Genomic DNA, 85,537 nt, shown 5'->3' on the forward strand with positions numbered 1-85,537 from the left:
GCCCCGATACCAGCCCGCGGCGATCTTCATGCCCACCGGATAGACCCCGGCAAGGAAGAAGCCGGTAAGAAAGCGGACGGCCAGCACCGCCTCCAGCGAGCCCGGCACCGCGGCCACCGCCAGATTGGCCGCCGCCGCGATCAGTGCGGAGCCCAGGAAGACCCGACCGGGATGGAGGCGGTCCGCCACGCCCAGCAGGGCGAACACCAGGGTGCCGCTTATGAAGCCGAGCTGCACCGCCGCGGTTACCAACCCCTCCCCGCCGGCCAGCCCCCAGCGGGCCTGCAGCTCCGGTATCACGGCGTTGGCGGCGAACCAGACGGAGGTGGCCAGGACCTGACCCAGGACGATGGCGGGCAGAATCCAGCGGGGGACGGCTTCCGGCTCGGCGGGATGGTCGTCGGCTTGCACCGGGCTCGGCTCCGGGAGGGGTTCATGGCCTCCAGCAATGGTACCCTCTCCGCCCTCCGGGAACAGAGGCCCGAACCAGTCGGAGGAAGGCGTGGCCCACTACGACGTGGTCATCATCGGCGCCGGCGCCGCCGGGCTCATGTGCGCCGCCACCGCCGGGCAGCGCGGCCGGCGGGTGCTGGTGGTGGAGCACGCCGGCAAGGTGGGCAAGAAGATCCTCATGTCCGGCGGCGGGCGCTGCAACTTCACCAACCTCCACACCGGCCCCGAGCACTTCCTCTCCGCCAACCCCCACTTCATGAAATCGGCCCTGGCCCGCTACACCCAGTGGGACTTCCTCGCCCTGGTGGAGCGCCACCGCATCCCCTACCACGAGAAGAAGGCCGGCCAGCTGTTCTGCGACCGCAAGGCCAAGGACATCCTCGGTATGCTGCTGGAGGAATGCCGGGCTGGCGGGGTGACCATCCGCACCAAGTGCGCCGTGCGGGACCTCACCGTGGACTCCCCCCACCGGATCGCCACCGACCTGGGGGAGTTCACCGCCGACTCCCTGGTGATCGCCACCGGCGGGCTGTCCATCCCGCGCATGGGCGCCACAGCCTTCGGCCTGGAGCTGGCGGAGCGGCTGGGCCTGGCCATCCAGCGGCCACGGCCCGCCCTGGTGCCCTTCACCCTGCCCCGGGGGCAGCGCGAGGAGCTGGCCGAACTGTCCGGGATCTCCCTGGAGGCGGAGGTACGCTGCGGGGACGCGGCCTTCCGCGAGGCGGTGCTGTTCACGCACCAGGGCCTGTCCGGCCCGGCCGTCCTCCAGGCCTCCTCCTACTGGACGCCCGGAACACCGGTAACCATCGACCTCCTGCCGGACCTGGACCTGGAGGAGACCGTGGCCGCGGCCCGGCGCAACCACCCCAACCTCCACCTGAAGAACCTGCTGACCGACTTCCTGCCCCGGCGGGTGGCCCAGCGCTGGTGCGCCCAGCGGGTGCCCGACAGGCCCCTGGGCCAGCTCTCCCGGGCGGACCTGCAGCGGGCCGCCGAGCACCTGCACCGCTGGACCTTCACGCCCGCCGGCACCGAGGGCTACGCCACGGCGGAGGTGACCCGGGGCGGCGTGGACACCGGGGAGCTCTCCTCGCGGACCATGGAGGCGAAACGGTATCCGGGGCTCTACTTCATCGGCGAGGTGGTGGACGTCACCGGCCATCTGGGCGGGCACAACTTCCAGTGGGCCTGGGCCTCCGGTCACGCCACGGGGGAGGCGGTCTAGCGCCGGCGGGAGGTCAAGCGCCCCCGTCCTCCAGGAGGGCGGGCAGCCCGCGCAGGCAGGGAAGCTCGTGGTGGGGCCGGGCCAGGCCATCGGGCCAGGAGGCCGCGGCCCGGTTGATCCAGACGGTCCGGGCGCCGAGATCCCGCGCCGCCTGGACATCCCGTACCGGATCGTCCCCCATGTGCACCAGGGCGGTGGCGGGAAGGCCCAGCTCGCCGCAGGCGGCCCGGAACATGGCCGGATGGGGCTTGGGGGCGCCCACGTCCCCGGCGGACAGGACCAAGTCGAACATCCCGGCCAGGGGGGTGTGAGGGACGTGGGCGTTGCCGTTGGTCAGGGCCACCAGGGGGAAGCGGGCGCCCAGCCGCTCCAGAATCCCCGGTACCTCCTCGAAGGGGGTGACGCGGTTGCGCTCGGCGAGAAAGACCTCCATGGCGGCCTCGGCCACGCCGGGGGCATAGCCCGCCCGCTCCGCGTGCCAGCGCAGGGAGGCCACGCGCAGGGCGGTCATATCGGCCGCCAGGTCGGGATGGCGCTCGGCCATCTCCAGGCGGATGGCCCGCATCTCCTCCTGGCCGTATTCGGCGGTGATCCGCGGGCAGTGGGTGGCCAGCCAGCGGTACACCGCCCCCTCCGCCCGGGCGATCACGTCCTCGCAGGGCCAGAGGGTCTCGTCGAGATCGAAGGTCAGTGCGCGTTGTGGCTGTTCCATGAATCCGCTTTAGGGGTCTTCCGGGCTGCTCCTTGGAGGGATCACGTGCCAGGGGGTTCCCCAGTCCGGGAGGAGACCCCGCTCTTTCCCCAATTCCCTCCCCGGCCTTGCCATGCTTTAAAGGGGGAGGCTCCCCGGCCCAGCCCGCCGGGGCCCCCTCGCGCTCGGAGTCGCTGATGCGGTTCTGGCTGCTGACCAACCCCCATTCCGGAGCGGCCGAACGGCTGGCCGGTCTCGATGCGGACCTCCGGCGGCAGGACGTCGAGGTCTTCACCCCCGACGGCCCGGAGGAGCTGCGCCGCCTCCTCGTAGCGGCCCGGGAGCAGTGCGACCGCCTGATCATCGCCGGCGGCGACGGCACGGTCCACCGGGTCGTCAACGGCATGGCCGGGGACTTCCGCCACCCGGCCCTGGCCCTCCTGCCCCTCGGGACGGGGAACGACCTGGCCCGCACCCTCGCCCTCCCCGGAGACCCGCAGGCGGCGCTGGAGCTGGCGCTCACCGCCACCCCCCGGCCCCTGGACCTCCTGGAAGTGACCTCCCCAACCGAGACCTGGTACGGGGTCAACGTCTGCGCCGGCGGCTTCAGCGCCGAGGTCACGGAGGCCGTGGACAGCGAAAACAAGCAGGCCTGGGGGCCCCTGGCCTATCTGCGCCAGGCCGCCGGCACCGTCACCGAGCTGCCCAGCCACGAGATCGCCCTGCGCTTCGACAACGAGCGCCCCCGACGGTACGACGCCCTGAACCTGATCGTCGCCAACGGCCGGACCGCCGGCGGCGGCATCACGGTGGCCCCGCGGGCCGATCCCCGCGACGGCCTGCTGGAGGTGGTCACGGTCCAGAACGCCCCGCGGCCCGATCTCGCCCCCCTGGTGCTCCGCCTGCTGGCCGGTGACTACACCAACAGCGACCTGGTGGCGACCCGCAGCGCCCGCTCCGTGGAGGTAACCAGCGACCGGGAGATCCTGTTCAGCACCGACGGCGAGCTCCGCCGGATGCAGGAGGTCCGCTTCCGGGCGCGGCCCGGGGCCCTACGCTTCGTGGCCGGACCCTCGTGAGCCGAGCCGTCAGTGGGATCCTGTCCGGTTTTTGCGGCCTGCTAGAATGGCGGCGCCCATACCCAGCAGAGCACCTCGATGACCATCTGGATCGACGCCGACGGCTGCCCCACCGACATCCGCCAGATCGTCCTGCGCGCCAGCCGGCGCACGGAGACCCCGGTGGTGCTGGTGGCCAACCGCGACCTGCCCGAGCCCAAGGCGCCCCAGGCCTCCACAGTACGGGTGGGAGCGGGGGCCGACGTGGCCGACAACTACATCGCCCAGCACATGGCGCGGGGGGATCTGGTGGTGACGGCCGACCTGCCCCTGGCGGCCGATGTGGTGGACAACGGCGGCACCGCCCTGTCGCCCCGCGGCGAGACCTACACCGCCGAGGGGGTCCGTCAAAAGCTCTCCATGCGCGATTTCATGGAGCAGATGCGCGGTGCCGGCCTCGCCGGCGGCGGCCCCGCCCCGCAGAGCAACCGGGACCGGCAGGCCTTCGCCAACGCCCTGGACCGCTGGCTGGCCCAGCAAAGTCCGGACTGACCCGCCCCCGTATACAGGTACCCGTAGGAGCGGCGGTCCCCGCCGCGACCTCCCGAAAAGCCCCCTACCCCCTCGTAGGGGGCGTTCAGCCCGCTTCCAGCTCCTCCCAGCGCCGATAGGCCGCCTCCAGCTCCTCCCGGGCGGCGCTCAGCTCGTCGTTGAGGGCCTTCGGGTCCACCGCCGGATCCTGGTAAACGGCGGGGTCGGCGAGGCGCTCGGTCAGGGTGTTGACCCGGGTCTCCAGCTCATCGATGCGGTCGGGCAGCTCCGCCAGCTCCTTGCGCTCCCAGTTGCTGAGCCGCTTGCGGTCTTCGGTGCTTTCCGGCGCCGGTTGGGGCTTGGCGGCCTTCGCGCCGCTGTCCTTCTTGGCCTTGGCCGGAGCGGCCTCCTCCTTCGGCCGGCGCTCCAGGTACTCGCTATAGCCGCCGATGAACTCGTCCACCCGGCCGTCGCCCTGCATCACGAAGAGGCTGGTGACCACGTTGTCGAGGAAGGCACGGTCGTGGGAAACGATCAGCACCGTGCCCTCGTAGTTGGCCACCAGGTCCTCGAGCAGCTCCAGGGTCTCGATGTCCAGGTCGTTGGTGGGCTCGTCCATGACCAAGACGTTGGAATCGGTGGCGAACAGCCGGGCCAGCAGCAGGCGGTTGCGCTCGCCGCCGGAAAGCCGGGTGATCGGGGCCCGCGCCCGGTCGGGCGTGAACAGGAAATCCTGCAGATAGCCGATGACGTGGCGGCGATTGCCGTTGACGGTCACGTGCTCGCCGCCGTCGGTGACGTTGTCGGCGGCGGTGGCGCCCTCGTCGAGCAGGGCGCGCTGCTGGTCGAAGTAGGCCACCTGCAGGTTGGCCCCGGTCTCCACGGTTCCCTGCTGGGGCTCCAGCTCGCCGAGCAGCAGGCGGATCAGGGTGGTCTTGCCGGAACCGTTGGGACCGACTATGCCGATGCGGTCGCCGCGGCCGATGATGGTGGAGAAGTCCCGCACGATGGGCTGGCCGTCGTAGGCGAAGGAGACTCCCTCCGCCTCCACCACCCGCTTGCCGGTCTTCTCGGCCCGGGAGGCCTCCATACGCACGCTGCCCTGCTGCTCCCGGCGCTGGGCCCGCTCCTTGCGCATCTCCTGCAGCTGGCGGACCCGGCCCATGTTGCGCTTGCGGCGGGCCTTGATGCCCTGGCGGATCCAGGCCTCCTCCTCGGCCAGCTTCTTGTCGAAGCGGGCCTGCTCCTGGGCCTCGGCGTTCAGCCGCTCCTCGCGGCGGCGCAGGTAGTTGTCGTAGTCCCCCGGCCAGCTGGTGATCCCGCCGCGGTCGATCTCCACGATGCGCGTGGCCAGCGCGCGCAGGAAGCTGCGGTCGTGGGTGACGAACACCAGCGCCCCGCCGAAGCCCTTCAGGAAGTCCTGCAGCCAGATGATGTTGTCGATGTCCAGGTGGTTGGTGGGCTCGTCGAGCAGCAGCAGGTCCGGCCCCTGCACCAGGGCCCGGCCCAGCAGCACCCGCCGCTTCATGCCTCCGGACAGGGTGGCGAAGTCGGCGTCCTCGGGCAGGCCCAGGCGGGTCACCACTTCGCTGACCCGGGAGCTGACGTCCCAGCCGTTTTCCTCGTCGAGCCGTGCCTGCACCCGGCCCAGGGCCTCGGCGTCCTCGGCGGTGGCCAGATTCTGGCTGAGGCGGTGGAACTCGGCGAGCAGGTCGCCCAGGTGCCCCAGCGCCCCGGCGACCACGTCGTACACCGAGCCCTCCGTGCCCTGGGGCACCTCCTGCGTGAGCTTGGCGATCCGCAGGCCGGGCTGGGGCCGTACCTCCCCCTCCTCCGGCTCCACCTCCCCGGCCAGCACCTTGAGCAGGGTGGACTTTCCGGTCCCGTTGCGGCCCACGATGCAGACCCGCTCGCCGGCCTCCACAGCCAGGTCGGCCTGCTCGATCAGGGAATACGGGCCGCCGACGTTTACCTCGACATTCTTAAGCGTAATCAGGGACATGAAGCAATACCGTTGTGCAGCCAGAGAAACGGAAGGCGCCCCTCCCGGAGGCAGGGGCCGCCAGGGAGGTGCGCCGGGGAAGGCATGGTAACCGCTTTTCCCGGAATCGCCGAAGCCGGGCCGAAGCGGGGACGACCATTGTCAGAATTTACATGTCCCGCAGCGGGAGCGGCCGCCCGGAACATCTCCTGTCCATGGCGTAATAATCGGTTTTTGGAAACAAAAATAACCAGACCCACCCGGCCGCCGAACCGGACGTCGCCCACCCTCCAGGGTCCACCCTCCGGGGCATTTTTTTACAGGACGCCCGCACCAACCCACCCTCGGCGTTCCGCCGGTCCGCCTCCCCTTTTCAGGGGGAGGAGCTAGCCCTTGAGAATAGGGGATTTATCGCTCCCGCCTTGTAGGCCTCGGACCTTGGCACCCTTCTTGCGGTTCCCCCGGTAACGACCGGGACAATCGGGCCTACGGAGCCTGTGGACCACCGAGCCCGGTCCGGCGCGCCGCCCGGATGTCCGCCCGGGCGGAGGTACATGCTCCACCAGCCGAAAGAGGCCTGACATGCGGATCATGGTAACCGGCGGCGCGGGCTTCATCGGCTCCGCCCTCGTCCGCCAGCTGGTGACCGAGACGGACAATACCGTCATAAACGTTGACAAGCTCACCTATGCGGGAAACCTCGAATCCCTTGCCGGGGTCCGCTTCCATCCGCGGCATACCTTCGAGCGCACGGATATCTGCGAGCCGGAGGAGGTGCGGCACCTGCTCGAAAAGCACCGCCCGGACGCCTTGATCCACCTGGCGGCGGAATCCCATGTGGACCGCTCCATCGCCGGCCCCGGGGCCTTCATCCGGACCAACATCCAGGGCACCTTCAACCTGCTGGAGGCCGCCCGGGCCCACTGGGAAGGGCTGACCGGACCGGAGCGGGAGCGCTTCCGCTTCCTGCACGTCTCCACCGACGAGGTGTTCGGCGATCTGGCGCCCGAGGATCCGCCCTTCACGGAGCACACCGCCTACACCCCGAGCTCGCCCTACTCCGCCTCCAAGGCCTCCAGCGACCACCTCGTCCAGGCCTGGCACCGCACCTACGGGCTGCCCGTTCTGCTCACCAATTGCTCCAACAACTACGGGCCCTACCAGTATCCCGAGAAGCTCATGCCCCTGGTGATCCTGAAGGCCCTGCGGGGCGATCCTCTGCCCGTCTACGGGACAGGCGAGCAGAGCCGGGACTGGCTGTACGTGGAGGACCACGCCCGTGCCCTTCGCCACATCCTGGACAGGGGGCGGCCGGGCCGGAGCTACAACATCAGCGGGGCCTGCGAGCGAACCAACCTGGAGGTGGTACACGCCCTGTGCGCCCAGCTGAACCGGTTGGCCCCGCATCCGGAATATTCCTACGAGCGCCTCATCCGGTTCGTTCCCGACCGGCCCGGCCACGACCGGCGCTACGCCCTGGACGCCACCCGGCTCTTCCAAGAGCTGGGTTGGCGTCCCGCCGAGAGCTTCGAGTCGGGCCTGGCCAAGACCGTGCGGTGGTACCTGGACCACCGGGACTGGATGGAGCGGGTTCTGCACGGCTCCCCCGCCCATTGGGCGGCCGGGGAGGCCTACGGCCGGGAGGCCACCGGCTGAGGACGACCGGACCCGTTCGGCGCGAGCCGGACGGCCTCAATGCACCGAGCCGGGAGAAGCGGCACCATGGAACGCAAGGGCATCATCCTGGCCGGCGGCAGCGGCACACGGCTCTTTCCGGTGACCCGTTCGGTCTCCAAGCAGCTGCTGCCGGTGTTCGACAAGCCGATGATCTACTACCCCCTGTCCACGCTGATGCTCACCGGCATCCGGGACATCCTGATCATATCCACCCCGGAGCACACCCCCCTGTTCCGGAACCTGCTGGGCGACGGCAGCCAGTGGGGAATCCGCCTGCACTACACGGTGCAGAAGGAGCCCAACGGCCTCGCCGAGGCCTTTATGGTTGGCGAGGACTTCCTCGACGGCCATCCCAGCGCCCTGATGCTCGGGGACAACATCTTCCACGGCAACGACCTGCGCCCCATGATCCGCCGGGCCGCGGAGCAGCCCGAGGGGGCCACGGTCTTCGCCTACCCGGTAAGCGACCCGGAGCGCTACGGCGTGGTCTCCTTCGACGAGGAGGGTCGCGCGGTGAGCCTGGAAGAGAAGCCTGCGGTCCCCCGCTCCCGCTACGCGGTGACCGGCCTGTATTTCTACGACGCCGACGCCGTGGAGCTGGCCCGGGAGATCGAGCCGTCGGAGCGGGGCGAGGTGGAGATCACGGACCTCAACCGCGCCTACCTGGAACGGGACAGCCTGCGGGTGGAGGCGCTGGGGCGGGGCACCACCTGGCTGGACACGGGGACCCACGAGTCCCTCATGCGGGCCAGCACCTTCATCGAAACCCTGGAGAAGCGCCAGGGGCTCAAGGTCTGCGCCCCCGAGGAGACCGCGTACCGCATGGGGTACATCGACGCCGAGCAGGTCCGGGAGCTGGCCCGGCCCCTGGGGAAGACGGGCTACGGTCGCTACCTCCTGGACATCGTCGAGGAGCGGATCTTCTAGCCCGTTATCCGGCGGGGGCCAGGCTCAGGCCTCCTCCCCCGTGGCCTGGTGAAGGTGCTCCCGGAGGCGGTCCACCTCCTCGGCGAACCCCGGGTCGAAGGCCAGCCGGCCCCGCAGTCGCCCTACGGCGTTGCTCATGGTGGCCACGTCCCGGTTCATGCGCTCCGCCGCCTCGCTCAGGGTGGAGGCCCCGGTCTCGATGGCCAGGTAGGCCACCACCGCCCTTGCCCGGCTGGCCAGATGGCCCCGGTCGCCCGAGCGCAAGCGATCCACGGACAGGCCGAAGTATCCGGCCACGGCTGCCTCCACGGCGCTTATGCACCCCGCCAGGGGGCTCCGGGACTCCGGGGAATCGCCCTGGCGGGCCCGGAAGTCCTCACCCCCCAGGCACCCGTCCTGCGCCGCCTCCAGGGGCGACCAGGAGCGCTGGGGCTCCGCCAGGCCCTCGTCGACGAAGCGCGCGTACTCCCGCCGGGCACGCCCCGGCCGTTCCGCCAGATCCGCGAGCACCCGCTCCCGGGTCAGCCACCACACCTGCTCCTCGTCCAGGTAGGTCCGATGTCCGCTCCAGGGATAGGAGGCCGGTTCCGGGGCCAGGCCCGCGGTTGCCGGACGCGCGTGGATGTAGCGGGCCACCTCCAGGAGGTAGGCTTCCGGGTCCAGCAGCAGGGCCTTGTACCGGCCCTGGAACAAGTGGCCGGAGCGGCCGCGGTGCTTGTTCGCCCTGCGGGTATAGCGGAAGGATAGATTCTGCATGATCTTGGAGAGGGGAACCTCGTCCACCTCCAGGAGCAGGTGGAGCCGGCACGGCTCCCAACAGTAGGCGTGGATCCGGTGCCCGAAGCGGTAGATGCCCTCGCCCACCAGATCCTCCAGGTGGGCGCGCTCCCCCTCGTCGGCCACCACGGTCTGCTCCCCGTTGCCGAGAAGCGTGACGTAGTAGAACCCACCCGGAACGTGGATGCGGGGTGTCCTGGCCATAAACCCAAGCTAGCAGGGCCGTAAGCGGCCCGTAAAAGCGCGAGGTCAAGACCCTGGCTGGCGGTTCGGGCGGGAAATCCGGTACATTAGGGCGGCCCCTAACCCCAGTACCGAAGAACCCCATCAGGAGCCCGCCGGGGACCATGCAGACGAAGCCGACGCCCCTTACCGAGTCCATCCGGTTCTTCTCCCGGTTCGCCACCGATCCGTCGGCCGTGGGCGCCGTGGCTCCCAGCTCCTCCGCCCTGGCGCGGGCCATGGTGACGTGGATCGACTGGTCCGAGGTGGACCGGGTGGCGGAGTACGGGCCGGGGACCGGGGCCTTCACCCCCCAGATCCTGGCCCACCTGGGGGAGGAGGACCGCTTCTTCGCCGTGGAGCGGGATGCCGGGCTGGCGCGGCGGTTCCGGGCGCGCTTCCCCGGCACCTCCCTCTACCAGGACTCGGTGGAGAACATCGCGGCCCTCTGCGAGCGGGAGGGCCTGGAGGGGCTCGACGCGGTCATCTGTGGCCTGCCCTGGGCCAGTTTCACCCCCGACCTGCAGCGGCGCCTCCTGGAACAGACCGCCGGGGTTCTCCGCGAGGGCGGCTACTTCGCCACCTTCGCCTACGTGAGCGGCTTCGCCGTGCCCGGAGCGCACCGCTTCCAGCGCCTGCTTCCCGAGCACTTCTCCCGGGTGGAGCGCAGCCCCGTGGTGTGGCGCAACCTGCCCCCGGCCTTTGTCTACCGCTGCCGGCGCTAGGCGCTCCCTCCGCCGACGGCCCGGCCGCGCCTTCCTGGAGCTGGCTGTGAGCGGGGAATGGGTGGTCTACATGCTCGAGACACGCGCCGGCAGCCTCTACACCGGGGTGACCAAGGACCTGGAGGCCCGCTACCGGGCCCATGCGGCCGGGACGGGGGCCCGGGCGGTCCGTCTGGCGGGAGGGCCCCGCCGGGTCCTCTGGCACCGGGAGGGCCTGGCCAAGGCCGATGCCTTCCGCCTCGAGCGGGCCATCAAGCTCCTGCCCCGGGAACGCAAGGACCAGCTCGTGGCCCGGGGCCTGGCGGCGGTGGGCCTGGGGCCCGACGGCCATCCCGACGGCTGACCCCCAGCCCTGGACGCCTCAGGCCGGAGCCTTCTCCGCCGACAACCCTTTTCCCACGCATCGATCTCGGGAGCCGGCGAGGGGTTGTCCCACCCGCCCTAATCCCGCAAAATTTTTACGGAAAAGACCGGCCTGGGAGCCGGGAATCCTTCCCCACCCGAGAGGAGGTTCCTATGGGCTACCTGATGATCGGCGCCTGCCTGGTGCTCGGCGTGGTGGGATTGGGCCTTGCCCTGATGGTGATCGGGACCACCGCCAGTGGGCCCACGCCGTCGGTGAACGACTGACCGCGCCGGCAAGCGGGCCCGGGACGGGAGGCGGCCGGTGGGGCTCACGGCGCCACCGTGCGATTCTCCACCTCCCGGGTCCCTTCCACGTACCACGCGTCGTGCTCGGCCAGGGCTCGCTCCCGCTCGCTGTGGACCGTCCCGCCGAGCACTACCGTGCCGTCCCGCGCCTGGACGTTGATCAGGCCGGCATCCAGCCAGGTGTCCTTTTCCAGGGCCAGCCGCACGGCCTCCGAAAGCTCCCCGGCGTCGTCCTGCTCGGCGGGGACTACCGTCAGCCCATCCACCACGTCGCGCGTACCCGGGATCCACCAGGCCAACAAGGCCGCCATACGGCGATGGGAGTGGCTGTTCACGGTGCCCTCGAGGCTCACGTGGCCCTCCGCCACGCTGAAGCGGATGTCCCCCTGGGCCTCCTCCGGATCCCGCAGTATCACCTCCTTCCCCGTCTGGTCGATCATGCGCAAGGCATGCTCCCCGAACACCGGCTCCCCCAGCAGGGCCGTGCGCACCTGGTCCAGGATCTCCCCATCGGTCTGGGGCTCGTCGGGGCGGACCGTGAGCTCGTCCACCACCTCCGCCACGCCCTCCACGCCCGCGGCGATCCGCGGGGCCCGGCGCTTGTGGGCGATATCCGCCACCTCACCCTCCAGGTGGACCGTGGATCCCTCCGGCCGTACCTGCAGGGTGGCGTCGTGCAGGTTGACGCCCGGATCGAATTCCAGGGCCGCCCGCACGGCCTGCTCCAATCCTTCGTTGCCGCTCATTGTTCCCTCCTCGGCGCTATGGGGCCTGACGCCCCGGACCCTCCCAATGTAGGCACAGTCCAGGGCCGGGGTGGCAAGCAGAGCGGCGTTAGGTGGTCTCCCCACGCGGGCATCCCCTACCCGGAGGCACACCCGCCTGGATTGTTCACCAAAACCCGGAGAATCTGTCCCCCGATGACGACAGTTTGGAGACAACTATGTCCTTGGGGTGGCAATGATCAGTGGTTTCTGATAAACGGGGTGCAGCCAGAAGCACGGGCTCTTCATACCGCAAGAGGGGAGAATCCATCATGAGCCAACCGGAGCGTCTGCTTCATGTCGGCGCGCTAGTCCTGGGGACCGCACTCGTGGCCTCCGGCTGCGCCAGTCAGCCCAAGGCGGAACAGCCCGCCGAACCCGAGCAGGAGGAACAACCGGAACCGACCGTCCAGGAGCGGGAGGCCCCCGAGCCTGAGCCGCAGGCCACCGCCGTGGAGCCGGAGGAGAAGCGGGTCGCCAACGGCATGCTGCGGGCCGTCCCCGGCGAAGATCAGGGCACCTACACCGTGGGCCAGGGGGACACCCTCTGGGACATCGCCGCGGCCGAGGCCATCTACGGCGACGCCTTCGCCTGGCCCCTGATCTACAAGCACAACAGCGACAAGATCGAGGACGCCGACCTCATCTACCCCGATCAGGAATTCCTGATCCAGTGGGAGGTGGGATCCACGGCCTACGACGCGGCGGTCCGCCACGCCAAGACCCGTGGTTCCTGGAGCCTCGGCCGGACCGAGCGCTCCGACCTGGAGTACCTGGAGGCCAACTAGCCTCCTGCGAACCGCGGAAGAGCAACGGCGGCCCGCGGGCCGCCGTTTTTTTGCGCTGTCACGCGGCTCCCTGGGGGCATGGACGTCTCCCCGCTTTTGGGCGAGGATGCCGGGGAGTCCCCAACCCGAGTTCCGGCCCGTTCCCATGGCCCCACCCGCCCATCGGACATCGACCGCGGCATGTGGCCCCCTGCGGGGAGCGACCCCCTGGGCCTGGCTCGCCGCCCTGCTTGTCCTCCTGCCCCACCCTGGAACGGCCCAGGATGCGCCCCCCGTTGAGATACAGCCCGCGGAGACAGCCCCCATCGTAGAGGAGGTGCGCGTCACCGGTACGGTGACCTCCCCCAGGGTGGCGCAGGTCTCTACATCGGTGGGCGGGCTGGTGGAGGAGATGCACGTGGACAGCGGCCACTGGGTGGAAGCGGGGGAGCCTCTGCTGGAGCTGGACCGGGAGCTGGAGGCCTTGCAGCTGCGCCAGGAGCAGGCCGCGGTGAAGGAGGCCCGGGAGGAGCTCGCCGACGCCCGCCGGCGCCTCTCCGAGGCCGAGCGGCTGGCCCGCGACCAGAACCTCCCCGAATCCGAGCTGCGCGCCCGGGAGGCGGAGGTGCGGGTGGCCACCGCCACCGTGGAGCGCCTGCAGGCCCGCGCCGACCACCAGGCGGAACGGCTGGAGCGTCACCGGGTGGAAGCGCCCTTCACCGGCGTGGTGGCCCGCAAGCGTACCGCCGCCGGCGAATGGGTGGAGCCCGGCACCCCGGTGGTGGAGCTGGTGGCCCTGGAGGAGCTGCGCCTGGACTTCCAGGCCCCCCAGGCCCATTACCCCCGCATCGACGAGCAGACCCCGGTACGGGTTCACCTGGAGACGGCTCCGGACAACCCGCTGAAGGGCGAGGTGGCGGCCACCATCCCGGTGAGCGATCCGGAGGCGCGCACCTTCACCGTGCGGGTCCACGTGGACCGCGACGCGGCGCCCATCACCCCCGGCATGGCCGCCAGCGCCACCCTGCTGCTGGAAACCGACCGGACCGGGGTAGTGGTGCTGCGGGATGCCCTGCTGCGCCACCCCGACGGCCGGGAGACCGTCTGGGTGGCCCGGGAAGAGGACGGCAAGCTAACGGTGCGGGAGCGCCGGGTGGAGACCGGCCTGACCTTCGACGGACAGGTGGAGATCCGCTCCGGCCTCGAGGACGGGGACCGGGTGGTCACCCGGGGCAACGAGTCCCTGCAGGAGGGCCAGGAGGTGCGCCCGGTCGATGACGGCTAGCGTATCCCGGCATACGGCGGAGGGGTCCGGCCCATGTTCGAGGGGCTGATCCGCCACGGCATCCTCACCACGGTGGTGGTGCTGATCGTCACCGTCCTAGGCCTCGTCGCCGCCCTGCGCATCCCGGTGCAGATGATCCCGGACCTGGAGGTGCGCACCGTAACCGTCGAGACCACCTGGCCGGGCGCCACGCCCCAGGACATCGAGAAAGAGATCCTCATCGAGCAGGAGGAGTACCTCCGCAACCTGCCCAACCTGCACCGCATGATCGCCCGGGCCTCCAGCGGCGAGGCGGAGATCGAGCTGGAGTTCCCCTACGGGGTGGACATGAACGAGACCCTCATCCGGGTCAACAACGCCCTCAGCCAGGTCCCCTCCTACCCCGAGAACGTCGATCAGCCGCGCATCTACTCGGCCTCCTTCTCGCAGAACTCCTTCATGTACCTGCGCGTCGCCCCTCTGCCGGGCAACCCGCGCGACCTGGACATGAACATGATGCGCGACTTCATCGAGGACAACGTGCGCACGCGCATGGAGAGCGTCCAGGGGGTGTCGCAGGTGGACGTGGGCGGCGGCGCCGAGCGTCAGATCCAGATCCGCCTGGACGCGGCCCGGCTGGCGGAGCGCAACCTCTCCGTGGCCGAGGTGCGCGAGGCCATCCGGGACCGCAACCAGGATGTCTCCGGCGGCGACGTGGAGTCGGGCAAGCGCCGCTACCTGCTGCGCACCATCGGCCGCTTCGAGGATTTGGCAGACCTGCGCCGTATGGTCCTGGTGCGTCGCGGCGATTCCGTGATCCGCCTCGGCGAGGTGGCGGAAGTCGAGCTGGGCCACTTCGAGCTGCGCGAGCACTCCTACGTCAACGGCGAGCCGGTGATCCGGCTCTCGGTGAACCGGGAGACGGGCTCCAACGTCATCGACATCAAGGAGGCCCTTCTCCCCAAGATCGACGTCATCAACCGCGAGGTGCTGGAGCCCGCGGGCATGGAGATGACGCTCACCACCGACGACGTGCGCTACGTCACCGCCTCGCTGGCCAACGTCTGGAAGAATCTGGCCCTCGGCGCGGCCTTCGCCACCCTGGTGATGTTCCTGTTCCTGCGCTCCGGCCGGGCCACCGCCATCGGCGTCATGGGCATCCCCATCTGCGCCATCGCCGCCTTCCTCGGCCTGTTGCTCACCGGACGCACAATCAATGTGGTCTCCCTGGCCGGGGTGGCCTTCGCCATCGGCATGACCCTGGACAACAGCATCGTGGTGCTGGAGAGCATCGAGCTGGAGCGGCGCAAGGGCAAGGGCCGCTTCGACGCCGCGGTGGCGGGCGTGCAGCGGGTGTGGCCGGCGGTGCTGGCCTCTACCATGACCACGGTGCTGGTGTTCGTGCCCATCCTGTTCATCGAGGAGGAGGCCGGCCAGCTATACTCGGACGTGGCCATCGCCATCGCCGCCTCCATCCTGGCCTCCATGCTGGTGGCCATCACCGTGCTCCCCACCGCCAGCGCCCGGCTGGCCTTCGGCGGCGGGACGGGGGCCGGCGGGACGGGCCTGCGGGAGGGCATCCTGCGGGGCGTGGCGGCTTTCACCGCCGCGCCCTGGCGCCGAGTGGCCACCATGGCGGTGGCGGGGGCGGTGGGCTTCAGCATCTGGTACTGGTTGACGCCGCCCGCCGAGTATCTTCCCGAGGGCGAGGAGGCCAAGACCTTCGCCGCCATGAACGCCCCGCCCGGCTACAACCTGGAGACCATGGCGGAGATCGGCGAGGAGCTGCACGCCGAGTTCCTGCCCCACCTCGACGCCGACCCCGCCGCCTTCGAGCGCGGCGAGGCCGAGATCCCGGCGCTGGCCTACTTCATCATGTTCGTGCGGCCCCAGCAGATCTTCGTCATCACCGAGTCCAAGGATCCGGACCACATCTTCGCCCTCATGGACGTCCTCCAGGAGAAATACGCCGAATACCCCGGCATGCGCGCCTTCGCCTCCCGCGGCTCCATCATCACCAGCAACGAGGGCGGCACGCGCAGCATCAACCTCGACATATCCGGCGCGGAACTGGCGCCCATCTACGAAGCCGCCCTGGCCGCCTATCGGCGATCCGAGGAGGTCTTCGACGACCCCCGCATCCAGGCCAACCCGTCCACCCTGTCGCTGTCCCAGCCCATGCTGGAGGTCCACCCCGACTGGGACCGCGCCAGCGAGCTGGGCATGACCGCCGGGGACCTGGGCTTCACCGTGGCGGCTTTAACCGACGGCGCCTTCGTGGACGAGTTCTTCCTCGCCGACGACAAGATCGACATCTTCCTCTACAGCAGCGCCGGCCAGGAGGCCACCGTGGACGGCCTCGGCCAGCTGCCCGTCCACACGCCCCAAGGCACGGTCCTGCCCCTCGCCGCCATGGCGGAGGTGCGTGAGACCGTGGACACCAGCAACGTGCGCCGCGTGGACAGCCGACGCACCGTGAGCCTGAACGTCATCCCGCCCCGCGACGTGGCCCTGGAGACGGGGGTGGAGCGGGTGCGCGAGGAGGTAATCGGCCACTTGCGCCGGCAGGGGGAGATCCCCGCCAAGGTCTCGGTGGACATCACCGGCGCCAGCGACCAGCTGCGGAAGACCCGCGAGGCCCTGTCCGCCAACTACCTGGTGGCCGGGGCCCTCATCTACCTGCTCATGGTGGCCATCTTCCGCCACTGGGGGTATCCGCTGCTGATCATGACCGCCATCCCGCTCGGCGTCTCCGGGGGCATCCTGGGGCTGCGCCTGCTCAACTGGGCCGGCGCCGCCCTGCCCCTCGTGGGGCTCAACGCCGTGCACCAGCCCTTCGACATGATCGCCATGCTCGGCTTCCTGATCCTCATGGGCACGGTGGTCAACAACCCCATCCTCATCGTCCACCGCGCCGTGGAGAACGCCCGCGAGGCCGGCATGGCCGCGCGCGAGGCGGTGATGGAGGCGGTGGAGTCGCGCCTCCGCCCCATCGCCATGTCCACCATCACCACCATCTGCGGACTGGCGCCGCTGGTGCTCCTGCCCGGCGAGGGCACGGAGCTCTACCGCGGCGTGGGGGCCATCGTCCTGTTCGGCATTCTGGGCGCGGCGATCGTCTCCCTCACCTTCCTCCCCGCCCTGACCATGACCGTGCTGGGCTGGCGCACCCGCCTCGCCGGCACGGGCGACGGACGTCCGGGGGAGGCCTCCTGATCCCGGGCGGGCGCCGGCCGTTCCGGCCGGGCCCCGGCCCGGGGGCTCAACCTCCCCCGATGCGGGCCAGGATATGGCGGAGGCTGTCAGCGGTGGGGGGCTTCACCAGGTAGTCGTCGAAGACATCGGTGGGCTGGTCGGGAAACTGGGAGGGGGGGTGGCCCGAAAGGGCCACCAAGGGCGTGGCGCCAAGCTGCTCGCGGAGCCGCCGGGCCACCTCGAAGCCGGACTGGTCGGGCAGCCCGATGTCGATCAGCGCCAGGGCGGGCCGCACGCTGGGCGCCAATTCGAAGGCCTGCTCCCCGGTGGCGGCGTGGCGCCATTCGTAGCCCAGGACCTCCAGCAGGAAGCCCAGCGAGGAGGCCACGTCCGGGTTGTCCTCCACCAGCAGGACGACGCCCGATCCCTCCGGGGAAGCGCCGGCCTCTTCCCCGGACGCCTCCTCCGACAGGCCCACGGCCGGCAGGCGCACGCGGAATTCGCTCCCCTGGCCCGATCCGTGGCTGGTGGCCTTTACCTCCCCGCCGTGGAGCTCCACCAGGTTGCGCACCAGGGACAGCCCCAGGCCCAGACCCTGGCAGGCTAGCTGGTCGGGCTGCCCCCGCTCGAAGATCTCGAACAGGTGCGGAAGGTGCTCCGGGGCGATCCCCTGGCCCGTGTCCTGCACCACCACCTCCGCCTGGTCGTCCCTTGCCGACACGTTCAGCCGCACCGTCCCCTCCTCCGGGGTGTACTTTACGGCGTTGTCCAGCAGATTGCCCAGCACTTGGACCAGCCGGACCGGATCCCCCCGCACGCCCGCGGGCTGGTCCGGAAGCTCCACCTCCAGCCGCTGCCCCTTCCGCTCCGCCTCCGCGGCCACCGACTCCACGGCCTGCTGGGCCACTTGGCGCAGGTCCAGCTCCTCGTCGCGCAGGCTGATCCGCCCGGTCTTGACCCGGTTCAGGTCCAGCAGGTCCTCGGTGATCCGCGCCAGGTGGGCGCTCTGACGGGAGATGGTGGCCGCGGCCTCGCGCAGCCGCGGCGGATCCACCCGCTCGCAGTTGTCCTCCAGGTACTCGGCCGTGGTGGCGATGGGCGTCAGGGGATTGCGCAGCTCATGGCCGAGGGTAGCGAGGAACACGTCCCGACGGCGGTCCGCCTCGGCCAGGGCGTCCTGCGCCTCACGGCGCCGGGTGATGTCCTCGATGATGCCGATCACGCGCTTCGGGCGGCCCTCCCGGTCGGGCACCGAGGTGTCGGTGGCCTGGACCCAGACCGTGCGGCCATCCTCGCGCCGGTAGCGCTTCTCCAGGGTGACGGCCGGCACTTCACCCGAGCGGAGCTTCTCCAGGGCCGCCGCCGTCTCTTCCCGATCCTCGGGATGGGTCAGGTCCGCGACGGATACCCCCTGCTCCACCAGCCCGCCCGCATCGTAGCCGACGATTCCGGCGAAGGCGGGGTTCACCTCCAGGAGTCGGCCGTCGATGTCCATGATGGCGATGCCCACCCCGGCATGGCTGAAGGTCTCGCGGAAGCCGGTCTCGCTCTGGCGCAGGCGTTCCTCGGTGTCGGCGCGCTGGAGGCTGGCCGCCAGTACGTTCGCCACCGCCTGCAGGAAATGCACATCGTGGCGGCTGAAGGTATGGGAGTGCCTGGTAAAGGCCGCGAGGACGCCATAAGGCCCCTCCGGTCCCTGGATCACCACGGTCATGCCGCTGACCGCACCGTGCTCGCGGAGCAGCTCCGAGGGGGTGAAACGCGTCTCGGCGGCCAGGTCCTCCACGACCACCGGCCGCTCGGTGAGCATGGTGTAACCGCCGGGAGAGCCGTAGCCGTCGGGCTCGGTGGCGCTGCCCACTAGGCCTTCCCGCCATCCGTTTCCGCTTTTCAGGAGGAGGACCCCCACTTCCGGGTGCCATTCCAGGACCTTGGTGAGGTCGGCCTCGAGCAGTTCCCCAAGCATGGCCGTGGCCCGGTCGAAGAGCGCCTGGAGGGAAGCTCGGCGGAGCCCCGCTTCCCCCAGCTCGGCCACGGCCTCCTGCTGGCGCAGGCGCGCCCGTAGCTCCGCTGTGGAGGGATCCTCTCCGGAGCCGGGCGAACCATCCGTCGGAGGCCCCGGGGGGGAGGATTCGCTAGCGCTCATCACGGAACCCTTTGGCGGGAATGGAAAACGACCCCTTGCGGCACGGGGGGTGCCCAAAACCCATTAGATGGGGAAAAACCCGTGAGATCAATAGGCAGGCGCGATCCGCCCCGGTCCAGGTACCCTTGTACGGGCCTGGCCCGGAAAGGGGCCTAGGGGCAGTCCTCCCGGGCTTCCACCTGCCGGGTGCGCGGGATCCGGGCAGGATCCCAGGCTTCCCGGGCCCAGGCCCAGAAGCCGGGCAGGTCCAGGCGCTCCGCGTCGGGGGGGCTCGGCTGGCCGAGGAAGGAGAACGCCGCCACCAGCCAGGGAACGGGGTCGTCCTCCGGCAAGGCGGGGGCCCGGGTGGCCTTGGAGAGCTTGAGGCCCGTGGGGGTGGCGGCTACCGGAAAGTGGGCGTATTCGGGGGTGGACAGCCCCAGGCCGCGCTGCAGATGGATCTGCCGGGGCGTGGAATCCAGCAGATCCGCGCCCCGCACCACGTGGGTGACACCCTGCTCCGCGTCGTCCACCACCACCGCCAGCTGGTAGGCGAACAGACCGTCGGCGCGCCGCACCACAAAGTCCCCCACCTCCCGCCCCAGATCCTGCTCGAAGGCCCCCTGGACGGCGTCCACGAACCCGACGGACCCGTTTTCGGCACGCACCCGCACCGCGCGGGGTGCCTTGCCGGGCGGCAGGCCTTCGCGGCAGGTACCGGGGTAGACGGCTCCAAGCCCCCGGGCCCGGGCGGCTTCCCGGATCTCCCGACGGGTGCAGCCGCAGTCGAAGGCCAGCCCCGCCCGCCGCAGCTCCGTCAGGGCGTCCTGGTAGGCCTCGGCACGCGTGCTCTGGTAAAGTACCGCCCCGTCCCACTCGAAGCCGTAAGCCGCCAGCGTGCGAAGGATTTTTTCCGCCGCCCCGGGCACCTCCCGGGGGGGGTCCAGGTCCTCCATGCGCACCAGCCAGCGCCCACCCGCCGCCCGGGCCCACAGGTTGCTGGCCAGGGCCGCGATCAGGGAACCGAAGTGCAGGGGACCGGTCGGGGAAGGCGCGAAACGGCCGACGTATCCGTGCTCCATGCCCCCAATGATGCCCCCGGCCCCCCGCCGCCTCAAGCGGGCGGAGGGCCGGAGGCCGGAGCACCGAATGGGGCGAGGACCTCCCGCACCCTGGGAACGGGCGGCGCATGCCGCCGATTAATTCAAAAAACGAAAGCCTGACCCCCAACGCCGTGGCCCCCTTTTCCCACGAGGAGTCGCGTATGGCCGTATTCTCCATGGAAGCCCTGCTGAAGCTCATGGTGCAGAACCAGGGCAGCGACCTGTTCCTGAGCGTGGGCGCCCCGCCCGCCATGAAGATCGACGGCGAGATGCGCCGGTTCAAGGCCGAGAACCTGTCCCCCGAGGACACGGACCAGCTCGCCCGTGAGATCCTGGAAACCGAGCAGGCCTGGGAGGAGTTCCGCACCAAGGGCGGCGCCAACCTCGCCCTGTCCTACGACCACATCGGGCGCTTCCGGGCCAACGTCTTCCGCCAGCGCCACAGCGTCGGCATGGTGATCCGCCGCATCAACACCGAGGTCCCCACCTTCGAGGAGCTCAACCTCCCCGAGGCCCTCAAGGACATCGCCTCCTACAGCCGCGGCCTGGTGTTCGTGATCGGTGCCACCGGCTCCGGCAAGTCCACCACCCTGGCCTCCATGATCGACTACCGGAACCGCAACCACGCCGGGCACATCCTCACCCTCGAGGACCCCATCGAGTTCGTCCACGACCACAAGCAGTCCCTGGTGAACCAGCGCGAGATCGGCATGGACGCCGAGGACTGGGAATCGGCCCTGAACGACGCCCTGCGGCAAGCTCCGGACGTGGTGCTGGTGGGCGAGATCCGCAACCGGGAATCCATGGAGCACGCCCTGCACCTGGCCGACACCGGCCACCTGACGCTGGCCACCCTGCACTCCACCAACGCCGCCCAGACCCTGGACCGCATCCGCAACATGTTCCCCGAGGACCGCCACGATCAGATCCTCCAGGACCTGTCTCTCAACCTGCGCGCCATCGTCGGCCAGCGCCTTGCCCGGCGGCCGGAAGGCGGGCGCGCCGGTGTGGTGGAGATCTTCGTGAACACGCCCCGCGCCGCCGATTTCATCATCGGCGAGCAGTTCGGCGCCCTGAAGGATGTCATGGAGGAGGACCAGCAGTTCGGCATGCAGAGCTTCGACGAGGCGGCCATCCAGCTCTACAAGGAGGGCAAGATCGACGCCGAGGAGGCCATGCGCCAGGGGGATTCCGCCAACAACGTGCGCATCGCCATCAAGAACCACGAGCGCGAGCAGCAGGGCGGCGCGGCAGAGGGGGAGGAGAGCGGCCCCGAGATCCCGGACTTCGAGATCCAGGAGGAGGACCCGGATTCCGAGGGGTGATGCGCCCCATCCGGAGCGCCTCCCACCGGTTCTCCCTAATGGACTTTCCGGAGGCGAGGGGTTATGCCCGGATAAGGGACCTTGGCATCACGAGAGGAGTCTGTCATGGGACGCACCTACTGGACCCGCTTTTCCGCCTTTGCCCTTGTGCTCGTCCTGGCATTGGCCGGCTGCAACACCATGGAGGGAGCTGGCGAGGACGTCGAGGACGCCGGCGAGGCTACCCAGGACGCGGCCGATTGAGGGCCCTGCCGGCTAGCGCCGCACCCGCCCCCTGAGCAGGGCCTTCTCCCCCTCCACGAGCAGGAACAGGGCCACGCCGAAGGCCAGAATGCGGGCCCAATCCTGCCCGCCGATGGGGGCCGTCCCGAACAGGTACTGGAACGGCGTGCTGTAGGTAAACAGACCCTGCAGGACCACCAGCACCGCCACGGCCACCAGCACCGCCCGCCCTCCCTGCAGGCCCTGGCGCGTGACCACGGGCTCCAGGATGAAGCGGCTGTTGAAGAGGTAGAAGACCTGGCCCATCACCAGGGTATTGATGGCCACGGTCCGCTCCACCTCCTTGCCGGCGCCGTGGAGCTCCATCCACAGGAAGTGGCCGAAGGTCCCCGCCACCAGCAGCACCGACACGAACCCAACCCGCCAGATCAAGAAGCCCGAAAGCAGGGGCGCGTCCGCCGGGCGCGGACGGCGCTGCATCACCCCCGGCTCGGTGGGCTCGAAGGCCAGGGCCAGCGCCAGGGTCACCGCCGTGACCATGTTCACCCACAAGGCCTGCACGGGCGTCACCGGCAGGGTAACGCCGAGGAGGATGGCCGTTACGATGGTGAAGGCCTGGCCGCCGTTGGTGGGCAGCAGGAAGAGGATGGCCTTCTGCAGGTTGTCGTAGACGGTGCGCCCCTCCTCCACCGCGGAGGCGATGGAGGCGAAGTTGTCGTCCGCCAGCACCATCTCCGAGGCCTCCTTGGAAGCCTCCGTGCCCTTCATCCCCATGGCTACCCCGATGTCCGCCCGCTTGAGCGCCGGGGAATCGTTGACCCCGTCCCCGGTCATGGCCACCACCTCGCCGTTGGCCTGGAGGGCCTGCACCAGGCGCAGTTTGTGGCGCGGTGAGGCACGGGCGAACACGTCCACTTCCCGTACCATGTCCCGCAGGCGGTCGTCGTCGCTTTCCTCGATCTGGCGCCCGGCCACCGCGTCCCGGGCGTTGAGGCCCAGCTGGCCGGCGATGGCCCGGGCCGTGACGGCGTGGTCCCCCGTGATCATCTTCACCCGGATGCCCGCCCCCCGGCAGGCGGCCACCGAACGGATCGCCTCGTCCCGCGGCGGGTCAATGAGGCCCACCACCGCCAGCAGGGTAAGCCCCCCCGCCTCCACGTTGTCGAACTCCAGCAGGCTCTTTTCGGGGGACGCGTGGCCGGCCGCTATGGCCAACAGGCGTTGCCCCTGCCCGGCGATCTCGTCCATGCGCCGATGCCAGGCCGCCGCGTCGAGGGGACGGTCGCCGCCCGTGGCCCGCTCCCGGGTGCACAGCTCCAGGACCCGCTCCGGGGCCCCCTTGACGTAGATGTAGCCGTGGCCCTCGTGATCGTGGTGGAGGGTGGCCATGAAGTTGTGAGCGGAATCGAAGGGGATCACGTCGTCCCGCGGGTAGCGCTCGTTCACCTGCCGCTGGTCCATGCCCGCCTTCAGGGCCACGGTGACCAGGGCCGTTTCCGTGGGGTCCCCCTCGGGCCACCAGCCGTCCTCCCCCTCGTGCAGCCAGGCATCATTGCACAGCAGCCCCGCCCGAAGGGCTTCGGCAAGCACGGGCTCGGTATAGGGATCCACGTCCCCGCCGTCCCGGGTGAAGCTGCCATGGGGGGCGTAGCCCACCCCGCCCACCTCCACCTCGCCATCCGCGGTAACCAGGCTCTTCACCGTCATCTCGTTGCGGGTGAGCGTGCCGGTCTTGTCGGAGCAGATGGTGGTGACCGCGCCCAGGGTCTCCACCGCCGGCAGGCGGCGGATGATGGCGTTGCGCCCGGCCATGCGCTGCACGCCGATGGCCAGGGTGATGGTCATGATGGCCGGCAGGCCCTCGGGGATGGCGGCCACCGCCAGGCTCACCGCCGCCATGAACATGTCGGGCCCGGAGTAGCCCCGCACTACCAGCCCGAAGGCGAAGGTAAAGGCCGCCAGGACCAGGATGGCCACCGATAAGTGGCGGGCGAAGCGGCCGACCTGGCGGAGTAGCGGGGTCTGTACGCTCTCCACCTGGCTCACCATGCGGGAGATGCGGCCAATCTGGGTGCGCCCACCGGTGGCCACCACCACCCCGCGCCCCTGCCCGGCGGCCACCAGGGTCCCGGAATAGGCCATGCCGGCGCGGTCGGCCAGCTCCGCCTCCGGAGCCACGGGGGCGGTGCCCTTCTCCACCGGCTCCGACTCCCCGGTGAGGACCGCCTCGTCCACCCGCAGATTGTGGGCCCGGACCAGCCGCAGGTCCGCGGCTACCCGGTCCCCCGCGCCGAGGAGGAGGACATCGCCCGGCACCACCTGCTCGGCGGGCAGGGTCTGCTGCCGCCCGTCCCGCAGCACCTGCGCCCGGGGGCTGAGCATGCCGCGGATGGCGTCCAGGGCCCGCTCCGCCTTGCCCTCCTGGAAAAATCCAATGACGGCGTTGATCAGGACCACGCCCAGAATCACGCCGGTGTCCACCCCCTTCCCCAGGAAGGCGGTGCCCACCGCCGCGACGATCAGGATGTAGATGAACAGGTTGTGGAACTGGCGGAGGAAGCGCAGGACGGCGCCGGCGCTTTCCTGTTCTGGGATGCGGTTCGGGCCGTGCTCCTGGAAGCGGGAGCGAGCGGTTCCGGAATCGAGGCCTTCGGGGGAGGTCTCCAGGTCGCGGAGCACCTCCTCCACCCTCCGGGCGTGCCAAGCATTCTCGGCGTTCGCCAAGATCCGTCCCTCCGCCTGCTGCCACGCATGTCCGTGGGGCCGCCCGCCCGGTGGTGCCTCCAGGCGGGCACCCCTTTATAGCACCAGCCACGATGTCCTTGGGAGGGCCGGGGCAACCGCTCCGGTCTGGAATTGCCGAGGGGACACCCGTACCCTGTGCCGATCCCCGGCGAGCCGGCCGGGGACCGGAACGGAGGGATCCCAATGCGCTGGCCAACGGCCTGGGAACGGCTCGCCGCCGCCCTGCTGGCCGGGCTGCTCTTGCCCGCCCCCGCGGCGGCCCTGGAGTGCTCCGGAGAGCACGCCAGCCCGGCGGAGGTGAAGGGACTGGAGGGGGAGGCACCGCCGCCGGGCGAGGCGGTGACCGTACGCGGCCGCATCGGCGGCGCCTTCCTCGGCGAGGATCGCCTCGACGGCTTCTTCCTCCAGGCCCGTACGGACGGACGCCCCGCCGGGGTGTTCGTCTACACCCCCGAGTCCGAGCCCGGCTGGGCGGAGATCCTGCGTGCGGACCGGCGGGTGGTGGTGCGCGCCCGCACCGACCGCTACCGGGGCCGCATCCAGCTCCACCGGGTGAAGGCGGTGGCCGACTGCGGGGAGGCCCCCGTGGAGCCCATCGCCCTGGATTGGCCGCCCCAGGGTGGGCTGGAGGCGCTGGCCGGAGTCCGGATGCGCCTCATCGAGCCCCTGACCGTTACCGGCCTCCACGAGCTGGCCCGCTACGGCAGCCTCCACTTGGCCGCCGAGCGGCTCTTCCATCCCAACACCGCGCCTCCCGGCGATCCGGAAGCCCCTGTGCTCATCCTGGACGACGGCGCCTACGCCCGCGACCCCCACCCGGTCCCCCACCTGGGCCCGGAGGGGACCCGGCGGGTGGGCGCTCGCGTCGTCGACCTCACCGGCGTCCTGACCCACGCCTTCGAGGCCTGGCGTCTGCACCCCACCCAGCCCCCCGACTTCGAGGTCTCCAACCCCCGCCCCGACCCCCCCGAAGCGCCCGGGGACACGGAGCGCCGCGTGGGCTTCGTGAACCTCGGCAACTACTTCGTCACCACCGGCCGGCGCGGCGCGGATTCCGCGGCGGCCCGACGGCGGCAGGAGCAGGCCCTGCGCCGGCTGGTGGCCGGTGTCGGAGCGGACGTTCTGGCGGTGGTGGAGCTGGAGAACCGCCCCGGCGCACTGGCGGCCCTGGCGGAACGGGTAGGCGGGGAGTCCTACCGGGCCGTGGAGGGACCGGAGCGGTTGGGGAAGGACGTCATCCGCAATGCCCTCCTCTACCGCCCCGACCGGGTCCGCCCCGTGGGGCCGCCGCGGGTGGCCCGCGACGAGGCCTTCGTGCGCCCGCCCCTGGCCCAGCGCTTCCGCAGCGAGGAAGGCCACGGCTTCACGGTGGTGGTCGCCCACTTCAAGAGCAAAGGGGGATGCCCCGAGACGGGGGACGTGGACCGGGGCGAGGGGTGCTGGAGCGACCGCCGCCTCCGGGAGGCCCGGGCCCTGGCCGAGTGGGCCGCCGAGCTGCCCGGGCCCGTGCTCCTGGCCGGGGACCTCAACGCCTACGGCCGGGAGGCCCCCATCCGCCACCTGCGCCGGGCCGGCTTCCGGGACCTCTTGCGCGCCACTCTCCCCCCCGGAAAGCGCTATACCTACGTCTACCGCGGCCGCAGCGGCTACCTGGACCACCTGCTGCTGCGCGGCGGCCCGGAGGCGAAAGCCGGCCACTGGGCGGTCAACGCCGACGAGCCCCGGAACGTCCCCGCACCGGATACGGTCTGGCGGGCCACGGACCACGACCCCGTCTGGGTGGACCTCTCCGCCTCCGAACCGTGAGAGCCTGGAAGACCGGGGCAGGCCTGGCGACCCGGCACCGAGTGGCGTAGGCCTAGTTGCCGGCCTCCGTGTTGGCGTGCCGGGGCTTGGTGGCCTCGAACTGCCGCTTCTGCTCCTCCGTGGCCTCCCGCTGGTACCGCTCCTTCCATTCCCCGTAGGGCATGCCGTAGATGACCTCGCGGGCCCGGTCGTAGTCCATGGCCACATCCCGTGCCTGGGCCTCGGCCAGATACCACTTGGCCAGACAGTTGCGGCAGAAACCGGCCAGGTTCATGAGGTCGATGTTCTGGACATCCGTGCGCTCCTGCAAGTGCTTGACCAGGCCCCGGAACGCCGCGGCCTCCACCTCCAGACGTGTCTGCTCGTCCATGACAGCCTCCCAAAATGTCTTACCCGGATACGCTCAGGCCTCGCAGGCCTTCCAACAGATCCCATTATCCCGCATTGCTCGGTATCCCGCCCAGGGGCGGTAGCCCCCGGAGCGGCCCCGCCCTGGACCCATGCCAGATTTTCCGGACAAAGAATTGATTCAGTTTGCTTTACAGTTTTCCCCGACAAACTTGAGAAAATGAGGCCTTCCTACCGACAAAAATCATGACAACCGATTCTCCCCTTTTTTCTTGGTTTTCGTTGTGTCTACACTGACCTCCAGCGAAAAACACGAATGGCTGGCAGGCCCTTTCCAGTTCCGTTGCGACGCCGACCAGCACCCTTCATCCCCGGTCCGGGACCTGCCCTTGGATCCTCCAGCGCCGCCGCCCGAGGAGCCGTCCATGCACTACAAAAACGTATCCGATCTGAGCCGGGACCTCTTACACAGTTCTCCGCGGATACCGAAAGATGTGGACCTGATGGTCGGCGTACCGCGGAGCGGCATGTTGGCGGCAAGCCTGCTCGCCACCCACAGGAACCTGCCCCTGATCGATATCGACGGCTTCCTTCGCGGGGCGGCCCCCTGGTTCGGTGACACCAAGGTCCTGCCCCCCCACCTACGGTTCGGAAGTAGCTGGGAGGCCCGCCGGGCCCTGGTCCTGGACGATTCCATCCTGAGCGGGGGCTCCATGGCCAGGGTGACCGAACGCCTCAAGGCCTCCGGCCTCCGGGAGCGGTGCCTGACGGCCGCCGTCTACTACGACCCCGCCTCCCGCTACGACCTGGACTTGGGCCTGGTCCCCCTCGACCCCCCCCGGGTCTTCGAATGGAACCTCATGCACAAGGACCTCCTGAACCATTCCTGCGTGGACATCGACGGCGTCCTGTGCCGGGACCCGACCCCCGAGGAGAACGACGACGGACCCCGGTACCGGGCGTTTCTGGAGGAGGTACCGGCCTGGCACGTCCCGAGCCAGACCATCGGGTATCTGGTTACGAGCCGCCTGGAGTGCTACCGGGAAATCACCGAACGGTGGCTGCGGAACAACGGGATCCGGTTCAATCACCTGTACATGATGGATGTGGATTCCGCGGAGGAAAGGCGGCGCCGGGGAAACCACGCCAGCCTGAAAGGCCGAATCTACAAGCGGCTTGACGCCAGGCTGTTCATCGAGAGCTCCCACCAGCAGGCCATGGAGATCTGCCGGACCTCCGGCAAGGCCACCCTTTCCTACGAGAAGGGGGAAATCCTGTGTCCCGGAGGCATCCGGGCGGCGGTTGCCAACGGCCGGGAAGGGGCTCGGCAAGGCGGCTGGACCCGCCACATCCCCGAACCGGTGAAATTCCTGTACCGAAAATGCTTTCCCCCCTTCGGCATGGCCCGGCACGGCCCCTAGGTTGCCGGGCTCTTCCCCTGCCTACCTGGCCCCAGAACCGGGCCACGCCCAAGGAGGTTTCCATGCGGAGCAACGAAATGGCACTGGCGGCGCTCCTGACGGGCCTTTTGGCCCTGCCGGCCGCGCAGGCTCGGGCCGAGGCACCCATCACCGCGGGCGAGGTGATGGGCAACAACTGCCTCACCTGCCACGGCAGCAAGGGCCAGGGACCGGGATCCATGCCCTCCATCCGGGACTTCACCGAGGAGGGGCTGGTCAACAAGATGACGTCCTTCCGGGAAGGGCGGGACGACGACGCCACGGTCATGGACCGGCACGCCGCCGGGTACACCGACGAGCAAATCCGGGCCATCGCCGCCTACATCGCCAACCTGGATTGAGGGGGACCCGTTATGCCTGAAAAACCTTCCGCGAATGGCGTCTGGACACGGCGCCGGGTCCTGCAGGCCGGGGGCGCGGCCGGCCTGTGGATGGCGCTCGGCGGACCCACCGTTGGGGCCGCGGCACGCTCCGCCTCGAAGCGGGTGGTGGTGGTCGGCGGCGGCGCGGGGGGCGCCACCTGCGCCAAGTACCTGCGCAAGTACGACCCCTCCATCCACGTGACCCTGGTGGAGCGCGATCCCCGCTACTACACCTGCTTCGGGGGCAACTGGTACCTGGGCGGGTTCCGCGAGCTGGATAGTCTGGGCCACGGCTATGAGGGCCTGGAGAAGGAGCATGGGGTCAAGGTGGTCCAGGACACGGTCACCGGCTGGGACCCCGAGAAGGGCCGCGTGGAGCTGTCCGAGGGCGACGCCTTGGACTTCGACCGCCTGGTGGTCTCTCCCGGCATCGACATCCGCTGGGAGGAGGTGGAAGGCCTGGACGAGGAGGACGCCGAGCAGGTGCCCCACGCCTGGGTGGGGGGTGAGCAGTACCGCATCCTGCGGAACCAGATCGAGGACATGGAGGACGGCGGGACCGTGGCCATCTGCCCGCCCGCCGACCCCTTCCGCTGCCCGCCCGGCCCCTACGAGCGGGCCAGCCTCGTGGCCCACTACCTCAAGGAGCACAAACCCCGCTCCAAGGTCCTGATCCTGGACGCCAAGGACAAGTTCTCCAAGCAGGGTCTGTTCGAGGAGGGCTGGGCCGAGCTCTACGGCGACCTGATCGAGTGGGTGCCCGGTTCGGAGGGCGGCGTGATCCACCGCGTGGAGCCCGGGGCGCGCAAGGTCCTGACCCAGGAAGGCTTCGAGGAGCACGAGGTGGACGTGCTCAACGTGATCCCGCCCCAGCACGCGGGTCGGGTCGCCCGGGATATGGGCCTCACCGACGACTCCGGGTGGTGCCCGGTGGACCAGCGCACCTTCGAATCCACGGTCCAGCCGGGCGTCCACGTCATCGGCGATGCGGCCATCGCCGGGGACATGCCCAAGTCCGGCTTCGCTGCCAACAACCAGGGCAAGATGACGGCGGCGGCCATCGTCTCCCAGTTCCGGGGCCACGACGTGCCGAATCCCTCCCTGGTGAACACCTGCTACAGCCTGGTGGGCCCGGAGTACGGCATCAGCGTGGCCGCGGTCTATCGCTACGAGGACGGGGAGCTACGCAGCATCGAGGACGCCGGCGGCGTGAGCCCCAGCGATGCCGACAGCTTCTTCCGCATGCGCGAGGCCCGCTACACCCGCGGCTGGTACGAAGCCATCACCGACGACATCTTCGGCTGAGCCGAGGGCAACGGGGGAAGGGGCCGCTCAGCCGCTTTCCCCGCTCCACTTGTAGCTCTCCACCACCCCATCCTCGCGGAATTGGATCTCCAGGGTCTGGAGCCGGGCGTCCGACAGCCCCGGCAGGGTGCCCCGGCCGTGGTAGTAAAGCCATTCCTCCAGACGCGTGCCGTCCGGCTGGACGGACTGCCCCGTGCTGACCGGCTCCCCGAGCCAGCGCCGCACCTCTGTGCGCTGGGTCTCCCCCACCTCGACCCGCTCCTCGAAAGTCGCCAGGTCGAAGTCCTTGCCGATATCCACGGCGGCGCAGCCGCCCAGCAGCGCCACCGCCCCGAGTACGCCCACGATCCGCATGCGCATTGCCGCCTCCCTTTCCTGGCCTTCTTGGTCATGCCCCCGACAGGGGCGGCCGCCCCTTCCCCGGGCCGGCGTCGTACAGCCGCAGCGCCCAGCGGCCCGTGGCCTCCTCCCGGCGCAGGATGTAGATCCCCCCGTCCCCGGCACGCACCTTGAGATACAGGTAGCCGCTGCCGGGCCAACGGTCGAGCACCACCGCCACCTCCTGGCGGCGTCCCCCGAGAAAGAAGGCCCGGGGCGCCTCCTCCGGCCCGGCGCCGGGCTCCACGGTGACCTCTTGCATCGGGCCACCCCGTCAAGCGGAATCCAGCGACCCAGGATCCTACAGAAACGGCCGTAGCCCAACCCGGGAAGGGAGCCGCCTCAATTCTTCGCCCCGCCCGACCGCTTGAGGAAGTGACGGATCAGCTCATGCCCCGCCCGGGAGGCCCATTCCCGCTCGCCGAGGGCCTTGCCGAGAAACCGGCCGTCCCGTCCGATCAGGTAGGTCTGGGGGAAGGCCGTGACGTTGTATCGATTGCGCACCTCTCCGTCGGGATCGAGAAGCACGGGGAAGGATATTCCCAGCTTCTCGGCCATGGCGCGCACCTTGTCCGGGCCGCCCCGGTCCACGTTCACCCCGATGACCGTCAGGCCCCGGTCGCCGTATTCCTGCCAGAGGCTCTCCAGGGCCGGCATCTCGTCCCGGCAGGGCTTGCACCACGTGGCCCAGAAGTTAAGCAGAATAAGGTCCCCCTCGTAGCGTTCGAGGGCACGCATTTCCCCTTCCGGGCCGGGCAGGGCGAAGTCGGGAGCGGCGACCCGAGTACGTGGCTTATCGATGTTCAGCTCCTGGATCCAGCGCTCTGCCTCGCCCGTGGCGCTGCCCGCCCAGGCAAGCAAGAGGATCATCAGCGGCGCCCAACCAAGCCTCACCCGAAAGCGCATCAATCTTCCCCGTTTTTGGCGTGCTTGCGGAGATACGTGACCACCCGCTCCCGGTCCGTGCCCGTGAGGGCCTTCATGCCGCGCTCTTCCCTGCGCTGGTCCATGAGCTCGAGGTAATGCCGCCACTGGTCGTAAGTATGGCGCTCCGGATGGGGAAGGGCGTGGCAGCGGCTGCACTGGTTGCGGAAGGCCGCTCCTTCGGCGGATTCCGCCTCGGGAATGGGCGTGCCCGCCCCCGGTCCCTGGCAACCCCCCGCGACCAGGAGTCCAGCCAAAATCACGGGCGCCGCCGCCGTCCCCGGTTGTCGCCTAGAAGCCGAGCGCATCGGCCGCCCCTCCGGGTTGTTCCCGCCCCGAGCCGTCCTGGTAGCGCACGCTGGCCCGGGTGGGTAGCTCGAAGTAGTAGGTGGCCATGACCCGATAAGACTCCTGCATCTGCGGCCCGTTGAGGTCCTGATACACCGGAACCGAGCCCTGCAGATCCACGATGTGCATCGGCGCGGGCTGCCATTGGAAGCCCCCGGTGAGCCGGGCGCTGGTGCCCCCGTAATGGTCCGGATCGTAGAGCGGGGTCAGGTAGGGGGATTCGCCGTCTCCCCGGACGGCACGACCCGAATCCCCCCGCTCGATGGCGTCCGCCTCTCCCGCAATGTCCTGGCTGTGCTCGGCGTTGAGCTGGAGCTGGAGCACCGTGTCCGAGCGCACCTGGTACATGGCGTAGAGGTCCAGGTTGGCCCGGTCTCCCAGGCGGTAGCCCCGCTCGTTGTCGTGGACCCGGGCAGTGTAGGTGGCGTTGGCGCCCCACCAGTAGGGGGAGCGGGAGCCCTGGTAGAGCAGTCCGAGGATGGGGTCCCATGTGCCGGAACCGAGCTGCATGCCGTAGGGAAGCAGCTCGTCCCGCCGGGCGGGCATGGGATGGTCCCGGTTCCGCTCGCCGATGGATCCGGTGGGCAGGCTCAGCCCGGCCAAGAGGGAAACCTGACGGGTGGGGATGAGCGGGTCATCGTAGTGGAGGCGGTATTTCGTCATGAGCATGGTGTCCCCCATGCCCTCGGAGTGCATGGTGAAACCGTCGGTACCGAGCCGGCTCTCCATCATGGCGTTTAGCTCCATGGGCATGCGGTTCTGCTGCCACATGAACATGAGCCCGGCGAAGAAATCGTCCGTGAAGCTGTAGCCCGCGGCGAGGTTCACCATGGTCATGTCCATGGAGGTGGGCACCGCCATGTAGCCGCCGGCCTGGGGACTTCCCAGCAGCTCGTCGGAGGACACTTCGTCGGTTCCGTCGCGCAGGCCGTCCATGTGCATGAACATGGGGCTGACCTTGAACCGGAACTCGTAGGTGGCGGGAACCCCGCCCCCGGGAATGTTCATGGGCATGTTGCCGCCGCACTTGGCGCAGCACAGTCCCACGTAGGCCTGGGCCGCCGGGCTGGCCAGGGCCAGCGCCAGGCCGGCCCCGGCCCAGGTACGCAACCCGCTACTCCCCTTTCGCATCACCTTCCTCCCCGTCGCCGCCCGGTCCGTAGCGCCCCCCCTCAATAGATATCCACTTGCCGCTGGAGCCAGCGTATGTAGGCCAGGACCTCCCGCGCCTTCTCCCCGTCCATGTGGGGCTGCGGGGGCATGTCTCCGAACTCCCACAGGTGCTGCTCGGTGCCCTCCTGGATCACCCGCACCAGGCGCTCGTCGCCGTGCTTATTGGGATCGTAGTAGGGATGCAGAAGGGGCGGACCTTGACCCGTGCCGACGCCCTTGCGGCCGTGGCAGCCCACGCAGCTCGTGCGGAACAGCTCCTGTCCCTGCCGGTATCGCTCCGGTACCTCTACCCCGGGGGGCTTTACCTGGGCGCCCCCCGAATCCCCGGCCCCGCCGCAGGCGGCCAGGGCCAACGCCGCTACGGGCAGCACCATCATTCCGGCTCTTGCCATGCCGTGCCTCCTCAGGTTTCCAGGGCCCGCCCCTTGGGCCGCAGCCGGTTAAGGTTGCGGCGGGCGATGAGGTAGAACCAGGTGGGCACCACCACCAGGTTGAGCAGGGTGGAGGTGACCAGCCCGCCGATCAGGACCCAGGCCAGGGGCTGCTCCATCTCCTTGCCCACCGGCGAGCCCAGCACCAGCGGCAGGACCGCCAGGGCGGTGGTGGCCGCCGTCATCAGGATCGGCCCCATGCGCTCGCGCGCGCCAAGCCGGGTCAGCTCGTCCGGATCCGTGACGCCTTCCTCCATCAGGCTCTGGTAGCGCGCGATCAGCAGCAGGCCGTTGCGGGTGGCGATGCCGAACAGGGCCACGAAGCCGATCAGGGAGGAGACGTTCAGGGTGATGCCGGTGGCCATCAGCGCCACCACCCCGCCGATCAGGGCCAGGGGCAGGTTGAGCATGACCAGCCCGGCCAGGCGAACGTTCTTCAGGGCCTGCAGGAGCATGACGAAGACCAGAAGCAGCACCAGGATCCCGGCCCACACCAGGCGCTGGGTGGCCCGCTGCTGGCCCTCGTACCCGCCGCTGATCTCCATGGAGTAGCCGGCGGGCATGTCCAGGCCCGCCAACTTGGTCTGGGCGTCATTGATTACGCTGTTGAGGTCACGCTCCTGGACATTCCAGGACACGGTGGCCCGGCGCATGCCGTCCTGGTGGCGGATGAAGAATGGCTCGTCGCCAACCTTCAGATCCGCCACCTCCCCGAGCGGTACCAGACCGCCGCCGGCCGCCTCCAGCGGCAGCTCGCGCAGGTCCTCCAGGGAATCGCGCGCCGATTCCTGGAAGCGCAGAAGAAGGTCGAAGCTGCGCGAGCCTTCGAACACCCGGGAGACCCGTAGGCCGTTCAAAGAAGCCTCCACGCTGCGCGCCACCTGCGCGGGACGCAGCCCGTAGCGGCTGGCCGCCTCGCGGTCCACCTCTACGCGTAGCCCGGGGACCTGGAGCAGCTGGGAGGTGCGCAGGTCCACCACCCCGGATACATCGTCAAGGCGGTCCCGGGCCCGGGCGGCGAGGTCCTCGAGGCGCTGGAGGTCCGGGCCGTAGAAGTCCACCACCACCTGGGACTGCACGCCGGTCAGCAGCTCGTACATGCGGTGCTCGATGAACTGACCCACGTTCACGGTCAGCCCCGGGAAGTCGGCCATGGTCTCGCGCAGCGAGGCCATCAGCGCGGGGCTGTTCTCCGCACCCTCCTTCAACCGGATATCGAACTCGCTGAAGTTCACCGGCATGGCGTCCTCGTCGAGGCGGGAGCGTCCGGCGCGGTGGGTCACCGTGGCGATCTCCGGGTGGCGCTCGCGCAGCACCCGCTGGATGGCGTCGCCGGTGCGCAAGTTCTCCTGCAGGGAGGTCCCCGGCGGCTGGGTGGCGGCGATGACGATGTTGCCCTCGTGGAAGGCGGGCAGGAAGGAACGGCCCAGGTTGGGGATGACGGCGATGGCCGCCACCACCAGCAAGACCACCACGCCCAGCACCAGGTGGGGCAGCCGCAGGCATCCGCCCAGGATGCGGACATAGCCCCGGTCCAGGGTGCGGATGGTCCAGCCCATGTCTCCCGTGAGGGCCCGGTCACGCCGGGCCAGGAACAGATAGGCGAGCACCGGGGTCAGGGTCACCGCCACGGCCAGCGAGGCCAGCAGGGACAGGATGTAGGCCGTGGCCAGGGGGCTGAAGATGCGGTTCTCGATGCCCACCAGGAAGAACACCGGCACGAACACCAAAGCCACGATGAAGGTGGCGTAGACCACGGGGCTGCGCACCTCCACGGTAGCGTCCAGGACCACCCGAGCGGCGGGGGCCGGCTCCTCGCGCCCGCGGTTCTCCCGCAGCCGGCGGAAGATGTTCTCCACGGTGATGACGGCGTCGTCCACCAGCTCGCCCACAGCGATGGTCAAGCCACCCAGCACCAGGGTGTTGATGCTCACGCCGAACAGCCACAGCACCACCAGCGCCGTGAGGATGGACAGCGGCACCGCGACGAAGGCGATCAGCGAGGGCGTCCAGCGCAGCAGGAAGCCGAGCAGCACCAGCATGACGATGAGCAGGGCCTGCCAGACCGCCGTACCCATGTTGCCCAGGGCGTCCTCGATGTAGCTCGCCTGGCTGAAGGTGGTGTCGATCAGGCCCGTGCCCTCCGGCAACGCCGGCTCGAAGTCCCGCAGGGTCTCCATAACCCGGCGGTCGGTGCCCAGGGTATCGGCGCCGTACTGCTTGGAGACGGTGGAGACCACCGCCGGCTCGCCGTTTACCCGGGCCTCGCCGCGCTTGATGGCCGCCCCCAGCTCCGTGGATCCCAGGTCGCCCAGGGTGACGGGGACGCCGTCGCGCATGGTGACCGGCACCGCCCCGATGTCCTCGGGGTCGGAGACCAGGGCGTCGGCGCTGACCGTGTACTCCTGCTGGCTGCTGGGGTACAGGAAGGCCCCGGGGCGCAGGGCGTTCGCCTGGCCAACCGCCGCCATAACGTCCTGCATGGGGACCTGGAGCTGGGCGAGGCGCTGGGGATCAATCAGCATCTGGTACTGCTTGCGGTCGCCGCCCTGGCTGACCACGGAGGCCACCCCATCCCGGCCCAGCAGGCGGAAGCGGAGCTCCCAGTCCGCCAGGGTACGCAGCTCCTTGGCCGGGAAGCCGGACACGCCGCCGGGCCGGTCGGTCTGTCCCGCACTACCCTGCCCCGCCTCTGCGGTACCGTGCTGATGGCCGTCCTCGCCTTCCGCCTGGCCATGGTCATGCTCATGGTCGCCCCCTCCGTCCCCGCCATGGCCGCCCTCCTCGTGGGCGTGCGCCACCGAGCCGGCCAGGTTCGCCTGGGGGTCGTTGCCGGCCGCCGCGGAGCGAGCCTCCGGTCCCTTGTCGGCGGAGGAGCCCACCAGGGCGAACTTGTGCAGCCAGCTGATGGCCGAGGTAACCGGCATGGGCTCCGGCGCCTGGACACCCTCGGGCAGGTCGCCGCGCACCAGCTGGAGACGCTTCTGGACCAGCTGATTGGCGTCCCAGATGTCGGTTCCCCACTCGAAGACCACCGTCACCTTGGACAGGCCCACCGAGGACTCCGAGCGCACCTCCGCCACCTTGGCGGTACCCAGCAGGGAGGACTCCAGGGGCAGGGTGACCAGCCGCTCCACGTCCTCCGCCGGGAAGCCCGGGGCCTCGGTCTGGATCACCACCTGGGGCGGCGCGAATTCCGGGAATACGTCCAGCGGCATGCGGGTGGTGGCGAACCCGGCCAGCACCAGCAGGGCCAAGCTTCCCAGGATTACCGAGAGGCGATTGCCCAGCGCCCAGCCAACCAATTTCCGGATCATGTCGCTTTCTTCCCTTCCGAGCCTTCGGCCGCGTTAATGGTGCATGTCGCCGCCGGGGCCGCCGGTGGTCAGCCTGCGTCCCTCAAGCATGTAGGCACCCCCCACCACCACCTTTTCCCCGGCGGAGACGCCTTCGGAGATTCGAATCCGGTCTCCCACCCGCTGGCCGACCTCCACCACCCGGCGCTCGAACACGTCCCGTTGGCGCTGAACGAACAGGTAGGGCCGTTCTCCTCCGGCGTTCAGCAGGGCATCAGCGGGAACCCAGACTCCCTGCTTGTGCTCCAGCTCCACTTTCACCGTCACCGGCTCATCCAGCGCGGCATGCGCCGGCACCTCCTCGAGGCTGACGAAGAACCGTCCCCTGCGGTCCTCCTCGACCAGGGGCCGCACGGTGGCCACCGTCCCAGCCGCCGTGGTGGCGAGCTCGCCCTTGCCCCACTGGACCTGCACGCTCTGGCCTTCCCGGAGCGCCGAGAGGAACCGGGGGTAGGTGCGGGCCTCCACCCAGAGCCCCTCGAAGGGCACCATTCGGGCGATGGGGGCCCCGGTGACAACGAACTGGCCCATGGCCTTGCCGCCGCCCACGTTGATCAGCTCCCCCGGGCGCACCATCACCTCGGTAACGATGCCGTCGAAAGGGGCGAAGAAATCGAGGGTCTCCTTGACCACCTCCTTCTCCTTTTCGAGACGCTTCACCTGTTTCTCGCTGAGCCCCCACCACTCCAGGTTCTTCCGGGCATCCTCCATGTAGTCACCCAGGTTCCCCAGCGCCCGGATCTGCTCTTGCTGGACCTGGCTTCCCAGCAGGGCCAGATGCTGCTCCTGCTGGAGGATGAACTGGGGGCTGTAGATGCTCGCCAGCCCTTCGCCCTGGCGCACCGCCTGGCCCCGCCGTACCCAGAGGTCCCGGACCTCGCCGCTGGTGTTGGCGTTGACCTCCTGGATGCGGGAGGGCCGGGCCCGCACCCGCCCGTCGGTGCGGAGGGTCATGGCCCGCCGCTCCGCCACGGCCTTGGCGGTATCGAGCAGGCCGGCCATCTCCGCGCTGGCCTGGCGGATGCCCACAACCCAGGAGTCGGGCTGGTCGGCGCCGTCCTCCGCGAACTGCTGATGCTCTGCATGCCCCAGGGCCAGGGTCGGGGCCCCGGCCAGAAGACATGCGGTGATCAGAACTTTGCGCGCTCTCATCGCACCACCCCGTTTGCCAGGAGCCGGGAACCGGCCATCCTTCCCGGCCTCGCCGTTGCTTTTCTCGGCTGATTAGGGCCGTCCATGGCTTTCCCCGGAGCCGCCCGCCGCGCCGCCTCCTCCCTGGTGGACGGACTGGCCAGGTCCCGCGGGAGTCCCCGGCTGACCGGGCTGACCAGGCTGGCTGGGCCCGGCAGGGGCTCCCGGCTGGCCGGGAGGTCCCTCCGGGGCCCCCTCGCCCGAGCGCGGATCACCGGTGGGGCCCCTCTGGCCGCCGCGCTGCTCCCACCGCGAAACCGGCTCGGAGCGCAGGGATACGGCGACGCCCACCCGCATGCCCGGGACCAGCCCCGACCCCACGGCGTCTTTCCGGGTCTCCACCACCACCCGGTGGCGCCCCGAACCCTCCACGGCCTGCGGATAGACCCCCACCACCTCGCCCTCAAGGACCCCGGCGGCCGCGTGCACATGGGCGGGATCCCCCGCCGCCATCCGGCGGGCCTCGGTACCCGGGACCTGTGCCTCAACCAGTACCCGGTCCGGGTCGGCCAGGGACAGGGCAGGCATGCCCACGGCGGTGAACTGCCCCACCTGCACGCCGGCATTGACCACCTGGCGCTTGACCACGTCCAAGCCCAGCACCACCCCGTCGAAGGGCGCCTCCAGGGCGATCTCCTCGAGAGGCTCCCCGTCGAGCTCCAGCTCCTCGATCTCCTTTTTGCTCAGCCCCCGCCATCGAAGGATCAGACGATTGCGGGCCATGGTCTGCTCGCTCTGATAGGAGAGCCGCTGGAAGTCGGAGTTGCGGTAGGTGGACAGGTAGCTGCTCTGCACGGTGCGCAGCTCCGCGCTCTCGAACCAGACCAGGGGGTCCCCGGACTGGACCTGCGATCCCCGTGTGATGTCCGCCAGGTCGGTGATCTGCGCGTTGACCCGGATGCTCACCGAGCTCTGCCCCCGCTCATCGAATACCACCTGGCCGGGGTACCGTCGGGCGTCGTCCAGCGAGCCTCCGGCAGCGACTCCCGAAAAGAGGAGAAGAGGGAGCAGGAACCGGCGAAGGCGGAGCCCAAGGTAGGCTGTCATGACGTTCTCCTCTGGCTGGGGCTCATGCCGTGGATCCGGATTCCGGATCGTCCCGGCTTGGTGGCTCGCCCGGGAGCCCCCGCGACTCGAGCCAGGTATAGGCCACCGGCACCACCAGCAGCACCAGCAGCAGGGCGCTCAGGGCGCCGCCGATCATGGGCGCCGCGATGCGGTGCATCACCTCGGAGCCGGTTCCGCTCACGTACATCAGCGGCATCAGCGCCAAGACCACGGTGAGCACGGTCATCATCACCGGACGCAGGCGCATCACCGCCCCTTCGCGGATGGCCGCGTACAGGTCGCTCCCGTCGCGCAGTCGCCCTTCCTCCCGTCGCCGCCGGATGGCGTGGTCGATGTAGAACATCATCACCATGGCGGTCTCCGCGGCCACGCCCGCGAGGGCGATCAGGCCCACGCCGACCGCCACGCTGAGCCGGTAGTCGAGGAGGTACAGCAGCCACACGGCCCCGATGAGGGAGAAGGGAATGGCTCCGAGGATGAGCAGGGACTTGCGCAGGTCGCGGAACACCAGCTGGTAGAGCAGCAGCACGATCAGCAGGGTCACCGGGATGATGTAGTAGAAGCTCTGCAGCGATTGCTGGAAATACTGGTAGCTTCCCGTCCATTCCATGTAGACGTTGTCGGGGAGGTCCACCTCCTCCGCAAGCACCTGCTTGGCCTCCTCGACGAAGGCGACGGGGTCGCGGTCGCGGTCGCCGAGGTCGATGTAGACATAGTTCGCCTTGAAGCCGTCCTCGCTCTTGATGACGTTCGGGTCGCGGGTAACCTCCACGTCCGCGACACTGTCGAGCGGGATGTAGCCGCCCTCGCCGAAGGGCACCAGGGTGCTCTCCTGCAGGCGCTGGACGCCGTCCCGCACCCCTGGCCGATACCGAACCATTACCGGGTAGCGCTCGCGCCCCTCCACGGTCCAGGTCAGGTTGGCGCCGCCCACGGCGGTACGCAGGGTCTCCTGGACATCGTCCACATTGAGGCCGTAGCGACCCGCCTGCCGGCGGTTGATGTCGACGTCGGTGAAGTAGCCGAAGGTGGTGCGGTCGGCGTAGACGTTGTCCGCGCCCTCGATCCCCTGCAGGGCTTCCTCGATCTGCGCCCCCACCCGGTCCAGCTGGCGCAGGTCGTCGCCGTGGAGCTTGATCCCCAACGGGGTGCGCACGCCGGTGCTTAGCATGTCGATGCGGCCGCGGATGGGCATGGTCCAGCTGTCCACCAGGCCCGGGACGGAGACCTTGTCCTCCATCTCCGCCTGGAGCTTCTCCGGGGTCATGCCGTCGCGCCACTGGTCCCGGGGCTTGAGGGTGATGATGGTCTCGATCATGGACAGCGGCGCCGGATCGGTAGCCGTGTCCGCCCGCCCGGCCTTGCCGAACACCTTTTCCACCTCGGGGATCTCCATCAGGGCGCGGTCCTGGTTCTGCATGACCCGCCCGATCTCGGTGATGCTCACCCCGGGATTGGTGGTGGGCATGTACATCAGGGAGCCCTCGAACAGCGGCGGCATGAACTCCTTGCCCAGGCGCGTGGCCGGGAAGGCCGTGGCCACGCCCAGCACCACCACCGCCAGGATCACCCCCCAGCGGCGGTTCAGACAGCCGCGCAGCACGGGGGTGTAGGCACGGATCAGGGCGGCACTGATGGGGTTGCTGCCCTCTGGACGGATGCGGCCGCGCACCAGGTCGGCGGTGAGGGCTACGATCAGGGTGATGGACAGCACCGCCGCGATGGCCATGGCCAGGGTCTTGGTCCACACCAGCGGGCTGAACAGCCGGCCGGCCTCCCCCGGAAGCAGCAGCAACGGCAGGAAGGAGACGGTGAGCACCAGCAGGGACACGAAGATGGGCGCCGCCACCTCTTTCATGCCGGCGAGCACCGCCTGCAGCCGCACCTCCCGATCCTCCGGACGATCCAGGCGCTCCAGGTGCTTGTGGGCGTTCTCCACCATGACGATGGCGGCATCCACCATGGCGCCGATGGCCAGGGCAATCCCACCCAGGGACATGATGTTGAGGGTCAAGTCCATCCACCGGATGAAGGCGAAGCTGATGAGCAGCGCCGCCGGCAGGGTCAGTAGCACCACCAGGGTGCTGCGCGCGTGCCAAAGGAACAGCAGGATCACGGCGGCCACCACCAGCGCCTCATGCCACAGCACCTCGCCGAGGGTGGCCACGGAGCGCTCGATCAGGGGCTCACGGTCGTAGACCGGCTCGATGGTCACGCCATCGGGAAGCTGGTCGCGCACCTCGGCGATTTTGTCCTGGACGCGCTGCAGGATGCTCCAGGCATCCCCCTGGTGCTGCATGACCACGATGCCCCCCGCCACCTGGCCCTGGCCGTTCAGATCCGTGATGCCCCGGCGCTGATCCGCCCCAACCTGGATGGTGCCGAGCTGGCCCAGGGTCACGGGCACCCCACGGTCGGTGCGGCGCACCGGGACCTTCGCCAGGTCCTCCGTGCCCTGGACATACCCCAGACCCCGGATCAGGTTCTCGTGGCCGCCGCGCTCGATCAGGCGTCCGCCCTCGTCGCTGTTGCTGCCTTTAACCGCCTGCACCACCTGGTCCAGGCCGATGTCGAAGGCACGCAACCGGTTGGGGTCCAGTTCCACCTGGTACTGGCGCACGTAGCCGCCCACGCTGGCCACCTCCGAGACCCCCTGAACCCCCTCCAGGGCGTAGCGCAGGTACCAGTCCTGCAAGGTGCGCAGCTCCGACAGGTCGTGGCGGTCCGACTTCAGGGCGTACTGGTAGATCCAGCCCACCCCGGTGGCGTCCGGACCGAGGCTGACCTCGGCGCGCTCCGGAAGGTCGTCCTTGACCTGGTCGAGGTACTCCAGGACCCGCGATCGGGCCCAGTAGAGATCGGTGTCGCCATCGAACAGGACGTAGACCAGGGAATAGCCGAAGGCGGAATAGCCCCGCACGTCCTTGGCTTGGGGAACGTGGAGCATGGTCGAGGAGAGCGGATAGGTGACCTGGTCCTCGATGACACCGGGGGACTGGCCGGGCCACTTGGCGTAGATGATGACCTGGGTGTCGGAAACGTCCGGGATGGCATCGAAGGAGACTTGGCGCAGGGACAGAATGCCGATGCCGATGGCCGCCAGGACCAACAGGTACACGGCGGTGCGCCGGTACGTAGCGAATTCCAGGATGCGGTTGATCATCGCTACCTCGATGGTGCCGAGCCGGGGCGCACCCCGGACCGGAAAAGGGGCCCGGGAAGGGTCTCAGTGATGGTGGCCGCCCCCGCCGCCCGATTGCGCCATGGAAACCTCTGCGTCCAGGAAGTACTGCCCCTGGACCACCACCTCCTCCCCGGCCTGGAGGCCTTCCTCGACCACCAGCCGGCCCTCCGCTAGGTCCCCGAGCCGTACTTGCCGCGCCTGGTACTGGCGAGGGCCCGTACGGACGAACACCCGGGCGCCCTCCCCGGTACGGATCACCGCCCCCTCGGGGATGGAGAGCACGGGCCGCGCCTCCCACTCGGGCAGGGGCTCTATCTCCTTCTGGCCCATGGTGGCGGCGCTGCCCTCCGGCCGCTGCCGGGCGCTATCACGGTCCGTGCTAACCGGTTCCGCTTCCCCCTCTGCATCCGTAACCAGGATCGGATCCTCCGGCTTGCTGCGGTCGCCTTCCACCGGCACGCGGAACTCCACGTCGGCGTACATGCCCGGCATCAGGTCAAGCTCCTCGTTGGGCAGCACGACGCGCGCGATCCGGGTGCGCTGGCCCATGCGCATGTCCGGATAGACGTAGGTCACCGGGGCCTCATAGACCCGGTTGGGCAGGCCGTGCACCTGGACGCGGGCCGTCATCCCCTCCCGCACCCGATCCATTTGGGAGCCGAGAAGCTCGGCCTGGACCCACATGGTCTCCAGGCGGGCCACCTGGGCTACCACATCGCCGATGGCGGTGAACTGGCCGCCACGCACACCGGCGTTGATTAAAGAGTTGTGCTGCACCGGCTGCTGGGTCACCACGCCGGTGACCGGCGACTCGATGGGCATGGTTTTGGGTACCTCACCCCGGTCCTGCATCTCCCGAATCTCGCCGTCCGTTAGGCCCCGCCAGAGCAGAGTCACCCGGGAGGTGACATCCAGGTTCTCGAAATCGTGACCAAGGCGGGCGATATCCTGCTGGGCCCGCAATCCGGCCAGGTAGTCCTCGGCGACGCGGATCAGGTTGGGGCTGTGGAGCTCCATGAGGACCTCGCCCTCCTCCACCAGCTGGCCCTCGAAGAACTCGTTGTAGACCTCCACCTCGCCGTTGACCCGCGCGGTTACGTCCACCACGTTGCGCGGGTCGTAGGTCAGCTCCGCCACGGTTTGCACCCGCTTGTGCAGCGGGGCCTCCACAGCCGGGGCGGATTGCACGCCGAGGATGCGCTTTTCCTGCTCGGAGAGGGCTACCGTGGGGGCCTGATGGCCTTGGGGGTGCCCGGCTTCACCCTGACCCTCATGGTCCACGTAGCCTTCGGCATCCCCTTCGTGTTCTTCCTGAGAATGAACCTGGCCCGACGCCTCCTCCTGCTGCGGTCCCTCATGCTGATGCCCCTCCTGGGCCCGGGCAGAAGTCCCCCCAGCCACCAGCAGGAGCGTCCCCAGGGCCATCGCGGCACGGGACGGAATCAGAGCGGCTTGACTATTCCTTCGCATGACTGGCCTCGTTCCAGCGCCATTCGCTGTCCGGATCCACCATGAACCGGGCCCGGGCGGCGATCTCGGTGCCCGGAGCGAGCCCATCCAGGATCACCGTCCGCCCGTCCCGGTGGGCCCCGGTGTCCACCCGCTGGAACCGGAACCGATCCGATCCCTTCCGGATCAGGACGTAGGACCGCCCGTGCCGCTGCAGGACGGCCTCCTGGGGCACCCAGAGGCGCTCGGGCACCTCCACCTCCAGGGCCACCTGGACGAACATGTTGGGCAAAAGCTCCAGGTCCTCGTTGGGAAGCTCGATGAGAACCCGCTTGCGGCGGGTCTCGGTATCGACATCAGCGAAAACGTAGTCGACCTTGCCGGAATACACCGTGTCGCCGCCGGTCTCCTGCACCTGAATCCGTGCCTCGGTGCCCTCCACACCCTTCTTGCCGGCGCCGAGCTGGGCCACCTCGTCCTCCAGGGCGAAGTCCGCCACCACCCAGATGGGCGACAGCTTCGCGACGCTCACCACGGTGCTGCCCACTAGCACCCAGCCCTGCATCTCCCGCGCCCCGGCATTCACCAAGCCACCCCGGTTGACCTCGGTATCCACCACGTAACCGCTGATGGGCGACGGGATCACATAGTCCCTGTTGACCTCCTCGGTCTCCTCCAGATGTTTGATCTCCTTATCGGAAAGGCCCCACCACCGCATATTCTCCCGGCTGTCCTCGATGAACTTGTCCGGGTCAAAGGAATAGGACAGGCGGCCATCGTTGCTCAGGTTGACTAGATGGGTGTACTGGGCCAGCACCCGCTCGGGCGCGAACAGATTGAGCAAGGGGGCACCCTTCTCGAGACTCTGTCCCTGGAAGATGAACTGGTCCTGCACCAGGCCGCTGCTCTGGATATTGACGTCCTGCACGCTGGTGGGGTCGTACCTTACGGTGCCCTCCCCCTTCAGGGTCAGGTGATCCGTGCCGGCCCGTACCGTAAGTGTGGGCGCGGCGGTAGCCTGCACCAGTTCCCGGGCCTTCCCTTCGATGCGGCCGGGATCCTCGGGCCGGATTACGCGGGTGCGCTCCTTCACCAGCTCCAGGTGCCGCTCCCGGCCCTGACCGGATTCCGTAAGTCCCTTGAGCCGCTTTTGCTCCTCCTCGGACGTTTTCCGACTGGGCTGGCCGGGCTGTCCTGATTGCACCGACTGCCCCGGTTGTACGGGCGGCTGACCCGGCTGGCCTGGCTGCGCCTGCGTGCGGCCGGAAGCGTTGGCATTGGGCGGGGATGCACCCGCTTCACCAGGGGCGGGAGACACCTGCGCCAACCGGGGGAGGACCGGAGGCAACTCATCGGAAGCGAGCGCCCCGGAAGGGACCATCGGAGGCAGTAACGCTAGCAAGGCGAGCCGCGGGCAGAACTTCATGCTGAGCAAGGCCCCTTCCCTGGGCTGCGAATGGAACGACACCGAGGAGATGAATCCGCCATCGACTGATGACTCTTGGAAATTCTCATCCAGATATGGAGCTGCAATTCGGCAAATACCAACGGATCCGTCCAAAGGCTTTCTCAAAAAAACCGGAACGGGGCGGCTGCCCCGCTCCGGGTGCGACTCTTATACCGACAGACTCCGCGCCAGCTTGGCCTCCTCCCAGTCGTGCGGGATGTTGACGTGGTCGTGGTGGCCGTTCGGCGAGGGCTGCCGGAGGACAATCTTTCCGGTGTCCGCCTCGAACACCACCAGTCCCGACTGACCGCCCTGGTGCCCGCTATACACCGTGGTCATGTACTTGTCGTCATGGGTCGGCTCCACGGTGTGCGGATCGGGCCCGATGTCGAGCTCGTAGTCGATCTTCCACTTGCCGTCGTTGGGCACGCGGACCACCTTTCCCCGGTTCGGGCGGCGTGCCCAGGCGGTGAAGAAGAAGGCCCGCTCGTCGGCGTGGTTGGCCATGTGGAAGGGCAGGTGGGTACGCCCGAAGCCCTCGATATAGGCGATCTTCTTCCACTTCCGGGGATCCGGGTTGGTGGAATCGTAGACGGCCACGTTGTTCTGCAGAACGTTGTTACAGGCCAGGAAATACTTGCCGCTAGTGCTGAAGCCCGCCTCGTGCATGGGCGACAGGGCCGAGGGCACGTTGAACTGCCAGGTGTAGCCCGTCTGGCGAATCAGCGGGAAATTGTTCGGCGCCCCCTTGGGCGTGGCGAGCAGGGCGATGGGCTCCCAGTTCTTGGTGTCCAGGATGCAGCACAGGCCCTGCCGCCGGATCAGCACGCTGGCCAGATGCTCCTCCGGGTGCCAGGTGATGGCGTCCACAAAGCAGGAGGTGGGGTCCGCCGGCATGAGCTCCTCGCCCATGAGCGCCTCGTGGGTGATCTTGGCGCCCTTCATACCCTGGTAGTCGAACTTCCCGGTGTTGGAGTCGGGGAAGATGCGGCTGACGTTCAGGGTCTTTCCGGTGGGGTCGTAGTCGAACTTGAAGGCCGCCACCACCTCGGTGTCGTCGTCGGTGGTGGTTACCAGGGCGATGTCCTTCTGGCCGTCGGCGAAGGAAACCAAGCCCTTGTTCTTGCCCACTCCGATGGAGGTGTGGACGCCAAGGCCCATGCCGAGCTTGTCCGAGATGTCGGTAACCACCTCGATGCGGTTCTGGTCATCCTTGCCGTGGTAGCGCAGCTTCCACATGCGCATATCGCCCCGGTTGCGCCATTCCGGTGAGTTCTCGTTGACGTAGGGGGCGCCGGGGCGCTGGTTGGTCAGGAAGAAGTCGAACCCTTCCCGCGGCTTTTCGGACGGCATGGAGCAGATGTGGTGCGGGATCGGGGCGTCCATTCCCGTCAGCATCATGGGTAGCCAGGCGAGGGTCTCGCCCACGGCCGGGTCCACGACCTGCACCAGGCCGGAGTATTTGCCGGGCAGGGCGCAGATGTTGCCGTCCAGCGTGCTCATGTCGAAGTTCCCGACGTCCCGGGATTCCTCCGCCTTCATGGAGGCCGCACGACCGCCGCCCGCGCTGAGCAGCCCCGCGCTGCCGACCAGTCCGGCCGCTCCGGCGGAACGGAAGAAATCGCGTCGCTTCATGGTCATGATTCGTGCTCCTTTTCGCTGGATGCGAGCGTTGTCCCTGAATCGCTCCTAGGAGGAGGCGATGAACTGGGAGATTTCCTTCTGCCGGGCGTCATCGGCCCAGTTCTGGGTGCTCAGGTAGTTCTTCACGATGGTGCCGTCCTGCTTCACCAGGAAGGTGGCGGGGGCGTTGCGCAGCCCCAGGGCTTGCACCGCGTAGGACTTCTTATCCAGGTAGGTGTCGACGCGATTCACCCCCAGGTCCTGCCGGAGCGCGCGGATGGTGCGGTTCACCGAGGCCATGGGGGTGTCCGGGGTGAGCTTGCCGCCCACGCTACCCAGGTGGATGGCGACCACCCGCAGGCCCGGGTTTTCCTGCTCCAGGCGGTCCAGGGCCTTCAGCTCTTCCAGGGCTTTCTCGTTGTGGGCCATGAAGAAATTGAGGACCACCGGCTTGTCCCCACTGCTCAGCACCTGTCGGAGAGTGGTTTCCTCTCCGTCCAGGGTCTCCAGCGGCAGGTCCATGGGCACCTGATCTCCTTCGCCCTTGGTCTCGATGAACACCTCCCCGCCCACCTCTTCGGCGGTGGGGAACGCCCCGCCGGACTTCTTATTCGGGTTCGTGAACTGGTCGTCCGCGACCCCGATCGTCGTCCCCCCCAGGAACGCCAAGGCGAGCGCGGCTGCCGCCGACAGCAACGCCTTTCGAAAGTGATTGCTTCGCATGATGCCCCCTCCTACGAGGTTGAAAGTTCCACCACCCGGCTCGGGCGGCTTGCCATGCCACAGGGACCGCGGTGCGTGTCCCCGGTCCTTTCCACACGTTTAATTGCAACCCCCGTACCAAGCGAATAAAGTTTAAAAAACAGGTTATTGGCGAGTTACTCCTGCAAACTGCAGGGGTCCTGTTCCACCCCGAAACAAGGCCTGTTCCAGGCTGAAACGACCCAGCCATCCGGCGGGGCTTCGGCAACGGACAAGACAGACCCGTCCGGCGAAAGACGGGCGGGAGGGGAAGACGCAAAAAGGCCCGGGCGGTTGCCCGGGCCTTTCCGGTGGGGTCCTAGGGGCTCAGTCCGTGCTGATAAGCTCCGTGGCGCGAAGATTCCGGAACACCGGACCGGGCGCGGAGCCGCTCAGAAGGGCCAGGCGGCGGTCGCTATTGGATCGGTGACTCCCGCCTTCCTCGTAGCTAAGAACGCATTCCCCGTCGACCCAGACCACCGGGAACGCCCCCACGTGGCGCAGGTGCAGGCGGATCCACTGGTCCCGGGAGAGGGCCACCTGCTCCGCAGCCAGCTCCTCTTCCTCCTCCCCCTGGAACCGCACCAGGGCCACCCGTTGTTCGGGCCAATCCACCGTAACGGCGAGGATCTCGTCGCTCTCGGGATCCTCGCCATGGATCAGGGCCAGGCCCCCCCGCCCCCCTTCCCCGGGACCGGAACGCAGGACCGTCTCCGCCATCAGGTTCTGAAAGGTATGGCCCCCATAGACGAATAAACCGTGGGGGTGGGGATAGGGCTCCGAGGCGGTACCGCCGGTGGCCGCTTCTCGACGCACCAACGCCTGTTCTTCGGCCACCCTGTCCAGTGCCCAGGCGCCGAAATGCGGATGGCCCAGGGCCTCCAGCTCCGTTTCGCTCATGGGGCCGAACCAGGCATCCACAAACGGCCAATCATAGGCCTCGGGCTGTTCCGTCACGTGCTCCGTCTCCATGGGAGTGTCTCCTCGACTATGGTCCCCATTGCCTTCCGCTACTCCAGGCCGTAGCGCTTCATCTTCCTCCACAGCGTGGTCCGGCCGATGCCCAGGTTGCGGGCGGTCCGTGTCAGGTTGTGGCCCGTCTGCTCCAGTGCCCGCTTGATGGTGGCGATCTCCTGATCCTCCAGGGTTTCCACACCTTCACCGCCTGGGCCACCGGCCCCCACTGCCTCAGCGGGCTCGCTCACAAGGGCGGTACCTTCCGTTACCTCTTCGGGGAGGTCCGCCACTGTGACCCTGGGAATAGCGGCCTCGGCGAAGGCAGTCACCTGCTCCATCACCGCCTGGAGCTGACGCACGTTGCCCGGAAACGGGAAGGCCCGTAGCGCCTCCAGGGCGTCCTCGTCGAACCCCCGCAGGGGTTTGCCGTACTTCTCCGCGTACTCCCGAAGGAAGTGCTCCGCCAGCCAGCGGATGTCCTCCGGACGGTCGCGCAGGGGCGGCAAATGGAACCGGACCCCGTTCAGGCGGTAGTACAGGTCTTCCCGCAGGGACATGGGACGGCCGTCACCGGCGTACCCCTCCTCGCCCGTGGCGGCCACCACCCGAATATCCACCTTCCGCTCGCGGTTGGAGCCCACCCGGCGGATGGCGGAGTCCTGCAGAACGCCCAGGAGCTTGGCCTGCAGGGCCTCGGGCATGGAGCCTACCTCGTCCAGGAAGATGGTCCCCCCATGGGCCGCTTCGAACAGGCCCTCCTTGTCCGCCGACGCCCCGGTGAAGCTGCCCCGCACGTGCCCGAACAGCTCGCTCTCCAGCAGCGCTTCCGGCAGCCCGGCACAGTTGATATTGATGAACGGACCGTTGGCCCGGGGGCTCTGGTTGTGGATCTCCCGGGCCAACAGGGTCTTTCCGGTGCCCGTCTCGCCCGTAATGAGGATGCCGAGATCCGTCTTCGCGGCCTGCGTCATGCGCGACCAGATCTTCCGCATCCCTTGGCTCTGGAAGTGAAAACCTTCGGAGGTCGCGACCTCCTGATCCTGGTCGAAGGGGAACAGGGAGTCGGCGGAGGCGACGATGTTGCTCCGGAGCTTTTCCAGCAGCTCCTCCTGGTCGTAGGGTTTGGTGAGGTAATCGACGGCCCCGATGCGCATGGCCTCCACCGCGGACTCGATGGTGCCGTAGGCGGTAATTAGGATGACGGGGAGGGAGCGGTCCCGCTTGCGGATCTCCTTCAGCAGCTCCAGCCCCGACATGTCCTCCATCTTGAGGTCCGCCAGGACCCCTTCCACCGGGCGCTCTTCCAGGTGGCGAAGCGCGGTTCGCCCTCCATCCGCCTCCAGGGGGTTGAAGCCGGCCGCCTCCAGGAGCAGCACCAGGCTCTCCCGCATGGGGGCGTGGTCATCGACGACCAGAATGTTATCCGGCGAGGTTTCCGGAGACCGTTGACCGCTGGACATGCGCTTCCTCCGTGAGGGGAAGAATCAGGGCGACGGTGGTGCCCGACCCCGGGACGCTGGACACCTCCACCCGCCCTCCTTGGCTCTCCACGACCTGCTTGACGATGGCCAGTCCAAGGCCGGATCCCGAGGCGTTGGTGGTGAAGAAGGGCTCGAAAATGTCCTCCATTTGTTCCGGTTCAATGCCCCGCCCGTCGTCCTCCACGGCGAGCCGGAGCTCGCCGTCCAGAGACGTTCCGCAGAGCCGGATACGCCCCGCATCGCCGCAGGCCTTCACGGCATTCAGGAACAGGTTCCAGAGGGCCTGCCGAAGGCGGTCGGAATCCATCCTGCACATGGGGAGAGCCGGAGGGGCATCCACCAACAGCTGGATGTCCGCGTCCTGGCCGGCGAGGTGGGCCTGGGCCTCTTCCTCCACCGAGGCCAGGAGGCGGCGCGGATCGCTTTCGCGCAGCATCTCCCCCGCCGGGCGGGCGAAATCCAGGAAGTCGCTGGCGGTCTTCTCCAGGCGCCGGGCCTCCTCCTCGAGGATGCGCAGGGCCCGGTCGCGCGCGTGCTCCCCGGTACCGGGGCTGTTCAGGATCTTCAGGCAATTGGACATGGCTCCCAGGGGATTGCGGATCTCGTGGGCGATCCCCGCGGACATCTGGCCGATGGCTGCCAGCTTCTCCGAGCGGATCTTTTCCCGCTGCGTCCGCTGGAGCTGCTCGTTTGTCGCGCTCAGCTCCTGGATGAGAAAGGCGTCTTGCAGGGCCATGCCAGCGTGCATGGCCAGAAGCTGCGCTTTGGCCATGGTCTCCCCGGAGAAGGGGACGTCCATATTGCGGCACAGGACAAGGAGCCCAAGCACCCCATCGCGCCCCTCCACGGGGAAAATGGCGCCCTGCCGGCACGGCCCGCCCCCCTGGGCAAACAGGCCCCGCAGCTTGGGGTGTACCGTCAGGTCCACCGCCTCCGGCCTGTTCCGCCGCAGCACCCGTTCCAGGGGGCCGCTATGCTCCTCGAGGGGCCATTCCCCGAGCCGCCCCTCCATGGGCGAAAATTCCGGGTGGCAGCACGCGTACCGACGCAGACTGTCCTCCTGCGCATCCGCCAGCCAGATGGCGGCCGCCTCCGCCTTGAGCAACCGAGCTCCGTCCCGGCAGACCACATTCAAAATGTCCCGTACGTCCCCCGCCGAGTTGATCATCGAGACGATGGTTTGCATGGTGTCCTGCACCCCGCCTTCCCAGACCGTCTCCCGGTAGAGGATGGCCCCGGCAAGGGCCTGGGAGGCCCCGTCCACCATGCTCAGGATCTCCCCCATCCGGTCCTGGCCGGGATCCTCGGCCTCCCCCCAGCAAAGGGAGAGGCGCCCCAGGCGCCGGCCGTGGGCGTGCACGTCCACGCACACGCCTCTTCCGGACTCGGCCGCCCGGTTGTCCTGTTCCTGGAAGGCAAGGCGCTCCGCCCCGCTGTCCCCCAGCAGCTCGTCCTTGAGCAAATCGGGGTTACGCAGCACCGAGGCGTCGATGTAGAAACGTCCGGACACGGGCCCAACCAATCGGCCCACCGCCGTCTCGAAGGTCTCCAGGATCCGCTCCATGTCCAGCGTTCCCGCCCCGCATTCCGTGATGGTGGTACGGCAGCTCAGGACCCGGTAGCTGAACTCCAGCTGCTCTTGCTGCTCTTGGAGCCGCTCATTGGAGCGGGACAGGGCATTCTTGACCCCCTGGATCTTGCGCACCGCATAGATGTAGCCAAAGACCAGGAAGGCCAGGATCCCCATGTAGAGCAGGACCTTGACCCCGTGCCACAGCCACCAATTGATGTCCCACAGGGTGGACAGGGGGAAGAGGAAGGCGCTTTCGGCGAACAGGCCGTGGATAGCCGTAAACACCCCCAGGGAGAGCTCTCCGCTCCGCCGGTAACCGGCGAAGCAGAGCAGGGCGGCCCCCGTGAACAGGACCCCGGCCGCTCCGTTCAGAAAAATGCTCGCCCAGGTGAACTCCTGGCTGCGACCCGAGGGGTGAACCATGGCCAGGAATTCCTGGTCAGGGACCCAATAAACCAGTAGAAGGCTTCCCACCAGGGGGACGAGGACCGCGGTCAGAATCTTCCGCGGCTCCAGATGGTCCAGACGCATCCGCGGCAGGACGGCCAGGTAGGCCGTCAGCATGAGCAGGGCGCCCCAGGCGACCGAGAGGGAGTGGAGGGCGACGAATCGCTCGGAGCCCGGCTCCGAGATGGCGTGGATCAGGTCGAACAAGCCCATGGCCAGGAAGGCCAGGGTGAAAAACAGCAGCTCATTGCGGGGTTGCAGGAAATAGATCCCGCCGGCGGCCACCACCACCAGCAGGGCCACGAGACCACAAAACCCCTCCACAACCCCGTGGGTGAGGGCCAGGACATAGCTCTCGTCCAGGGCCTGCTCCCGAAGACCCAACAGAGCGATCGGGGGCAACAGCAGGACCAGGGCCACACCCCAGGTCAGCACCCACCGGTGCCTGGGATCCAGCCGCCAGCCTTCCCCGGACTCCTCGGGCAGAAGGAAGTTGGTCTGCACCGGGTCGCTCCTGGAAGCCGCCGCGCCTTTGAAGACTGCGGACCGCGGCAAGCGCCTACCCTGCCGAGCTAGGCTTGTAAGGGGTATAAAGGTGTATGGGTTCCATTTAACCCCCATCCACGGGATCTGTTAAGGGAACGTCCCGAATGGCCTTAAGTGACCACCCAAGTCCCGGCCACCAACCGGAAACCGGGATCGCCCTCAGAAGCTGGCGTTGACCATGCCATAGAGGAAGTTCGGGTCCTCGTCGGATTCGATCCTTCCCAGGTCGTGCATGCCGTCGTCGCTGAAGAACTTGGAATACCCCAGCAGCAGAACCGCCCTGGGGTGCGCCTTGTAGGCCACGGTCAGGTCGACCTCGTTGCCTAGGGCGTCATCGGTGCCGCCCGGTGCATCGGCCAGAGCGAAGTTATGCCCCTTGAGCCACACCCCTAGCCGCTTGGCGGGCTTGAGATGCAGCGACAGGTGGGCATCGCGGAGACCATGGCCGTTGGTATTGGCATCGGGGGAGATCAGGAAGTAGTCCATGTACCCGTAATAGGGATGGTTGGTGGAGTAGAGGGTGCTGAAGGCCTCATAGTCCCCAGTAGAGGCGTCCCTGTCACCGGACAGGTAGTCCACCCCGCCCCAAACCAACGGCCGGCCCGGGACATTTCCCAGGCCGTACCCCAGGTAGCCGGCGGCCATGTAGGCGTCGATGTCCTGGCCGGCCCGGCTGGGGCCCATATCCCCGCGCTGCAGATACCCCTCCAGCCGCCAGTACAGCCCCGGGTCCTTGGGGTACTTCAGGGTCCGGCCCAGAAAGGGGCTCAGGAAGCTGCCCCCGGAATCGGTGCGCGCCAGGAAGAACCCACCGGTGTGGCGCTCCGAAGCGGGCAGGCCGCCTGGCCCGTGCTCCAGCCGGGAGGCGGAGAACGGGGTTCCTTGGAGGTCATCGTCGTAGACGTAGGTAAGCTCCAGCCGGCTGGCCGGCACCAGGGCGTCGTTGCGGAAATGGGCCACGTAGGCTTGCTGGTCGGCGTCGGCATCCCCCACCGGCAAGGGCCCACCTGCGTTGCCACCGTAGTCCTCCCCCGCCAGCTGCAGGGCGAACAGGCTCACCTGGTGGTTCCCAGCGGACCAGCGCAGGCGCCCGCCATCAAAGGAGCGGGCCCGGTTGGACCAGCGGAAATCCCCGATCAAGCGATGGTCGGCCAGGTGCTGTTCGAACCGCCCGAGCCGAAGGTCGAGCTGGTCATTGAGCGGCCAGTCCAGGAAGGCTTGGTGCAGGGACTGGTTGGCGGGCGTGCGGTTGAAATCCACCGCCGCGCCCGTGTCGTTGTCCCCGAAAACCCCTACCTTCTGGGGCTGCAGGAAGATCCGGAAGCCGTTATCGGCCTGAAAATCGAGGTTCAGCCTGGCCCGATAGTTGGTGAACCGGGGCAGGTCCTCGTTGGCGGGAAAGGGTGGGCTCTGGTGACGGATGCGAAGCTGGGCCCCAACCTCCAGCGCGGTGTCGCCATCCTCTATGGTCACCCCGGCCTCCGCCGGGGACGGCAGCAGGAAACCGGCGGCAAGCGCCGACATCCCGCAGAGCAGTTTCCGGTGATTCCCCATGGTGCCGCCCTCCTCGCCAGCGAACGGAACGGTGTCCCCGATACCCCGGACCGGCCAGGGGCCGGCTGGGCAAATGCAGGGTCACCAAACGCTTCTGCAACCGCTGTACCAGGAGCCGGACAGCAAGTGACAACGGGGAAATGCTGGCTGTCGCCCGGCCTTGCGAAGGGCCGGGTCTATCCTTCCTCGATCGACGGGAGTTCCAGGGTGGAACAGTCCGTTTCAGGCTGAAACAGCGGGAGGGGGGAGCGCGTCAACGGGTTTAAATCGCCTGGAGCTCCGGCAGGGGAGGTAAACGGGACCTACCCCCGGAAGGGATATCGGGGCACGCGTTGCCCAAGGACTGGCTGCTCACCCAGACGGGATGGGTGCTGAACTTCACCCGCACCTCGACGCTGTCCTCCTTGCCTCTTCGGAGCACGGTCACCGGCTGGCAGTGGGAGAACACGTGGCACTCACGGCGCTGCACCTCCTGCGCCGTTCGCTCGTCCCCGGAACGGATCGCCCTCATCAGCTCCAGATAGGAGACCTCCGAGAAGCACGCCGAATAGCCCGGGGCCATCTTCTTCTCCACGGGCTCAGCGCCCAGGGAGATGGAGGGGGCCACACAGAGCAACATGGCCAGGAGATGCTTTCGCATGGTCATTTCCCCAGCTTCACGAAGCCAACGGGATAGATTATTTAGACCATGCCGCCAGCGGTTTTATGCATGCCTGCAAAAAACCCTGGATTACCCCCTAACCACCCGACAAAAGATACAGGCTTCTCAACCCTTTGGGGTTTTGGGGCTCTCTCTTACGAACTATCTCCAGAGGCGCGCCCCAACGCCCGAAAGCGGCAGCCCGGTTCCTGCGCCGCAGGGCTTTCGCCCCTGCCCCTCCCGGTACCTCGGCAGGCGCAGGCGGGAACTACCCCGCCGACTCCATCTGGGTCTGCAGGTAGTTCTGGAGGCCCACCTTGTCGATAAGCTCGAGCTGGGTCTCCAGGAAGTCCACGTGCTCCTCCTCGTCGTCCAGGATGCGCTGGAACAGGTCCTTGGAGACCTCGTCACCGTTTTCGCGGCAGTAGACGATGGCCTCGCGCAGCAGCGGGATGGCGTCCTGCTCCAGGCCCAGGTCGTTGCGCAGCTGCTCCTGGACGTCCTCGCCCACCCGCAGCTTACCGAGGTCCTGGAGGTTGGGGAGCCCCTCGAGGAACAGCACGCGGTCCATGAGCTCCTCGGCGTGGCGCATCTCCTCGATGCTCTCCTTGCGGGTCACCTCCGCCAGTTTCTTCAGGCCCCAGTCCTCGCACATCTTGGCGTGCATGAAGTACTGGTTGATAGCGGTGAGCTCGTTGGTGAGCACCCGGTTCAGGTATTCGATGACCTTGGCGTCGCCTTTCATGGGGACCAGCTCCTTTATCGGATCCGAACATCGCGCCCGGGGGGTTCCCGGGCGACGACCAGCCGTGGCGAATGATTCCGGCTATCGCGGAAAAGGGTATAACTTCCGGAGTCATCCAGGAAACCGCGGTTTCCCGCTAGCTGGAGCGCGCTGCCGCCGTTTCCGGTCACCGCCTCGGAGCCGGCTCAGTCCCGGTCCTCGGTTCGCTGCCCGCCACCAGCCATCTCCCGGCGCAGAAGCCGCAGCTCCTCCCGCAGGGACGCCAGCTCCTCCTCGATGGCGGCCCGCTCCCGGGCCCCGATCTCGCTGATCTCCTCGCGCTCCTCCTCCCATTCGGCGGCGTGCAGCTTCTGCATGGAGTCCACGATGAGGGCCATGAACAGGTTGAGCACAGCGAAGCTGGTGATAACGATAAAGGGCACGAAGAACAGCCAGGCGGAGGGGTACACCTCCATCACCGGGCGGACGATGGCCTCCGACCAGCTCTCCAGTGTCATGATCTGGAACAGGGTGTACATGGAGATGCCGATGTTCCCGAAGTCGTCGGGAAACTGTTCACCGTAGAGGCGAGTGGCCATGACCCCGGCGACGTAGAAGATGAGCAGCAGCACGGCGATGATAGAGGTCATGCCCGGCAGGGCCGCCAGAAGCGAGCCCACCACCGAGCGCATCTGGGGCACCACCGTGGTCAGGCGCAGCACCCGCAGCACCCGGAGGGCGCGCAGGACGGCAAACTGCTCCCCGGCGGGGATTACGGAGACCCCCACCACCAGGAAATCGAAAACGTTCCAGCCCGAGCGCCAGAAGGCACCGCGGAAGGCCGCCAGCTTGGCGGTGATCTCCAGCACGAACACCGCCACCACCAGGCGGTCGATGACATACAGAAGCCCGCCGGCGGCCTCCACGGCCCGCTCGGAGGTCTGCAGGCCCAGGGTGACGGCGTTGATCAGAATGAGGGCGGTGATGACCCGCTGCACGCGGGCCGACTCGACCCAGCTGCCCAGCTGGGCCCGCCAGTTGGGTCGGGTAAGGGTCGTCATGCGACTCTCCATAATCTAGGGAAGGGCTCCGGCGGACGCCGGAGCGCGCGGGATGATACCGCAGCAAGGGGCGGCCTCCCCACCCCGCGGGGGCAAAGGGGACAGCCCCTCAGAAGCCCACCTCCACCCCGGCATAGGCGGTGCGGCCCGGGGCGGGCTCGAAATAGCCGGGCCCCGCGTTCACGCGGACGTTCGCCACGTAGTCGGTGTCGGCCAGGTTCTCCACCCCGCCGTACAGGGTCAGGAGCCGCTCCCCCGGCAGGGCCCAGCGCCAGCCGGCGCGCAGGTCCGCCACCGTATACCCGTCCACCTCCACCGTGTTTCCGTTGTCGGCGTAGGTGGGCCCAGCGTAGCGCAGTCCGGCCTCGGCGAACCCCCGCTCGCCGGCGCGGCGCAGGATCAGGCCGCCATGGTAGGGGGGAAGCCCCGGTATCTCGTTGCTGGCGTAGTCGTTGCCCGCGCGGTCGCGGAAATCGGTGAAGCGGTAGTCCGCCAGCGTGAGCGCCGCGCGCAGGCTCCAACCAGCGGCGGGCTCCAGCTCCACCCCGGCCTCCACGCCCTCCCGGCGGGTGGCCCCGGCGTTCTCGTAGAAGGTGCGGCCGTCCCGCTCGAAGGGCACCAGCTCGTCGCGCACCCGCACCGAGAACAGCGCCACTTCGTAGGTCCCCAGGGCGCCCACGGGTCCGCGCACCCCCACCTCCCGGTTCACCGCCCGCTGCGGCTCCAGGTCCGGGTTGAAGCCGCCCCCGCCGGCCGGGTCGGCCAGCTCCACGAAGGTGGGGCTCTCGAAGGCGGTGGTCACGTTGGCGTAGAAGGTGTGGGCGCCAACCGCGTGGGTCAACCCCAGGCCGGCGCTGGACTCGGTGAAGGTGCGGGCCCCGGAGTCGTCCACCGGGCCGGCGAGGTGATCGTCGATGGCCAGGCGCAGGCGGTCGGCCCGCAGGCCGAGGGTAAGCCCGGTGGCCTCGGTGACAGCCGCCCCCACCCGGCCGAACAGGCCCGCGGCGGTGGCGGTCTGGCGCTCGTCCACCGTCTGCTCCCGGACCGTGCGCTCTTCGTCCACCACGTGGCGCACCCGGTCGTCCTCCTGGCGATCCACGTCGACCCCCACCACCCCCTCCACCGGCACAGCTCCCCAGGTGCCCTCATCGGCGTACTCCAGCCGCGTACCGTAGAACCACCGCTGGTAGCCCACCCGGTTCTCGGCGGCCGGCTCCCCGTCCTGCTCGAAGTAGAACGGCAGCTGCTGCTCGAAATCGCGCCGGCTGGCGAAGGCGCGCGCCGTGAGCTCGCCGGGCAGGCTCGCCGGGTCGGTCCACACCGCGCCGAGGTCCTGCTGGTCAACGCTCTGGCCGGCGTCCAGCGTGACGGCGTCGGGATCGGCCTGACCGGGATCGGCCTCCAACTCCTCCCGGGTCAGGCCGCCGGGGTCCTCGGCGAAGGGAGTGTCCATCGCCCCGGCGATGAGGCGCAGCTCGCGGCCGCCGGCGAAGCGCCGCGTGGCGCTGCCCCGGGCCAGGTACTTCTCAGCCGCGCTCTGCTCCCTGTGACCCTCCTCGCTGAAGCCGGTGATGGAGGCGTGGTAGCCCCAGTCGCCGCGGGTGCCGCCGGCCCGCACGTTGGCCTTGCGCATGGCGTGGGAGCCCGCCTGCAGACGCACCACCGGGCTGCGCTCCATGGCGAAGCCCTCGGCGGTGCGCAGGTCGATGACCCCGCCGGTGGCGTTGCCGTAGAGCACGGAGGCCGGCCCGCGCCGCACCTCCACCGATTCCACGGCGTCCAGGTCCACGGTGTCCACCTGGGACTGGCCGTCGGGAAGGGTGAGCGGCAGGCCGTCCTGGCGCAGCCGCAGGCCCCGGATGCCGAAGGCGGCGCGCGCGCCGAAGCCCCGCGAGGAGACGCGCAGCCCCTGGGCGAAGTTGTGGCGGTTCTGGAAGTACAGGCCGGGCACCGCCTCCAGGCCCTCGTCCAGGGTCAGGCCGGGCCGTCCGGCGCGCCGCTCCGCCCCTTCCACGCGGGTGACCGCCGCCGGCGTCTCCGCCAGCGGCCGCTCCAGGCGCGGCGCGGTCACCGTCACCGGCTCCAGGGTCTCCTCCTCGGCGCCGACGGTAGGCGCCGCCAGGAGCCCTGCCATCAGGACTCTGAACGGTATGCGAGTTCTCACACCTTTCCTCCGGATAGCCCGAGCCGGGCTTGTGCCGTCGCCCAGCTCTGCAAGGTCTCCACGATGCAGCAACGGGGAATCTCCAGGAACTCTCGAAGGCCTGCCGGAGCACCGCAGCGCCTTGCCGTGGGCGCCCGTCTCCTGGAGGATCCCGGGCAGGCATTCCATTGGCGAGGGGGAGCGGACTCCGTGAAAGGTTATGGCCCATGACCGGGTGGGGAAAAGCCCTTGGCCGGGGGTCGGCCCTGGCCGTCTGGCTGGTGCTGGGGGCCGACGCGGCCCATGGCGGGGGCGTCCCCCTGCCAGATCCGGCCTGGGGGATGCGGGGAGCCCAGTGCGGCCCGGAGGAGCCCACCGCGGTCCGAGTTTCGGGGGGCGGGGGCAAGGCGGCGGGCTTCGAGCTTGGCGATCTGGAAGGGGCCGGTAGCGGTACCCGGATCGTGGTGGGAGCCGGCACGAGGCCCACCGGCGGATACCGTCTGGAGCTCGGGGAGCCGCCGGCTTCCCAGCGGGGCCGAACCTTGGTGGTGCGGGTGGCGGTCCGCCCGCCTCCGGAAGGCGCCATGGTGACCCAGGCCCTCACCCGGCCTTGCGGCGTGCTGCGAATTCCGGGAACGGGCGGCTTTGACCGCGTCGAGGTGCGCCTGAACGAGCGCGCCTGGCGCTTCCCTCTCGGCGACGGGGCCTGATTGGCCGGGAACCCCAGGGGCGGGTAGCCGTCTCACAGGAACAGGCTCCGGCCGCGGTCGCGCATCGGGAAGCCCCTCCCCTCCGGGTGTGCGGCCGGGACCTGGGGCCTCCTTACAGGCCTCCGCGAAGGAGAGGAACATGGCCGGCGGCTGGACCAAGGACGGCGACATCCAGCAGCAGATCGAGGACACCGTGGAGGACGAGCTCCTCCGGGTCCGCAGCCAGCTCCCCGAGGGGGAGAGCCTGCGACACTGCGAGGAATGCGAGGCGGAGATCCCCCAGGCCCGCCGGGAGGCCGTCCCGGGGGTCCGGCTGTGCGTCCCCTGCCAGTCCGAGCGGGACGCGGAGCAGCGCCCCCACAGCTATTTCAACCGTCGCGGCAGCAAGGACAGCCAGCTGCGCTGAGGCTCGGGCGCTCCTCCCCCTCGGACCTCCCCCTCAGCCCGCCTTTCGGGGCACCAGACTGCGAAATCGTCGCTTGGCCCAGCTCCCGCCAATGTTCCAGCCCCCCTGCATGATCCCTACCGGGGTGCGAGGGTTGAAGGCGCGCAGGCCCCACCGCTCCCGCCGGTGGGTCATCCATTTCCGCTTGTAGGGTTCGTCGCCGATCAGGTAATCCACCTCCCGGACACCATCCCCGTCCAGGACCCGCTCCATGAGCCGGGCGGTGAGGATAGTCCCCGGAGAGAAGGCCTTCAGATCCTCGTCGAAGCAGAGATTGTGGATGTAGACCGTGCCCCCGTGCACCGCCCACAGCTGCGCGGCGGCGGGCGTCCCCCCCAGCCAGGCCACGCCCAGGCGAAGCCTCCCGCGCTCGGCACAGTGGCGCATCCATTCCGCGGTGAGATGGAAGTTGGGGTCCGGCCCCTTCCAGCTCCGGTTCCAGACCCGTTCGTAGGCGGAAACCCCCTCCTCCAGATCCCGGAGAGAGTCGTAGATGGTCAGCCGGGCCCCGGGCTGGCGCAGGAACTGCCGGGTCTTGCGGCGCACGGTGTTCCTGAGAGACGAAGGCCGGCCCGCCATGTACGCCTCGTACGTCACCCCCTCCGTCGGCAGGTACCAGTTCCCGAAGCAGTAGTATTCCTGCACCCACCAGCCCCGGTCCGTGAGGGCATCACGGAGGGACCGGTACCACGGACGGGTGGGATCCATCTTGTCCAGACCGATGACGTCCCAGCGGGGACGCTCCGCGCTGACGGTGTCCACGAAGGACTCGGCCAGATCCGTTGCCTCCCGGAGGGGCTGGTGGCGGATGGGGCCGTAGACCGGGGAATGGGGATGGGAGAATTCCTCCAACCGCCGGCAGGGGGGGCCCCGGTGGCCCGCATGGGGAACGAAGCGACGGGCCCGGCGGAGCCGTCGTGGGTACGCACGGTATAGAGCACCGGGGTCCCGGCCAGGTCGACGGCGCGGCTCAGGTTCAAAAACCAGGCGGGCTCCAGGAACAGCTCCGTCTCGCCCTGCGCGTTACCCTGCTGGCCCGCCCCCGCCAGGGTGGCCCGCCAGTCCGGTTCCCGGTACCCCCGAATCCCGACCCCTTCCTGCGGTGGGACATACCGGGCGACCGTGTCCACACCGGTCCCGGCCAGGGATCCCTCCGCCTCCAGCAAGCCGCTTTTTTCAAGGCGGACCGCCGTTTGGTCTTCGGAAGAAGTTTCCATGAGCCTCCCCATTCCCTTTGGATATGAATGTTTTTTCCCAAAATTTGCAAAGAGTCTTGTCCTTTCCACAAATGCAACCTTGATACCAGACAAAAAACACCGAAAATTCAATAAAATAAAAACCCGATAACAGTATTGAAAAAATGGCGGTTTCCGATCTGTAAAGGCCGTTGACAACTCGGCGCGTTCGCACTGTCCGAAACCCCAAAAGCTGTAAAAGAGGCCGACACTCATTACGGACCGTTGCGGCCCGTGCGCCATCTCGTTTATAGGGGTGGATGTACCGCATAGGATCGAAAGGAGGCCCGCTGTGGCCCGAAAGCATGTAGAGGAGTTCAAGGGTCAGGAGGGGGAGCCCGAGCTTGCCATTCGCCTCGGCCGGGAGGAGCTGCTCATCCGCAACCGCTACCAGGCCGCCAGCATGATCAACGATTTCCTCATCGGGCTGTGGTTCCTGCTGGGAAGCATCGCCTTTCTCTGGCAGGCCTGGCAGGAGGTGGGGGTCTGGCTGTTCATCCTGGGCAGCGCCCAGCTGCTCGTTCGCCCCCTGATAAGGCTCTCCCACCGGCTCCACCTGAAGTCCGTGCCGCCGGGCCGGTGGGAGATGTAGGGGGACGCGGGTCGGCCCGAAATGGGGTGTCCGGATCTGGACAGGAGGATTTTGGGGAGGGGACGCTACTCGAGGCGATCCGGAAGCACGGTGCAGACTACCGAGCGCCGGTGGCGCGGCCCGTCGAACTCGCAGAGGAACAGGCCCTGCCAGGTGGACAGGCCCAGGCGGCCGTCGATCAGGGGGATGGTCTCGGAGGGGCCCACCAGGCCGGACTTCAGGTGAGAGTCGCCGTTGCCGTCCTGGGCGTCGTGCTCCCACACCCCGCGCGGAATCGTGTCACGGAGCAGCCGGACCACATCGCGGGGGACGCTGTCGTCCCAGTTCTCCTGGATCATGATCCCCGCCGTGGCCCCCTGCACGTAAACCGACACCAGGCCGTCGGGGGCCCCGCATTCCCGCACCACGCCCTCCACCTGAGGGGTGATGTCCACCAGCTCCTCGCGCTCGTGGGTGGCGACCTCGATGATGCGGCGCATGGCTATCTCCCTTCGCGGCTTGCCCGCCGGCCAGGATAGCAGGGGGGCCAGCTGCCCCAGAAACGACCCCGCCCCAAGCATTTGACCGCTCGGTAAGCCCCCCGTGAGAATGAAGTCCCGGACACCGGAGACTCCCATGCCCCGCATCCCCCGACGCCCCCTCGTCATCGCTGCCGTGCTCCTCGTCGCGGCGGCGTGGATCCTCTCGGGCCTGCTCACCCGCCCCGGCCCCGAGCCCGAGAGCCGGGAAGAGCCCCAGCCGATGACCGTGGGCGTGGCCGAGCGCCGCGCCGAACCGGTGGAGGAGCTCCTGGTCCTCCAGGGGGACGTGGAGCCGGACCGCCAAATGGTGGTCCGCGCCGAGACCTCCGGGCAGGTGGCCGAATGGGCCGTGCCCCGCGGCGCCCGGGTGGAGGAGGGGGACCTCCTGGCGCGGCTGAAGATGGACGATCGGGAGGCCCAGCTCCGCCGGGCCGAGGCCCGGCTCGCCGGCGCCAAGAGCGACTACGAGGCCACCAAAGCCATGGCCGAGGACAACTTCATCGGCGAGCTGAACGTCGCCGTGAAGGAGGCGGAGCTGGAGGCCGCCCGGGCCGAGGTGGAGGCGGTACGCCTCGACATCGAGCACACCCGCATCAAGGCCCCCATGACCGGCACCGTCAACCGCCGCATCGCCGAGCGCGGCGACTTCCTGGGGGTAGGGGGGGAGGTGGCGGAGATCGTGGTCAATGACCCGCTCCTGGCCGTGGTGCAGGTGCCCCAGCACCGCGAGGGCGACGTGGAGCCGGGGCAGGAGGCGCGCATCCGCTTCCTGGACGGCCGCCGCGCCAAGGGCGAGGTGACCTTCGTCGCCCCGCTGGCCGACCCCGCCACCCGCACCTTCCGCCTGGAGGCCACCTTCCCCAACCCCGACGGCGACCTGCCCTCCGGGATCAGCGCCGAGGTGGTGATCCCGGTGGCGGAGAGGAAGGCCCACCGCGTCTCCCCCTCCCTCCTGGTCCTGAACGACGACGGGCGGCTCGGGCTGCGGGCCGTGGAGGACGGCGAGGTGGTCTTTCACGAGGTGGAGATCGTCCGCGCCGACGAGCAGGGGGTCTGGGTCACCGGCCCGCCGGATGAGCTGACCCTCATCACCGTGGGCGGCGGCTTCGTGCGAGCCGGGGAAACGGTGCGCACCGAGGCGGCCCCCGCCCCCGGCGAGGGCGGTCCGTGAGGGCGCTCATCGCCGCCGCGGTGGGCCGGGCCCGGGCGGTCCTCCTCCTGCTGGGCATCCTGCTGGTGCTGGGCACCGTCTCCTACGCCACCATCCCCAAGGAGGCCAGTCCGGAGATCGACATCCCCATCTACTTCGTCACCGTCCCCTACCCCGGCATCACCTCCGAGGACGCCGAGCGCATCCTGCTCCGCCCGTTGGAGCGGGAGCTGCAGTCGGTAGCCGGGCTGGACGAGATGCGCTCCTGGGCCGGGGAAGGCTTCGCCATGCTGCGGCTCGACTTCGACCCCGGCTGGGACAGCGGGCGGGCCCAGGCCGACGTGCGGGAGCAGGTGGACCAGACGGAGCCGGAGCTCCCCGAGGAGGCCGAGGAGCCCCAGGTCTCGGAGGTGGACGTGTCGCTGTTCCCGGTGCTCACCGCCACCCTCTCCGGCCCCGTGGACGAGCGCACCCTGCTGGAGACGGCCCGCGACCTGCGCGACCGCCTGGAATCCCGTCCGGGCATCCTGGAGGTGGACATCGGCGGCGAGCGCGAGGACGTCATGGAGATCCTCGTGGATCCCCTGATCATGGAGTCCTACAACCTCTCCTACGCCGAGCTCACCTCCGCCATCCAGCGCAACAACCTCCTGGTCACCGCGGGCAGCATGGACACCGGCGCCGGACGCATCTCGGTCAAGGTACCCGGCACCATCGAGGGCCCCGACGCGGTGGAGAACATCGCCCTGCGCAGCCACGAGGGCACGGTGGTGCGCGTGGGGGACGTGGCCGAGGTGCGGCAGACCTACAAGGACCCGGACAGCTTCGCCCGCATCGACGGCAATCCGGCGCTGTCCCTGGAGATTCGCAAGCGCAGCGGGGCCAACATCCTGGAGGTGGTGGGCGAGGCCCGGGCGGTCATCGAGGAGGCCCGCCAGCAGGCCCCCGAGGCCCTGGAGGTGCGCTACCTGCAGGACGCCGCCGAGGACGTGGCCGACTTCCTCGGCGACCTGGAGAACAACGTCATCACCGCCGTCCTCCTGGTGGTGCTGGTGATCGTCGCCGCCCTCGGGGTGCGCGCCTCCCTGCTGGTGGCGGTGGCCATCCCCGGCGCCTTCCTCGGCGGGATCCTGGCCCTCGACCTGCTCGGCTTCACCCTCAACCTGGTGGTGCTGTTCTCCCTCATCCTGGTGGTGGGGATGCTGGTGGACGGTGCCGTGGTGGTGGCCGAGCTGGCCGACCGTCACCTCGCCGCGGGCCAGCCGCGCCGGGCCGCCTACCGCGACGCCGCGGCGCGCATGGCCTGGCCGGTGACCACCGCCATCGCCACCACCCTGGCGGTCTTCTTCCCCATGCTCTTCTGGCCCGGCGTGGTGGGCGAGTTCATCGTCTACCTGCCGGCCACGGTCATCCTCACCCTGCTGCTGTCCCTGGCCATGGCGCTGATCTTCGTCCCCACTCTGGGCTCGGTGGCGGGCCCCCGGCGGGCCCTCAACCCCGTGCTGACGCGCCAGATCCGGGCCGCCGAGGCGGGCCGCTGGGAGGAGCTGGGCCGGGTCAACCGGGCCTACGTGGACGCCCTGGCCGTCGCCTGCCGCCGGCCGGGCCGGACCCTCCTGGTGGTGGCCGCGGCCACCGCCGCCGTCTACGCCGCCTGGGCGGCCCATGGCCGCGGCGTCTCCTTCTTCCCCGACATCGAGCCCCGCTTCGCCCAGATCCAGATCCAGGCGCGGGGCGACCTCTCGGTGTGGGAGGCGGACGACCTGGTCCGCCGCGTCGAGGAGCGCATCGCCGGCACCGAGGGCATCAAGACGCGCTACGCCCGTACGCTGGTCTCCCAGCAGCGGCGCCTGGAGGGCGACCTCGCCGAGGACGTCATCGGCATCATCCAGCTGGAGCTCACCGACTGGCGCACCCGGGCGCCCGCCTCGGAGGTCCTGCAGGAGCTGCGCGGGCGGATCACCGACATCCCCGGCCTGAAGATCCAGGTCCGCGAGCAGGAACGCGGCCCCACCTCGGGCAAGCCGGTGGTGGTGGAGGTCCAGGGCGAGGACGAGGGACAGCTGAAGGCGGCGGTGGAGGAGGTGCGCCAGCGCATGGCCGAGGTGGGCGGCTTCACGGACGTGGAGGACGACCGCCCGCCGCCGGGGGTGGAGGTGGAGCTGCGGGTGGACCGCGAGGAGGCGGCCCGCCACGGGGTGGACATCGCCCTGCTCGGCCAGGGCCTGCAGACCCTCACCGAGGGCACCCTGCTGGGCACCTACCACCCCGAATTCACCGACGAGGCGGTGGACATCCGGCTGCGCCTGCCCACGGACGCCCGCCACCTGCAGCAGCTCGCCACCCTGCGCCTGCCCACGGAGCGGGGCCTGGTTCCCCTGCGCAACTTCGCCGAGCTGGAGCCGGTCCCGGCCACCGGCCTCATTAAGCGCCGGGACGCCAACCGGGCCCACACCGTGGAGGCGGACGTAGCCAGTGGCGAGCTGGTGGACGAGCGTCTATCCGCCCTGGAGGAGGCCCTGGCGGAGGACCCCCTGCCCGGGGAGGTGGACTACGCCTTCCGGGGCGAGCGGGAGGACATGGCGGAGTCCACGGGCTTCCTGACGCGGGCCTTCTACCTCGCCCTTGGCCTGATGGTGGTGATCCTGGTGACCCAGTTCAATCGCTTCACCCAGGCCGGCCTGGTGCTGTCCGCCATCCTGTTCTCCACCGCCGGGGTCCTGGTGGGGCTGCTCCTGCGGGGCGAGCCCTTCGGCATCGTCATGAGCGGCATCGGCACCCTGGCCCTGGCGGGGATCGTGGTGAACAACAACATCGTCCTCATCGACACCTACAACGTGCTGCGCCGGGACCACGACCTGGCGCCCCTGGAGGCCGCCCTGCGCACCGGCGCCCAGCGCGCCCGGCCGGTGATCCTCACCGCCGTGACCACCATCCTGGGGCTGGCGCCCATGGTCTTCGGCCTCACCATCGACTTCGTGGGCCGCGACTTCCACATCGGCGCCCCCTCCACCCAGTTCTGGACCCAGCTGGCCACCGCCATCAGCGGCGGGCTGCTGCTGGCCACCCCCCTGACCCTGTTCTTCACCCCCGCCATGCTGGTCTGGCTCGACCGGCGCCGGGACGGGGACCAAACCGCCCCCGCCTGAGCCCGGCCCCGGACCGCCTCACCCCTCCCCTGCGCCCCAATGCGCCGGGCCCGGCTTTGACCGGGCCCGGCCCCAACTGGATAATCCGCCACCTCTTCCCCCCTGCCCAGCGGGCTTTGAAAACCGAGCCTGCAACGCCCATGAGCAGCCCCGACGCCCAGCCGACCCCCGCCGAGATCGAGGAACGCGAGCGCCTCGCCGAGGTGAAGTCCCGCCTGCAGCGCGCCCTGGGCGCCCTTGACAGCTACGCACGGGAGATCCAGGAGCTGAAGGAATACCTGTGGGACAGCCGTGGGGACATGGACCACGCGGAGAAGGTGGCCGCCCGGGAGCAGGTCCAGCAGTCGGTGCGCACCGGCGAGCTCACCCCCTTCGTGCAGGACGGATAAACCGCCCCAGCTTTTCCGTGGCCTGCTTTCCCTCCCTTTTGCAGCTTCCCACAACCGCCCGTCTATTGCCTTGGCAAAGCCGCCCGAAGGGCGGTTCCCTTTCCTTTTCCGGCTTCCTGTTCCGCAACGAGAACGCAAGCACATTGCAAGGAATTCCTTATATACAAAACTACTTATTTAAATACTATTATTGAATTTTGCCCGATAATCCTTTACCAAATACACCGCCCGGAAAGCTGAAAGAGGTTCACTTCTATACCGCTTTCCAGGCCCGTTTCTTTGCCCCGCACATCCCGAAACGGGGGGATAAGGGATGCCTCAATCTTTCTGCAGAGCAGCTGGAACCCTTTTCCAACGTTTGTTTTCCAAAACCCTCCCCTTGCCTACGGAATCCGGCCCATGGAAGGGCCTCCATCCCACAAGAGGACCCGGTTTATTCCCCGTACTCCAGGGCCTATCCCGGGAACGGTCTCGCAACTTCAGACATCTTTTCCTGAATTCGGAGGAAACTGCGGGGATATCGGACAAGCGGATGACAACCCATATAAAAATGGTATCATTCGCCCTCCATTTAAACCCGACCCCAAAAATCAGAAATTCACACGCAGGCCCGGTCGAGCTGACCGGGTCCCGGCGGCCCGGATTCAGAAGGCAGGAGGCCTAGCATGCCGAAGGAAATCCGAGTGGGAACGAGGGGCCTGCGGGAGGACGCCCTCCGCACGCTGCCGCTGTTCCTCCAACGGGTCGCCCTGGAGAAGGAAGGGGAATGGCGGCTCGTATCCGGGGAGGAGGCGGCCGACGTCCTGCTGGTGGACATCGACCGGGCTGACCCCCCCGGAGGGTCCGGGACCGCGGCCGCGCAGGATGAAATCCCCGTGGTTGCCGTGTCCGATGACCCCGGCCGGTTGCCCCCGGGGCGCCCCGGGCTGGTGTACCCCCTCCGGGCGCAGGAGCTCGGGCGAGCCCTGCTCCGAAGCACGGGGGCGGAGCCCTCGGAAAGCCCGGAATCGGAAACGCCTGCCGAACCTGCCCAGCCTGCCCCCGGAGCCAAGGGCAATCCCCCGGCCGGGCCCTGCAGCCGGAAGGTGGCCGAGCTCATCGAGCCGCTGCGCAGGGAGCAGGCGGGCACGGATCTCCGCCTGGATCTGGAGGACGGCCACTACCTGGCCGCCAGCCCGGAGAAGGGCTACTTCGTGACCACCCTCCATATCGGGGGATTCGCTCACCAGTGCCCCGGCCTAGCGGAAAAGGAATGGCAACCCATTCGGGGGGGCCTGCCCGAGGGCCAAGGACCGCGCAGGTCCATGGCCCAGCTGGAATGGCTCCTGGCCTATTTCGGGGCGCGCGACGGACTGCTGCCCCAGATACCCCGGGACGCCGGATTCACCCTCCAGGCCTGGCCCGACTATCAGGTGGTTCCCATGGCGGCCAACAAGCCCCGGGTCTGGGCCTATCTGAAGGGACATGCGGCGGACGCCGGGACCATCGCCGCGGCGACGGGCGTGGATTGGGGGGAGGTGGTCGGCTCCCTCAACGCCGGATGGCTCGCGGGGGCGGTCCGCTCCGCCCCGGTGACCACCCCCAGCCCGGCCGGGAGCAAGGACGGTACCGCCAAGGCCGAGATCATCGGCAAGATCCAACAGCGCCTCGGGCTCCAGCCGGGCGGCGAGTAGCCAGGAGGAGGAACCACTTGTCCGAAATCAAACTGGTCTTCGCCGGGCCCACGGGAGCGGGGAAGACCGAGGCCATCTCCCAGATCAGCGAGAAGCCGCCGCTCAGCACGGACCTCTCCGCCTCGGACGAGGTGGCTCTGCAGAAGGCGACCACCACCGTGGCCATGGACTTCGGGGAGCTGACCCTGCCGGGCGGGGAGAAGCTCCACCTCTACGGGACCCCCGGCCAGGAGCGGTTCGCCCATATGTGGCCCATTCTGGCCCGCGGCAGCCTGGGGATCATCCTGCTCATCGATCACACGGCCAACGATCCGGCCGGGGATCTGGAGCTCTACCTCCGCTCCTTCCGCCCCCTCATCGAGGAAACCGCGATCGTGATCGGAGTGACGCGCAGCGACCTCGCCCCCGAGGTAGACGCGCAGCCTTATCACGACCGGCTGGCGGAGCAAGGGCTCGATTACCCCGTGCTGTTCGTGGACCCGAGGGACCAGCAGGACGTCCTCATGATGCTGGACACGCTGTTGGCCCTGCTGGAATTCCAATAAAGCCCCTCTAGGACCCCCCCCACACCCAAGAGGACAAGCCATTGAGCACTGTGGCCGAGCACGAGGGCTACCAGGCCCGCCTGAAAGAGCTTCTTGAATCCCAGACCGAGGTGACGGGCGCCGTCATTTCCACCGAGGACGGGCACGCCCTGGCCGGCTACAGCCGGCGTGAGCTCTCGGGCGAGCGCATCGCCGCCATGAGCAGCTCTTTGGTGGGCCTGGGCGGCACCATGGCGCACACCGTGGGCCAGGGCGAAAACGAGTTCGTCATCGTCCAGAACAACGACGGCTACGTGGCCACCTTGCGCATCGACAACCGGCACCTGCTGACCGTGGCGGCCAAGGCGGGCATCAATCTGGGCATGCTGCTGACCCTCAGCCGCAATACCGCCAAGGACCTGGCCGCGATCGTGGGCAAATAACCCCGCCCGAACCGGAGCCAACGGCCCCAGCTGTGAAGGGGCAGATGCATACCCCGAGGGGAGGGCCTTCCCCAGCCCATGCCACATAGGAGGAAGCACCAATGGCGAGCACTCTCAACGATGTCGTCGCGGACATGCTGGAACAGGTGGACGAGGCCCTGGGCGTGGCCGTAGTGGACCTGAACTCCGGCCTGCTGCTGTCCGTGGCGCACAACGTGCCCTATTTCACCCAGAGCTACCTAGACGCGGTGGCCGCGGCCGCCGTGGACATGTTCCGGGGCAAGACGGTCAGCAACGTGGAGAACCTGATCGCCCAGCAGCGCGGCGAGGAGCCAAAGCGCCACGTCCAGGAAGTGCAGATGGGCACCACCCATACCCACCACGTCATGTCCATAGTCCCCGACAAGCCCGACGCCCTGCTGGTTCTGATCACTAGCAAGAAGGCTAACCTGGGCATGGCCTGGGCGGCGATGAAGAACAACCTGCCCAAGGTGGCGCCCTACTGCCCGTAGGGCGGCGAGCGAGCGGGCCCTTAGCGCCCGCTCCGCAGTCGATCAAGGAGGGGCCGGGGGAATCCCTGCCCCTCCATTTCGTCGATCACCGGATCCACGTCGTAATCCACCCGCCGATGGGACAGTTCGCCCGTTTCCGGATGGAACAGGGCGAAGGCCGCACCCGGCTTTCCGTCCCGGGGCTGGCCCACCGACCCCGGACAGACGAGGCAGTGCCGCCATTCTCGCAGTTCCTGCCCCGGATCCCCCGAGAACCCGTCCCTACCCTTCGCCGTCCGGTAATAGGTGCCCTGAATGTGGGTGTGCCCGTGGAAGCAAATGGGCACACCGCGATCCTGGAGCTCGTCCAAGTTGGCCTCGTAGGTCATATGGTAGACGTAGCCGTTGAAAAAGGTCGGATCGCGCGGCGCGCCGTGCAGCGCCAGCCAGTCCTCCCCCTCCAGGCAGCAGGGCAGACCGTCCAGCCAGCCCTTGGCCTCCTCGCCCAGCACCCCGCGGGTCCACTCGATCACCCAGTAGGCGGTATTGGAAAACCCCTTCCGGGACTGGCTATTGGCCGCGGCATGGTCGTGGTTGCCCTTTAGGAGAGTCAGCCCGGAGTCGCGCAGGAGCTCGATGCATCCCTGGGGATGGGGGCCGTAGCCGACCACATCGCCGAGGACGATGCCCCGGGTAATCCCCTCCGCCTTCAGGTACGCCAGCACCGCCTCCAGGGCCGGGCGGTTGGCGTGGACGTCGGCGAGGATCGCCAGGAGGTCGGATCCGGTACGCTCGGTGCTTCCGGTCGCCTCCGGGGCGGCCATCCGGGCCCGGAAGGAGGGATGCCCGGACTGGATCCCCTCCACCAGGGCCGTGCGCCGCTCCGCCTGCTCCGCGTTCGCCACGAACAGGCGGTTGAGCCGCTGGGCCAGGACCCGCAGCCAGTGGGGATCGCCGAAATGCCGCAGGATCCCCCGCCCCAGCTCCTGCCCCAGGGCGGTCAGCCCCTCCGTCCCCAGCCCCAGGGGCAGGCGGATCCAGTAGCCCAGCGCCTCGGCGAGGGACCGGAAGTCGTCCCAGTCGTAGGTGTCGTCATCGAGGTAGAACAGCCGTCCTTGGCGGTCCCGGCCGAAGTTCGACAGGCCTTCGTCGAGGCGCTTCCCCGGCCCCGTGGCCGCCTCCAGATAGACCCCCAGCAGGCGCGCCAGCAGCCGGTACTGGTCCTCACCGCTCAGGACCGGGAGCTCCTGATGCAGCGGTTCAAGCAGGGGGGCGACGTTGCCGATCCGGTTCTCGCCGTCCACCCGGGCCAGGAACCAGGTCTTGGCGGGATGATGCAGTCCCAGGGCCCGCTCGCTGTCCAGGGCGTGACGGACCCAGCGCCGGGCGGTGTCCCAATCCAGGTCCAGATCCAGCCGGACCTTGGCCACGCGCCCGTCCCCGCACACCACGCCGGTGCCCGGACGGCCCGTGAAAAACTCCCCGCGACCGAGCGGCTCGGGGGCCTGCTTGCCCATCAGCTCGGCGACCACCGCCTCGGCGTACGCCTCCCCGGGGACGACCGCGCCCACCACCTCGACGCGCTCCACCCCGGGGCCGGGAAAGGGCTCAAATTCGGTCATGAGGGTCCATCTTTACTCCGCTGTTCGCGGTTCCGGGCCTGCATTCTCCCTTTTTTAATCTACCAGGGACAGGGCTCGCGAGGCCCATGCTGCTGGAGCTTTTTCCCTGCGCGGATGGGGCCCGGCGGACGGAGCCCATCGACTGTTGCCAACCCCTGTGCACCGATCGATAATCCTACCTGGGATTCCCTTCCCAAGGGCCATTTCGGGGGTAGCGCCATGCAAGGAGCCATCCGTTCCCACGCCGGTCCCGTGCTGCTGACGGCCCTGCTGGGCCTTCTCTGCGCGGGACCCGCCCTCGCCGAAGAATCCGGCGGCGGCAACCCTTTCCTCGCCGAGGCGGGCGGGGAGAACGGGGACGACAAGGCCGACAAGGCGAACGGGGCCGAGGACAGCGGCGAGCGCGGCTCCGAGGACCGCTGCGGCGGCGGCTGGGCCGGCAAGGCCGACTCCGACCCCATGGAGCCGGACCCCGATGAGCAGATGGGCAAGTGCGGCCGCTGCTTCGGCGGGGACGAGTAGCATGCGGCGCCGGCGCTTCCTGCAGGGGGCGCTGGCGGGCCTCGGCGCCTGGCTGGGGCGGCCGGTGCTGGCGCCCGGGGCCCGGGCCGCGCCGCAGGAAGGATCCGGGCCGGACGGCTGGGAGGTTCTGGAAGCCGCCCTGGACCGCCTCCTGCCCGCCGACGGGGACGGCCCCGGCGCCCGGGACATCGGCGCCGCAGACTACCTGCGCACTACCCTCAACGGGCCGCGCATCGACCCCGAAGACCGGGACTTCCTTCTCCAGGGCGCCGACTGGCTGGACGACGCCGCCCGCAAGGAGGCCGGCGCTCCCTTTCCCGACCTGCCGCCCGTCAAGCAGGACGCCGTCCTGACCACCATCGCCCGTAGCGACGCCGGCGACCGCTGGCTGGCGCGGCTTCTGGATCATCTGTTCGAGGCCCTGCTCGCCGACCCCATCTACGGCGGCAACGCTGGCGGCCGGGGCTGGGCCTGGCTGGAGCACCGGCCCGGCTTTCCCCGCCCCCCCGCCAGCAAGACCTATCCCCGCCTGGCCGAACGGTGGTACGCATGAGCGCCGAGCCCGACTTCGACGTCTGCGTGGTGGGCAGCGGGGCCGGCGGCGCCCCGGTGGCCCTGGCCCTGGCCGAGGCCGGCTACTCGGTGGTGGTGCTAGAGAAGGGCCCGCGCTTCACCGAGGAGGATTTCTACAAGGACGAGTTGGCCTGCTGCCGGCGGGACGTGTTCACCCCGAGCCTCCGGGACGAGCGCCACGTCATCGCCCCGGAGCGGGGCTCCCCCACCAGCACCGCCGACTCCGGCGTCAGCTGGTGGAACGGCAACTGCGTGGGCGGGGCCACCAACTTCATGAGCGGCTACTTCCACCGCCAGAAGCCCGTGGACTTCCGCCTGCGCTCCGAATTCGGCCCCGTGGACGGGGCGGACGTGCGCGACTGGCCCATCGGCTACGAGGACCTGGAGCCCTACTACGCGCGGGTGGAGCGGGAGGTGGGCGTCTCCGGACGGGTCACCGACCACCCCGCCGCCGAGCCCCGCTCCACCGACGACTTCCCCCATCCCCCCACCGCCGAGCACGCCGTGGCCGGCTGGATCGACGACGCCGCCCGGGAGCAGGGCCTGCACCCCTTCCCCGTGCCCCGCGCCATCCTGCCGGCCCCCGCCGGCGGCCGGCAGGGCTGCAGCTACAGCGGCTACTGCGGCGGCTACGGCTGCCCCACCGGTGCCAAGGGCAGCAGCCGGGCCGCCCTGCTCGACCGGGCCGAGGCCACCGGCCGCTGCGAGGTCCGCGACCGCTGCCACGTCCACCGCCTGGAGAGCGACGCACGCGGCCGGGTCACCGCCGCCGAATACTTCCACTACCCCGACCCCGAGGGGCGGCCGCGCACGGTGACGGCGCGCTCCTTCGCCGTGGCCTGCCAGCCGGTGGAGACCGCCCGGCTGCTGCTGACCTCCCCGGGGCCCGCCCACCCCGACGGCCTCGCCAACGGCAACGGCCTGGTGGGCCGCTACCTGCTGTTCTCCGCCGGCGGCACCGGCGGCGGGCTGCTCGCCTACGACGACCTGGACTCCGGACGGGCCTCGGAGCTGGCGGTGGAGGGTCCCTTCGTCAATCGGGCGGTGCAGGACTGGTACACCCTGGAGGCGGACGAGGTGGGCGGGCGAGCCAAGGGGGGCACCGTGGACTTCCTGCTGGCCCACAACAACCCCATCGCCCGGGCGTCGGGCACCAAGCGCGACGCCGAAGGCGGCCTGGTGTGGGGCCGGGCCCTCAAGCGGCGCCTGAAGGAGCGCTTCACCGAGGGCCGGCAGGTGCGCTTCGAGGTGTTCTGCGACTGGCAGCCCCTGGCGGACAGCCGCGTGACCCTCGACCCGGAGGAGACCGACCGCTGGGGCCGCCCGGTAGCCCGCGTCCACCTCGCCCACCACCCCCGGGACCTGGCCGTGGGCCGCCACATCGCCCGGGGCACGGCGGAGGTACTGCGCGGGCTGGGGGCGCGGGACGTGGACTGGTCGGTGAGCGCCAACCCGCCGGTGAACCTGGTGGCCGGCGGCTGCCGCTTCGGAACCGACCCCGCGGAGGCCGTCCTCGACCCCGACTGCCGCGCCTTCGGGGCCGACAACCTCTACATCACCGACGCCAGCTTCATGCCCACCGGCGGCAGCGTCCCCTTCACCTGGACCATCTACGCCAACGCCTTCCGCGTGGCCGACCGCATCCGGGAGAGCCTGTAGCCGGCCTGAAGGACCCTCTCCCGGGTCCTCAGGTCCCGCAGAAGGTCTGCTCCACCACCTCCTCCGGCCTGGGCGGCCGGGCGAGGTGCTCGTAGCCGGGGTGGTCGGCGTAGGGGTCCGCAAGGACGGTGAGCAGGTCGTCGATGGGCCGGAGGTCGCCCTCGTGCATGGCCGCGGCGATGGCCTCCTCCACGCGGTGGTTGCGGGGGATGTAGGCGGGGTTCACGGCGCGCATGGCGGCGCGGCGCGCTTCGTCGCCGCTGTCCTCGGCGGCCAGGCGGTCACGCCAGGACCGGGCCCAGGCGTCGAAATCGGCGGGGTCCGCGAACAGCTCGCGCACGGCCTCGTCGTTCTCGGAGGGCTCCCGCCCCAGGTCGGCCAGGCGGCGGAAGGTGAGGGTGAAGTCCGCCCGCTGCACGGCCATGCGGGCGAGCAGGTCCAGGGCCAGATCCTCGTCGCCGTCGCGCTCCTCCATGAGCCCCATCTTGCGGCGCAGGCCGGCGTGGTAGCGGGCGTTCAGGCGATCCTGGAAGGGATCGAGCATCTCGTGGGCGGCGGCCACGGCGGTGTCCGGGTCGTCGGAGATCAGCGGCAGCAGGGCCTCGGCAAAGCGCGCCAGGTTCCATTGCGCGATCTTCGGCTGCTGGTCGTAGGCGTAGCGGCCGTGTCGGTCGATGGAGCTGTACACCGTGGCGGGGTGGTAATCGTCCATGAAGGCGCAGGGGCCGTAGTCGATGGTCTCGCCGGCGATGGAGACGTTGTCCGTGTTCATCACGCCGTGAATGAAGCCCACCAGCAGCCAGTCGGCGACGAGGTCGGCGGTGCGGTCGGCCACCGCGCCCATCAGCGCCTTGTAGGGCTGCTCGGCTTCGGCCACCTCCGGGTAGTGGCGCTCGATGACGTAGTCGGCCAGGGCGCGAACGGTGTCCAGGTCGCCGCGCCGGAAGAAGTACTCGAAGGTGCCCACCCGCACGTGGCTGGCCGCCACGCGCGTGAGCACGCCGCCCGGCTCCACCTGCTGGCGCAGCACCGGATCGCCAGTGGCCACCATGGCCAGGGCTCGGGTGGTGGGGATACCGAGGGCGGCCATGCCCTCGCTCACCAGGTACTCCCGAATCACCGGCCCGAGGGAGGAGCGGCCATCGCTGCCGCCCCGGGAGAACGGTGTGCGCCCGGAGCCCTTGAGCTGGAGGTCCCGCCGCACCCCGTCGCGATCCACCACCTCGCCCAGCAGCACGGCCCGGCCGTCGCCGAGCTGGGGCACGAAGTTGCCGAACTGGTGGCCGGCGTAGGCGAGCGCCAGGGGCTCCGCGCCCTCGGGGACGCGGTTGCCCGCTAGAACCTCCAGCCCCTCCGGGGCGGCCAGGGCCTCGGCATCGAGACCGAGCTCCTCGGCAAGATCCGCGTTGAGGCGCAGGAGCTGCGGCTGGGAGACCTCCGTGGGCCCTACCCGGGCGTAGCAGGCCTCCGGCAGGCGGAGGTAGCTGTTGTCGAGCGCCAGCGGCTCGGCGGCGGTGGTTTCGGCTTGGCTCAAGGTGATCGCCCCGTTTCCGGGCCACCGTGGCGGCCCGGATCTAATCCCGAGTAATTGTGTAAGGAATGCACACGAATTGTGCGGGTCCCGGGCGGCGGATTCAATGGGCCGGGGGCGTCAGCCGGCGGCCCCCAGGGCCGCCAGGGCCAGGTGCATGCCCTGCACCAGGACGATCACCAGGATCAGGGCCACGGGATAGACGGAGGAGTACGCCACGATGGGGCGCTCGGAGCTGTCCACGCGGCGGATGATGTCCAGGCCGGGGGTGAAGGTCATGCCCCCGCAGATGACCCCGAAGCATTCGCTGACCGGGATGCGCAGCAGGTAGTGGCCGATCAGGAAGCTTCCGGCCATGGGTACCACGGCCAGCAGGAGGGCGTAGAAGGCGTAGTAGATCGCCTGGAAGTCCAGGGATTCCACGAAGCTCTGCCCCGTCTCCAGGCCCACCTGGACGAAGAACAGGGCCAGGCCCAGCTCCTTGAGCACCGCCGTGGCGTTGCGCGGGAAGCGGCCAATGAAATTGCCGATCCGGCCGAAGTGGCCGAAGATCAGCCCGGCCACCAGCGCGCCGCCGGCGATCCCCAGGGAGAAGTTCCCCAGCCCGGGCAGGGGCACCACCAGGCCGCCGAGGGCGAAGGCCAGGAAGAGGATGGCGGCCAGGGAGCCGATGTCCACGCGGCGCTGCACGGTGTGGTGCTCGTGGCCCAGGAACAGCTCCAGCTGGTCCAGCTGGTAGGGCGTGCCCACAGCCACCACCACGTCGCCGTAGGCCAGGGTCTCGTCCTCGTTGGGCACGAACTCCAGGCTGCCGCGCATGACCCGGGTCAGCGAGGCGTTGAAGCGCAGACGCAGGCCCAGGTCCCGCAGGGAGCGGTTCACCACCGCGGTGTTCTCCACCACGATGGAGCGGGTATCCAGCTCGGAGTGCTCATCGAAGGACTCCTGCACCTCCTCGCCGATGGCGCCGCCCACGGCCTCCACCTCCTCCGGCACGCCCTCCAGCCGCAGGAGGTCGCCCTTCTGCAGGACGGAGCTGCCGCTGGCGGAGCGCACCGACAGGCCACGCAGGATGCCGGAAACCGCCACGTCGTGCTGCTGGAACAGCTCCACGTCCCGGATCAGCCTGCCGTGGAGCTCCTCGTTATCCAGCTTGTACACCGCCGCGTGCAGGCGGCTGCGGCCCCGGACCTCCGCCGCCATCTTGTCGCGCAGGAGGCGGACGGCGATGCTGATGAACAGGATCACCCCCACCAGCCCGAAGGGGTAGCCCACACCGTAGCCGAAGATCACCTCCTGCTCGGGGCTGAACTGGAGGGCGCTGATCAGCGCCGGGCTGGAGGTGAAGGCCCCGGCGAACAGCCCCAGCCCCACCCCCACGGGGATACCGAACAGGGCGATGACGGCCACCGTGTTGACGCCGGAGATGGCCAGCAGGACCAGGACATTGGTGATGAAGCGCCGGCCGTGCTGCTTGAAGGCGCGAAAGAAGCTGGGTCCGGCCTCCAGGCCCACGCACAACAGGAACAGGACGATGCCCAGATCGGCGAGGATGGGCAGCGGGTCGAACTGGTAGAAGTAGCCCGCCACCATGGCGGCGATCAGCACGCCGCTGGAGCCGAAGCCCACACCCTTGATGGTCAGATTGCCGAAGGCGATGCCGATCAGGACCAGCAGGAAGGTGATGACCAGATCGGACTTCTGGAAGAAGATCTGGATGGGGATCAGGACATCGGCTTCGGGCATGAGGGCCTCGGTTCGCCTGTGGGCGGTGGGGCAAAAAAGCCCGTCACCACCCAGGGTAGCAGGATGGGGGACACGCACCATCCCGGGACGGGGACAAAACCGTGCCCGCCCTCTTCGGCGCGCACCTCGGAAGGACCCCCGGGCCGGGCTTCGGACAAGGTAAGGAGGCAGCCATGGACCCATTCCTGCAGGCCGCCCTGGAGGAGGCCGAGGAAGGCTACCGCGAGGGCGGCGTCCCCATCGGCGCCGTCCTCGTACACGGCGACCGCATCCTCGGCCGGGGCCACAACCAACGGGTGCAGCGGGGTAGCGCCGTCCTGCACGCCGAGACGGCCGCTTTGGAGAACGCCGGCCGCCAGCCGGCCAGTGTCTACCGGGAGTGCGCCCTCTACACCACCCTGTCGCCCTGCCCCATGTGCTCCGGGGCGGCCCTGCTCTACGGCATTCCCCGGGTGGTGATCGGCGAGAACCGGAACTTCCTGGGCGAGGAAGAGCTGCTGCACTCCCGGGGGGTAACGGTGGAGGTCCGGCAGGACCCCGCCTGCATCGACCTCATGGTCCGCTTTATCGCGGAAAAGCCGGAACTCTGGAACGAGGATATCGGGGTGTGAGGACGGCCGAAATTCGGTAGGGTGACGCGCCTCGCCACCGCCACACCCGACCACGGGGGGAGAACATGCGCCACAACATCGCCCACGCCCTGATCCAGGACGAGAACATCAACTTCGCCGTGGTGTCCGTGGTGGACGCCGCCATCGCCCAGCCGGAGCAGGCCGAGAAGCTCGTCGAGACCCTGCAGGCCGCCTACGGCTGCCCCGTGGTCCTCATGGGCCAGGACAACCACCAGCTCTTCGGCCGCCAGGACATTGTCGACTTCCTCAACCAGTTCGAGCCGGCCCAGCTGCCCTGGGAGGAAACCGAGATCGACATCCCCGACCCTTCCCGGGGCGAGGCGTAGCCCGGAACGCAGGATCAGTGGAGGAAGCTTGCGGGGGAAGGCGGGGGTAGGAGCGGCTTGGCAGCCGCGACCCGGTTCCGCCGTATTCCAACCGGCGGCTTCATAACTTGAGGCTGGACTACCAGGCCCGGGCAAAATCCGCGGAAGATTATCGCCAGGATCCGAAAGCCGCCGATAATCCCGAGTCCCTTTCCCTTTTAACAAGTACGCATTCTTCCCGAGGCAAGCCAGGGAAGCCAATGGCGCCGGAACTAATAGCAATTGATTGTGGCAAATCGGGCATTCCCAGCAATGGCAAAGGGGGCGGCAAAGCCGCCCCCTTTGCGTCGTTTCTGGCTCAAACGCCTAAGGCACGTAGCAACCATAACTCACGTCGTCCGAGCCCAAGCGGTCGGCACTGGTCCGCTGCACGAAGGAATCTCCCCCGTCCGATGAAATAAACAAGCCCTGATCTATAGTACCGACATATAACCGCGAGCCGCCGCAAGTGGACACGGCCTGCCCGCTGGAGGGGGAGGCCAGCCCGCTAAAGCTTTGGCCATTGTCCACCGACTTCGCCACCTCGGAGGTCATAGTCGCTGCGTAGACAGCACCAGAACTGTCCACGGCCACGCTTTCGGTGCGGCTCTCCGGCAATCCAGCCGCTTCGGTGCGGGTAGTAAAGGTTGCCCAATCGTCATTGGATACGGATATGCCATCACTATGACTGATATAGACGTTGGTACCGTCTACAGCTATCCCCCCTTGGGCCCCGTAAACCTTCTCCCCCGTATCTGTGAAGGTGCTACCCCCGTCGGACGATTCATCAATGAAGCCGCTACCGGTAACGGCATAAATTTGGTCACCATCTGCGTATACTCCATCTATAAAAAGCTCTTGCAGACCATCATCTTGCGTCATGAGCCGCGCAGTACCGTCATCAGCCAACTCAAGAACACCATCGGTACCAACATAAAGCGTGTTTCCACTTATATCGAGGTCACGTATACTCGAAATTTCCCCTAAAATTTTACCCATATTTCTTACTACGAACGTTTCTCCTTTATTACGGGTACTAACAATAGAATCATAACCGCTGCTATTGTTAAGTTGAAAATAGAGGGTTCCATTGTCCGCTTTTACAATCTGCCGAAAAGTTCCCTCAGGGAGTCCCCTCTGTTCCCAGGTTGTGCCCCCGTCGGTGGTTTCGAAGTAGGATGGATAGGCTCCGGCCAGGATACGGCTTCCGAGGGCGGCCACGGCAATGACGTGTGTCGAGCTGTCCCAAGAGGCAGGATCATATGAGGTAAAAGTATCTCCAGAATCATGCGATACCGATATACCATCATCAGCCCCGATATACACATCGGTACCGTTAACTTTTATATCACGAATGTGATTGCTAACCAGGCCCGGGTGGGTGGAGACAGTTCTGCTTGTAAAACTCTCCCCACCGTTGTCTGAAATTGACAGCCCCCCCTCATCAAAGTAGTACCCAGAAGACCCGGCGTAGAGCCTACCGTTACCGAGGGCAAGAGCTTTTACGTCGTTGTCTGCCAGACCATCCTCTGTGGTCCTGGTGACGAAGGTGGTTCCACCATCCGTTGATATGGAAAGCCCTTGGCTGGTCGCCGCGTAAAGGGTGGAGCCGTCGACCAAAATGTCTCTCACATTGTTAGAAACCAGTCCATCGGCTTCCGTAAGGTGGGTGAAGGTGTACCCCTTATCCGCCGACACCGCTACGCCGTCCCCGAGAGTGGCCAAATAAACCTTGTTACCATCCAGTTGCACCGCCGATACGCTGGTACTTCCTGTTCCTTCGGGATACCGTTTTTCAAAGGATGCACCACCATTGGTGGATCCATACAGGCCCTCGTCGGTGGCTATGTAGACCTTGCTGCCCTTCGCATATATATCCTCCACACCAAGGTAGTACCCATCCTCGCCTTTTAGGGTGCGGCCCTTCCAAGTGGCCCCGTCGTCATTGCTTTTAAACAGCCCTCGCTCGGTTCCGCGGTAGAGCCGCCCATTTGAGGGGTCGAATGTGAATGCTTGGGTTGTTCCCGGAGGCGCGAAGTTGACAAATGAGTCCGGGGTTTTTCCGATCCCGCGAGATATTCCGCTGCTAGTCGAAACAAACGTGAAGCCATTATCGGAAACGGAATAGGCCTCCTCCCGTACCGCCTCCCGGTTCCCGGCGTTGTCCTCCGCGTAATAGCGCAGATCCGTATTGCCCAATCCAATCTCAATTGCACTAGCAGAACCGCCCGTCACAACGGTTCCGTTTTCCGGTGATAGGCTGGGAATACTGCCATCGGTGGTATAGACGATACGTGCGCAACCGGACCCGCCGCCATCATCGCAGGTCAAGGTGACGGATTGCCCGCTTGTGTAGACGCCCCCTGTCACGTCCGCGGATGTTACCGGCTCGTCGCAATCCGGGTGGGTGGTGAAGGTAAAACTGCTGGGCGATGCAAGGGGATTTCCGGCCAGATCGGTGATACCCGTACCGGCCGTAACGGTGTGGGTCGTATCACATGCCAGTCGCTCATTCGGTTTCAGTGTGGCGGTGTTGGTCCCGGAATCATATGAGATTGTCCCAACAACACCATTGTCGACACTGAGATTGGCACCGATCAGGGTCGATTCTAATATTGCTTCACTAAACGTAATTTTGATTGAATCGGTAACTTGCACATACGTAGCCCCATCCTCCGGCGTTATACTTGTCACTTCCGGTGGCGTGGTATCAATTTCGTATTCGGTGCTCTTAACCGGTTCGCTGTTCCCTGCATGGTCCACGGAATAATACTTCAGGGTAGTCGTTTCTCCGATTTCGATGGGACCGCTATAGGGAGTGGAACTAGCCGTCGGCGTACTACCGTCGGTCGAATAAAAAGTTCCTGCACAGCCGGTGCCCGTGGAACCGTCATCACAGATAAGCTCCACTGACTGGGTGGTGTTGTAACTGCCGCCCTGGACGGAAGGTGTAGTTTCCGGGGGGATCGTATCCGGGGCAGCCCTCGTGGTGAATGCCGCGCCATACCCTGCAAATGGTTCGCCATTCACCCCTTTCACCTCGTCAGTGAGGGCAACGGAGTAAAAGGTGTCATAGGCGAGCGAATCGGCGGGGGTGAAAGTCACACTGTAAGTGGAGCTGTCCTGGGAGTAGCTGCCTGATATCAGCTGGCCGCCCCCTGAGACTACAAAGGACTCCCTATCCACCGTGGCCATGTCCACACAACCATTGAAAGTGGCAGTCACTTCTGTGCTGACGGGGATATTGTTGGCTCCGTCGGCGGGGGTCATGTCGGTAACCTGGAGGGAGGAAATCTCAGGGCTGCTACAGTCGGAGGCCTCTTTTGAGCTACCCCCCCCACTACTGCTCCCGCCGCCCCCACCCGAGCAGCCGATCAACCCAAGGCCACTTAGGATACACACCGCCACATAATAGAAAGGTTTTTTTGGGATCACTTTGCCCCCCCTTTTGTGATAATTTTATTAAGGCTTGAAGTAATCATTTACTTTAAAAACTTTTTTCTTATTCCTATACGGTCAATAATGCGAAACAGACCGCAGGAATTACGCGACCTAACAAGACAAACAGGAGAACCCTAAATACCGGAATGTGGCGTTGGACTTGGGATTCCGAGCTTCAAATTAGAGCGTCCTTGAGGCCTTGCGCCTTAACTAGGTACAACCACCAGGAAGGTTTTGCGCAGTGACCGTTCAGTCTTTTGATTTTGCAAGCCGGTTACCAAAGGTACAGCTCCAAGGAGTAAACAAGAGGCCAATAAAAGCCTCCATTGCCCAAAATAGCTGTACGCTTTTACCTTCCTCATTTCTAACGCTTTATACCCGATACCATTACTGGACGCAATACACCCCTCTTTTAAAAAACCGATAAAGTCCCACAAAAATTATCAACCACAATTTCATGGCAATACTTCTTGGAATAGGCTCAATTTCCCATCTTGGCACCCAAAGGCATGGATGTTCGGCGCATCCTCTGTATTCCTTACCCTCCAAGCATTCAACGATTGGGATTCCCGCCTATTCCCGATCCCCATAGCGCTCAATGGTTTTAAGTTACTTGTTCATTTGCAAAAATCTATCTGCCATCCCCTATCCCACCCCATCAGTTGGAGATGGCCAAGAAGCTCGTCGAGACCCTGCAGGCCGCCTACGGCTGCCCGGTGGTCCTCATGGGCCAGGACAACGACCAACTCTTTGGCCGCCAGGACATCGTCAACTTCCTCAACCAGTTCGAGCCGGCTCAGTTGCCCTGGGAGGAGACCGAGATCGACATCCCCGACCCTTCCCGGGGCGAGGTATAGGCCGGAAGTCCGGATTGGCGCAGGGAGCTTGGGGGCATAGGGGGGCGTAGGAGCGGCCTCCCGGCCGCGACCGGATAGGAGTTGTGGCGAGCCGAAGCATGGAATCGCGCACTGAAGGGCGCTCCTACGAGGGGGTTCCTATCTGGTACAGCCCTTTCACTCCGGCGGAATCAGATCCTCCATGTCCCCCTCCAAGGCCTCGGCCAGAGTGCGCATGAAGCGCAGCGAGCCCGATTTCCTGCCGGCCTCAAGCTGGGAGATGTAGGACTTGCCCACTCCGGGGACTTGCGCCAGCTCCTGCTGGGTTAGCCCTCGATATTCCCGCCATACCCGCACCGGATGCTCTCACCTCCAAGAAGGCGATGGACCACCTCCTCGGGTACCGTCTCGTCTTCCCCGCGCGCAGGCTGCGGTTGCGGCTCCTACGGAGCCTCCCCCTGGGTCAGCTTCTGGTATACCCCCAAACCGATTACCAACAGAACAGAGGCAATTAGCAGAAAAGTCGGGTACATCAGCAGACTGATGTCCTTTTTGGCAGCCGAGAAGACGAAAACCAAGGCCTCCATAAGCATGGCAATATTGATAATCACCAGGAACTTGATCAGGGTGCTCCGCTTGCTTCCATTAGGTTTTTGGTCACCGGCGTCAAAAACCTCTTCCTCAACCAGGAATTTCGCCACATCAAATACCGCCATTCCGATAACGATCAATGCGATCCCGTCGAGAAGGGAGGGAATAAACAACGTAGTATTCCCCCATGACAGCCATATCTCATAAACCGCGCCCGCCATCAGCAAGAGAGAAGTCAAACTGAGAAACAGGCTGATGAGGGCGTACACGCCTCGCCCAAGCTGTCTGGTGACGTTCCTCGCCGCACTCACCAATTTTTCCTGCCTTCGGCTCGAATCATGGTAACTGGCCCTCCGGCTCGCTCGGGATGGATGTCGGGAAATGCCTGCGTGTCCCTGGCGCAGCGCCCAGGGGGCGTAGGGCCAAGGGCCGCTGTGCCAAGGGTATTCCGGTACGTCAACCAATGGTGAACCCTGCGGGGTCCCCCGCCAAGTTGCCTTCCATGTAACGAAGGTGGGGACGTGCGGCACGGGGTGATTCGGCGGGTGGCTTCGGCGGTGGGCCAGGGGACGGGCGGCGCTGAAACGCAGGGCCATATTCTCCAGCTGCATCAGCGAGCGGGAGTCGATAGGGGTCAGGCAAACGAAGGGGGTGTCCTTTAGGTTTAGAATGATCACCCCAATCCCCCTGTACAGAACCAACGCGGGAGAATGGCGGCTGGACGCCTTTCCGGGACTTGGCCATCGCCGGAGGAGCGGCCTTGCGCACCGACCACCACAGACCGCCCCGGCGTGGAGAGCGCGGGCAGCGGGACCGTCCGGGACTATTCCGTATCCATCCGGGTGCCCTGGCCCGCCGTCTGCCGCTCTGGCGACTGGTTATCGGGCTCGTCTCTATCGGGGTGGCGGCGCTGGCGGGGGCCTGGATGGTCGCGGGTTTGCTGCCCTTCGTGCCGTCCGTAGTCGACCTACTAGGCGTGGCCGGGGTGCGCGCGGCGGCGGGAGTAATGGTTGCCGGTCTCCTGCTCGCCAGCATCGCGTTTGCCGATTTCTAGGGAGGCCGGTGCGGGTCTCGACTCATTCAGCCTGCAGGAGGTATCGCGATGTTCAAACTGTCCGACCTGTTCATTCTCCTCGCCGTACTCGTATCGTTCGCGGTCTCGGGCTTTCTCTGGTACTCCGGCTACCGCGAGCAAGGAATCTTCACCGCGATTTGGGTACCGTCGATCCTTTGCTTCGGCATCTATTTCAAGCTCGCCGCGCTGCTTGCCGCGGGGAAAGACCAATGAGCATTGAACTCCATCTCGTGGTGGCGGTTTTCGTATTCGTGATGCTTCTGATCGGGCTTGTCCTGACCGTGCGGGAGTTCCGCCAAATCCGGGCGGGCAAGTGAGGCCGAGGCAAATCCAGAGGACAGCCCCTCAGCGAACCCCGTACTTGGAACCTGGTCGCTCATGGGCAGCACGGCGCCGCCGAAAAAGCCCTGTCGGCGCATCTCGATGGCCTTGCCAGAAACGCGGTCGTAAGGAAAGGACACCCACTTTCTAAAGAACGTCCAACCAGGGCAAACCGAGCAGGTATCCTATAGGTTCAATTACCTAGCCATGGCCGCGTTTGCCCTGTTAACCGCCGCAGGAAGCGGTGTCCTATAGTGACCCGCCCCGCTACCCGACGGAGATCCCCGAGCCCGAGCCGATCACCCCGAAAATGGTCAACAGCCAGAGAATCACCACAATGACAACGACCACGTTAAGGATCTGTTTGATTGTGCTGTTCATCGGGATATAGCTATTTATTAGCCACAGCAGAACGCCGACAACTATCAAGGTGATAACGATACCGATCAGCGACATGGGGTTACCTCCTTGAGGTTACGCAGGTACCGATTCCTGCCACAGGAAATGCATATTCCGGACCAATCGAGGCAATGCGGGCATTTTCGTTTTACTGGAATCGTTTTTTTAGGATTTTTCGCGCAAGACTGTTAAATCGTCCGACATCTGCAATCGCCCTGGAGTTGCCCCGTTTCAGTGGACAGGTAACAGTTTGGTTTACGCGGCATCCCGCCAGGCCGCTTCATAGGCCTTCGGGGCCTGCTGGCCGAGGGCGGAATGGCGTCGCCTCAAGTTGTACCAGCCCTCGATGAATTCGAAGATCGCCCGCTTGGCCTCCGCATGGTTTCGGAAGCGCTGGCGGTCGATCAATTCGCATTCGAGGGTAGCGAAAAAGCTCTCGGCCAGGGCGTTGTCGTAGCAATCACCGACTGAGCCCATGGATTGGGCCACACCGGCCTCCTGGCAGCGCAGGCCGAACGCCAGCGACGTGTACTGGCAACCCTGGTCCGAATGATGAATTACCGACTCCGGCTGGCGACTCTGAATCGCCATATCCAGGGCGTTTAGTACCAGCTCGGTGCGCATGTGGCCGGCCATCGACCAGCCGATCACCCCGCGGCTGAAGACATCGAGCACCACGGCCAGGTACAGAAAACCGGCGTCCGTGGGTACATAGGTGATGTCCGAGACCCAGAGCGTATCCGGTGCCTCGGCCTGGAAGTCCCGCTCCACCCGG

75 protein-coding genes (1 of these 75 only partly in view) are annotated in these 85,537 nt (G+C 68.0%); 34 read left to right on the plus strand and 41 right to left on the minus strand.

The window, feature by feature from the left end:
- A protein-coding gene (locus tag AN478_RS05775; protein WP_054965664.1) for an MFS transporter crosses the window boundary here: on the minus strand, positions 1 to 411 show its start. 786 nt of this gene lie to the left of the window's left edge; the window shows 411 of its 1,197 coding nt (coding positions 1-411); it begins with the start codon at positions 409 to 411; the stop codon falls past the left edge of the window.
- A gap of 37 nt (positions 412 to 448) precedes the next feature.
- On the opposite strand from AN478_RS05775, the gene AN478_RS05780 reads away from it, so the two are divergent.
- The gene (locus tag AN478_RS05780; RefSeq protein ID WP_074471412.1) at positions 449 to 1,678 is read left to right on the plus strand and encodes a BaiN/RdsA family NAD(P)/FAD-dependent oxidoreductase; all 1,230 of its coding nucleotides are present in this window, start codon (positions 449 to 451) and stop codon (positions 1,676 to 1,678) included.
- A 13-nt stretch (positions 1,679 to 1,691) separates the two neighbouring features.
- Here AN478_RS05780 and AN478_RS05785 read toward each other — a convergent pair whose 3' ends face one another.
- The gene (locus tag AN478_RS05785) at positions 1,692 to 2,390 is read right to left on the minus strand and encodes an HAD family hydrolase (protein WP_054965665.1); all 699 of its coding nucleotides are present in this window, start codon (positions 2,388 to 2,390) and stop codon (positions 1,692 to 1,694) included.
- Positions 2,391 to 2,566: 176 nt separating this feature from the next.
- Here AN478_RS05785 and AN478_RS05790 point away from each other — a divergent pair, with 176 nt between their 5' ends.
- Together AN478_RS05790 and AN478_RS05795 are read left to right on the plus strand one after the other, a co-directional pair.
- Positions 2,567 to 3,448 (plus strand): diacylglycerol/lipid kinase family protein, encoded by an 882-nt coding sequence (locus AN478_RS05790; protein ID WP_054965666.1) that lies wholly within the window; start codon positions 2,567 to 2,569, stop codon positions 3,446 to 3,448.
- Between the two features lie 78 nt (positions 3,449 to 3,526).
- A complete protein-coding gene (locus AN478_RS05795; protein ID WP_054965667.1) occupies positions 3,527 to 3,979 on the plus strand; it encodes a YaiI/YqxD family protein in 453 nt (150 codons plus the stop codon).
- Between the two features lie 85 nt (positions 3,980 to 4,064).
- Here the strand turns inward: AN478_RS05795 and AN478_RS05800 are convergent, their stop codons facing one another.
- Complete coding sequence (locus tag AN478_RS05800) at positions 4,065 to 5,960, minus strand: ATP-binding cassette domain-containing protein (protein ID WP_054965668.1); 1,896 nt, start codon at positions 5,958 to 5,960, stop codon at positions 4,065 to 4,067.
- 561 nt (positions 5,961 to 6,521) lie between these two features.
- Between AN478_RS05800 and rfbB the strand changes: the two genes are divergently transcribed.
- Complete coding sequence (rfbB, locus tag AN478_RS05805; RefSeq protein ID WP_054965669.1) at positions 6,522 to 7,595, plus strand: dTDP-glucose 4,6-dehydratase; 1,074 nt, start codon at positions 6,522 to 6,524, stop codon at positions 7,593 to 7,595.
- A gap of 66 nt (positions 7,596 to 7,661) precedes the next feature.
- Positions 7,662 to 8,543 carry a glucose-1-phosphate thymidylyltransferase RfbA gene (gene rfbA, locus AN478_RS05810; RefSeq protein WP_054965670.1) on the plus strand — a complete coding sequence of 294 codons (882 nt, stop codon included), beginning with the start codon at positions 7,662 to 7,664 and terminating at the stop codon, positions 8,541 to 8,543.
- A 24-nt stretch (positions 8,544 to 8,567) separates the two neighbouring features.
- On the opposite strand, the gene AN478_RS05815 is transcribed toward rfbA, so the two are convergent.
- Positions 8,568 to 9,524, minus strand: a complete 957-nt coding sequence (locus AN478_RS05815) for a helix-turn-helix domain-containing protein (RefSeq protein ID WP_074471411.1) — start codon at positions 9,522 to 9,524, stop codon at positions 8,568 to 8,570.
- Positions 9,525 to 9,667: 143 nt separating this feature from the next.
- On the opposite strand from AN478_RS05815, the gene AN478_RS05820 reads away from it, so the two are divergent.
- Together AN478_RS05820 and AN478_RS05825 are read left to right on the plus strand one after the other, a co-directional pair.
- The gene (locus AN478_RS05820; RefSeq protein ID WP_231627339.1) at positions 9,668 to 10,267 is read left to right on the plus strand and encodes a class I SAM-dependent methyltransferase; all 600 of its coding nucleotides are present in this window, start codon (positions 9,668 to 9,670) and stop codon (positions 10,265 to 10,267) included.
- A gap of 46 nt (positions 10,268 to 10,313) precedes the next feature.
- Positions 10,314 to 10,610, plus strand: coding sequence for a GIY-YIG nuclease family protein (locus AN478_RS05825; protein WP_231627340.1), 297 nt, complete (start codon positions 10,314 to 10,316; stop codon positions 10,608 to 10,610).
- Positions 10,611 to 10,941: 331 nt separating this feature from the next.
- Here AN478_RS05825 and AN478_RS05830 read toward each other — a convergent pair whose 3' ends face one another.
- A complete protein-coding gene (locus tag AN478_RS05830; protein ID WP_054965672.1) occupies positions 10,942 to 11,664 on the minus strand; it encodes a BON domain-containing protein in 723 nt (240 codons plus the stop codon).
- Between the two features lie 290 nt (positions 11,665 to 11,954).
- On the opposite strand from AN478_RS05830, the gene AN478_RS14350 reads away from it, so the two are divergent.
- From AN478_RS14350 to AN478_RS05845, 3 genes are all read left to right on the plus strand, one after another.
- On the plus strand, positions 11,955 to 12,470 hold the full coding sequence (locus AN478_RS14350; protein WP_231627341.1) for a LysM peptidoglycan-binding domain-containing protein: 516 nt from the start codon (positions 11,955 to 11,957) through the stop codon (positions 12,468 to 12,470).
- Between the two features lie 145 nt (positions 12,471 to 12,615).
- Complete coding sequence (locus AN478_RS05840; protein ID WP_176758768.1) at positions 12,616 to 13,734, plus strand: efflux RND transporter periplasmic adaptor subunit; 1,119 nt, start codon at positions 12,616 to 12,618, stop codon at positions 13,732 to 13,734.
- 33 nt (positions 13,735 to 13,767) lie between these two features.
- Positions 13,768 to 16,929 (plus strand): efflux RND transporter permease subunit, encoded by a 3,162-nt coding sequence (locus tag AN478_RS05845; RefSeq protein ID WP_054965674.1) that lies wholly within the window; start codon positions 13,768 to 13,770, stop codon positions 16,927 to 16,929.
- A 46-nt stretch (positions 16,930 to 16,975) separates the two neighbouring features.
- Here AN478_RS05845 and AN478_RS14695 read toward each other — a convergent pair whose 3' ends face one another.
- Both AN478_RS14695 and gluQRS read right to left on the minus strand, forming a co-directional pair.
- Entirely contained in the window at positions 16,976 to 19,054 is a 2,079-nt protein-coding gene (locus tag AN478_RS14695) for an ATP-binding protein (protein WP_082432872.1), read from the minus strand.
- Between the two features lie 152 nt (positions 19,055 to 19,206).
- Positions 19,207 to 20,115 (minus strand): tRNA glutamyl-Q(34) synthetase GluQRS, encoded by a 909-nt coding sequence (gluQRS, locus tag AN478_RS05855; protein ID WP_054965676.1) that lies wholly within the window; start codon positions 20,113 to 20,115, stop codon positions 19,207 to 19,209.
- A 182-nt stretch (positions 20,116 to 20,297) separates the two neighbouring features.
- Here gluQRS and AN478_RS05860 point away from each other — a divergent pair, with 182 nt between their 5' ends.
- A complete protein-coding gene (locus AN478_RS05860; RefSeq protein WP_176758767.1) occupies positions 20,298 to 21,461 on the plus strand; it encodes a PilT/PilU family type 4a pilus ATPase in 1,164 nt (387 codons plus the stop codon).
- Positions 21,462 to 21,566: 105 nt separating this feature from the next.
- A complete protein-coding gene (locus tag AN478_RS13500) occupies positions 21,567 to 21,704 on the plus strand; it encodes an entericidin A/B family lipoprotein (RefSeq protein ID WP_082432874.1) in 138 nt (45 codons plus the stop codon).
- 12 nt (positions 21,705 to 21,716) lie between these two features.
- Here the strand turns inward: AN478_RS13500 and AN478_RS05865 are convergent, their stop codons facing one another.
- A complete protein-coding gene (locus AN478_RS05865) occupies positions 21,717 to 24,407 on the minus strand; it encodes a cation-transporting P-type ATPase (protein WP_054965677.1) in 2,691 nt (896 codons plus the stop codon).
- Positions 24,408 to 24,611: 204 nt separating this feature from the next.
- On the opposite strand from AN478_RS05865, the gene AN478_RS05870 reads away from it, so the two are divergent.
- On the plus strand, positions 24,612 to 26,234 hold the full coding sequence (locus AN478_RS05870; protein ID WP_054965678.1) for an ExeM/NucH family extracellular endonuclease: 1,623 nt from the start codon (positions 24,612 to 24,614) through the stop codon (positions 26,232 to 26,234).
- 52 nt (positions 26,235 to 26,286) lie between these two features.
- Here the strand turns inward: AN478_RS05870 and AN478_RS05875 are convergent, their stop codons facing one another.
- Positions 26,287 to 26,604, minus strand: coding sequence for a DUF1244 domain-containing protein (locus AN478_RS05875; protein ID WP_054965679.1), 318 nt, complete (start codon positions 26,602 to 26,604; stop codon positions 26,287 to 26,289).
- 472 nt (positions 26,605 to 27,076) lie between these two features.
- On the opposite strand from AN478_RS05875, the gene AN478_RS05880 reads away from it, so the two are divergent.
- The 3 genes from AN478_RS05880 (at position 27,077) to AN478_RS05890 (ending at position 29,709) form a co-directional block, all read left to right on the plus strand.
- Positions 27,077 to 28,003 carry an orotate phosphoribosyltransferase gene (locus AN478_RS05880; protein ID WP_231627343.1) on the plus strand — a complete coding sequence of 309 codons (927 nt, stop codon included), beginning with the start codon at positions 27,077 to 27,079 and terminating at the stop codon, positions 28,001 to 28,003.
- Between the two features lie 62 nt (positions 28,004 to 28,065).
- Positions 28,066 to 28,383 carry a c-type cytochrome gene (locus tag AN478_RS05885; RefSeq protein WP_054965681.1) on the plus strand — a complete coding sequence of 106 codons (318 nt, stop codon included), beginning with the start codon at positions 28,066 to 28,068 and terminating at the stop codon, positions 28,381 to 28,383.
- Between the two features lie 12 nt (positions 28,384 to 28,395).
- A complete protein-coding gene (locus tag AN478_RS05890; RefSeq protein WP_054965682.1) occupies positions 28,396 to 29,709 on the plus strand; it encodes an NAD(P)/FAD-dependent oxidoreductase in 1,314 nt (437 codons plus the stop codon).
- 27 nt (positions 29,710 to 29,736) lie between these two features.
- Here the strand turns inward: AN478_RS05890 and AN478_RS05895 are convergent, their stop codons facing one another.
- From AN478_RS05895 to AN478_RS06000, 22 genes are all read right to left on the minus strand, one after another.
- The gene (locus tag AN478_RS05895) at positions 29,737 to 30,069 is read right to left on the minus strand and encodes a hypothetical protein (protein ID WP_054965683.1); all 333 of its coding nucleotides are present in this window, start codon (positions 30,067 to 30,069) and stop codon (positions 29,737 to 29,739) included.
- 28 nt (positions 30,070 to 30,097) lie between these two features.
- The gene (locus AN478_RS05900) at positions 30,098 to 30,349 is read right to left on the minus strand and encodes a hypothetical protein (RefSeq protein ID WP_054965684.1); all 252 of its coding nucleotides are present in this window, start codon (positions 30,347 to 30,349) and stop codon (positions 30,098 to 30,100) included.
- Positions 30,350 to 30,429: 80 nt separating this feature from the next.
- A complete protein-coding gene (locus tag AN478_RS05905; protein WP_176758766.1) occupies positions 30,430 to 30,957 on the minus strand; it encodes a TlpA disulfide reductase family protein in 528 nt (175 codons plus the stop codon).
- A gap of 35 nt (positions 30,958 to 30,992) precedes the next feature.
- Positions 30,993 to 31,268 (minus strand): hypothetical protein, encoded by a 276-nt coding sequence (locus AN478_RS05910; RefSeq protein WP_143004146.1) that lies wholly within the window; start codon positions 31,266 to 31,268, stop codon positions 30,993 to 30,995.
- Between the two features lie 34 nt (positions 31,269 to 31,302).
- Complete coding sequence (locus AN478_RS05915) at positions 31,303 to 32,490, minus strand: transporter family protein (protein WP_054965687.1); 1,188 nt, start codon at positions 32,488 to 32,490, stop codon at positions 31,303 to 31,305.
- A gap of 41 nt (positions 32,491 to 32,531) precedes the next feature.
- Complete coding sequence (locus AN478_RS05920; protein ID WP_082432876.1) at positions 32,532 to 32,924, minus strand: c-type cytochrome; 393 nt, start codon at positions 32,922 to 32,924, stop codon at positions 32,532 to 32,534.
- Between the two features lie 11 nt (positions 32,925 to 32,935).
- Entirely contained in the window at positions 32,936 to 36,280 is a 3,345-nt protein-coding gene (locus tag AN478_RS05925) for an efflux RND transporter permease subunit (RefSeq protein ID WP_054965689.1), read from the minus strand.
- A gap of 33 nt (positions 36,281 to 36,313) precedes the next feature.
- Complete coding sequence (locus AN478_RS05930; protein ID WP_054965690.1) at positions 36,314 to 37,471, minus strand: efflux RND transporter periplasmic adaptor subunit; 1,158 nt, start codon at positions 37,469 to 37,471, stop codon at positions 36,314 to 36,316.
- 72 nt (positions 37,472 to 37,543) lie between these two features.
- Positions 37,544 to 38,557, minus strand: coding sequence for an efflux RND transporter periplasmic adaptor subunit (locus tag AN478_RS05935; RefSeq protein WP_054965691.1), 1,014 nt, complete (start codon positions 38,555 to 38,557; stop codon positions 37,544 to 37,546).
- A gap of 22 nt (positions 38,558 to 38,579) precedes the next feature.
- The gene (locus AN478_RS05940; RefSeq protein ID WP_054965692.1) at positions 38,580 to 41,741 is read right to left on the minus strand and encodes an efflux RND transporter permease subunit; all 3,162 of its coding nucleotides are present in this window, start codon (positions 41,739 to 41,741) and stop codon (positions 38,580 to 38,582) included.
- A gap of 63 nt (positions 41,742 to 41,804) precedes the next feature.
- A complete protein-coding gene (locus tag AN478_RS14700; protein WP_176758765.1) occupies positions 41,805 to 43,043 on the minus strand; it encodes an efflux RND transporter periplasmic adaptor subunit in 1,239 nt (412 codons plus the stop codon).
- Between the two features lie 175 nt (positions 43,044 to 43,218).
- A complete protein-coding gene (locus AN478_RS05950) occupies positions 43,219 to 44,415 on the minus strand; it encodes an efflux RND transporter periplasmic adaptor subunit (RefSeq protein ID WP_054965694.1) in 1,197 nt (398 codons plus the stop codon).
- A 411-nt stretch (positions 44,416 to 44,826) separates the two neighbouring features.
- Positions 44,827 to 46,299 carry a hypothetical protein gene (locus AN478_RS05955; protein ID WP_054965695.1) on the minus strand — a complete coding sequence of 491 codons (1,473 nt, stop codon included), beginning with the start codon at positions 46,297 to 46,299 and terminating at the stop codon, positions 44,827 to 44,829.
- Positions 46,300 to 46,347: 48 nt separating this feature from the next.
- Positions 46,348 to 47,004: a TlpA family protein disulfide reductase gene (locus AN478_RS05960; protein ID WP_082432880.1), complete on the minus strand. Its 657-nt coding sequence runs from the start codon at positions 47,002 to 47,004 to the stop codon at positions 46,348 to 46,350.
- Positions 47,005 to 47,349: 345 nt separating this feature from the next.
- Positions 47,350 to 47,994 carry a hypothetical protein gene (locus AN478_RS05965; RefSeq protein ID WP_054965697.1) on the minus strand — a complete coding sequence of 215 codons (645 nt, stop codon included), beginning with the start codon at positions 47,992 to 47,994 and terminating at the stop codon, positions 47,350 to 47,352.
- A gap of 38 nt (positions 47,995 to 48,032) precedes the next feature.
- A complete protein-coding gene (locus tag AN478_RS05970; protein WP_074471408.1) occupies positions 48,033 to 49,439 on the minus strand; it encodes a sigma-54-dependent transcriptional regulator in 1,407 nt (468 codons plus the stop codon).
- Positions 49,399 to 51,984, minus strand: coding sequence for an ATP-binding protein (locus tag AN478_RS05975; RefSeq protein ID WP_054965699.1), 2,586 nt, complete (start codon positions 51,982 to 51,984; stop codon positions 49,399 to 49,401). Before AN478_RS05975 ends, AN478_RS05970 begins: the two co-directional genes overlap by 41 nt.
- A gap of 201 nt (positions 51,985 to 52,185) precedes the next feature.
- Positions 52,186 to 53,580 (minus strand): alginate export family protein, encoded by a 1,395-nt coding sequence (locus AN478_RS05980; RefSeq protein WP_054965700.1) that lies wholly within the window; start codon positions 53,578 to 53,580, stop codon positions 52,186 to 52,188.
- A gap of 262 nt (positions 53,581 to 53,842) precedes the next feature.
- A complete protein-coding gene (locus AN478_RS05985; RefSeq protein WP_054965701.1) occupies positions 53,843 to 54,220 on the minus strand; it encodes a hypothetical protein in 378 nt (125 codons plus the stop codon).
- 268 nt (positions 54,221 to 54,488) lie between these two features.
- A complete protein-coding gene (gene bfr, locus AN478_RS05990; RefSeq protein ID WP_054965702.1) occupies positions 54,489 to 54,965 on the minus strand; it encodes a bacterioferritin in 477 nt (158 codons plus the stop codon).
- Between the two features lie 185 nt (positions 54,966 to 55,150).
- Positions 55,151 to 56,005, minus strand: coding sequence for an ion transporter (locus AN478_RS05995; protein WP_054965703.1), 855 nt, complete (start codon positions 56,003 to 56,005; stop codon positions 55,151 to 55,153).
- Between the two features lie 109 nt (positions 56,006 to 56,114).
- A complete protein-coding gene (locus AN478_RS06000) occupies positions 56,115 to 58,139 on the minus strand; it encodes a TonB-dependent receptor family protein (protein ID WP_054965704.1) in 2,025 nt (674 codons plus the stop codon).
- A gap of 236 nt (positions 58,140 to 58,375) precedes the next feature.
- On the opposite strand from AN478_RS06000, the gene AN478_RS06005 reads away from it, so the two are divergent.
- Complete coding sequence (locus AN478_RS06005; protein WP_054965705.1) at positions 58,376 to 58,858, plus strand: protease complex subunit PrcB family protein; 483 nt, start codon at positions 58,376 to 58,378, stop codon at positions 58,856 to 58,858.
- Positions 58,859 to 58,997: 139 nt separating this feature from the next.
- Entirely contained in the window at positions 58,998 to 59,264 is a 267-nt protein-coding gene (locus tag AN478_RS06010) for a DksA/TraR family C4-type zinc finger protein (RefSeq protein WP_054965706.1), read from the plus strand.
- A gap of 33 nt (positions 59,265 to 59,297) precedes the next feature.
- Here AN478_RS06010 and AN478_RS06015 read toward each other — a convergent pair whose 3' ends face one another.
- On the minus strand, positions 59,298 to 60,155 hold the full coding sequence (locus tag AN478_RS06015; RefSeq protein WP_054965707.1) for a GNAT family N-acetyltransferase: 858 nt from the start codon (positions 60,153 to 60,155) through the stop codon (positions 59,298 to 59,300).
- 675 nt (positions 60,156 to 60,830) lie between these two features.
- Here AN478_RS06015 and AN478_RS14375 point away from each other — a divergent pair.
- Complete coding sequence (locus AN478_RS14375; protein WP_054965708.1) at positions 60,831 to 61,130, plus strand: YrhK family protein; 300 nt, start codon at positions 60,831 to 60,833, stop codon at positions 61,128 to 61,130.
- Between the two features lie 65 nt (positions 61,131 to 61,195).
- Here AN478_RS14375 and AN478_RS06025 read toward each other — a convergent pair whose 3' ends face one another.
- Positions 61,196 to 61,609, minus strand: coding sequence for a secondary thiamine-phosphate synthase enzyme YjbQ (locus AN478_RS06025; protein WP_054965709.1), 414 nt, complete (start codon positions 61,607 to 61,609; stop codon positions 61,196 to 61,198).
- Between the two features lie 136 nt (positions 61,610 to 61,745).
- On the opposite strand from AN478_RS06025, the gene AN478_RS06030 reads away from it, so the two are divergent.
- The 7 genes from AN478_RS06030 (at position 61,746) to AN478_RS06060 (ending at position 69,491) form a co-directional block, all read left to right on the plus strand.
- Positions 61,746 to 62,822 (plus strand): efflux RND transporter periplasmic adaptor subunit, encoded by a 1,077-nt coding sequence (locus AN478_RS06030; RefSeq protein WP_054965710.1) that lies wholly within the window; start codon positions 61,746 to 61,748, stop codon positions 62,820 to 62,822.
- Positions 62,819 to 65,950, plus strand: a complete 3,132-nt coding sequence (locus AN478_RS06035) for an efflux RND transporter permease subunit (RefSeq protein WP_054965711.1) — start codon at positions 62,819 to 62,821, stop codon at positions 65,948 to 65,950. The genes AN478_RS06030 and AN478_RS06035 overlap by 4 nt, the downstream gene beginning before the upstream one ends.
- A gap of 140 nt (positions 65,951 to 66,090) precedes the next feature.
- Positions 66,091 to 66,339, plus strand: a complete 249-nt coding sequence (locus AN478_RS06040; protein WP_054965712.1) for a hypothetical protein — start codon at positions 66,091 to 66,093, stop codon at positions 66,337 to 66,339.
- Between the two features lie 665 nt (positions 66,340 to 67,004).
- Positions 67,005 to 68,012 carry a hypothetical protein gene (locus AN478_RS06045; RefSeq protein ID WP_143004141.1) on the plus strand — a complete coding sequence of 336 codons (1,008 nt, stop codon included), beginning with the start codon at positions 67,005 to 67,007 and terminating at the stop codon, positions 68,010 to 68,012.
- A 17-nt stretch (positions 68,013 to 68,029) separates the two neighbouring features.
- Entirely contained in the window at positions 68,030 to 68,557 is a 528-nt protein-coding gene (locus AN478_RS06050; RefSeq protein WP_054965714.1) for a GTP-binding protein, read from the plus strand.
- Positions 68,558 to 68,607: 50 nt separating this feature from the next.
- A complete protein-coding gene (locus tag AN478_RS06055; RefSeq protein WP_231627350.1) occupies positions 68,608 to 68,979 on the plus strand; it encodes a roadblock/LC7 domain-containing protein in 372 nt (123 codons plus the stop codon).
- Positions 68,980 to 69,080: 101 nt separating this feature from the next.
- Positions 69,081 to 69,491, plus strand: coding sequence for a hypothetical protein (locus AN478_RS06060; protein WP_054965716.1), 411 nt, complete (start codon positions 69,081 to 69,083; stop codon positions 69,489 to 69,491).
- Positions 69,492 to 69,511: 20 nt separating this feature from the next.
- Here AN478_RS06060 and AN478_RS06065 read toward each other — a convergent pair whose 3' ends face one another.
- Complete coding sequence (locus tag AN478_RS06065; RefSeq protein ID WP_054965717.1) at positions 69,512 to 71,092, minus strand: metallophosphoesterase family protein; 1,581 nt, start codon at positions 71,090 to 71,092, stop codon at positions 69,512 to 69,514.
- A gap of 219 nt (positions 71,093 to 71,311) precedes the next feature.
- Here AN478_RS06065 and AN478_RS06070 point away from each other — a divergent pair, with 219 nt between their 5' ends.
- The 3 genes from AN478_RS06070 to AN478_RS06080 are packed head-to-tail and all read left to right on the plus strand — an operon-like array spanning position 71,312 to position 73,846.
- Entirely contained in the window at positions 71,312 to 71,614 is a 303-nt protein-coding gene (locus AN478_RS06070; RefSeq protein ID WP_143004140.1) for a hypothetical protein, read from the plus strand.
- A 1-nt stretch (position 71,615) separates the two neighbouring features.
- Positions 71,616 to 72,167: a gluconate 2-dehydrogenase subunit 3 family protein gene (locus AN478_RS06075; RefSeq protein ID WP_054965719.1), complete on the plus strand. Its 552-nt coding sequence runs from the start codon at positions 71,616 to 71,618 to the stop codon at positions 72,165 to 72,167.
- The gene (locus AN478_RS06080; protein WP_054965720.1) at positions 72,164 to 73,846 is read left to right on the plus strand and encodes a GMC family oxidoreductase; all 1,683 of its coding nucleotides are present in this window, start codon (positions 72,164 to 72,166) and stop codon (positions 73,844 to 73,846) included. The genes AN478_RS06075 and AN478_RS06080 overlap by 4 nt, the downstream gene beginning before the upstream one ends.
- Before the next feature lie 28 nt (positions 73,847 to 73,874).
- Here AN478_RS06080 and AN478_RS06085 read toward each other — a convergent pair whose 3' ends face one another.
- Together AN478_RS06085 and AN478_RS06090 are read right to left on the minus strand one after the other, a co-directional pair.
- On the minus strand, positions 73,875 to 75,380 hold the full coding sequence (locus tag AN478_RS06085) for a protein adenylyltransferase SelO (RefSeq protein ID WP_054965721.1): 1,506 nt from the start codon (positions 75,378 to 75,380) through the stop codon (positions 73,875 to 73,877).
- Between the two features lie 117 nt (positions 75,381 to 75,497).
- Positions 75,498 to 77,123 (minus strand): aspartate:alanine exchanger family transporter, encoded by a 1,626-nt coding sequence (locus AN478_RS06090; RefSeq protein WP_054965722.1) that lies wholly within the window; start codon positions 77,121 to 77,123, stop codon positions 75,498 to 75,500.
- A gap of 173 nt (positions 77,124 to 77,296) precedes the next feature.
- On the opposite strand from AN478_RS06090, the gene AN478_RS06095 reads away from it, so the two are divergent.
- Both AN478_RS06095 and AN478_RS06100 read left to right on the plus strand, forming a co-directional pair.
- Positions 77,297 to 77,734, plus strand: coding sequence for a nucleoside deaminase (locus AN478_RS06095; RefSeq protein ID WP_054965723.1), 438 nt, complete (start codon positions 77,297 to 77,299; stop codon positions 77,732 to 77,734).
- Between the two features lie 65 nt (positions 77,735 to 77,799).
- Complete coding sequence (locus tag AN478_RS06100) at positions 77,800 to 78,081, plus strand: hypothetical protein (protein WP_054965724.1); 282 nt, start codon at positions 77,800 to 77,802, stop codon at positions 78,079 to 78,081.
- A 345-nt stretch (positions 78,082 to 78,426) separates the two neighbouring features.
- Here the strand turns inward: AN478_RS06100 and AN478_RS13505 are convergent, their stop codons facing one another.
- The gene (locus AN478_RS13505) at positions 78,427 to 81,534 is read right to left on the minus strand and encodes an Ig-like domain-containing protein (RefSeq protein ID WP_317622993.1); all 3,108 of its coding nucleotides are present in this window, start codon (positions 81,532 to 81,534) and stop codon (positions 78,427 to 78,429) included.
- A gap of 674 nt (positions 81,535 to 82,208) precedes the next feature.
- Between AN478_RS13505 and AN478_RS06105 the strand changes: the two genes are divergently transcribed.
- A complete protein-coding gene (locus tag AN478_RS06105; protein WP_054965725.1) occupies positions 82,209 to 82,397 on the plus strand; it encodes a hypothetical protein in 189 nt (62 codons plus the stop codon).
- A gap of 156 nt (positions 82,398 to 82,553) precedes the next feature.
- Here the strand turns inward: AN478_RS06105 and AN478_RS13510 are convergent, their stop codons facing one another.
- Positions 82,554 to 82,733 carry a helix-turn-helix transcriptional regulator gene (locus AN478_RS13510; RefSeq protein ID WP_074471404.1) on the minus strand — a complete coding sequence of 60 codons (180 nt, stop codon included), beginning with the start codon at positions 82,731 to 82,733 and terminating at the stop codon, positions 82,554 to 82,556.
- Between the two features lie 86 nt (positions 82,734 to 82,819).
- On the minus strand, positions 82,820 to 83,278 hold the full coding sequence (locus tag AN478_RS14380) for a general glycosylation pathway protein (protein ID WP_231627344.1): 459 nt from the start codon (positions 83,276 to 83,278) through the stop codon (positions 82,820 to 82,822).
- 449 nt (positions 83,279 to 83,727) lie between these two features.
- Between AN478_RS14380 and AN478_RS06115 the strand changes: the two genes are divergently transcribed.
- Both AN478_RS06115 and AN478_RS06120 read left to right on the plus strand, forming a co-directional pair.
- A complete protein-coding gene (locus tag AN478_RS06115; RefSeq protein ID WP_054965726.1) occupies positions 83,728 to 84,021 on the plus strand; it encodes a hypothetical protein in 294 nt (97 codons plus the stop codon).
- Between the two features lie 48 nt (positions 84,022 to 84,069).
- Positions 84,070 to 84,255 (plus strand): hypothetical protein, encoded by a 186-nt coding sequence (locus AN478_RS06120; protein ID WP_054965727.1) that lies wholly within the window; start codon positions 84,070 to 84,072, stop codon positions 84,253 to 84,255.
- 375 nt (positions 84,256 to 84,630) lie between these two features.
- Here the strand turns inward: AN478_RS06120 and AN478_RS06125 are convergent, their stop codons facing one another.
- Together AN478_RS06125 and AN478_RS06130 are read right to left on the minus strand one after the other, a co-directional pair.
- The gene (locus AN478_RS06125; protein WP_054965728.1) at positions 84,631 to 84,819 is read right to left on the minus strand and encodes a Thivi_2564 family membrane protein; all 189 of its coding nucleotides are present in this window, start codon (positions 84,817 to 84,819) and stop codon (positions 84,631 to 84,633) included.
- A 198-nt stretch (positions 84,820 to 85,017) separates the two neighbouring features.
- A partial coding sequence (locus AN478_RS06130; protein WP_156344087.1) for an IS3 family transposase occupies positions 85,018 to 85,537 on the minus strand: 520 nt, incomplete at its 5' end.

The organism is Thiohalorhabdus denitrificans (assembly GCF_001399755.1).
Taxonomy (GTDB): Bacteria; Pseudomonadota; Gammaproteobacteria; order Thiohalorhabdales; family Thiohalorhabdaceae; genus Thiohalorhabdus; species Thiohalorhabdus denitrificans.

Bases quoted from the DNA above. Each gene is read 5' to 3' on its own strand.
- AN478_RS05920 (WP_082432876.1), bottom strand. From the start codon at position 32,924: ATGGCAAGAGCCGGAATGATGGTGCTGCCCGTAGCGGCGTTGGCCCTG.
- AN478_RS05845 (WP_054965674.1), top strand. From the start codon at position 13,768: ATGTTCGAGGGGCTGATCCGCCACGGCATCCTCACCACGGTGGTGGTG.
- AN478_RS06000 (WP_054965704.1), bottom strand. From the start codon at position 58,139: ATGGCAGGGCTCCTGGCGGCGCCTACCGTCGGCGCCGAGGAGGAGACC.
- AN478_RS05930 (WP_054965690.1), bottom strand. From the start codon at position 37,471: ATGAGAGCGCGCAAAGTTCTGATCACCGCATGTCTTCTGGCCGGGGCC.
- AN478_RS05840 (WP_176758768.1), top strand. From the start codon at position 12,616: ATGGCCCCACCCGCCCATCGGACATCGACCGCGGCATGTGGCCCCCTG.
- AN478_RS06045 (WP_143004141.1), top strand. From the start codon at position 67,005: ATGCCGAAGGAAATCCGAGTGGGAACGAGGGGCCTGCGGGAGGACGCC.
- AN478_RS05870 (WP_054965678.1), top strand. From the start codon at position 24,612: ATGCGCTGGCCAACGGCCTGGGAACGGCTCGCCGCCGCCCTGCTGGCC.
- AN478_RS05925 (WP_054965689.1), bottom strand. From the start codon at position 36,280: ATGATCCGGAAATTGGTTGGCTGGGCGCTGGGCAATCGCCTCTCGGTA.
- AN478_RS06075 (WP_054965719.1), top strand. From the start codon at position 71,616: ATGCGGCGCCGGCGCTTCCTGCAGGGGGCGCTGGCGGGCCTCGGCGCC.
- AN478_RS05795 (WP_054965667.1), top strand. From the start codon at position 3,527: ATGACCATCTGGATCGACGCCGACGGCTGCCCCACCGACATCCGCCAG.
- AN478_RS06105 (WP_054965725.1), top strand. From the start codon at position 82,209: ATGGCCAAGAAGCTCGTCGAGACCCTGCAGGCCGCCTACGGCTGCCCG.
- AN478_RS14350 (WP_231627341.1), top strand. From the start codon at position 11,955: ATGAGCCAACCGGAGCGTCTGCTTCATGTCGGCGCGCTAGTCCTGGGG.
- AN478_RS13500 (WP_082432874.1), top strand. From the start codon at position 21,567: ATGGGACGCACCTACTGGACCCGCTTTTCCGCCTTTGCCCTTGTGCTC.
- AN478_RS05935 (WP_054965691.1), bottom strand. From the start codon at position 38,557: ATGACAGCCTACCTTGGGCTCCGCCTTCGCCGGTTCCTGCTCCCTCTT.
- AN478_RS05830 (WP_054965672.1), bottom strand. From the start codon at position 11,664: ATGAGCGGCAACGAAGGATTGGAGCAGGCCGTGCGGGCGGCCCTGGAA.
- AN478_RS06005 (WP_054965705.1), top strand. From the start codon at position 58,376: ATGACCGGGTGGGGAAAAGCCCTTGGCCGGGGGTCGGCCCTGGCCGTC.
- AN478_RS05985 (WP_054965701.1), bottom strand. From the start codon at position 54,220: ATGCGAAAGCATCTCCTGGCCATGTTGCTCTGTGTGGCCCCCTCCATC.
- AN478_RS05915 (WP_054965687.1), bottom strand. From the start codon at position 32,490: ATGCGAAAGGGGAGTAGCGGGTTGCGTACCTGGGCCGGGGCCGGCCTG.
- AN478_RS06060 (WP_054965716.1), top strand. From the start codon at position 69,081: ATGGCGAGCACTCTCAACGATGTCGTCGCGGACATGCTGGAACAGGTG.
- rfbB (WP_054965669.1), top strand. From the start codon at position 6,522: ATGCGGATCATGGTAACCGGCGGCGCGGGCTTCATCGGCTCCGCCCTC.
- AN478_RS06090 (WP_054965722.1), bottom strand. From the start codon at position 77,123: ATGCCCGAAGCCGATGTCCTGATCCCCATCCAGATCTTCTTCCAGAAG.
- AN478_RS05905 (WP_176758766.1), bottom strand. From the start codon at position 30,957: ATGATCCTCTTGCTTGCCTGGGCGGGCAGCGCCACGGGCGAGGCAGAG.
- AN478_RS05890 (WP_054965682.1), top strand. From the start codon at position 28,396: ATGCCTGAAAAACCTTCCGCGAATGGCGTCTGGACACGGCGCCGGGTC.
- AN478_RS05955 (WP_054965695.1), bottom strand. From the start codon at position 46,299: ATGACCATGAAGCGACGCGATTTCTTCCGTTCCGCCGGAGCGGCCGGA.
- AN478_RS06065 (WP_054965717.1), bottom strand. From the start codon at position 71,092: ATGACCGAATTTGAGCCCTTTCCCGGCCCCGGGGTGGAGCGCGTCGAG.
- AN478_RS06030 (WP_054965710.1), top strand. From the start codon at position 61,746: ATGCCCCGCATCCCCCGACGCCCCCTCGTCATCGCTGCCGTGCTCCTC.
- AN478_RS05970 (WP_074471408.1), bottom strand. From the start codon at position 49,439: ATGTCCAGCGGTCAACGGTCTCCGGAAACCTCGCCGGATAACATTCTG.
- AN478_RS06125 (WP_054965728.1), bottom strand. From the start codon at position 84,819: ATGTCGCTGATCGGTATCGTTATCACCTTGATAGTTGTCGGCGTTCTG.
- AN478_RS05780 (WP_074471412.1), top strand. From the start codon at position 449: ATGGTACCCTCTCCGCCCTCCGGGAACAGAGGCCCGAACCAGTCGGAG.
- gluQRS (WP_054965676.1), bottom strand. From the start codon at position 20,115: ATGGAGCACGGATACGTCGGCCGTTTCGCGCCTTCCCCGACCGGTCCC.
- AN478_RS05885 (WP_054965681.1), top strand. From the start codon at position 28,066: ATGCGGAGCAACGAAATGGCACTGGCGGCGCTCCTGACGGGCCTTTTG.
- AN478_RS05940 (WP_054965692.1), bottom strand. From the start codon at position 41,741: ATGATCAACCGCATCCTGGAATTCGCTACGTACCGGCGCACCGCCGTG.
- AN478_RS06040 (WP_054965712.1), top strand. From the start codon at position 66,091: ATGAGCAGCCCCGACGCCCAGCCGACCCCCGCCGAGATCGAGGAACGC.
- AN478_RS05860 (WP_176758767.1), top strand. From the start codon at position 20,298: ATGGCCGTATTCTCCATGGAAGCCCTGCTGAAGCTCATGGTGCAGAAC.
- AN478_RS05980 (WP_054965700.1), bottom strand. From the start codon at position 53,580: ATGGGGAATCACCGGAAACTGCTCTGCGGGATGTCGGCGCTTGCCGCC.
- AN478_RS06100 (WP_054965724.1), top strand. From the start codon at position 77,800: ATGCGCCACAACATCGCCCACGCCCTGATCCAGGACGAGAACATCAAC.
- AN478_RS05900 (WP_054965684.1), bottom strand. From the start codon at position 30,349: ATGCAAGAGGTCACCGTGGAGCCCGGCGCCGGGCCGGAGGAGGCGCCC.
- AN478_RS06070 (WP_143004140.1), top strand. From the start codon at position 71,312: ATGCAAGGAGCCATCCGTTCCCACGCCGGTCCCGTGCTGCTGACGGCC.
- rfbA (WP_054965670.1), top strand. From the start codon at position 7,662: ATGGAACGCAAGGGCATCATCCTGGCCGGCGGCAGCGGCACACGGCTC.
- AN478_RS06010 (WP_054965706.1), top strand. From the start codon at position 58,998: ATGGCCGGCGGCTGGACCAAGGACGGCGACATCCAGCAGCAGATCGAG.
- AN478_RS06080 (WP_054965720.1), top strand. From the start codon at position 72,164: ATGAGCGCCGAGCCCGACTTCGACGTCTGCGTGGTGGGCAGCGGGGCC.
- AN478_RS05800 (WP_054965668.1), bottom strand. From the start codon at position 5,960: ATGTCCCTGATTACGCTTAAGAATGTCGAGGTAAACGTCGGCGGCCCG.
- AN478_RS05995 (WP_054965703.1), bottom strand. From the start codon at position 56,005: ATGACGACCCTTACCCGACCCAACTGGCGGGCCCAGCTGGGCAGCTGG.
- AN478_RS06120 (WP_054965727.1), top strand. From the start codon at position 84,070: ATGTTCAAACTGTCCGACCTGTTCATTCTCCTCGCCGTACTCGTATCG.
- bfr (WP_054965702.1), bottom strand. From the start codon at position 54,965: ATGAAAGGCGACGCCAAGGTCATCGAATACCTGAACCGGGTGCTCACC.
- AN478_RS05875 (WP_054965679.1), bottom strand. From the start codon at position 26,604: ATGGACGAGCAGACACGTCTGGAGGTGGAGGCCGCGGCGTTCCGGGGC.
- AN478_RS05785 (WP_054965665.1), bottom strand. From the start codon at position 2,390: ATGGAACAGCCACAACGCGCACTGACCTTCGATCTCGACGAGACCCTC.
- AN478_RS06025 (WP_054965709.1), bottom strand. From the start codon at position 61,609: ATGCGCCGCATCATCGAGGTCGCCACCCACGAGCGCGAGGAGCTGGTG.
- AN478_RS05815 (WP_074471411.1), bottom strand. From the start codon at position 9,524: ATGGCCAGGACACCCCGCATCCACGTTCCGGGTGGGTTCTACTACGTC.
- AN478_RS05960 (WP_082432880.1), bottom strand. From the start codon at position 47,004: ATGCGAAGCAATCACTTTCGAAAGGCGTTGCTGTCGGCGGCAGCCGCG.
- AN478_RS05965 (WP_054965697.1), bottom strand. From the start codon at position 47,994: ATGGAGACGGAGCACGTGACGGAACAGCCCGAGGCCTATGATTGGCCG.
- AN478_RS06095 (WP_054965723.1), top strand. From the start codon at position 77,297: ATGGACCCATTCCTGCAGGCCGCCCTGGAGGAGGCCGAGGAAGGCTAC.
- AN478_RS05790 (WP_054965666.1), top strand. From the start codon at position 2,567: ATGCGGTTCTGGCTGCTGACCAACCCCCATTCCGGAGCGGCCGAACGG.
- AN478_RS05895 (WP_054965683.1), bottom strand. From the start codon at position 30,069: ATGCGCATGCGGATCGTGGGCGTACTCGGGGCGGTGGCGCTGCTGGGC.
- AN478_RS05820 (WP_231627339.1), top strand. From the start codon at position 9,668: ATGCAGACGAAGCCGACGCCCCTTACCGAGTCCATCCGGTTCTTCTCC.
- AN478_RS14695 (WP_082432872.1), bottom strand. From the start codon at position 19,054: ATGAGCGCTAGCGAATCCTCCCCCCCGGGGCCTCCGACGGATGGTTCG.